This is a genomic window from Gardnerella bretellae (assembly GCF_048545135.1).
Taxonomy (GTDB): domain Bacteria; phylum Actinomycetota; class Actinomycetes; order Actinomycetales; family Bifidobacteriaceae; genus Bifidobacterium; species Bifidobacterium greenwoodii.
The window spans coordinates 142649-257991 of record NZ_JBKQXU010000001.1; the positions used below are offsets into that span (position 1 = coordinate 142649).

Sequence of the window (115343 nt, forward strand, 5' to 3'; positions counted from 1 at the left end):
GTTTTGAGGCTCGACCTTTGGAGCAGCTGGCTTCACAGTTATGGTTAGAGTTACGGTGCTGGTTTTTCCTGCCGAGTCGGTTACCGTGAGGGTTAGAGTATGTGTACCGACTTCCTTCGGCTGCATATTCGTAACAGTGAGATCCAACACTTGTTCCTGATCAGTGTCAGTGGTTTTTGAAACACTTGCACGACCACTAAGGATATCAGCTTGTTGAAGCAGATTGGCTTTCATTAGCGCCTGTAAAGTGTCGACGTCTTTAACCTTCACATCATCTTTAGCAACAATGTGAATCTTCAAATCTTGCCCAACTGTTACAGGCGATGAAGTAGCAGTAATTGTTGGTTTTTCATTATCCTTAGGCGCAGTAGCTCGTTTTTTATCACTTTTTTCTGAAGTTAGTTTAAATCCTGGAATTGTCTCTTTAAGAGTCTTTTCTTCAGGCTTCGTGACAGTCGTTGTTGCATACACGTCGCCTTCAGGAATTCCATTCTCAACTGTAATCTCCGCTTTATCGCCGTTAATCGTTGTAGTAGAGCCGATTTCATTGCCATTTTTATCAAACAGTGTAACTGTTGTAGTAACTTTAGTGTCAGTAGGAATACCGTTCCCAACAGATACTGTTACTTTCTGCCCTTTCTTTCCAGCAAGATTAGTCGGATCAGTGTCGATAACTGGCTTCTTTGGTTTAACATTGATGGTTACATTTGTAAAACTCTTGGACTTATCGGAGTATTCTCCCTTAATACTAGGGGTAAATACGCCAACTTTATCAGTGTTTGGAGTAGCAGTGCCGTTCCACCTTAAGGTTGGGTTCTGTTTAAGCTTGTCTACGCCTGTAATCTCAACAAGTTTGTCAATTTCTGTCAATTGCGGTAATGGTTCACCAACGGTAGTATCAATGGTTTTACCTTTAAGAGGATGTTCGTCAGCAAGTGTTTTCTTTTTAGTAACCTCGACTTTAACTTTGCGTGTGGTAACGTTGCCAGAGCCATCCTCGGAAGTAATAGTTGCTTCCGAGCCATTCATTTTTTTAGTAACTTTTATGTCGTCTGATGAAAGCGGTTCACTTTCGCTTCCAGCGCCTTGCTTGATTTTAGGAGCTTTTGTTAAACCAGAAATGCTAAACTTCTCAATATAACCCTTGTTATCGGTGGTAGTGAAGCTTAGTTTATCGCCTATATTAAGTGGAATGGTCTGATTGTCGTCGGTTATTTCCTTGCCATTGTAATAAATTTTTGGCGCTTCTTTGTCATCCTTGTGGCGTTTTAAGTTTTTATCTTGGTCAGATTCTGGATCTCGTCCAGAAACCCACGCGTAGGATGAGCTTGTTGTGCTTCCATATGTTGCAGAATCTGCCCAAGTCCAAGCATTATGTATATTAGCGTACTTTTCATCATACGTTGTGGCTTTTTCGTTAATCGCTGTACTGTTAAGCTTTACTGCGGCATGCATATGGAATGCAAGATTTACTTCTGAAGTTTGAATACCTATTCCATAATTCTTACCACTATATGGGTAATCTAGCCAAGTTGCTTTACCAATAGCGTAATCTTCAAAATTTCCATGGAATAGATTCTTCATATCTTTTTCATATTTTGTCTGATTCGGTCCTAAACTATATTGGAATCTTGAAGGATTTCTTACACCGAAGTTCTTCTCGCTATCGTTAGGGAAGTTTATAGATGTTGACTGATTGTCTACTTTTTCAAACTTGGCAAAATCGCGCGAAAGAGTAAAGTTCATCTTGCGTTTTAATTTGTCATTTTGTGATGCATCTTTAAGTTTGTAAGCGTCAAAACGTAAGTCGCGGATTGTGTCGTTTGCAAACGAGCCATCGGAATTTAACTTAGCAATTTGGTACGGTACTTGCCATATATACCACTGCCTCTTTGAATTTTTTACCATCGATTGAGCATCATTGTTGAAGAACACGTCGAATACAAGATATTTAGCACCATCTATTGTTTCGATATGTGCATACATATCCGTTTTTTTAGTCAGAGTATTGTGCTCATCGCTACCATACTCGTCGGAATTAATTGTTTTTTTATCTTTAATTTCATCATTAGTAGCACGATAACGCTGGAACTCAAGAATACTAGGAGTCTTAAGCCATTCTGGATTGTTAACAACCACATCAGCTTCACGATTTTGAGACTCAGCAACAGTGCTCGTAAGACTTCTAACTACTCTATCCTGTGTTGTTGTAGGAATTGCGGTTGCCGTAACAGCCATTGCAGGTTGGCTGCCTAAGCAGGTTGCTGCTGTCAACAAAGCAGCCATTGTTGCTAACGGAAGAGTGTGTACTTTGTGTGAAGAACGCTTTTTAGAAGATTTTGATGATGTATGTTTTGAAGGATTAGCGGTTGTCATAACAATCTCCTTAATTTTCCCTAATCTTTAACGAATTTTTAAACAAATAAATAGAACGAATTATATGACAAATCTCTCCAATGCCAGTAATAAAACTCTCTATTTAAATGGGTCTATCTAAAAATTCTATCATTTTTTGTTATTTTTCATGATATTTTTCAGTTTTAAATTAGTTTAGACTGTAAAATTTCCTACGGGGGGGGGGTGCTCTAAAAGAAAATTTTTTGCTAAATGTTATAACAACATATATTTTTCGAAAATTTTTTATTATTTTCGTAACTTGCTATATGACTTATGGTGTGTCGCAGATTTTGCTATCGAATTCTTATTTCTCAGATTATGTTACGTCTATTTCGTGATAACGAGTGTTTTTCTATTTCTGCAACTTATCTCTATCTTTTACAATAATTATTTTTTAGCTTCAGCCACTTATGTTGAAGATGTGGTATAAAAGTCTTATGTTTTCTAAACGCGCTACTACTATTTTTGCGACTGCTGTTGTAACTGCTTTAGCGCTGGGTGCGTTGAGTGCTTGCGAACCGCAGGGTAAAGCTGTTGGAGCTACTGGTCGCGCTGGGGACATAATTCACGACGGTGTGGATATTAACGATATTCATTTACTTGTAATTGGTTCTAAATTAGCAGTTCTCGATGCTGATATTATGCAGAAGTGCAAAATGGCAAATTTAAGTGCTTCTTACGTTTCTGTGTCAAATATAAATAATGCGAACGATGCAGCTCAACAAGCTATTCGCGCTGCAAGCGAGCAGCCTGTTTCACTAATACTTATTAACGCGCTAGACGTAACAAGCGTTGACGATCCGCATAATGCTAATGATCAACTAAATAAAAAAGAGAACAAACAGCTCAATAAGATTGCGAGCAATAAACAATCTGAAAGCAAAGAATGGATTTCTGCGTTGCAATACGCGCGTTACGCTGGAGTGCCAGTTGCATTAGTAAATCCTGTAAACGCACCAAAAGACGAAACTTTATATGCTGCAATATTTAGAGTTGGGGATATTTCGCATAATTTAGCGCCTGAGCGGTCATCTTTGCTAAGCATTGTTCGCGCAATAATTGACAATACGCCACACGGTAGGGAAGTGATTGTAAATGACAAGTAATAAACAAAAAGCAATAGAGTCTGCAGAAAATGCTAATAATAACGCTATTGCGGCGCTTCCTAAAATAGAAGTTTCTGGATTGAGTACCGAGGAGGTTGCAGAGGCAGTTTCTCGCGGAGACGTAAATATTACTTCTAAGCAGACTTCTCGCTCTTTAATGGATATTGTGCGCGCGAACGTGTTCACATTGTTTAACGCGATTATTTTTACGGCAATGGTGGTTGTTCTTGCCACGGGTTCGTGGAAGGATGCTGTTTTTGGTGCGGTAATTCTGGTGAATACTGGAATTGGTATTGTGACTGAACTAAAAGCAAAGCGCACTTTGGATAGGCTTTCTATATTGATTGCCGCTCGCGCAATGGTGCGTAGAGGTGGAGAAAATATTGAGATTGCGCACAAAGATATTGTGCTTGGGGATATTTTGTGGCTTAGGGCTGGCGAGCAAGTTCCTGCAGACGTAGAAGTGCTGGAATCGTGGGGCTTGGAAATGGACGAGTCCATGCTTACGGGCGAGTCTGCTACAGTTCGTAAAGCTAAAGGTGACGACGTTTATTCCGGATCTACTGCAGTTTCTGGAATGGCTTTAACGTGTGTTACTGCCGTTGGAGAGCACAGTTACGCGGCAAAATTGGCGGCGCAAGCGAAGGTTTATACCAAAACAATTTCTGACTTAAGCCGTGGAATTAACACGATTTTGAAGTATATGACGATGGTTGTGGTGCCTTTGTGCGTGCTGCTTGTGTGGTCGCAAATGCACAAGGTTGGCGGATTTGTTGAAGCTTGGCAGACTGGTGCTTGGAGGGGAGCTGTTGTTTCTGCTGTTGCAGGCGTTGTTGGCATGATTCCAGAGGGGTTGGTTCTTCTTACTTCGCTTAATTTTGCGGTGGCTGCTATGCGACTTGCGCGTAAGCAAACGTTAGTTCAGGAGTTGGAATCTGTAGAAACTTTAGCGCGCGTAGACTGCTTGAATCTGGACAAAACTGGCACTATAACCGACGGCGGTATTGCATTCGTTGGCGTGGAAAATATAGATAATATTGGTGTAGAGAATCTAAATAATACTAGTGTCGAAATATCTTTACAAACCAACTTGCAGACCAACTTACAAATCAACCAAGCTTTGTTTGACTTATCAAACGAAGAAAATCCAAACGCAACAGGCGTTGCGATTATGCAAGGGCTTGCCTCTCAAGGAGTCGCAGCTAGTGAGCATATATTTAACCGCCTTCCATTTTCTTCTGCTAGAAAATGGAGTGCTGTGCAATATGCGCAAAGTAGTGGAGAATATGAAACTTGGTATATGGGTGCTCCGGAAGTATTGCTAAGCGCTATTAATTATGCAAATTCTAATGAAATTTTAGAGAAAGTTAATTCTTATGCGGAGCTTGGTGAGCGCGTGCTGCTTCTTGCAAAAGTAAATAGCGTTGAAAGTAACGAAGTAAGTAGCGTCACAGAATCAGATAAAACTTTTGGAGATTCTCCTACTATTTGCGAGAGCGCTCAGCCTGTTGCTTTAGTTCGCTGCTCTGAGCGTATTCGTGAAGATGCTCGTAAAACGCTCGAATGGTTCCGTGAGCAGGGCGTGCGCTGCCGAGTAATTTCGGGTGATAATCCTACAACTGTTGCGGCTGTTGCTGCAAAAGTTGGCTTAACAGGAGAGCGCAAGCCTGTTGCAATAGATGCTAGAAAACTGCCGGAAGATATTAGCGAATTGGCTAAAGTACTTGAAAATGTGGATGTGCTTGGGCGCGTGCTTCCTCATCAAAAGAAAGCGATTGTTCAGGCGCTTCACGCTCAAGGTCATGTGGTTGCTATGACTGGTGACGGTGTGAACGATACGTTGGCGCTTAAAGAGGCTGATTTGGGCGTTGCTATGGGCAATGCTGCTCCTGCTGCAAAAGCTGTAGCTCAAGTGGTTCTTGTTGATTCACGATTCTCGCATTTGCCGGATGTTGTGGCTCGCGGTAGGCAAGTGATGGCAAATATGGAACGCGTGGCTGGCTTGTTCCTTGTAAAAACTGTTTATTCTGCGCTTATTTCTGCAGGAGTTGTGCTTCTAGCATTGCACTTCCCGTATTTGCCTCGTCATATTACTTATATTGGTTCTTTAACCATTGGTATTCCAGCATTTTTACTTGCTCTTGCGCCTAATACTCGTCGATATATTCCAGGATTCTTGAAGCGAGTTGTTCGTTTTGCTGTTCCTAGCGGATTTGCTATAGCAGCTTCTGTGCTTGCGACTGCTGTTATAGCTCCGCGAGTTTTGGGATTAAATCTTGACGACGTTGTTGCAAATAATTTAATAGCATCTCGTTTTATTGTTTCAAACGCGCAAGCTTTGGCAACCACTCGTAGCATTTGTTCCGTAATCGTATTTGTTCTCGGCATACTCGTGCTTGCAAGCGTTGCTAAACCTTTGCGTTCGTGGAGAGGAATTATGGTTGCGCTATTTGCTGCAGCTGGAGTTGCTGGAGCTTTTATACCGTTTACTGCAAAGTTCTTTGAACTTCACGTGCCGACTGCGGGAAGTGCGCTTACTGTAATGCTTATAGCTGTTGTTTTAGCAGTAATCTTATGGTTTGCGTGCGTGAGCTTAGCAAACTTGTTATCTAAACAGAGTAAGAAGTGAACAATCTAACATATTTCTAACGCAATTAGTGTCAAAGCTAGCTTAATAATGCTTACAATAGATATGTGTTTAGTATTTTAGAGATGTTTTCAGTAGGCGTTGGTCCTAGTTCTTCGCATACGGTAGGTCCTATGCGTGCAGCTTATGCGTTTGTTACGTCGCTTAAAAAAAGTGGTAGTCTTGCAAACGTTGCGCATGTAAGTGTGACTCTTTACGGATCATTGTCTTTAACTGGTCTTGGTCACGGAACTGATCGTGCTTGCGTTGCAGGTCTTGAAGGAAATCTTCCAGATAATGTAGACACTGATCACATGCTTACTATTCGTCAGGAATGCAAAAAAACCGGCACTTTAACGCTTGCAGGGGAGCATACTATTTCTTTTGACTACGATAATGATGTTGTTTTTGAAAAGTGGAAACGCATGGTTATTCATCCTAACGGAATGCGTTTTGTGGCAGAAGATGCTAACGGAAACAAAATCGATGAGCAAGTATGGTATTCAATTGGCGGCGGATTTGTGCGTCAAGGTCATGCGGACGATGCAATGGTTGGTTTGCATGAGCGCGTTACTGAGCAGGATGAAAATAATGCCAATGAGAATGGTGTAAGCGAAAGTAATAACGAAAGTAATAATGGAAATACAGAAAAAGTTTCAAATCAAACAAAAGATTCCACCGTTCTGTATCCTTTTACTTCTTGCGATGAGCTTATAAATATTTGCCTAGAAAAGCGTATGTCAATAAGCGATGTTGTGTGGCAAAACGAGCTTGCACTGCATGAAGGTGACGCTGACTACGTGCGCAACTATTTGCTGCATGTTTGGAAAGTTATGAGCAAATGCGTGGAAAATGGCTGTAATTCAAAGCAACCGATTTTGCCAGGTGGTCTTGATGTTCCTCGCAGAGCTCCTCGAATGTATGAGCGGTTAGCTGCAAACTCAGACATGCTTCGCAATAATCGTCGTCGTTCGGATGCTGCTTTAGAAAGTTCAGACTCTGCTTGGGTTAATCTTTTTGCGCTCGCTGTTAGCGAAGAAAATGCTGGTGGTGGGCGTATTGTTACTGCTCCAACGAATGGTTCTGCAGGAATAATTCCTGCAGTATTGCAGTATTATTGGCGATTTGTTGATTCTTCTAATGAAGATGGAGTTGTGCGATTTTTGCTTGCTGCCGGTGCGGTTGGTTATTTGTTTAAGCGCAACGCTTCGATTTCTGGTGCTGAAGTTGGTTGCCAGGGCGAGGTTGGTTCTGCCTGTTCAATGGCTGCAGCTGGATTGTGTGAAGTATTGGGAGGAACGCCGGAACAGGTTGAAAATGCTGCAGAAATCGGCATAGAGCATCATTTAGGATTGACTTGCGATCCGGTTGGTGGCTTAGTTCAAATTCCTTGTATTGAGCGCAATGCTATGGCTGCAAATACTGCAATTAATGCTGTTAGAATGGCAATGCTTGGAGATGGTTCGCATATGGTAAGTCTTGATCAGGCGATTAAGACTATGAAAGAAACTGGTCATGACATGATGTCTAAATATAGAGAAACTTCAAAAGGTGGACTAGCTGTAAACGTTGTTGAGTGCTAATCTAGGACAAGTTAATAAGAGTTGGTCTAAATGCGTTTAGTAATTCTATAAGGCTGTAAAACCAGTCTATGCAGATGTTATACTATTGCAGATTATACTAATTAGAGTTTTTAAAAAGGAGGCAATATGGCACAGGATATGCCGGAAGTAACTGCAGAATTTGGTACTACGCCAACGGTGACGTTCCCTGAATCTGAACCGCCAGCTGGTCTTAAAGTTGTTGAATTGGTTGAAGGTAATGGACCAGTTGTTCGCGCTGGTGATACTGTAACTGTGAATTATCATGGTGTTGTTTGGGGCGGTGAAAAGCCGTTTGATTCCAGCTTTGCTCGCCACACTCCAGCCAGCTTCGGTATTGGCGTTGGTCAAGTAATTCAGGGTTGGGATCGCACTGTTCCTGGGCACAATGTTGGATCTCGTTTGCTGATTTCGATTCCACCTGAGTATGGTTATGGTTCTCGCGGTGTTCCACAAGCTGGTATCGACGGTGGAGCAACTTTAGTATTTGTTGTTGATATTATTTCAACTCGTTGAGTTAAAAGTGTGTGCGCTGTTTTATTTAAGCGCGTAATGTCTTTAACTCTGTAAGAGATTGTTGGATAGGGAGGTATAAATGGCTGAGGAAAAAACTATTTTGCTTACGCAGGAAGCGTACGACAAGTTGAAGGAAGAGTTGGCGCATCGCGAAGGTGAATATCGTGAAGAAATCACTGAACGTATTGCTGCAGCTCGAGCTGAAGGTGACTTGTCGGAAAACGGTGGCTATCAGGCTGCTCGAGAAGAGCAGGGCAAGAATGAGGGTCGTATTAACGAGCTTATTGTAAAGCTTCGTAATGCTAAGATTCTTGAAGCTCCGAAAGCTGGAACTGTTGGAAATGGTTCATTGGTTGTTTTGGAACTTGCTGGTCGCGAAATGACTTATGTTCTTGGATCTCGAGATATTGCTGTAGCTACAGATTACGACGTTATTAGCCCTGAATCTCCTATTGGTGCAGCGATTATGGGTGCTCATGCGGGAGATACTGTTAGCTATGCTGCTCCTAATGGCCGTGAGATTTCTGTGACTGTTAAGGAATCTAATCCTCTTGCATAAGTAGGTTGTTTTAATAAAATAATTCTCCCCATCTGGTTATTTATGTATCAGATGGGGAGATTTTTTTGGGGGTTTGGGTTTTAGGATTAATTAAATTTTTCTTAGCACTGTAACAACTTTGCCCATAATAGTTGCGTGTGAGCCGTCTATAGGAGAGTATGCAGGATTGTGAGGAATAAGCCAAACGTGGCCATTGTCGTTTCTGAAAGTTTTAACTGTTGCCTCATTGTCAAGTAAAGCGGCAACAATATCTCCATTTACTGCCTCGTGTTGTTCGCGTACCACAACATAATCTCCGTCGCAAATAGCGGCATCGATCATAGAGTCGCCATGAACTTCAAGCATAAAAAGATTTCCTGTGCCAGTTAATCGTTCTGGTAAGCGCATAACATCTTCAACATGTTGCTCTGCTGTAATTGGTATTCCAGCAGCAATGCGTCCAACTAAAGGTACATCTCTAGAATTAATTACAGAATCTGAATCATAAGCAGCAATATCAACAGATTTTGAATAACTTTTATTGATGATGGTATTTATTTTGCTATCAGATACAGAATCGTCAAGAATTTCAATTGCGCGCCCTTTATTTGCGCTAATTCGCAAAACTCCTTTTTCTTCTAGAGCGCGTAGCTGGTGTTTTACGGAAGATGGGCTTCTAAGTCCAACTGCTTCGCCTATTTCTCTAAAGGAAGGTGGAAAACCATGAATTTTGAGACTGTTTTGAATAGCGTTAACAATTGCACGTTGACGTTCTGTAAGTGATAATTCGTCAACATTGCTGAGGTCAATGCTGTCATTATTGTTGGCGGCATTGCTGTTTGTTTTCTCGTTATTCATGGTGCTCCTTTCGATGTATTAATAATAACTCACTTCTTCAAAAAAATCAAACATCTGTTCGACACGCCGTTGCAACTGTCGAACAAATGTGTCATTATTGATACACCTGTTCGATAGAACAAATGTTCAATTGATTGATGGCGACGGAAAGGATAGTTATGAATACGGCATTGAGGAACAATAATCGCATTAGTGCTCGTTCAAAAAGAATCGCAACTAAAGCTGTTTCAGGTAGTAAACGAGCTTCTGCAATGCGCCTTAGAAGAAATAGGGTGTTAAGAATCATTGTACTTCTTATGGCAATAGCTGTATTCTGTGCTGTGTTCATGCCAAGAACTGCTGTTTCGGCTGTTCCTGAAAAGTTTATTACATATACTGTGCGTCCAGGTGACACATTGTGGAGTTACGCTTCAACTATTACTCCAAAAAATGGCGATATCGCAGATAATGTAGAACGACTTATTTCCTTAAATCATCTTTCATCTGCCGATTTGGAAGTTGGACAGTCTATTAATGTGCCAATTGTTAGTTCAAATCAGTGATATTAGAAAATAAAGTGAACATTATTATGTCGTGTTTCCTTAATTTCTAGTATGCTGAATATATGCATTGTCCTTTTTGTAAAAATTCAGATACGAAAGTTATTGATACTCGTATTAGTGAAGATGGTTATTCTATTCGCCGTAGACGTGAATGTCAGGTGTGCGGAAATCGTTTTACAACAGTAGAAACGACGCAATTACTTGTAATGAAGCGTTCAGGATCTGTTGAGCCTTTTGATCGTGCAAAAGTTGTGGCTGGTGTTGGTAAAGCATGCCAGGGTCGTCCTATTAATGCAGAAGAGTTAAAGACATTGGGTATGCGAGTAGAAGCTGATTTGCGTGCACGTGGTTTAGCTCAAGTAACTTCTGAAGAAGTTGGTAAAGCTATTCTTAAGCCATTGCGTGAATTAGATGAGGTTGCGTATCTTCGTTTCGCAAGTGTATATCAGAACTTTACTGGTCTTGAAGATTTTGAGCGTGCGATTGAAGATTTGAAGCGCAGTAAAGAAGAAGAGTAGTACTCTTACTAAGAGCTTAATTAATTAATTAATTAACTACCTAACTGTCCGTCTATTTAGTAAATTATCCTGTTATTAAATTAATAACAGGATAATTTTTTAAGTTTTCTGCGTTTTAGATTTTATTATTCAAAATTTGCATCATTTCTGGTGCGAATAATATGCAATCTTTGAGTTGGTCTCGTCATAGCAACATACAGGTTTGCTGCTGCCGCCAACCTAGAAGCCGCTTCTTGCTCAATTTTAGAAGGCTGTAGAACAATCACAGCATCATATTCAAGACCTTTTACCTCTTCTGCAGTAGAAACACTGCATTGGCAATCGTCGGCACTCTGCTGACTAATGTTATTCCAAATTTTTTCAGGTAAAGCATTCTTTAATGCTTGATTTACTATTTCCTGAGTATGTTCCACCATGTCACAAGGAGCAATAATAGCTATGCGACCGCTACCATCTTCAGATATAAACTTTTTGAACAATTGAACGCATGAATTAGCAAGAGTTGTATCAAGCTCATCATTAGATTCAACAATATCTGACATTAGAGAATCTGGCACGGATCTTACAGCATTAACTGTGGAAATATATAATCCAGAATTGGTTGCAATTTTGCTTGCAGCTTCGGAAACTTCTCGAGGATTACGATAATTAATCGTAAGTTCATAAAGATCCCAATTTGGTTCGCCAAACATTGGATTCATATTTTTTTGCCAACGGTGTGTGCCGCCTAAAGCAGAAGTTTGCGCAACATCTCCAACAATAGTAAATGAGCGCGAAGGGCAGCGTCGTATAAGCATACGCCAGTCCATTGCGGTAAGCTCTTGAGCTTCATCTACAACTATGTGACCATAAGTCCACTCGCGGTCGGATGCGGCTTTACGCGCAAGCATGCCAGCGTCATCTCCCTGCAAATTATCAAGAAGCATATCTGCAGTTACAATGCCATTTCCTATTCCTGCCTGAGCCAAAGTATCTGCAGCAAACTGCTGTTCCTCAAGCTTCTTAGCCTGTAAAGCTGCTCTTTGAGCATCAAGTTTTGGATCTGCTCCAAGCAATTCCATTGCTTCGTCCAAAAGTGGAATATCAGATTTAGTAAGAGGGCTGCCTTTTTTGCGAGTAAGAGCATTAATATCTTCTTCACTAAGCCAAGGAGCATATTTGCGCAACTGATCAGGTTTTGAAAAAAGCTGATCAATAAGCCATTGCCCGGTCATTGGAAGCCATGCAAGATTTAGCGTAATTCGAAGCTTGTCGTCCAAGCGAAGTTGAGAAGTTATATCGTTTAATTCAGCTTGATCTGGAACATAATCAAGCTTCTCCAAATAACGATTTTTCAATATGCTAAGCACTGTTTTAACAAACGTGGTTCTCGCTTGATTATGCGGTTGATGAGTATGTTGTGCGTCTACTTGAGCAATCTCAATATCTTCTTTTAGAAGAGGGACGCTTAAGCCTCCAATATGTAATGTTGGAAGATTTTTAGGTACGCGAATACGAGCTGCAATAGCGTTTGCAATAACCGATCGCATACGGTACATGCCTTTTAATTTTGCAGCATACGCAGAATCTTCACAAGTTGCGTGAATTCCAGGAATTAAATCCGCAATAGTGCGGCTTACTACGCCAGTTTCGCCAAGAGATGGAAGAACTTGATCAATATAGCGCAAAAATGCGGAGCTCGGTCCAACAATAAGAACTCCAGAACGCTCAAGTTTGCGTCTGTGAGTGTACAACAAGTATGCTGCTCTATGCAAAGCAACAGCTGTTTTTCCTGTACCAGGTCCTCCTTGAACAACAATCGTGCGATCCAAAGGAGCTCGAATAATCCGGTCTTGTTCAGCCTGAATAGTTGCAACAATATCAGTCATTTTTCCGGTTCTGCGAGAACCTAATGAAGCTAGCAGTGCACCTTCGCCGGTTAAAGTTCCTTGTTCAGAAGCTTTTCCTACTTCCTCAGAATGAATATCGAGAATTTCATCCTCAATTCCAACAACGTCTCTAAAACGAAGTGTAATGTGACGACGCATAACAATGTCGCCGTGATGCGAAGGAGTAGCTTCATAGAATGGTCGTGCTGCTTCAGCTCGCCAATCTGTAAGAATAGGATCGTGGTTTTCGCTGAGCAAACCAATGCGGCCAATGTATCGTCTAATACCTTCTGTGTTATCAAGTCGCCCAAAAACAAGCCTATCTTCAACGGCACGCAACTGTGTTAAGCGATCCTCGTACATGGTTGCGAAAGAATCACGCTCTGTACGTTGAGTAGGAGATCCGTGTGAACCTGCTGCGCGTACAGCATCCAAGCGTGTGCGAATAGTGTTACGCAAATCATCAAGTCGACTATAAGCACTGTCAACAGCCTGCTGTTCTTCGCTAAGTTGTGAGGAATAGGTAGACATACGCTTCCATTCTTCGTAAAATCTGCAACCAAATCAAAGCCAATTTTTAGGCATTTAAGTATATCTCGATGCATATACCACTGATTTATTTCGTGTTGTAATCTAAATTAAAACAGACTAAAAGCTTAGCGAATAATTGCGTTTTATTTTGCTGTAAAAATATAATCTAAACATATGTTTATAAGGGTTGATTTTGAAGTATAAAGAGATAAAATTTTTGAGTTGTGAAGCATAAAACGATGAGGTTGACGCCTACTAGTTTGTTGCAACTTAAAAATAAACAGAATGGCTTACTGCATCACTGTTGATGTAGCGAGTTTGTGATCAGAAAGGTAGTTCACATGAAGAAGCTTATTCTTGATTTGGACACTGGTGTTGATGATACCTTAGCAATTTCTTATGCTCTTGGTAGCCCTGAGGTTGAGCTGATTGGTATTACTGGTACGTATGGAAACGTTTTAATGGAGCAGGGCGTTCGTAATGCTCTTGCTATAACAGATTTATTCGGGCATCCAGAAGTTAAAGTGTATCGTGGTTTGCCGCATGCTAGCACGAAAGATTCGTTTGAAGTTCTGCCTATTTCTGCATTTATTCACGGTGATAATGGTATTGGCGATGTTGTTATTCCAGATTCCAAGCGTGAAGCTGAGTCTGAGCCAGCTGTTGATTTCATAATTGATGCTGTTAAGACTTATGGCAAGGATCTTATTTATGTTCCAACTGGTCCTATGACAAACATTGCTGCAGCGTTGAAGAAAGCTCCGGAAATTAAGGATGAAATCGGTAAGATTGTGCTTATGGGCGGCGCTCTTACAATTCATGGCAACGTGAACGCGTGGACTGAGGCAAATATTTCTCAAGATCCAGATGCTGCTAATGAGCTATTCCGTTCTGGCGCACCGGTAACAATGGTTGGTTTGGATGTGACTTTGCAAACCTTGCTTACCTACAAAGAAACCCAGCAATGGCGTGATCTTGGCACGAAAGCTGGTAAGTTCCTTGCGGATATGACCGACTTTTACATTAAGGCTTACGAAACTACTGCTCCTCACCTTGGTGGCTGCGGCTTACACGATCCGTTGGCTGTTGCGGTTGCTGTTGACCCAACGCTTGTTACAACGCTGCCAATCAACATGCAGGTAGATGTTGAAGGCCCAACTCGTGGACGCACTATTGGTGATGTAACACGTTTGAACGACCCTGTTAAAACAATGCAAGTAGCTTTGGGTGTAGATGTTAAGCGCTTCTTGAACGAATTCATGACGCGCATTTCTAACTTGGCAAAAATTGCTGGCTGATTAAAAGTTAATAACAAAATTTATACGTAATAAATGATTGGATTATTATGAATGAAAATGCAGCTGCTATTGCAGCAGACCCATACGAGGATCCAAAAACCCGCGATAAAGTGGCAATTTATTCTCTTATTTTGCTGCTTATTACATTTATTCTTGGCACTTTGTGTTTGCAAGGATTTAACTTGGTATTTAACCAGATTGGTAAAGCTGTTGGAGCGCCTGATCAGGCTTCTCTTATTACAAGCTTACCGATTATTGTGCTAGGTATAGTTTGCTTTATTTATGGATCTTTAGGTGACTTTGTGTCGCTTCGTAGGCTTATAACAATCGGTCTCGTAACACTGTTTGTTGGATCTTTATTTGGTTTTATTGCAAACTTCTATTTCACTCCAAACTTGTGGACAGTTATTATTGCACGTATTATGCAAACCGCTGGTGAGCAGGTTGCAGGATCTTCCTTCCTTGTTATTGCAACTAAGTATTTGCGCAATGATTTGAAGGTTATTTTCTTCGGACTCTTTACTGCAGCGTATCAGCTTTCTGCTTCTATAGGTGTGTTTGCAGCAGGTATTTTAAGCTCTATTGCTTGGCAATATTTGTTCCTTATTCCTGCAATAACAATCGTGTTCTTGCCGGTTCTTGTTAAGTGCTTGCCTACAAAGAATGGTATTGGTGGAAAGATTGATAAACTCGGCTTCACCGTATTCGGTATTGCCGTAACGCTTCTTACGCTGTTCTTCTCCTACAAGGCCTGGGGATTGTTGCTTGGTTCTATTGTGCTTTTCGTTTTGTTCGCTTTCTACATTATGAAGGCAAAGAACCCGTTCGTAACTCCTGCATTCTTTAAGAATAAGCGTTGGCTTTCTGGCATTATTCTTATTTTCATCTTCTACTTCACTAATTACTGCATGCCTCCAATTTATAACGTTATTGGCGGCGCTCTGTACCATATGGACACTAATCAGGTTTCTTCTTACCTTGTTTGGGCTTTCGTATGTGCTGCAGTATTTGGCGTGTTCTCTGGTACGATTATTAGTCATATTGGTCGCAAAGCCGGTATTATTACAGCAGCATTCTTGATGATTGTTGGCTGGGTTGGTGCAGCTTTGCTTATCAACACTGATTTTATGTCGCTTACTATCTGCGCATGCATTTACTATGCAGGATGCGGTTTGATGTATTCTCCAATTGTTTCAACAGTTCTCTCTTCTCTTCCAGTTGAAGAATCCGGCCGTGGTTGCGGTATGAATGATTTGATTATGAACGTTACCGCTTCTATTGGTATTTCTATTTTCAGCGGTTTCTTTGGAGGAGATTTATTCAAAGGATTCTCCTTCAACGGTCTTAGCGGACAGGCGGCAGGTTATTCCAATTTGCTTATGATGGGTGCTGCAGTAGCCATCATTGGTTTAGTGGTTTACTTGGTTCGCAGCTGCTTTATTTCTGAAAAGAAGGAAATTACTGAAGAATAGTCTAAATAGGCTAATAAGTAAGTAAAAATAAGAGTAGGCGGTCGTACAAAATACGTGCGACCGCCTACTTTTTGTTAATTACTTTATGCGTCCATTTTTCGCATTCGCTGTATGCTAATTGGGTTGGCTGTACCAAGCTCTTGCGCCCAAAGTGACACATAAAACTCTTCGCACATCCAACGCAATCTTTCCGCAATATTTTCCGCTTCATCGTGCGATGGTCCTAAAGGTAAAGATTTTGCTTTATCTTTAGCTTTTTCAACAATCTTGTGCGCTTCTTCAGCTTCCCAAGCCCAACGAACGTCACGGTTTTTATCTGACTTAGCTTTATTAAGACGAATCACGTCAGCATGCAAATATTTTTCTATTCTAGGAAGCGAATCCGACGGAGTTTTAGCAATAAAACCTTCATAAACTAGGCTTGCAACATGCTCTCGAATGGACTGCAAAACTGATAGCATCGGCAAATCAGCCTTTCCGGAAACAGCTTTACTAACTTCCGCATCACGCTTTAATATAGCAATCACATCGTGAGCTACATCGTATACCGTATCCTCGTATATTTCGGAAATATTGGCAACAGTTTCGCGTAATAAATTGTCATCAGTAATATTGTCTGTGTTTGGAATAAGTCGTTTTACTGCTGCCATTTGTAAGTCTTCTGCTAAATCTTTAGAAGTTGAGTAAGGTGCGGCTGCAAGAAGTAAAGCTTCCGAACCAAGCCATCTAGAAGTAATACGCTTGTTGTCTAAATGCAACATGTTTAGCGCACCCTGCCATACCATTTGCGAGCGAGAAATATTAGTAGCGCCTGATTTGTGCAATAAATCAGCTCTTTCTACAACGTTTCCAGCTTGAGCTGCTTTACTTGCTTTACGATTTACAACCGCTCGAGCAGATTCTTGAGCTTCTTTTGCAAAGCGTTTTTGCAATGCAATTAATGACTTATCTGTTCCAAGGATTGTAGGTTTTACGCGATTAGCATAGTTGTTTTTTGCGGCAGCTTTATTGCGATTTGCGTTAGTTTTTCTTTCTTCAACGCTAAACGTTACGCGCAAATATGGCGAAAGCCTTCCTATTTGCTCATCGTTAAACACTTCCGGGTGAATCTGCGCGCCAATAACAGCAATAGCAGCTTTGGTAAAAACTTCGCGAAAATCAGGCCAAGAAAGACCATTTGTATCTTTATTAGTTTCTTCAATTCCAGGAAGAGTATCGTAATGCTCGTCAATCCAAGAACGAATTTTTTGCGCAGTATTAGGTGCTGGAACAAATTGCACTCGTAAAGATTTCGGCAAAGACTTAATCATTCCAATAATAAGCTCGTCCAACAAACCTGGAACATTCCAAGTAAACTCTTCAGACGTTAACCTGGAAAGCGAGTAAAGTGGCACATGTACTGTTACGCCGTCCAAAGGATTGCTCGGATCATAAATATAGCTTAAGCGAAGTCTAAACGGCTGGCCGTCGGTTCCAAAAGTATTCCAATGGTCAGGATAATCCGCTAAATCAGTGCTTTGTGTAGTTTGCAAACGTTCAACTTCATCAGGATCAAAGTTGAGCATATTAGGATTTTCTTCCCAATTATCCTTCCACCATTTTGCAAGAGTTGCAATAGTGGTAGCTTCTTGAGGAATGCGAGTGTCGTAAAAAGTAAATAAATCTTCGTCGTTTACAGTTTCTCTTATTTGACGAGTGCGATTTGCTTGATTATCTGCATCGTCAAGCACATTGCGATTATTTAAAATAAATTCGTCGTGCTGGAAACGCTGCTGAATATCTCCTTCAACTAATCCTTGACGAATCATAATCATACGAGCTTCGTAAGGATTAACTCTAGCCCATTGAACCGTGCGATCTTTAACAATAGGTAATCCGTATAGCAATACTTTAGATTTTGCTACGGCAGCGCCTTTAGAAGCGCTCCAATGAGCGTCAGAATATGTGACTCTCGTAAGATTTTTAGCAAGAGGTTCAGCCCAAGCAGGATCAATTTGTGCGCAATATCTTGCCCAGAGTCTTGAAGTTTCAACTAATTCAGTGCAAATAATCCACGAGGGAGTAGTTTTAGAAACTGCAGAAGCTGGAAAGATTGCAAATCTTGTGCCGCGAGAACCTTGATAATCGTTTTTAGACATTTTTTGAGCGCGTTTCATAGCTCGAATTTTTGCAGTTCCACTTAATCCCGCAAAATCAGAAGCTTTAGGTTCGCGCACTACTTGCATTCCCATCATAGAAAGCAAGCCTGCAAGCATTGACGAGTGTATTCCTTGCGAATCCCAAGAGCAGCACAAGCTGTGAGAAGCCTGCTGATTATTAGGAAGTTGACGAATTTCCAAAGATGGTCTTCTAACTGGGGTAGGATCGCCAACTTTATAATGCAACTCTTTACACAAGTCTTGAAGTTGATTAACTAAATCTTTCCACTGTTTTAAACGCAAAAAGTGGAAAAATTCCGCTTTGCAAATCCTGCGAAGCGCATTGTTGCTCATATCTCCATCCGCTTGGAATAAGCGATCCCACATGTTAAGAGCGGTCAAAAAATCACTTGTTTCGTCTGCATAACGATTATGAAGCCTATCTGCTTCCTCGCGCTGTTCTTCAGGACGTTCGCGAGGATCTTGCAGACTTAAGAATGCAACAATTACAAGCACTGCAGCAAGAGTATTTGGAGTAGTCTTTCGCGCTGCTTCAACAATCATTCGTCCTAGTCGAATATCAATAGGCAGCTTAGAAAGCTCACGGCCAACTTTAGTTAAAGTAATTACACCTGATTTTCTGCTTATTGCTCCAAGCTCAGTAAGTTCGTTAAAGCCGTCGCTTACAGCTTTTATGTCTGGAGGATCAATAAAACCAAAATTAGTAATATCTTCGCCAGTTTTAGCAACGCCAACTGAAAGCATATGCAAAACTACTGCGCCAAGAGAAGTGCGCAAAATTTCAGGATCGGTAAAACGTGGGCGAGTTTCGTAATCTTCGCGCGAGTATAAGCGAATCGCAATACCATCCGCGATTCGTCCGCAACGTCCAGAACGCTGATCTGCGCTCGCTTGAGAAATTGGCTCTATTGGAAGTCTTTGTACTTTAGCAGACTTAGAATACCTGGAAATCCTAGCAAAACCAGGATCAACAACGTATCGAATACCAGGCACAGTAAGAGAAGTTTCAGCAACATTCGTAGCAATAACAATGCGCTGATGAGAGTGCGATTCAAAAACTCGATGCTGATCTTTTGCAGAAAGACGGGCAAAAAGAGGCACAATTTCAATAGCATCCGCTCGCTTCATATCGCTTGCTCGCGTGCCAAAATATGAACGTAAGCCATCTTCAAACTCTCGAATATCGCGCTCGCCGGAAGCAAAAACCATAATGTCGCGTGCGCCTCGATCGTGACTCGAATGAATTACCAACTGTGCGCATGCGCGAGTTACTGCAGAAGTCATATCTTCATCCGCAATATCATCACGATTGCTTTCACTGGATTGACTTTCTGCAACAGTTTCCTCATCCATTGTTATATCTGCAAATCCAGGAACATGTTTCATAAGTGAAGGAGCGGAGCCAAGAGGTTCGTAAAGTACTTTCACAGGATATGTGCGTCCTGAAACTTCAATAACAGGAACTTTTATATGTAGAGCTTCTTCAAAATGATTGCGGAATTTAGCTGAATCAATAGTTGCAGACGTAATAATTAGTTTTAAATCTTGACGCTTTGGTAGCAAAGTCGTTAAGTATCCTAAAAGAAAATCAATATTAAGACTGCGTTCGTGAGCTTCGTCAATAATAATCGTGTCGTATCTAGTAAGAAGAGGATCTCGCTGAATTTGCGCAAGTAAAATACCGTCAGTAACAATTCGAAGCTTTGTTTTAGTTGAGCTTTCGTCAGTAAAACGCACCTGATAACCGATTTCTTCGCCCAGTTTTACTCCCATTTCGCTGGCAATACGCTCGGCTACCGTGCGTGCAGCTAAACGTCGAGGCTGAGTGTGCACGATTTGCTTACCTCTGCCGCCTCTTCCAAGCTCAAGCGCCATTTTTGGGATTTGCGTAGTCTTACCAGAGCCGGTTTGTCCGGAAACAATCACAACTTGCGAAGATTTTATCGCTTCAATAATTTCGTCGTGTGCTGCGCAAATAGGAAGTTCAGTAGGGTAGTCAAATTTCATAATATGCGAGTTCTTTTCTTAAATTTTAATTTCTTTTCACTTCAATAACTCGGTACCCTTTGGAACTTGCATATTTTTCAACGCTGTAGCTTTCGCCAAGATTTTCTGCAAGCCAAGTAATAAGTGAATCTGATCCAAGATTTTTTTGCACAACAAGGTAAGCTTTTCCTCCCACTTTTAAGCGAGGGATCCAAGTAAGTAAAATATCGTGCAATATTTCTTTTCCAACGCGAATTGGCGGATTAGACCATATAATATCAAAATTATTAAATTCTAAAGTATTACTTTCTTTAGAATTATTTTCTTCTTTTAAAGCGTCATCTACTAAAGAAGTGTGAATATGCTTTAATCCAGCGTTTTTTGCGTTTAATTCAGTAAGTTCTAGCGCGCGCTCGTTAACATCAATTGCAAAAACTTCCGCTTCTGGAGATTCCAATCCAAAAGCGAGGCTAATAGGACCCCATCCGCAACCAATATCGAGGAATTTACCTGATTTCGGCAACTCCGGAGCATGTTTCAGCAGCACAGAAGTTCCTAAATCAAGCCTAGAAGCACTAAATACTCCGTTAGAAACTTGCACGGTTACGTCATTGTCTCGTAAAGTTACGTGTAAAGTGCGACGCTCGTCAATCGATGAAGGCTCGGCTGAAAAGTATTGTTCACCACTAATTTTTTGTTGCTTTTGTTTATTTTGTTGCTTTTGTGTATTTTGTGGCTGTGCTTTTTTAGATTGGTTTGATTCTTGTAACTGCTTTGCTTTTTTCGATTGCTGCTTACTCATAATTCGCTATTTATTTGCTTTCGCATCGTTTTGTATTGTCGGCTCAATTCACCATAATAAAACAAACGTTGTAAAACGTCATTCACAATGGAATACAGGAGGACATAATGGTAGATAGCGAGGGGACTGCTACTCATGATGTGCTTTTGAGTCATTCCGACGTGCTTCTTGACAACACGTCATCAAGAGAACAGCACGATGAGACTTGGCAGGAGCGCGAATCACGAAACGCTTTAAAGCGTGTTGCAGGTCTTGGCGAATTACAAGATGTTACTGAAGTTGAATACAGAAAGCTTCGCCTTGAACGCGTTGTTTTAGTAGGCGTATGGTCGAGTGCAAAAGTAACTCTTGCACAAGCGGAAGAATCTTTGCGAGAGCTTGCAGCATTAGCTCAAACAGCTGGCGCTGTTGTGTGCGACGGAATATTGCAACAGCGTTATAGGCCAGATGCTGCAACTTATGTTGGTTCTGGAAAAGCTCGTGAGATTGCAGCAGTTGTTGCGCAACATGATGCAGATACGATTATTGTTGACGACGATTTACCTCCAAGCCAAAGACGCGCTTTAGAAGATACAACTAAAGTTAAGGTTGTTGATAGAACTGCTGTGATTCTAGACATTTTCGCTCAGCATGCTACGAGCCGCGAAGGTAAAGCTCAAGTGGAGCTTGCACAATTGCAATACATGCTTCCTAGACTTAGAGGCTGGGGTGCTGCTCTTTCTAGGCAGGCTGGCGGACGAGCTGCAGGAGAAGCTGGTATTGGTTCTAGAGGGCCTGGTGAAACAAAAATAGAAATGGATCGTCGAGCTATTCGCAATCGTATTTCTAAACTTCGCCACGATATTGCACATATGGCACCTGCACGTGACGTAAAACGTGAATCTCGCAGACGTAAAGATATTCCAACAGTTGCAGTAGTTGGCTATACGAACGCTGGTAAATCTTCTATTATTAATTGCTTAACTGGTTCGCAAGAATTAGTAGAAAATGCGTTATTCGCAACTCTTGATACAGCAGTTCGTCGAGCGCAAACTCAAGACGGCAGAAACTATACTTTAGTTGACACTGTTGGTTTTGTGCGCAGGCTACCAACTCAACTTGTGGAAGCTTTTAAATCTACTTTGGAAGAAGTTAGCCAAGCTGATGTTATTTTGCACGTAGTTGACGGTTCGCACCCGGATCCTATTTCGCAAATTGATGCAGTAAACGAAGTTCTTTCAAAAATTGATGGCGTAGAAGATATTCCACAAATTATTGCATTTAATAAGTCAGATATGATGAGTGATGCTACGCGAGAACATCTTAACGCTATTTACTCGAATGCAATTATTGTTTCGGCAGCAAGTGGCGAAAATGTGCAAATACTTCGCGATTCTATAGAAGAATTGTTGCCATCTCCACGCGTTCATATAGATGCGATTATTCCGTATAGTGAAGGTTCGCTTCTTTCAAAAATTCGCGAAAATGGCATAGTTGAAAAGGTTGATTACTTAGATACCGGTATTAGTATTACAGCTTTAGTTGGTCCTTCTTTAGCTGCAAAACTAAAGCAAGTCGCATTGTAATAAAAAATTCCGGTGGTGCGATTAGAGTAAAGGTGTTCATACCAATAAGCTCTTAATGTGAGAGCAGCCCTTAATAATGCATAAATTAAGTATTTTTATGCGAGTAGGGTTTAATAGGTTGCCGAAAAGAGGTTTTTGCTCATGGTGAGTTCGCAGGTTAAGCCAACGAAGCTTGCAATTATTGGTGCTGGTGCAGTCGGTTCTACTCTCGCTTTCGCTGCTGCGCAGCGCGGTGTTGCTCGCGAGATTGTGCTTGAAGATATTGCTAAGGAACGTGTTGAAGCTGAAGTTTTGGATATGCAGCATGGTTCTAGCTTCTATCCTGCAGTTTCTATCGCCGGTTCTGATGATGTTGAGATTTGCCGTGACGCTGACATGGTTGTTATTACCGCTGGCGCTCGCCAGAAGCCAGGTCAAACTCGTTTGGAGCTTGCAGGCGCAACTATCAACATTATGAAGTCAATCATTCCAAACGTGGTCAAGGTTGCTCCTAACGCAATCTACATGTTAATCACCAACCCTGTTGATGTTGTAACCCACGTTTCTATGAAGCTTTCTGGTCTTCCAGCAAACCAAATGTTCGGTTCTGGAACCAACCTTGATTCCGCTCGTCTTCGCTTCCTTATTGCTCAGCACACTGGCGTAAACGTTAAGAATGTTCACGCTTATATTGCTGGCGAGCACGGTGATTCTGAAGTTCCACTGTGGGCTTCTGCAACCATCGGTGGTGTTCCAATGTGCGATTGGAACGCTCTTCCAGGTCATGAGCCACTTGATGCCGCCAAGCGCGAGGAGATCCACCAGGAAGTTGTTAACGCTGCTTACAAGATTATCAACGGTAAGGGTGCTACAAACTACGCTATTGCAATGTCTGGCGTAGATATTGTTGAGGCTGTTCTTCGTGACACCAACCGCATTTTGCCAGTATCTTCTTTGCTTGATGACTTCCACGGCATTTCCGACGTGTGCATGTCTGTGCCAACCTTGCTTAATCGCAATGGTGTAAACTCTCGTCTAAACACTCCAGTTTCTGATCGTGAGTTGGCTGCGTTGAAGCGTTCTGCAGAGACTTTGCGCGAAACAGCTGCTAAGTTTGGCTTCTAGTTTTTAGAATCTTAAAACTAATATTAAAATAAACCGCTTCTTTGCTTAAACTGTGAAGAAGCGGTTTTTGTATTGCTGCTATCAACATACCGAGCAATATTTTCTGTGAGTACGATATATGATTATCTCATGGCTGATTTTTCTCATATTCTCGCTACTCGTCCTGATTTTAACGACAGTGATCGCGAATGGTTACATCATTTAGTTGCTGATTGGCAAGTTATAGCTGACTTAAGTTTTGCTGATTTACTGCTTATTATTCAAAATGGAGACGGAGAATATGTTGTTGCCGAGCAATGCCGCCCTTCAACAGCTATTACATTGCGAACGGATGATTTACTTGGCAAAAAAATGGACGATTCGCTTGTTCCAGAACTTGATGAAGCAATGAAATCAGAAACAAGTTTCCATTCGTCAACATTGCGCTCAATTGGTCGAGCAACAGTATGCTATGTTTATGCTCCTGTTCGTCACCGTGGAAAAACTCTTGGATTAGTTATGCGCGAAACTAATTTAGCAACTAGAGAATCTAATGGCCGCTACGAAATGGAAAGTATTAATGCTGGCAAAACTTTATTCGATATGATTGCGCGCGAACAATTCCCATATCATGAATCTGTTCTAAACCAACGTCATAATGCTCGTGTTTCTGACGGCTTTATTGTTTTAGAGGCCGATGGTGTGGTCCGTTACGCTTCTCCTAATGCTATTAGCTGCTTCCGTAGGCTTGGTGGCTTAGACACAATGCAAGGCGAGTTTTTGAGCGAATTTGGCACGCGTCTGCTGCACACAAACGATAATGTTCCTGAAAGCTTGCCTCTTGTTTTAAGTGGTAAAGCAGATGTTGATTGTGAGCTTGAAGCTAACCGTTCCATAGTTTCTATGCGCTCTTTGCCTTTATTTGGGCCGAATAATCGCGTAGGTGCGGTTGTTTTATGCCGTGATGTTACGGAAGTTTTGCGCCGTGAACAAGAGTTGCGTACTAAAAATGCTACTATTTCGGAAATTCATCATCGTGTGAAAAATAATTTGCAGGCTGTTTCTGCTTTGCTTCGTTTGCAAGCTCGTAAAACAAAATCTGCTGAAGTAAGAAAAGAGCTTGAGGAAGCTCAAAGACGAGTTCAAACTATAGCTTTAGTTCATGAAGGTTTAAGTCAGACTGCTGACGAAATTGTTGACTTTGATAAAGTTATTTCAAGTTTGCTAAAGATGTCTATTGAACTTGCATCGCAGAATCAAAATATTGATATTGATTTTGTTGGTAAGTTTGGGCGTCTTGCAGCACAGGATGCAACTCCATTGTCTCTTGTGCTTACTGAGCTTGTAACGAATGCTGTTGAACATGGATTTGAAGGTCGTGAAAAGGGTCATATTCGTATTGCTGTTGGCCGCGGAGGAGACAATCTTAATATTGTTGTTGAAGATGATGGTGATGGCATTGATAGTGAGGCATCTCACGGAATGGCGAAACCTTCCGGATCGGGATTGGGAACTCAGCTTATCAATACTTTTGTTACCAATGATTTTGGCGGTACGGTGCGCTGGTCTGCAAGAAGAGAAGGCGGAACTCGCGTAGTCCTGGATATTAAATTGCGCGTATCTGGTATTGAGTAGAAAAAACTACAACTCTGATTCTTGATGCCTGCGTGCTCTCAAAGCGCGACGTTTTAGCGTTCTGCGCTCATCTTCGCTTAAACCGCCCCAAACGCCGTAATCTTGGTTCGTCTCCAACGCACATTTTAAGCATTCTGTTGCAACATTGCACGAACGACATACAGCTTTTGCTTCTTCAAGCTGTTGTAATGCCATACCAGCATTGCCAAGAGGGAAGAACAGTTCAGGATCTTTATCACGGCATGCAGCTGCCAAACGCCAATCAAACAAATTGCTCATGACTAATCCTCATTTCTTAACCAAAGCGGTAAGTCTTAGAAGTACCCCTGAATGTAAGGAAATCATGAATAAGAAGTTTTTTCAAGGTATTTTGCGTCTTTATTAAAAATTTTTATTTTTTCTTTTAGTTGGGGAGTGCTATTTGGGTTAAATTTGCGGTTCCTGGAGTAACAAGAACGCATCTTCCGGGAAGCTGATAATCTTCAATGCTAAAGGTTTTAGACAATGCAGAAGGTATGCCAAGCAATGCGTCCGTACCAATATCTCCAGTTGGGAAAATTATTCTAACTGGAGCCTGTTCAGGCAACCGCAAATAGCGTGCGCTTTGAGTGCTTAGAATTACAGGCGCACCCAAGCTGTGCAATCTGTCTTGCAATGAAATAGCAGCTATTTTAGTATTAAGCGGATCCAGTAGTTCGTCTGCATCATCTATTAGCACAGTCTTAGTAGTGTCTCGAATATAATCAGATTCTTTGGCTGTTATTTCGTTTGCTGAATATACTTGCGTCTGTAATTTTTGCGCTATTATGCGTAATATTGTGCTTTTGCCCTGCTGTCTGCCGCCGATAATAGCAATATTTCCAAGGTTCAAAGGTATTTTTGCTTCAAATAGGTTAATACTGTCATCCTGCAATCCAACAACAACTGATTCTTCGCTCGCTGAAGAATCTACACATTCATTATTAATTTCTTTAGAAAAATATTTATTTTCGTAATTTTCATACTTGTAGCTTTCAAGTTGTTTTGAAGAAAGTACTGGTGGTAGTGGAGCGCTGAATAATGTTTTCGAGTGTTCTAAATAGCAGAATTTACCGGCAAATTGTATTGCTTTAACTAAACGTTTTGCGTTACTGCTTTGCGCACATCGTAAAGCTTCTACTCCTTCTCCAATATTGTAATATGCGCTTCCAGGAGTATTTGGGCTAATTTTTGCAGCGTGAGAAGTTCCTAATAATTCTTGAGATTGAAGCGAGTCTCTAACTCTTAAACAAATATTAATAGAAATATTAGCTTTCATATCTGCGCTTACTTGTCCAAGAGGATTTTGAGTTCCGGCAATAATATGCATCCCAAGAGACCGTCCTACCGATGCTATGCGAATAAGTCGTGGCATGTAGTCTGGAAGCTGATCTTTTAATGCGTGAAATTCGTCAATAACAATAAGTAGTGAAGGTTCAGACGGAGTAACTTGCGAAATATTATGGCATCCTTGCATGGCCACAAGACGCTCTCGACGGTCTAATTCCAACTCAAGACCTCGTAAAGCTCTTGTTGCGTGGCGCAAATTTAAGTCACCAACATTTCCCATAGAGTGAGGAAGTTTAGATAGTATGTCGAAAGTTGCTCCTCCTTTGAAATCCAGGAAAACGAAACGTAATTGTTGTGGAGAATATTGAAACGCTAAAGCTAAACACCATGTTGTTAGCAATACGGATTTTCCAGATCCTGTAGTTCCTGCTACTAGAGCATGCGGACCGTTACTTATTAAATCTATGTAGCAGTAACCGTTGTAGCCAACTCCTAATGGAGCAATAAGCTGGTTTTTTGTTGATTTAGCTTGTGTAAGTTTTCGCACATAAGAGTTTGATTTATAATCAAAATTTAATAAATCAGTATCTGAATGTTTTAACCATTCATGCAAAACAGTTTTCCATGGCAGTTGAGCGCTTGAGATATCTGATCTCGTCATAAGAAGAGTTTCCAAACTAACTGGAGTAAGCGTATCTGGCAAGTTTTCTACATATTTTTGCCCGTAAATAACATTACTGTCATGAATGTTCGAAAGTTGTGATTCGCTATTAGATTGTTGAGTATTCTGAATTTTCTGCTCGTATTGTTTCTGATTTATGTATTGCAATATTTGCGGAACTAGGCTTGCAATATACATCATGATGCTAGGTATAATCATCGCTAGCATCATCCAATTATTCTGAATCCAAGCCATTATTAGCAATGCAATATGAGCGAATATTGGTACTATGCTTGCTGCCATTTGCACGTATAGCAGAACTTTGCTTGTAGTCATTGATGTGTTAGTTTCGCTAATCATAAAAGTATGATGTCAGCATTTAGTAACAGCTTTCAAGACTTGTTTAATATTGTGGTTAAAAGCTTTGTAATTAAATTACGCAAATTTTACTGCTGTAATTCTGCAAAAGTTCCAACAGCTCCAGGTTTATGCGTGCCTTCTGCCAGCTGATTAAATAATTCAAGATTTTTAGCATCGTCTAGCAGAACGCAAGATCCAACTCCTGGAACTTGATAATCAGGATTAGTCCAATAAACTGTGCCGGTTATGCCTTTTGAACCTGTTGCTTCCTTAAAAGCTTGAGCCATCTGCCATAAGCTACCAGGGTTTGATTTTTCATCGAAAAGAACGGATGAAAGACCGGTTTCTGCCAGCTTTTTTACCTTACCAAAATTAGTGATGGTCTTTTTATCTAAAGCTTTTTTCATGATAGCGGCAATAACCATGCGCTGGCGTGCAGCGCGACCAAAATCAGACTCAGGGTCAGCGTATCGCATACGCGAAAAAGCAAGAGCTGTTTTTCCATCAGCATGATGACATCCAGCAGTCCAATTTAATCCGCTAAATCTATCGTTTACAGTTCTGTTGTAGCATAAGTCAATGCCGTCAATGGCATCAACAACATTAGTTAAGCCTCCAAAACGTACTTCGGCAACATGGTCAATACGGTGCCCTGTAATCTTTTCAACAATCGAAGTAAGCGCTTTGTTTCCAGCAAATTGTGCAACGCTATTGATTTTAACTTTTTCTCCATTAACAGACACTAATGAATCTCTAGGAATAGAAATTAGTGAGCTGTTTCCATTAGATGGTTTAGTTAATACAAGAATAGTGTCAGTTCTAAAACCGGTGATTTCTTTAGCTTCTTCGCCTTCTCTCTGATCAGAACCAAGTATAAGCCATGAAGTTCCTTGAGTGCTTGGAGTATTGGTAAGCCAAGTAGTGCGATTTATGTGAGAATCAACCCAATTCCATGAGTATGCTCCTAAACCGACGCAAGATATTGCAATAATAGCAATAAGCGCAATAAACACTTTCAAAAAGATGTGTGGCTTGTGTTCTAGGGCTTTTGCTGCTGCAGAAATATTTTCGTTAACGTTTTGCGCAGAGTCAAATTTTGCACGTTGATATAAAGATTGGCTTATTTTCTGCGGGCGAATTTCGTTTTTAGATTGTGCATATGCTGTTGTTCTGTTTGCTCGACTAGTTGAAGCTTGTGCTACGCGCTTCCTAGAACCTGCTGGAGTAAAAGATGGTGCAAATGATGGTGCAGATTCTGGGGTAAAAGATGGTGCAAAGGATTGAGCAGATGACTTAGATTTAGATATTGTTGCATCAGGAGATTTTTTTGCTTTTCTTCCTCGTTTTGGTGTAAAACTTGGTGGAATATTCGCATGTGATGAGTCGTTATTGTGCGAAGGGGTGAAGCTAGGCGGATTATCTCCGCTTTCTGAATAATCCCTGTGCAGTTGCGAATCCATGCATCCTCCAAATGCTTTAATCTATTTTATTAAAACCATATTGCGAAGCCAACATGTGCTTTCAGAAATATTTATTTTCTAAAAACTTAACTATTTTCCACGAGGAACAGCGCATAGAACGTTATTAACATACTTGTCTGCAATACCAACATACTGTCCAGTTTGAGCATCGTGAATAGTACCATTTTCAGGATTTACTATTCCTCCAGTATTTGGATCTATAAGCTGTCCTTGCTCGTTCTTTACTAATCCAGTCTTTGGATTAATCTTTCCGTAAGGCTTCTTATGTTCAGGAGAGTTATTTAACTTATCGTTTTCGCTTATATCTTCGTTGCTATTAGAATCCTTTGACGAATTCTTAGTATGCTTTTTATCATTTTTTGCATACTGCTGTTTTAGTGTCAAAGGCTTATTTTCGCGCATCTTTTCCCAAATATCATCCGCTTCGTCAGACCACACAACTCTATTCGGGTCGTAAGAATCAGGAACAACAGGAATAGTTCGAGCATAAATATGAGAAGTATCTAATTTACGCATACTTAAAGCAAGTCCAACAAGCGTGCTTGGATTAGCTAATCCTTCGCTAATATTTAATGCACCTAAAGCGGATTTAGCTAACTGATACAATTCGCCACTTTGAGTTAATAGATTCTTAGATAAAGCTTGATGCATAAGCTGCTTGATTAAATACTGCTGCCTTGTTGTGCGCATAATATCCGAACCGTCGCTTGCAGTATCGTGCCTCATTCGAGCATATTGTGTAGCAAGCCTGCCGTTTAAATGCTGCATACCCTGCTTAAAGTTCACTCCCGTATAAGCGTCACGAGTGTCGCTTGGAATGCACAATGAAACTCCGCCAATAGCGTCAATCATATTACTTAATCCGCTAAAGTCAGCAACAATAAAGTGATGAATATTTAGTCCAGTTAAAGAATTTACTGCTTTTAGCGAGCAGGATGCTGCCGAAGCTAAATCTCCACCCTGCGCGTATCCAATAGCAAAAATAGAGTTGAACATTACGTGCTTGCGTGCAGGAATTTTTCCATTAGTAGTATCGCAAGCGGGAGCGTTTACCATAGAATCGCGCGGAATAGAAACAATATTCATATAGGATCTATCTGCACTAATCTGAACTACCATTGTTGTGTCAGATTGATGATCTCCTGTTTCACCATCGTGCGTAAAACTTTGATTATTTCCATCTCGTGAATCTTGGCCAAGAACTAGGAATGTTACAGGCTTCCCAGCATTTGCGTCAATAACTTGGTGTGCTTGACTATCTTCACTAATGATGTTTATAACTCGATTGCTAACAGTTGAAGAAAAATCTAACCAGGTAGCTGCAAGAATAGTTGAGAAGAAAGTAAGTATAAAAACAATAATCATGCACAGTATTGTGCGAGCGTGGTTTACAACTTTGTAGCCAAGACTATGATGTGGAACTGCGCGATTCCAATCATAGTTGCGCTGGTACCGCATGCCTTCAGGATATCTTGAAGTCACCATGGTACCTTCTTTCACAATAATAAAGCCTTTTATATTACGTAATTTTTAGCTGTGTTCACTCAGAAATAAAGTGGTACATGAAAGAACACATATAAGGTCTAACTATAGTACAAAGCATTGAGATTTAACCTGCATATTGTGTCTATATATTTATGGCGTGTTTTGCTGGATACCTACCCCTTGCGTAAACTGGTAACTATGGATTTACTAACCGCTCATACATGTACATTTGAAGACGAAGTTTTGCGAGTTCTTTCTGCAGCAAAATCATCGCGTCCTACTGATGTAGATTCTTCAATAATGGCGATGATGTGTGTTGAGCGTGACACAAGATTTTATGAAGATACTTTAAAAGCTGTATTAAATCAGTCAGTTCTTCCAGGAACTCTTGTTATTGTTGATTGCGCTAGTAGAGTTAAGCAGGTTATGCAAACAACAATGGAAGTACAAATTGACTCAAACGTGCTTTCAGGAAATGTGCTTCCAAGTTCTAATAAATCTAATAGATATTTACTTGATCCTAATAGTAAATTCAAAGCCAATAATAGAGACGCTAAATATAGGGCAAATATTCAACACAATAACGATTTAGAATTAAAAACAGTTCGAGTAGTTATTATTCCTGTTTCCTCTGCCCACTCTTTTGGTGATGCTATTGAGAAATCATTGCGTAAGCTTATGCCATGCAAAGGAATTTCGGCATTGTGGCTTCTTCATGACGATTCTCGCCCGGCTGATTCGCACTGTTTAGAAGCGTTAAGAGAAACTTGGAGAAATAATCCTACTGCTTCTGTATTAGGTGCAAAACAGATTGATTGGCAAGGAAATATTCTTCACAATGTTGGAATGTATGCTTGGCATCACAGCGTTCACACTCTTACAGTTGACGGTGAGCCGGATCAAGAACAGTATGACGGTCGTGGAGATGTATACGCAGTATCTTTAGCTGGAGCTTTAGTTACATTGACAGCGTGGCAGACTTTGCGTGGCACGCAACCATGGATGACAACTTTTGGTGAATCTAGAGATTTTTGCCGTCGAGTATCTTTATCTGGCGGGCGAGTAGTTGTAGTTCCTTCTGCTCGTATCGCTCACAGACGAGCTCGTTTAGAGGGTTTGCGTACTCGCGGCGGCGAGGCTAGGACGGAAGAAAAATCTGGACTTAGACATGGTGTAGCTCCTTCGCTTATTGCCAATCAGCGTTACAAATACACTGATGTACGTATGATTTTATGGCCATTTATGTGGATTTTTAGCTTACCGGTGGCGTTAGTCGGTGCTTTACGCTCCTTGCTTGCTAAACATCCTTACGCTGCTTGGGTGCGTCTTATTTTGCCATGGCTTGCTCTTATTCAGTTCCCGCGTGCCATGTTTGCTCGTAGGAGAGTAGCTCGAAACACTCGTGTTCCTCTTAAAAAACTTACACAACTAATCGCAGACCGGCATCAAGTTGCACGATGGAAAGATCGTAGTGCAGCGTTCAAAGCGCAGCAGCATTGCGTGTTATTAAGTCCTTTAGCAAGACGTCATTTGCATGATCGTGTATTAAGACGTTGGAGTGCCGTTATTCTTGCGTCGCTTTTGCTTTTTGCAGTTATATTGCATTTATATGGTTCTCCTTGGCGTGAGATTCTAGGTGGAGCATCCTGGTATTCTCAGCAATGGCTTCCTACAGGCGCTGATTTTAATCAATTATGGAATGCTGCAATTGGATCATGGGTTCCTGATGATGGCTTTGGTCCTGCTATTCCTCCTTCTCCGTGGCTTAGTATTTGGCTATTCTCTTCAGTATTAGTTGGTGCAAACCCGCTACTTGCTGTTACACTAATGTTCTTCTTAGCCGCTCCAGCGATGTGTTTGAGCTTCTGGGCATTAGCAGGCGTGTTTACGCGTTCCGACACTGTGCGTGTTTGTGCTGGAATTTGCTGGACTATGATTGCAATGGCATTTGGTTTATTTGCTCGCGGCGATCTGCCAATGCTAATGACTATGGTATTTTTGCCTGCAGCATTTGCGTTTGCTTTCCATGCTGTTGGAATGTACGTAACAGAAGATCCTGTTCGCCCTGTGCCTTCTGTTCAATGCGCTGCATTTGCTGCACTAAGCTTTATGATTCCTGTTGCTGCAGAACCTCAACTTGTTTTGCCTCTTGTTGTTATTTTCATTGCGTCATTTATTATGGTGCGCTCGCATAGGATTATGTTTTTACTTATGCCAATTCCGTCGATTATGATACTGCTTCCAACAATAGGCAGTGCTATTCGATACGGAGAATCGGGCATGTGGCGTCAATTGTTCTCTAGCATGTCTGTTCCGTTAAGGAGCGTACAGGGTGCTCCTCGTGCTCAAGGCTATGTTGATGTTCTTCTTCAAGCTTTCAATATGACTTCTGCGCATTTTGCTATTAACACTCCATTGCTTAGCTTGAGAACAATAATTATGTTGATTTTTGCTGTTCTTGCAGTATTTATGGCTGTGGCATCTTTGGTTCTTCCGTTTGCTTTGCGTGTTTCTAGAATGATGTGGGTTGTGATTATTAGCGGAATGGCGTTGGCTCTAGTTGCTGAGCGTATTGCTGTTGCGTCTGATATTAATGGTCCTGTTGCTGCAAGTGTTTTGCCAGGAGTCGCATTATCTACTATTGGCGTTTTGGCATGCATGTGTATGGTTGCTGGCCAAGCTGTTAGACGTTTTGAGCCTTTGCGTGCTTCTAAAAATAAAGATTATAAATCTACTGAAAAATATAAGACTCGTACGGATAGGCGCGCCGCAATGCGTAGATCTGCACAGCGTTTTATACGTCACGTAATTCGTATTGCTCGTGCTGCTCTGGCAAGTGGAATGTTAGCTATGGCTGTTCTTTTGGGTCTTTTTACGGTATTAAGCGGTCCTGCAACATCAATCTCTGCAAGTAGTAATGGCCTACCTATGGTTGTAACTGATTACTTGCGTAAGGATGATACTCATCGCGTACTTGCTTTGCGTGCACAAGATAATCATGAGCTATCTATTGCTGTTATGCGCACTTCTAAGGGAGATTCTATTGATCAATCTCCAGCTCTTCGTGTACGACAAGTAATTTTTGGTAATTCTCAAAGCAACAAAGCAATATCTCGTGCTGCGGCTCAACTGTTATCTCATGCAGATAATAGCGCAATTGAAACGCTAAAGCAGTTAGGTATTGGCGGTATTTATATTGTTGGAGATTCTGGTAATCATAAAGTAATTTCAGAATCAAAAATGTCAATACAGCAGTTGCTTCAGCCTTCTTCCAAGCCTCAGCCAAGCAAGGTAAATAAAGAAGCTACGGATAGTCTTATTGCGCATGTAAACGCATCTGAAAGCACGCAATTAGTAGTATCTATGCCTCAAGGAACTTATTGCAGGTTTGATGGCATGCCAGATTCTAAGTCGCTTTCAGAAACATCCCCATATTATCGTTCTAGGCCATTAACTTGGAGAATACCTTGGGTAGTGTCCACTGCAATCGTATTGCTAGTATACTGCTTGGTAGCTGTTCCTCGTTTTGGACGACATAATATGATTGAGCGCTCTGACGATTTGCATGAGGAGGAATTAGATGAGTTGGCGTAAAAATCCTCATGATAGTTCAAAGCATGGTGAAGTGCCTGCACAATCAGAAATTAAGCAGCATAATAAAATGATTGGCGTTGTTGCTCTTGCAACATTTAGCGCAATATTTCTTTTAGTAGTTGCTTGTGTTGTGGCGTTGTGTTGCGCTATGCCTAATTTTGTAGATAATGCTAATGCTCCAACTAGTAGTGTTTCTCACAGTGTTGGTGTTAGCCGCTTGCAATCTGTATGTCCTATTAGATTATCGCTACCTGATTTGGCACAATACGGAGATAGTCAATACAACGAATCAGAAGGAGACTTGCAATCTTTTGCTAGATACTCGACTTTTGGTGACGTGTATCGTGCTAGTGTGCACAATATTCGTGATACTAATGACGAATCGACTTTGTTAAGTAAAAAATTAAATAATGATGGAACTTCATCTCTTACTTATGCTGGAGATGTAAATCACGATGCGCAAGTTTTAGAAGGGCGTTTATCTAACATTGCTTCTGGCACAGGAATAGCGGCATCAATGGCATCTTGGGCAACTAAAGGTGATGTTCGCGGATTGTCCGCAACAACTTGCTCTATTCCTACCATGAAACAGACTTTCTTGGTTCCAGAGTCAGGTGAAGGTGTTTCTATTCGTTTAGAGGCTTTTAATCCTGCTTCAAAACCAACAGTAGTGCGTGTGCGAGCTTGGTCTGCTAAGCGTGGAAGTAATCCTATTAATTTATCTACTGGAAGTGCTTTTACTGTTCCAGCTCACTCTCACGCGTATTTTGATCTTTCTGCTGCAGCGCCTAAATCTTCTGGATTGTACGTTCAAGTAGAAAGTGAGCAAACACCTATTGCTGCCTTTGTAAAAGTCGTTCATATGAGCGGACTTACAGTGAAAGGTGTTGATATTATTCGAGCTTTAAGCGCTATGTCTTACGAAACTGTTTTGTCTGGAATTAATGAGTCAGAACAAGCAAAAGCATATGTGTGGCCAGATAAAGACGGTAAAGTGACTATTTCTTGGATGAATGATTCTGGAGCTCAAACAGTAAAAGATTTATCTGTAAAATCTCATAATTTGCAAGTTATTGATCTTGGAAAAGTTCCAGAAAAAGTTCATGCTTTAAGTATTACCGGCTCTGTTAAAACGTCTGCAATGATGTCTGTTTCTCGAGATGGTAAAGATGGCCAATCAGATATTGCTTTTATTAGCGCATCTCGTTCTCAAGGAATTAGCGCAATTGTTTCTCCTGTAAGTGCGGAAGAAACGACTTTATATATTGCTTCAACAAGTGATTCTGATTCTTCAGTATTCTTACAAGCAGTTGGCGCATCTGGAATGAAACGTGTTAGCGTTCCTGCACATTCTGTAGTTACCGTTCCAGCATCAGACATATCTCATAATGCCGTAATGTTTACTGTTAAATCAAGCAAAAATATTTCTCTGTCTGCAAGAATTCGTAAAGATGATTTAGACAAAGCTAATGTTGCTGGTATTGCTTGGCTTGCTTCTCAATCATTGGAGCCGCAACAAGCTCAAGTGCATGTTAATAGCGACAATCACATTGTGCAATAAGCTATAATTATATTCCCCAATCAGGGTCAATTTCTTCCGGCCTGCGCCCATATAATTCAGCTAAACGTTGCACAAGCTCATCTCTAATAGCGTATTGAAGCTCTAGTCTGCTTGTTACATGAGTGCATAGGGGAAGACGATACAATACAATACGAGCTTGCATTCCTCTACTTGCAGGGAATGCTTGAGACATAATGCGCCTATTATGTTCCCACAGTATTGGTTGAGATGGTGGAACATCTTCTACAGCAAATTGAACATCTTTTGTAAGAGCCTTCCAAGCTCCATTAAGGCGTCGAATTTGTGCAGCTACCATGGAATCAAACATTGCGCTAGCAGTACGGTATTGTGGAAGCCTAGTGCCAAATATTGGTGCGCGTAAGCCTCGCCCGTGGCGGTTTCTATAGCGACGTTCCTCCCAAATTACACCTGTCATACTTACACTGTAGGTGAAGGCTAGGGCAATCTTAATTATTAATTTGATTTTTACGGTGTGTGCAATATAAGCACAATATGGAATACTGTTATATAGTCTTAAAAGTTAGGAGTAATCTGAATGCTTAAGCCAATAGTGCATGATTGCAATGAGTTAAATCTTGGCTTAAGTATTGCCCAATCTTCGCTTATTGGTTTTGATTTAGATAACACATTGGCTTGTTCTAAGAAACCTATGCTTGCTCCAATGGCAGAAACTTTTAGCAAAATTGTTGATTTAATTCCTGTTGCTATTATTACAGGCGGAAGATTATCTTTAGTTAAAAGTCAAATACTAGACATGCTTACTGAAGGAACTAATCTCGAAAATCTTCATATTATGCCTACTAATGGCACTAGCTATTACAGAATCGACAATAAACAGTCTTTGAAATGTGTTTATGAGCATAAAATTGATCCAAATCAAGCGGAACATGTTATTTCTGTAATACGGGAGTGTGCTGAAAGCATGGGGTTGTGGAAGGCTTCTGGAGATTCAATGCTTTGGGGAGAGCAAATTGAAAATCGTGGTAGTCAAATAACTTTTTCTGCATTGGGTCAGCTTGCTCCAGTCGAATATAAGAAAACGTGGGATCCAGAAGGAAAACTAAAAGCTCAGCTTGCTAAAAGAATTTCTCAATCGCTTCCAAATTTTGCGGTTCGTCAAGGAGGAGATACGAGCGTAGACGTGTATAGGCAAGGCGATGATAAAGCTCAAGCATTACTCACATTAGCTAAATATTGTGATTTTTCTATTAAAAAAATTACTTTTATTGGAGATCATATGGAACCAGGCGGTAACGATTATCCAACCGCTTTTACTGGAGCTTTAGCCGTGCGCGTTAAAAATCCTGAAGATACTTTAACTCTTTGCACTAAAGTTCTTAACTACTTAAATGCTTAGGTTTAAATATTTAATAAATAGCTTTTAACCACAATGGTATTTTTTATTTTTATAGTTAACTAATTCTATTTTATGCTTACATTATGGCTGGGAGACGCAATGAAATAAGCCACAATAAGATGCAGGCTAAAAGCGTGGCATGCAATAGGGGAGTCGCATGTCACGCATCTGCATCTTTGTGCAAATATTGCAATAGCACATCTTGCAATAATAATGCTGACGAAAAAAGGTATTCTTCAATTGGCTGGCTAAATTTAATAATTATTTTGTATAATATGATACTTCCAAGAGGCTGTGCTGGTTGCGATACTCCTGATTTAGTATTGTGCGAAAATTGCGTTGACGCTTTTCAACATAACAAGCGTGCTCAATTTAATTCCATGACTTTTGGTTATCGTTATTCTTGCGGAGATTATTCGGGTGTTGTTAGACACGCAATATTGCAGTGGAAAGATCATGCAGATACAGCATGTGACAAAATATTTGGCTTACTTATTGCAAATCTTGTATTAAAAGTTTTTAGAAATAATATTAAAGACAACTCTTCAAAGAATAGTTTTAATAGTAATGGGCCAATATTGGTAGTTCCTATGCCGTCTTCATCTTCGTCTACAAGGCGTCGCGGACGTCGTCACATTATTCCAATTGCTAATATTGTTGCTGAAAAATTGTGTAACGAAGGTATTGAAGCTAAGGTTGCGAATATTGTTCGCATGGATTCAAGTATTAATTCAAAATCAGTTCAAACTAGCGGATCTAGAGGTAGGTCTAAAAGAGCTTCGCATGCCTTTTGTGTTAATTATCGCAAGCTAAAAAAACAATCAAATAATCGCAATTTAAAGCATGAGGCAATTATTATAGACGATATTGTTACAACGGGTTCCACAATGAGCAGCTGCGTTTATGCATTGCAGAAAGCTAAAGTAAGCGTTATATCTGGATTTTCCTTAGCGTGCGTTAGTAGCTCTGGGGATGGCACAGAAGACTATAAATAGTTGGTTTCTTTGAATTATTGCGCTTTATTGTAGTTTAGAGGAAGTGTTATTTCGAAATTAGGGCCGCGCTTGTCATCTACTACCTTAACAGTGCCATTATGTAGTCCTGCTGCCCAACGAGCAATTGACAAACCTAATCCAGTTCCGCCAGACTCAGTACCAATTCTTTTATTTCCCTTAACAAATCTACGGAAAATATCAGCTCGATCTTCTACAGGAATTTGATTACCAAAATTAACTACGTTGCTTACAACAGTATTCTGCAGATGATTAATATGAGCGCTGATTAGCACACGAGTTCCGTCGTTTGAATGTTTAAGCGCGTTGGAAATAACGTTAGTAAACAATTGTGAAAGACGGTCTTGGTCTCCTGTTAATTCAATACCATTTTCAATCTGAATGCTAATTTCATGATTATGACCAGCGTCGGCTATTTCAAGAGGCTCAATAATTTCATCAATAAAATCCGCAAAATTAAATGACGTAATATTAAGGCTTTCAGCCCCTGCTTCAACTCTAGATAGGTCAAGAAGAAAAGCAATAAGATCCGCTAATCTGTGTGTTTGGTTCAAAATAGCTTCCATATTGGACTCAGTAGGCTCAACAACCCCATCTGCAAGATTTTCAAGCATCGCTTGCAAAGCAGATACTGGAGTGCGCAACTCATGGCTTACGTTTGCTATAAGTTCGCGTCTCATTTGATCAGCATGCTCAAGTTCCTCGGCCATTTCGTTAAAAGCAAGCGTAAGTTTACCAACTTCGTCGCGTCTATTTTCTACAGCAACTCTTACGGAATAATCACCGTCTGCCATTGCTTCTGAAGCGTCTTTCATTTGGCGGAGAGGGGCAGTAAGTCCTCTTGAAAAAACGTAAGTGATTCCTAATGCAACAACCAATGTTAATGGCATAGCAATCCAGCCGTTTAATCCTGTTTTTAGCAAAAACCATGCCATTACGAATGCAATAGCAGTTGCGAACACAATAATCGCAGAAAGTTCAATTTTTAGAGATGAAAAAAATCCAACTGGGCGATTTGGGTAACGGTGTTCTTGCTTATTTTGATTCGATATATTGTTAGATTTTTCTTTGTTAGAAGTTTTTTTCTTAAATAAAAGTTTTTTCATAATAGTTAATCAGTTTTAGATTTGCACTAATGATTTATATATAAAATTACATAATAATTATGTAAAAAGTGGTGTTAAATTAGGGTAATTTTTATGAAGCTTGTGATTGAAGTACCTGCTCATAATCATTCATAGGTGGTTCAAAAGCGTAACCTATACCGTGAACTGTGCGAATCCACTCTGAACCAATCTTATGGCGAAGTGACTTAATGTGAGAATCAACAGTTCTTGTGCCGGAAGCATCTGGCCAATCCCATACTTGTTCTAGTAGCTCTTCGCGCTTAAAAACATTATGTGGATGTCTTGCAAAAGTCGCAAGTAAATCGAATTCAGTAGGAGTAAAATGCACTTCCTCATCGTTTAGCATTACTTGGCGTTGACGAGGTTTAATAACAAGCGCTCCAAAATTAAGGGTTCGCTCATTCTCCATGGTTTTTGCTATTTGAGCAGCTCTTTCTACTCGGCGAAGCAATGCTGCGCAACGAGCAATTAATTCGCGAGGAGAAAAAGGCTTAGTCATATAATCATCAGCGCCAGCGCTTAATCCGACTATTTTATCTGCTTCCGCATCTCTAGCAGTAAGCATAAGAATAGGGACGGGCCTTTTTGCAATAATCCTACGCGTAGCCTCAATGCCATCCATTATTGGAAGCATAATATCCATGATTATAAGATCAGGTTTAAGCTGTTCTGCCGCTCTAACAGCAGATGCTCCATCAGCAGCAACTCTAGCTCTCCAGCCTTGAGCAGTAATGCGTTGTGCAATTGCTGTAGCAAGATCTGGCTCATCTTCAACCACAAGGATGGTACGAAGCGTGTTGCTAACCGATGGAGCATTTAGCATATTTTTTAATAAACCTTTCAGTGTTGTACTGGCTTTAAGAATACCGCACCTAACGCTGGAACGGTAATTCTTGCTGAGTACGGGCGAGAATGATACTCTTCAGCAGCTGCAGTAAATGTGCCATTGTGAATATCAGAACCGCAATACTTTGCGTCATCGGTTGTGAGTATCTCTTCCCACTGGCCACCCTTTGGCAACGCAACCTGGTAGTCTTGCCACGCTTGACCTGAGAAGTTTACTACTACAACAATTTCTTCGCCGTCATCGCCAATACGCATGTAGCTTAATGTGTTGTGGTCTGAATCATCACTTGTAAGCCACTGGAAACCATCAGGCGTAAAGTCTTGACTCCAGAAAGCTCTAGAGCTCTTGTACAAGGCGTTCAAATCTGCAACAAGCTTTTGCACTCCTTGATGGAATGGCCACTGCAATTCATTCCAGTTAAGAGAAGTATTGAAGTTCCATTCGCTGGACTGTCCAATTTCTCCGCCCATAAACAGCAAGTTCTTGCCTGGGTGAGATCACTGGTATGCAAGCAAAGCACGCAAGCCTGCGAACTGTTGCCATTCATCGCCTGGCATCTTTCCAAGCAACGAACCTTTGCCATATACGACTTCATCGTGGCTTAATGGCAACACGTAATGCTCAGAATACGCGTAAACCATAGAGAATGTAATCTCATTGTGATGCCAACGACGGTTAATCGGCTCTTCCTTAAGGTATTGCAAAGTGTCGTGCATCCAGCCCATGTTCCACTTCAAGCCGAAGCCTAAGCCGCTCATATCGGTTGGTGCTGTTACGCCCTGATAAGCAGTAGATTCCTCAGCAATCATCATGATGCCAGGATTATTCTTGTAAGCAGTAGCGTTTGCTTCCTTAATGAAATCAATAGCTTCCAGGTTTTCTCGTCCGCCGTAAATATTTGGTCTCCACTGACCATTTTCGCGGCTGTAATCCAAGTAAAGCATGGAAGACACTGCATCGACGCGCAGTGCGTCAACGTGGTACTCATCCAACCAGAAGCAAGCATTGGCAACAAGGAAGTTACGAACTTCGTGGCGACCAAAGTTGAAGATATAAGTACCCCAATCAGGATGTTCGCCGCGCATAGGATCAGGATCTTCGTAAAGTGCTGTGCCATCGAAGCGTCCAAGAGCAAAGTCATCCTTAGGGAAGTGGGCAGGAACCCAATCCATAATGACACCAATTCCTGCTTTGTGGAGCTTATCTACAAGGTACTTAAAGTCATCAGGGGAGCCGAGTCGAGAATCTACAGCATAGTAGCCTGTAACCTGGTAGCCCCAAGATCCAGAGAATGGGTACTGTGTAAGAGGCATAAACTCAACGTGAGTAAAGCCTTCTTTTTGCACGTAGTCAACCAAGTGGTCAGCAAGCTCGCGATAATTGCCTAAATCACGATTCCAGCTGTTAGCTTGTACTTCGTAAATACTTATTGGACCATTGTGTGCGTCAGTTTTTGCACGCTTATCCATCCAATCGGTATCGTGCCACTTAAATTCAGAATCGACAACAACGGATCCAGTATTTGGTGGAACTTCGTGAGAACGTTCCATTGGATCGGCTTTCATGATCCAGTTGCCAGACTGCGTAAGAATCTCATACTTGTATACTTCGCCAGCAGTGACACCTGGAATGAAAAGTTCCCAAATTCCGGAAGATCCGAGCGAGCGCATTGCGTGACGTCGACCATTCCAGTAATTAAAGTTTCCAACAACTCGAACTGCGCGAGCATTTGGAGCCCACACGGAAAAAGCGGTGCCGGTTACTTTCTTTACCATCTTGCCTGTTTCAGGAGAAACTAGACCCCAAGAGTCGGTAATAGTCTTAACATGCGCGCCTAAGGCTTCCCAAAGACGTTCATGACGACCTTCGCCGAACAGGTACATATCAAGATCGCCAACTTGAGGCAAATAGCGATACGGGTCATCGTCTGTTGATTCAGAGCCGTCAATTTCTACAGTATGAATGCGGTAGCTTGGCACAGACCAAGTTTTACTTTTCGTATGCTTTACTGCAGGAATAACAGCGGTAAAAATGCCATTATATTCATGCTTAGCTTCGTATTCTCCGCTCTTGGTGAGAATTACTACTTTCTTTGCCATTGGGCGTAAAACGCGGACGGTTACAGTGTCAGCACCCTTGTCAGTTCCAAGGTGGCCGCCGAGAACCTCATGTGGATTGTAATACTCTGCATTGCTCACCGCAGCTAATACGTCCTGACGGACTGGGACTGCGACTGCATCTTCATTGATGTTAGTAACTGTACTCATGTTGACTATCATACATGGTTTATTGCTATAAGTCGCGTGTGTTTCGCAGTATTGTGAAAAATTTATGAAAGTTTTTTCAAGTCTTGCCCTTATGGGAAACTGTTATGAGTTTTTCTGTGCGTACGGAGGGTTCTGTTGGAATATCAAGTCGGCGATATGGTCGTCTATCCTCGTCACGGTGCAGCTCGTGTTGAAGAAATAAGTGAGCGCACTGTAAAAGGTGTAACTCGTCAATATCTGCGCTTAGTAGTGTTGTCGTCAGATGGTTTGGAAATTAATGTACCAGTAGACAATGTTAAAAAAGTAGGCGTACGTGACATTGTTGGGGCTCAAGAAGTAGCAAAAGTTTTTGAAATTTTGCGCACTCCAATTATTGAAAAAGAAATGAATTGGTCTAGGCGGTACAAGCTTAATGTTGAGAAGATTGCAACCGGCGATGTGAACAATATTGCTGAAGTTGTGCGTGATTTATCTCAACGCGATGTAGACGAGCATGGTCTGTCTGCTGGCGAAAAGCGTATGCTTTCACGCGCTCGCAGTATTCTAATTTCTGAAATTGCTTTGTCTGAAAAGATTGATGAATTTGAAGCTGAGCGTCTTCTTGATGTAAATCTTGGCTACAAAGACCCTCAGGAAGGTGATGATAAGCATCATACTTGCGCGCCTGATGAGCCTGCTTCTCAGACTTTATTTCTTTTAGAAGAGCGTAATAAAAAAGCAAAAAAGAAGTAAGTCTAAATTTTTAATTAGTTAATTTAGTTAATTTAATAATGTAACTGTTTTACAAATTAAATTAATTGTTAGATTTCAGCAATAAAAAATCTCTTGCACCGTCTGATGCAAGAGATTTTTATTATAGCTATAGAAGCTTTGTACTATTTACTTGCCTGGATCTTGCTGACCCTGATTTGAATTCTTAGGATCAGTATTCTTGGCTATAGTTGGCTTCTTAGTAATAGGTTTCTTTGGTGAATCTTGATCATCAATATTCTTACGCATATCTTTTGTTGCGTTAATAGCGTTTTGAAGATCATCGCAAATTTTCAAAATCCACTGATCTAGCTGATTTGCATACTTAGGCATAAGCTCACTTACGCGTACTGTCGACGTGTAGCTTCTACCAGCAATACCATTTAGAAGATTAAGAACATCGTTACCTTGCTGGCTGTCGCTAATAAGAACATCAATCTTACGATCTTCAATAAGCTTTTGGAACTCTTCTACACTTGAACGCTGTGGATCATTGTTATTGCTTATAGCGTCAGAATATTCCTTAGGAGCTGCATCCTTTACATTCATGTCTGCCATAAGCCAGAACAGAATTGGCGAGGTAGAAGCATATTTTGCATCGCTATGATTTTTAGCAAAATCACTAATAGAACTTGCTAATTTCTTTTCGCTATTTTGCCATTCAGATAGTCGCTGAGCAAAATCATGCTTCTTAGCCGGAAGAACCTTTGAGAAAGTATCAGCCATTGATGAAGCCATAGCTTCTCTTGCATCGTGAGAGAACCACAAGTACGGATTATCTCCATTTAATGCACCAACTGTTGCAGCTGCACTGATAGTTTCAGCCTTTTTTGGATGCACTTTAGAAGCCCAATCGTCGTATCCTGCGCCGTTTGTAATTAATACTTGCGCATCCTGCATATTTTCCAAGTCTTTTGGTTTAGGCTTAAAAGATGAAATATCAGTATTTGCGCCAGACATTATCGATTCGACTTTAACGTCTTTACCGCCGATTTCTTTAGCCAAGCTGCCCCAAGTATCTACAGTAGATACAACAGTTATTTGTGTTGCTGCTTTAGGTTTTTCTTTTGGCTTTTCTACCTGCTGACCGCAAGCCGAAAATCCAAGAAGTACTGCAGATGCAATAAGGCATGTTGAAACGGTTTTGCCAAATTTTTTTGCCGCGCAAATAATGGTACGCATCACTGTGGCTCCTTCTTTGATAATAGTGCGTCGGCGCACATTAGTTTTGCTTGTCGACTAATACACTTCTATACCTCACGATAGCCTATCCTTACGAATTGTGCGAGTTGGGAGGCATATTTATGGTTATTGTTCTTGATGGTAAAGCACTTGCTGGCAAAATTAAGGAAGATTTGTCTGCACGCGTTGCGCTATTGCGTAAAAATGGTATTGAACCGGGATTGGGTACTTTACTTGTTGGGAATGATCCTGGATCATTAAAGTATGTTGCTGGAAAACACAAAGATTGCGAAGAAGTTGGGATTCGTTCAATCAGATGTGATTTGCCAGAAGATGCTAGTGAAGATGACATTCTTAAAGCAGTTGAGCAATTGAACAATGATCCGCTTTGTACAGGTTTTATTGTGCAATTGCCTCTTCCTAAGGGCGTTGATTCTAAAAAAATTATTTCCGCAATCAATCCTAAAAAAGATTGTGATGGAATGCACCCTTATAATCTAGGCGAACTTGTGATGCATATTTCTGGAGATATTACAACGCCTTTGCCGTGTACTCCTCGTGGAATTTTAGCTTTGTTAGACGAGTATGGAATTAATCTTTCTGGTAAAAACGTTTGTGTTCTAGGTCGAGGAATCACGGTTGGTCGAACGATTGGTCTGCTTCTTACGCGCAGGGGAGTAGATGCAACTGTTACGCTATGCCACACTCATACTAAAAATTTGCAGGAAATTATGCGTGAATCTGACGTTATTATTGCTGCAATGGGCTGTGCTGGTTTTGTTAAGCCGGAAGATATTAAACCTGGTGCAGTTCTAGTTGACGTTGGTGTATCTCGCATATTTGATGAGGAAGCGGGAAGATATCGTATAAAAGGCGATGTGGATGTTGCTTGCCGTGAGATTGCTGGAGCATATTCTCCAAATCCTGGTGGAGTAGGCCCTATGACACGCGCTATGCTTCTTGCGAATGTTGTTGATATGGCTGAAAGAAAGCTTCAAAATTAATATTTCGACACTCCCGGACTAAAACGGCAATTTTGGCTAGGCCTGCCTATAAACTAGCTCTTTGTGTGCGTAGTATCGCGCATAACTATAACTAAATATCGAGTAATATCCACCCCAAGAAGAAACCACTAATAAATAATGGCAGAGAATAATAACGAAGTCGCCAAGGTTGCGATTAATGATATTGGCACCGAAGAAGACTTCATCAAGGCAGTCGATTCAACCATCAAGAATTTTGATGATGGTGATTTAGTTGAAGGTACCGTCGTAAAGATTGATCACGACGAAGTATTGTTGGATATCGGCTACAAGACTGAAGGTGTAATTCCTTCCCGTGAACTTTCCATCAAGAAAGACGTTGATCCAGATGATGTCGTTGAAGTTGGCGACACCATTGAAGCCCTTGTTGTTACTAAGGAAGACAAGGAAGGACGTCTTATTCTCTCCAAGAAGCGTGCACAGTATGAGCGTGCTTGGGGTGACATCGAGAAGATTAAGGATGCAGACGGCATCGTTGAAGGTACAGTTATTGAAGCTGTTAAGGGCGGCTTGATTGTAGACATCGGTTTGCGTGGCTTCTTGCCAGCTTCCTTGGTTGAAATGCGTCGCGTTCGCGATCTTTCCCCATACATTGGCCAGAAGATTAAGGCTAAGATTCTTGAGCTCGATAAGAACCGCAACAACGTTGTTCTTTCTCGTCGTCAGTTCCTTGAGGAAACCCAGTCCGAAGTTCGCGAGACCTTCCTCTCGCAGCTTAAGAAGGGTCAGATTCGCGAAGGCGTTGTGTCTTCTATCGTAAACTTCGGCGCATTTGTTGACCTCGGCGGCGTTGACGGCCTCATTCACGTGTCTGAGCTTTCTTGGAAGCACATCGATCACCCATCTGAGGTTGTTAAGGTTGGCGATAAGGTTACCGTTGAAGTTCTCGACGTTGATCTCGATCGCGAACGTATTTCCCTTTCCCTTAAGGCAACTCAGGAAGATCCATGGCAGCGCTTCGCTCGCACCCATGTTCCTGGACAGGTTGTTAAGGGCAAGGTCACCAAGATTGTTCAGTTCGGTGTGTTCATCTCCGTTGAAGATGGTATTGAGGGCTTGGTTCACATTTCTGAGCTTGCAAACCGTCACGTAGAGAACCCAGAAACTGTTGTTAAGGCTAACGAAGAAGTATTCGTGAAGGTTATCGACGTTGATCTTGATCGTCGTCGTATCTCCCTCTCCTTGAAGCAAGCTACTGAAGCTGTCGATCCAAATTCTGAAGATTTTGATCCAGCTCTCTACGGCATGCCAGCTGAATATGATGCTGAAGGTAACTACAAGTACCCAGAAGGCTTCGATCCAAACACTAATGAGTGGATGGCTGGCTACGAGCAGCAGCGCGAAGAGTGGGAAGCTCAGTATGCTGCAGCTCACGAGCTTTGGGAAGAACACAAGGCATTCGCTGCTAAGGAACTCGCAGCTGCAGCTGAATCTGCTGCTGCTGACGGCCAGAGCGAAGAAGCTGAAAAGAAGCCAGCTAAGGAAGAGAAGAAGGAAGAAGTTGCTTCCAACTATTCTTCTGAGGCATCTAACGAAGGTGCTTTAGCTGATTCCGATCAGCTCGCAGCTTTGCGCGAACAGCTTTTGAGCGAAAAGAAGTAGTTTCTACTTTCTACTAGAAGCTTATTAACAATTGCCCTGGTGAGTAATCATCGGGGCAATTTTGTTTATGTTTTACTACTATTTTGAGTATGTTTTACGAGTATTTTTGTGACTCAAGTTTTGTAATTAAATATAGGTACAATTAATTTTCTTTTAAGAATCATGATTATATGATGCTTTTAAGCATTAATCATAATTATTAAAAGGATTGGTGAAGATTATGAGCACGTTTGACAACAATCAGAAAAATGCTCAGTCCCCTTCGTACGATGGGAATAGTGAGGAGAGAGCTAAAGCAACTTTAGTAAGCTCGCGCAATAAAATTGTTGCAGGTTTGCTAGCGATTTTCTTAGGCACATTAGGTATTCACAATTTTTATCTTGGTTTTAAAGGAAGGGCGATTGCACAGCTGCTTATTTCTGTTCTTTCTTTTGGTTTCCTGTTGATCATTACAGCAATATGGGCATTGGTTGAGGGTATTTTGATTCTTTGCTCAAAGCCTGGAACTAAGTGGCATCAAGATGCTGATGGTGCTGAGTTAAAGGATTAGTGTTTTATAATTATTGTTAATAAACAAGATGCCCTGGTGAGTAATCATCGGGGCATCTTTTAATATCTTTAGTAATAACGCTTTTATTTATTAATTTTTTATTATATAGTTTTTAAGAAAATAAATTTCTTACGAGAGAAAGTGTAATTATTGTGAGTGATTTAGATAATCAAACTGGAGATTACTCAGGCTCTGACAATCAGACTCAGTACGGACAGCCACAGTACAATGATCAGTCTCAGCAGTACAACCAGGCTCAGCCACAATATAACGACCAATCCCAGTATGGTGCTCAGCCTCAGTACAATGCTCAGCCACAGTATGGTCAGCCTCAGTATGGCCAGAATTCGTATTCTCAGCCACAATATGGTCAGTACTCTCAGTCTGCTCCTCAGTACAATCAAGCGTCTTCCTACTCTAACTATGGGTCTAATAATTATTCATCAAACACATACAGAAGCTCTCGTAACAAGATTGCTGCAGGCCTGTTAGCGATTTTCTTGGGCGCTTTGGGTGTGCACAATTTCTATCTTGGTTTTAAAGGCAAGGCTATTGCCCAGCTTCTTATTTCTATTCTTTCTTTCGGCTTGCTGGCTTTTGTTTCTGGAATTTGGGCATTTATTGAAGGAATTTGCATTCTTTGCTCTCAGCCTGGTTCTAAGTGGCATAAGGATGCCGATGGTGCTGAACTTCAAGACTAATTTTACAATTACTATTTAGCATATAATGCCCCGGTAATTATTTACTGGGGCATTACTTATAATTTATATATGACAATAATGCGTATTGCGATAACGGGCGGAATTGCGGCTGGAAAATCTACAGTAGTAAACCATTTGCATTCGCTTGGCGCTTTTGTTATAGATTACGATGTTTTAGCGCGTAAAGTTGTGGAACCAGGAAGTGCAGTATTGCAGCGAATCGTAGGAATTTTTGGGGAAAATGCCGTTTTAGAAGACGGTTCTTTAAATCGTGCGTTTATTGCAGAGCATATTTTTGGAGATGACGATGAACGTAAGCAAGCGTTAAGTAAGCTTGAGGATGTAATTCATCCTGCTATTTATGATTGTGCGAAGTTCTTAGAAAGCGAATATAAAAGCGAGTATGTTAATAAAATTTCTAAAGAAAGTTGCAATGAAATAAGCAGTATAAGCTCGGTTATTGTGCACGATATTCCACTTCTTGCGCAAGTAATTGATAGCATTCCATTCAGTTTTGACCATATTATTACTGTTGAAGCGCCTAAAGAAATTCGCGTTAAGCGAATGATAAGCGAGCGAAATATGACTGAGAGCCAGGCTTTAGCGCGCATAAAGAGTCAACTTCCTTGTGAAGTTCGAAAAAGTATGGCAGATTTTGTAGTTGATTCAACAAAACCTATGGAATCTATGTTTAACAGTGTTGACAATATGCTGAAAACATGGCTGCAAGAAATAAACAATAAACAATCAAAGCGCTGAAATGGCAAAATTGGGGAAGTAAAAGATTATGTCGAATAAAATTCAGCGCACAAACAAGCCGTTTGTTGTAAAAGCTCCGTACAAGCCTTCGGGTGATCAGCCGCAAGCAATAGAAGCGTTGGCGAATCGCATTGAAAACGGCGAAAACGACGTTGTTTTAATGGGTGCTACGGGAACTGGTAAAACTGCTACAACTGCTTGGCTGATTGAGCGTTTGCAGCGTCCTACTCTTATTATTGAGCCGAATAAAACTTTGGCAGCTCAGCTTTGCGCAGAGTTTCGTGAGCTTATGCCAGATAATGCCGTGAGCTATTTTGTGTCTTACTACGATTACTATCAGCCAGAAGCGTACATTCCGCAAACAGACACGTATATTGAAAAAGACTCGAATATTAACGACGATGTTGAGCGGCTTCGTCATGCTGCTACAGCGAATTTGCTTACACGACGGGATTGCGTTGTTGTGGCAACTGTTTCTTGCATTTACGGCCTTGGTACTCCGGAGGAGTATGCAGAGCGAATGCTTATGTTAAACGTTGGCGAGCAGCTTGAGCGAGATACGCTTCTTCGCCAGTTTGTGAGCATGCAATACAAGCGCAATGACATTGCCTTTACGCGCGGAACTTTTAGAGTGCGCGGAGACACAGTTGAGATTATTCCAGTGTACGAAGAATTAGCTGTGCGAATTGAGTTCTTTGGTGACGAAATTGACAGAATTACAATGTTGCATCCTCTTACAGGAGAAGTGATTCGCCAGGAGAGTAGCGTTCATATTTTCCCAGCGTCTCACTACATTGCAGGGCCAGAGCGCATGGAACGCGCATTAGAGGCTATTGAAAAAGAGCGTGACGAACGCGTTGCGCAGCTTAAAAAGCAGAACAAATTGCTGGAAGCTCAGCGTTTAGAAATGCGAACTACGTATGATTTGGAGATGCTGCGTCAGGTTGGTGTGTGCCCAGGAGTGGAGAATTATTCGAGGCATTTTGACGGACGTGATGCAGGCACGCCTCCGCATACGCTGCTTGATTTTTTCCCAGACGACTTTTTGCTAGTTTTAGACGAGTCGCATGTAACTGTGCCGCAAATTGGAGCCATGTATGAGGGTGATGCTTCGCGCAAAAGAACGCTTGTGGAGCATGGATTTAGGCTGCCTTCTGCAATGGATAATCGCCCGTTAAAATGGAAAGAATTTTTGGAGCATGTTGGTCAAACTGTGTATCTTTCTGCAACGCCTGGAGATTACGAGTTGGGGCTTTCTGACGGCGTAGTTGAGCAGATTATTCGCCCAACTGGTTTGCTTGACCCTAAGATTGAGGTTCGACCTGTGGAAGGTCAGGTTGACGATTTGCTTGCGGAAATCAAGGAGCGAGTGGCAAAAGATGAGCGCGTGCTTGTTACTACTCTTACGAAGAAAATGGCGGAAGACTTAACCGAGTACTTTTTGGAGCTTGGAATTAAAGTTGAGTACTTGCATTCAGATGTTGATACTTTGCGCAGAGTGGAGCTTTTGCGTGAGCTTCGCGAAGGCAAAATTGATGTGATTGTTGGCATTAATTTGCTTCGTGAGGGTTTGGATTTGCCAGAAGTTTCGCTGGTTGCAATTTTGGATGCAGATAAGGAAGGCTTCTTAAGATCTTACCGCTCGCTTATTCAGACGATTGGCCGCGCTGCTCGTAACGTTTCTGGAACTGTGCTTATGTATGCAGATACCGTTACGGATGCTATGAGCAAGGCGATTAGTGAGACGGAGCGCCGCCGCGAAAAGCAAATCGCGTATAACAAGGCTCATGGAATTGATCCTAAGCCTTTGCGAAAAAAGATTAGTGACGTGAACGACATGCTTGCTAAAGAAGATGTTGATACGCAGACTTTGCTAGCAGGCGGTTATAGGAATGCTAATAAGGCTGGCAACTCGCATTATGGTGTGCCAAAAGAGACGAATCTTGGGCAGCAAAGCAAAGAAAAGCGTATGGCGAATATATCGGCCTTGCCGCAAGACGATATTATGTCTTTGATTAAGAATTTGAGCGAGCAAATGCATGTTGCTGCGCAGCAGTTGCAATTCGAGTTGGCTGCTCGCTTGCGCGATGAAATACGCGATCTTAAAAAAGAGTTGCGGCAAATGGATGAGGCTAATAAGTGAGTTAATAAGCGAGCGCAGCTAGTCGTGGTTAATTTTAATGAATAAATAGGCGCGAGTTTTGCCTATAGGTCACAATTTGCTGGTACACTATTACTCGGAAAGTGGGTATTTTCCCATTTAAAAATAAACAAAGGAAATAGGTAGGCATTATGCGTAAAGCCAAAATTGTTGATACCATTGGTCCAGCTACAGAATCGTTGGAAGGTATTACCAAGCTTGTTGAAGCTGGTATGGATGTTGCTCGTTTGAACCGTTCTCACGGCACTCCTGAAGATCATTTGCGCGTTTACAACAATGTTCGTGCAGCTTCCAAGTCCACTGGCCGCAATGTTGCTGCTCTTGTTGATTTGCAGGGTCCAAAGATTCGCTGTGGTTGGTTCAAGAAGAACTCTGATGGTGAAGATAAGGTTTATTTGGAAGAAGGCCAGGAGTTCATCATTACTACTGATGATGTTGAAGGCGACGAGCATCGCACTTCCACAACCTTCAAGGGCTTGCCAGGAGATTGCCATGCAGGCGACCCAATTCTTATTGATGATGGTAAGGTTCGTCTTGAGGTAACTAAGGTTGAAGGCAACGACGTTCACACTAAGGTTATTGTTGCTGGCCCAGTTTCCAGCCACAAGGGCATTAACCTTCCAGGCGTTGCAGTTTCTCTTCCAGCTTTGACCGAAAAGGATGAGTCTGATCTTCGTTGGGCTATTCGCACTGGCGCTGACATTATTGCTATGTCCTTCGTGCGTTTTGCTACCGATATTGATCGCGCTCACGAAATCATGGACGAAGAAGGTCGTCGTATTCCAATCGTCGCCAAGATTGAAAAGCCACAGGCTGTTGAAAACTTGGAAGAGATTGTTAAGACCTTCGATGGCATTATGGTTGCTCGTGGTGATATGGCTGTGGAAATGCCTCTTGAAGAGGTTCCACTTGTTACCAAGCGCTGCATTGAGCTTTCTCGCCGTTATGCAAAGCCAGTTATCGTTGCTACTGAAGTTCTTGGCACAATGGTTAACTCTCCAGTACCAACTCGTGCAGAAGCTTCCGATTGCGCTAACGCTGTTCTCGATGGTGCTGACGCAACAATGACTTCTAACGAAACTGCTGTTGGTAAGTATCCAGATGTTACTGTAAAGACTATGTCTCGCATTTCTCAGTATGCTACCGAGAATGGCTATGATCGCATTCCTGCAGTTGAGCTTGATATGTCTAGCACCGGCGCAGTTTCTTCTGCAGCTGTTGATTTGGCAGATAAGCTTAACGCTAAGGCTATTGTTGCCTACACTCAGACTGGTCGTACGGTTCATCGTATTTCCCGCGAACGTCCAACTGCTCCAATCTACGGATTGACCAACAATGAGCACACTTATCACTGGTTGGCTTTGAGCTGGGGTACTGAAGGATTCTTGATTAGTGAAGATTATCACGATATGAATCGTCACGATTTGATGATTTTCACTGACAAGGTTCTTCGTGAGGCTGGTAAGGTTTCAGATGGTGACCAGATTGTTATCTTGAGCACTGCTCAGGGTGAGCGTCAGGCTGGCCGTACTGACTCCATCTACGTTCACACAGTTGGTGCTTGCGACTAATATTACGCGGTTTTACACATGCGTTTAGTATGATTTAATTTTTTAATTATTTACTTGCGTATGTGTAGGACGTATAACGTGTAACGTATAAGTTGTGACTTGTAATGCGCGCTTCCTATCTGTAGGTTGCGCGCATTGCTTGTATTTAATCGCAAATATTCAATATTGCGACACGCGCAAAACGCCTTAACTATTTGCATGCAGCTTAAAGTGTGCTATAGTCAACAAGTCGCAAAAAATTGCGAAAAATTGAAGATGCCCCTGTATCCCAATTGGTAGAGGAAACAGCCTCAAAATCTGTGCAGTGTGAGTTCGAGTCTCACCGGGGGCACGTGCACAACGTCACTTAGCTTGCTGAGTGACGTTTTTTATTTCGTTTTAATATTCAGACATAAACAGTAAAGCGTATAATAATAAAAGCATTTTCGCACAATAAAACAATGAATGTGCTGTACGTGATGTGAAAGGAACAAAGATGATCCGCAGTGCAAAATTGCAAGTAGGTAAGCGTAAAAAAAGTAATTATGCTAGCGAACTAATCAATAATTACAAGCATAAATTAATGTTTGTATTTGCGTCATTCGCTGCTGTAGCAACAATATTAATGTGTGTGTTTACCATTGTTCCAAACTCTTCGGCATTTGCTTCAACTAAATCAACAAACAGCCTTCCACAAAAAGGCGTTATTGTTACAGCTTTTCAGCAAAACTGGAGGAGTATTGCCAAGGAGTGCAAAGAAACGTATGGTCCTGAAGGCGTTAAGTACGTTCAGGTGTCTCCTCCGGAGGATCATATTAAAGGAAAAGCGTGGTGGACTTCTTACCAGCCTGTTAGTTACAATCTAAATTCCAAGCTTGGTACTGAAGCTGAGTTTAAGAATATGATTACTACGTGTAAAGCTGCGAAGGTTGGAATTATTGTTGACGCTGTTATTAACCACATGACTGGTGCTGACAATAAAGATACTGTGGGAGTTGGTGGTAGTAAGTATGATGCAGCAAATCAGAGCTATCCTGATGCTGGTTACACGAAAGATGATTTTCATCAAATAGATAAAGATATTTACACGTATAGTGATGCTCAAGTAGTTTGGAATTATCGTTTAGTTGGTTTGCTTGATTTGGATACTTCTAAGCCGCATGTGCAGCAAACTCTTGGTAATTATTTTGCAAAATTGCTAAAAATGGGTGTAGCTGGCTTCCGCGTGGACGCTGTTAAGCATATTGCTCCAAACGAGATGAAAGCTATTAAGAAGGCTGCATCTGATGCTAGTGGTGTTAAGCCTGAAAACATTTGGTGGATGCAGGAAACGATTGGGGATAGCAATGGGGCGAAAGAAAATCAGCCAGATAAATATGTTGGAACTGGTGAAGTAGACGAGTTTGAGTACTCATACCGTTTGCGAAATTATTTCTCTGGTTCAATAGACAATTTGAAGCATATTACAGATGGTCTTATTCCTAATAAGAGTGCTGCTATTTTTGTTACAAATTGGGATACTGAGCGAGATAATGCCACAAGCGTTCTTACTTACAAAGATGGCAAATTATATGAGCTTGCGAACGCTTTTATGCTTGCTTATCCGTATGGTACGCCAAATATTTACTCTGGATATAAGTTTAGTGAGCGAGATGAAGGTGCTCCTGGTGCAACTGAAACGTCTGTTCCTGATGCAAGTTGTGGTAAGGATTCAAAGTGGCAGTGCACTCAACGATTGGCTTCAATTCGAGGCATGATTGGCTTCTATAATGCTGTTAAAGGTACGAAAGTAACTAAGTGGCAGGATGATGAAAGCAATAATATTGCTTTTAGCCGCGGAAATAAGGGTTTCTTCGCTATTAATAATGACGATAAGCAAAATGATGTTGGTTACAATACTGATTTGCCAGATGGCGAGTATTGCAATGTTTATGCATCAAAGAATTGCGAAAAAACTGTAACTGTTAGCGGTGGGAAAGTTGAAACAACTATTCCTTCTCATTCTGCAGTGGCATTGCATGTTAATGCTGTAAAGCACTTTGGTAGCAATTCTGCAATTAATAAAATACTTCTGGTATTTGTTGCTATTTTTGTAGCTTTGGTTGTTACTTTGGTTTTGCGATTTAAAAAAGACAAAGCTGATGTTGAAAGTGCAGCTAAGTAGTACCAACACAACTGCAGTTTTTAATTGTTTATTGCAATATTGTCAATATGTCGGTGATATAATTGCCTCCGCTTATATGCGCATTTATGCGTGGCTAGCAACATAGCCGTACTAGCCACCGTTTGCGTATTTAAGCTATTAGTGCGTCCAAAGAAGAAACGCGCTAATGCCAACGGAGGAAAGGAAACTGATGAGTCATCGTCGACACTTTGCATCGAAGATGGTTGCTGTTGTTGCGTCTGTTGCAATGCTTGTAACTGGTTTTGCTGTTACAATTAGCGCAAACGCTGCGACTAGCGGGGAGTCTAGCAATAGCAAAGAAACTTCTTCGAATGTAACTCTTAAAGGTAAAGGTGTTATTGTTACTGCATTCCAGCAGAATTGGAAGAGTATTGCTCAAGAATGCGAACAAACGTATGGTCCTGAAGGTGTGAAGTATGTGCAAATTTCGCCTTCTCAGGATCATATTAAAGGTAAAGCTTGGTGGACTTCGTATCAGCCTGTGAGCTATAAGCTTGATTCTAAACTTGGTACTGAAGCTGAGTTTAAAGATATGATTAAAACTTGCAAGGCAAAGGGCGTGGGGATTATTGCAGATGCTGTAATTAATCACATGGCTGGCGCTGATAATAAAGATAAAGTCGGTGTTGGTGGAAGTAAGTATGATGTGTCTACTCAGACTTTTGAAGATGCTGGATATAAAAAGGATGATTTCCATCAAGATAATAGGAATATTGAGCATTATAACAATGCGGAGGAAGTGTGGAATCGCAGGCTTGTAGGCTTACTTGATTTGGATACTTCTAAGCCGCATGTTCAGCAAGTTTTAGGTAAGTATTTTGCAGATTTGTTGAAGCTTGGTGTTGCTGGTTTTCGTGTGGATGCTGTAAAACATATTTCTACAGAAGATATGAGGGGCATTAAAGCTTCTGCTATAAAGCAATACAACGAAAGTGTTGAAGATAGCAAAAAGATTAATGACATCTGGTGGATGCAGGAAACTATTGGCAATCCTTCAGAAGCTCAACAAATTCAGCCAGCTGCGCATTTGAATGAAGGCGAAGTTAACGAGTTTGGCTACTCTTACCAGCTTATGCAAAGTTTCAAAGGCTCGCTGATGAAGGCAAGCAAGCCTCTGAACAAAATTCAAGACGGAATGGTTAAGAGCGATAAAGCTGCTATTTTCGTTACGAACTGGGATACAGAGCGCGGTAACAGCGTGCTTACGTATAAGGACGGTCGTCGTTACACTTTAGCAAACGCTTTCATGCTCGCGTGGCCATACGGCACTCCAAACGTGTATTCCGGATACAAGTTCGATAAGAATGATGATGGTGCTCCTGGTGCAACTGAAACGTCTATTCCGGAAGTAACTTGTGGTGCTAATTCAAAGTGGCAGTGCACTCAGCGTTGGACTTCTATTCGCGGAATGATTGGATTCTACAATGCTGTTCAAGGTGCGAAAGTCACAAATTGGCAGGATGATGGCGATAACAACATTGCTTTTAGCCGCGAAAAGAAGGGCTTCTTAGCAATCAACAATTCGCTTGACGAAAAAGAAGTTTCTTATAAGACTGATTTGCCTGATGGTGAGTACTGCAATGTGTATGCTGCAGGTGACTGCTCTAAGACTGTTAAAGTTGAAAAAGGTGAAGTTAAAACCAAGATTGGCGCTCGCGAAGCAGTAGTATTGCACGTTGATGCAACAAAAGCTAATCATCCAAAAGGCTCTGCCACTGATCCATCTGATCCTAAATATGGTGAAGAAAAGCCTGATGCAGGTATGCCAGAAGATCCTACAACAACTATTTACTTTAAGCCAGATGAAAAGTTTAAAGATAAAAAAGTATATGTTCATTACGGCATAGGCTCAAGCTGGACTCAAGCTCCTGGCGATGAGATGAAGAAGGCTTGCGATGGTTGGTATAAGAAGACAATTAGAACCAATGGCAAAGCTTATGAAGCAGTGTTTAACGATGGCAATGGTTACTGGTATCACGAAGGAGATAATAATAACTTTAAGATTCCAGCTCACACTGATTCGTATGTAGCTCAAGATCACAAGGGTAGCGTTGGAGTAAATCCTTGCCCAGTAGCATATAATCCAAAGACCACTGTTCGCATCCACTACGCACAAAAAGTGAGTGATACTCGCAATATTGGCGTTTATTTGTGGGGCAAAGACAAGGATGGTAAAGATTTACCTGGAGCTTGGCATGAGTTCAATGGCAGTGATAAATTCGGCAAAGTTTTTGAAACTACGGTTGATGGTTCTTTTGAAAACAAGTCACTTTCCTTTATTACTACTACAAAAGATTGGAATAAAGACGGTGGCGATCGTGCTATTGAAAACTGCGCAAGTGGTCTTGCTGAAGCTTGGGTAACAGGCGGAACGGGTACTACGCAGTTTGCTGCTCCAGACAATCTTAAGAAGAAGCCAAAAGAGCTAAAGGTAACAGTTCATTATCGCAGGAATGCTGGCGATTATGAAGGCTGGAACATGTGGACTTGGAATGACGGAACCGGTGGTACTGCTCGTTACTTCACTTCGCATGACGATTATGGCAAAGTTGCAACCTTCACTGCTAAGAATGATGCTGGTATTGACAGTGTTGGTTTCAAAGTTAGAAAGTCTACGCCAAATAATGCTTGGGATAAACAAGATCCTAGCGATCGCAGTATTCCAAACAACGCGATTAAGCTAGATCCAAATGATCCAAACAAGGGTAGCGTTGAAGTCTGGTTAATGCAAGATGACATGACAGTATACTTAAACGCTACTATGCCACAACTTACAGCTCACGTAATGTCTGCTGATATTGCTGGCTTAAAGAAGTTAGCTGTAAAAGTATCTGGTGACGTGTCTTCTGTAAAAGACTCTGACGTAACGCTTTTGGATGCTAGTGAAAATCCTGCCAAGACTGTTGAGCTTAATTCTGTTAAAGCTAATGGTTCAGAGATTACTATTGAAACCAAGAATGAACTTAATATTAAACATAAGTATGAGTTGAGTATTAAGGGATTAGCTAAAGATATTAAGCTTTCTGCTTCCTCAAAAACTGGTGCTAGTGTAATTCGTACCGATGAATTCGATAAGAAATATGCTTATACTGGCGATGATTTAGGTGCTGTGTATTCTGCTTCTTCAACTACTTTCAAGCTTTGGGCTCCAACAGCAACTGAAGTAAAGCTGATTACTTATAAGTCGACTGCTGAAAAAGCTGAAAAAGACAAAGAAACAGCTATGAAAGCAGAAGATCATGGTGTATGGTCTGTAAAGCTCGATGGTGATAAAGCTAATACAGCTTACGCATATGAAGTTCATTTTGCTGATGGCACAGTGAATGTTTCTGCTGATCCTTATGCGAAAGCTTCAGTAGTAAACGGTGAACGTTCTGTTGTATTAGCAGATAAAGACGCTGGTAGCGCTGGAAATCGTATGCCAAGCTTTACGAATCCAAGTGACGCAACAATTGCAGAAATGGATGTTCGTGACTTCTCAATCAATCCAAACTCTGGTATTAGCGATGCTCATCGTGGTAAGTATCTTGGCGTAATAGAAGCAGGTACGAAAACTACAGATAAGCATAATGTTTCTGGGTTGGATTATTTGAAGTCTCTTGGTGTCACTCACGTGCAAATCATGCCAATGTATGATTTTGGTTCTGTGAATGAAACTGGTGACTTGAGCTATGGAAAGCAAGGTGCTCAAAACTGGGGGTATGATCCGCAAAACTACAATGTTCCTGAAGGGTCTTACTCTACGAATCCTGCTAATCCAACAGCGCGAGTTAAGGAAGCTAAGCAAATGATTGCTGGTCTTCATAAAGCTGGTTTGCGTGTGATTATGGATGTTGTTTACAACCATGTTTATAGCGCACAAAATCATTCGTTTAACAAGACGGTTCCTGGATACTACTTCCGTTATAAGGATGGCGCTCTGAATGGTAATTCTGGATGCGGTAACGATACTGCTTCTGAGCGTCAAATGATGCGCAAGTATATTTTAGATTCTGTAAAGTATTGGGCTACGCATTACAACCTTGACGGCTTCCGATTTGATTTGATGGGCTTAATTGACCTGAAGACTATGCAGGAAGTGCGTGCTGAGCTTAATAAGATTGATCCTTCAATTATTGTGCTCGGTGAAGGCTGGGATATGAATGAACTGCTTCCTAAGAGTGATTCTACTATTCAGCCAAATGGCTATAAGATTCCAGGAGTAGCGTTCTTTAACGATTCCTTCCGTGATTCTGTAAAAGGTTCTGTGTTTGGTGATGCGTCTACTGGTTTTGTAAATGGCAATACAGATAAAGGTGTTAAGGCTTTGCTTGAGCATAATTTGCTTGGTTGCCAATTTGGCACGAGTACTGTTAAGTGCTCGAATAGTAATGCTGAAACGCACTTTGCTGATGCAGGACAAGTAGTTCAGTATGTTGAAGCTCACGATAACTTGTCGTTGTACGATAAGCTAAAGGTTTCTGCGCCTAAAGACACTGAAGACGTACGATTGAGGCGAGTAAAGCTTGCAAATTCAATGATTTTGCTTTCTCGTGGCATGCCGTTTATTCAGCTTGGTCAGGAATTCTTAAGAAGCAAGAACGGTAATTCTAATAGCTACAATGCTGGCGATAAAGACAATGCTCTTGATTGGAATCGTGCTGCTGACAAATCTGATTCCGTGAACTATTTCAAGGGATTGTTGAAGCTACGCAAGAGCATTAAATCTCTTCGTGATTTTGATTATGCAACAATTAACAAGAACATGAAGATGATTGATGGCACTCCTGATGGTGTAATTGCTTACACGCTTAAAGATGCAGATAAGCAGTACGTTGTAGTGTTCAATGCTAATAATGCTGAAACTCAAGTAAAGATTCCAGCAGGAAAGTATTCTGCTCTTGTTGCTAATGGCAAAGTTAATGATGGTGCTCAAGAGGCTAATGTTTCTGCTGACGGAACATATAAGGTTGCTGCTCTTTCGACTGCTGTGTTGCTTAATGCTGAAAAGAAGAGTGAGCCTGTGACTCCTGTAACTCCTACACCTCAACCGCCTGCTCCAGGCCCACAGCCTCAGCCTCAGCCAGCTCCTGTAAATCCTCAGCCTGCTCCGGTGAATCCTCAGTCTGGTTCTGGAACTCAACATGGATCGCAGCAACCTTCTGTAGAAACTCATAATACTCAGCAAGGTAATCCTCAGACGGAGAATACTCAGCAAGGAAATACGCAGCCTTCAGTTAAAAATAAGCATGAGTCTGCTCCTGCTAATAAGACTCCAGAGCATGTTAATTCTGAAGATACTGCTAAATCCGAAAACACTGGAAAGACTGGAAAAACTGAGAAGCCTGCTCAGGTTGAGAATCATGCTCAAAAGGCTGAGACTTCCACTTCAGCACCAGATCCATCTGCTCCAGCTCCTGAAGCTCCTGTAACTGTTAAGCAGCTTAAGCCAGAATTAAAGGGCACGCTTACTGTAGGTAGCAATGATGTTGCAACAGCCGGTGTTGTGAACAATGTGAGTATTCATGTTGTAAACAGTGAATTTACCGAACGATTGAAGAAAGACGGTGTAGTTTATGCATACGCATACATTTACTCCTCTCCTCGCTTACTTAAGAGCGCAAATGGTTCTAAGTATGTAACTGTTCGAATGGTAAATGGTGTTCCTCAGTTTGACGCAATCTTCCCAGCAGGATATTCCGGAAAGCATACAGTTGTGTTGATTGATGATCATGGTAATCAAGTTGCATGGACGTACATAACCGTTCTAAATAACGATATTGTTAAAAAATCGCAAGAATTAAGCGCTACAGGTAGCAGCATAATTCAGATTGTATTTATTTGTGCAATATTGTTGGTCGTGGCTAGTGCGTCCTTTATTAAAGTAAAGCGAAATAAGAATATATAAAAGAAGGTATAGAATCAAAAAGTATATTAAGCTTGAGCTAATTATGCAAGTACTTGCATAATGCTGTGAGAAAGAAGAACGTATGTTTTGCATCAACTGTGGAGCTTTAATTAAGGATAATACACGGTTCTGTTCTCGTTGTGGAGCAGCTGTTAATGCTTCTGCAGAAAATGATCAGCAGAACAATACGCAGAATCAGCAGAGTTCTCAGAATCAGCAGAGTTCTCAGAATCAGCAAAGTATGCGTAACAACATGCCTCAAGCTTACAAAGCTGAGCCGTATAATGCTAATGCTGCAGCATCAGCCACTTATACGGCATCAGCTATTCCTTCGTCTTCTCGCGGTGGCGGCCTATTTTCTGGATTTGATGTTTTTTCAAATGAGGAATTAAAGGATAAAAGAAATATAGTTCTTTCTATTACAATAGTTATATCTTTTATTCTTTCTTGTATTTTTGGCTGCTTAATTTGGGATTTTATTCATCCGGGTCAAATTCCTTATTCAAAGCTTCGCAGTGAGCTTACTCAATCGCACAAGTATGAAGATTATACGCTAAAAATTGTTAATTCCGACGTTTCTCAATATCCGCACGTTAAATTGTACTTTTCTCTTACGGATAGCAGTGGAAAAGCGCTTGAAATTGACTCTCCAACTGCTGCAATTCGCGAAAAAATTGGTGGCGGCAAAGAAGTAGAACGCCTTATTCATAAGGTTGAGCGAATTAAAGACAATCAAGGTGTTAATTACGAGATTCTTCTTGATAAATCTGGCTCAATGGATTCTTCAATCGACACTATGAAGAAAACAATGAGTGATTTTGTGCGCAATCTCAACTATAAGGTTGGAGATAAAGGAGAGCTTATATCTTTCGATAGCTACCTCATGTATATGGCAACATACACAAACGATAAAAATCGACTTCTTACAGGTATCGATAATATGACACCTTACGGAATGACTGCCTTGTATGATGCTCTATACACTGGTGTTACTAATGCTTCAAACCATCCAGGCTTTAACTGTGTTATTGCTTTTACAGACGGTTTGGATAATGAAAGCACTCATACTGCGGATGAGGTTATTGCGCTCGCAAAAGAAAAGGGAATACCAGTTTATTTGATTGGTACAACTGATGCTGATTCTAGCGTATTGCAAAATATTGCAAACGAAACAAACGGCTACTTCTGGGATATTAATTCTATTTCAGATATGAAAGATGTAATGAATAGAATTAGAGTTAATCAAGATAATGTTTATTGCCTTGAATACGATTCTGATTCCTCAACAAATCCTTATGTTGATCGTGTAGTTTCTGCTTTGCTTGCAGATTCGAAGAATCATAAGTCTGGTGGAATTGGTGACGATTTAGCGTTTAAGCCAGTGAAGAGGAAGACTTATAAGAAGAGTGGTTCTCGTTTTGTTCTTCATAAGGGAGATGTAACTTGGACCGAAGCTAATAGTGCATGCATGCAAGATGGCGGATACTTAGTAACTCTTACAGACAAGAGTAAGGAAACTAAGGTTATAAATATGGCTAAGAAGGAAGGTGTCAAGTATGTGTGGATTGGCGGTTACACCTCTCAGCGCGAAAATGGTGACGTGTATGCACACTGGGTTACTGGTGAAAAAGTAAAGTATCAAAATTGGTTGCCGGGTGAGCCAAGTCGAAATGATAAAGATGGTGAACCTGAGTTTTATCTTATGCTTTGGAGATTAAATGACGAATGGTCTTGGAATGATCAGCGCGACAACCTATTTACAAATCCTACATTACACAAAACGTTTAGCGGTAAGACAGGCTACGTGTGCGAAGTGAATAAATACTAGTAAATAATTTCAATAGTATTTTTATTATTAGTGAATTAGGGGAAAGCTTATGCGTAAGCAACAGCCGCGTAAATTGCAAAGCGTACCGCATACTGTAACTGGTCGCACAGTACAGTATAGGGGTGCGTTGCATAATCAGCGAGTAGAAAAAGTTGCATCGAGGAATCATTTCGCTTCTATTTTTGCGATTATTATTGCGGTTGTTTTAATAGTAGTGTCTATGTGCGCTGCAGTACATGTTATGCGCTCGCAATTCTTTAACCATTCTAATAGAACTGCTATTAAGAGTCCTAAAGAGTTAGCATTAGAAGCAGAAAAGCGCGAGGCTTTAATTAAAGCTCATAAAAAACTGGCTCGTAGGGGAGTTGATCCTAATAGCGCAGAAGTTAGAAGCGTGCTTTCAAAAATGTCTCTTGAAGATAAAATTGCGCAAATGTTCGTTGTAAAACCTGAGGAATTAGTTGGCATAAACTGGACGGTAACTTCTTCTGGTGCGCAAATGCAGCAGGCTTTTAACTCATTGCCTGTTGGCGGAATAATGTATACGAGAGAAAATATTCAAAGTCCTGAACAAACCAAAAGTATGATTTCTAAATTGCAAGAAATAAGTAATGCTCGTGTATCATTGCCTGCAATTGTCAGCGTTGATGAAGAGGGCGGAACTGTTGCAAGAGTTAGTTCTAATCCTCAAATGGGAGTGAATACTTCTCCTAATATGAGAGATATTGGCGTTACTAAGAAAATGCGTAAAGCTTATAAAGCTGGAGCATATATTGGTAAATATCTCCATGATTTTGGCTTTAATGTTGATTTTGCCCCTGTTGCAGATGTGCTAACTAATCCAGATAATAATCTTATGAAAAAGCGCTCGTTTGGTTCTAGCCCAAAGCTTGTGGCTAGTATGACTGACGCGTTTACGGATGGTTTGCAAGAAAATCATGTTTTTGCTACGTATAAGCATTTTCCTGGTCATGGCTCAACTTTTGAAGATTCTCACAAAGGTACTACTGTTTCGAATCAGACTCCATTTTGGCTAAGAAAAGTAGATTTAGTTCCATTCAAAGATGCGGTAGATACTGGCGTTAAGTTCATTATGGTTAGTCATGTGTCGTATCCGAAGATTACCGGAGATGATACTCCAGCTAGTATGTCGGAAAAGATTGTTACAGGTTTAGCTCGTAAAAAGCTTGGCTATAACGGTATTCTGATTTCTGATTCTTTAGGAATGGGAGCAATATCTTTACGTTATGCTCCTTCAAGTGCTGCAATTACTGGGATTAAAGCAGGTCTTGATATGTTACTTTCTCCTGCAAATTTGCGTCAAGCTTATTATTCTGTTGTTAATGCAGTTCGTAGAGGAGAAATCCCTGAGTCTAGAATTGATGATTCCGTAAAACGAATTATTGCTGTAAAACTGCAGATTGCTAAATATCAAAAACTTTCTAAATAACAAACGAATTACTGATAATTACTAAGAATTACTAATAGTTCTAATAATATTTTTTAATAATATTTTCAGTTTGTGCGCGTGTTGTGTTTGCATTTGTACTTTCATGGTGTTAGCATCATTCTCAACACAAACGAATATCGAATACTTCGGTTGAGGTTTGTGCGTGAACCATAGTCAGCTAATGAGCTTAAGGAGGCAGTTATCATGCGTAACATGAACATGAATGCTGAATCTCACAATGCTCTTAACGCTGCTCGTATGTGGTGGTGGCAGTCTTCTCTTTGGCGTGAGTTTACTCTGAAGTTTTAGAAGCTGCATATAAAAGCTTATAAAAGACCTCCGGGGTAAGCCCGGGGGTCTTTTTGTATATAAGCTTAAATTTTAAAAAATAACCAAATCACAAAATCACAAATCACAACAAAATGTTCGATAGCTTTATATGAATAATATAAAGCCCAAACAAGGAGAGAAATCATGGCTCAAGAAATTAACGAAACCGTTAAGGAAGCTTATAACAATGGTGCAAACGCAACTACAGATGCTGCAGCTGCAATGATGCAAAATGTAAAAGTTAAGAATCACGCATTAGATATTACTTCGTTAGTGTTAGTTGCAGTACTTTTTGCGGCAGGATGCATTCTTGACTTTACTGTTGCAAAATCTCTTTCTATTGGAAATATTCAGCCTGAGTTTGTTATTGCTTCATTCTGCTTGTCAATTTTGCTTGTTAGGCCGAAGATTTACCAGGGAGCTATTATTGGTGCTCTTGCTGCAACGTTAATTCAATTTAATACTTCGATTCCGTTCCTTGAATATGCTTGCGATATTCCAGCTGCAATAGTTATGACTGCAATGTTAATTGGCTATATTCGCTTATTCCCAAAGGATGCAGCTCGTAAAGTAAGCGTATTCCCATTCATTGCTACTTTCATTACTACAGTAATTTCCGGTTGTATTTTTGCTCTTATTGCTGCATTCTTCGTATTGCATTCTCCAAACATGGTTCTTGTGATGTTCCCAATTATTTTGGGAACTGCAGTATTTAATGCAGTTGTTGTAGAAGTGCTGTTCACGCCATTGAAGATTGTATTGCATAAGTAAATCAATTTTTATACAAATTATTTTGCATAAAATGTGTTTTTTATTGCACTTAGTATGCATGAATGATTGCAGTGTATAGAAAAAGTAAAGGTATAAAAGTGAGTTGATGCCAGTCATATTGCGATTGGCATCAACTTTTATGTTAGCAAATAGTTTGAGTTTGATTGGTGTGTTACAGTTATGGATGGTATGCATCAGCAAAATGAACTGATTACTGGAAGAAAATTAGTTGAACAAGCCCCACAACGAAACATAAAGAGCCTTATGAGAAAACCTAATGATTCACACTTAGAAGATCCGCTACTTGAATTGAAGAATGTGTCTTTTCAATACGGTACAAATCGTAGTGAAAATACTTTAAGAGTTGAGGATAATAAGTATGTGCTTAATAGCGTAGATCTTAAAATTTACCCTGGTGAATTTGTTGGAATTATTGGACCTTCTGGCTCTGGTAAAACAACTCTTGCTTCACTTTTTTCTGGCGCTATTCCTCACCATTATTCTGGTGAACTCTTAGGAAGCGTTAAGATTGCGGGTCAAGACACTAAAAATCTTGCTCTAACCAATATTGCTTGCTTGATTGGATCTGTTATTCAAGATATTGATGCGCAAATGGTTGCTGCAAACGTTGAAGACGAGCTGCTTTTTGGATTGGAAAATTTTGGAGTTCCACACGATGAAATTCCCAATCGTATAGATAGTTCTTTAGAAACTGTTGGTATTAGTGATTTGCGCAATCGAGATTTAGATACATTGTCTGGTGGGCAGAAGCAGAAAGTTGCTATTGCTGCAATTTTGGCACTTAAACCTAAAGTTTTAGTGTTGGATGAACCAACATGTGCGTTGGATCCTGTATCTTCCCGCATGATTTTTTCTATTCTTCAAAATCTTAATAAAAAATTTGGTATTACTATTGTTGTCATTGAGCAAAAAGTAGCTTTGTTGAGCGAGTATTGTAAGCGTCTTATAGTGCTTTCTAAAGGTGAACTTGTTCTTGATGCTCCTGTTTCTTTAGCTCTTAAAGATATAGAGTTACTTCGTAAAGTAGGTATTAACTATCCGCGTACTACGCGATTGCTTAAACAATTGCAAGATGAACAGATTTGTAATCCTGCTGATCTTACTGTTGGCGTGGAAGAAACTGTAAATACTATTGTTAAAACATTACGTACGGATTATTCTAAACTTTCTAATTCAAGTAACTCGAATAATGCAGAATCTGCTTTAGAGTCTCATGAAGAAGCTTTTATAAAAGTTAATAATTCAGATAATAGTAACAAGCCATGCCTTTCACTAAATAATGTGAGTTTTGCTTATGCGAATGGTGTTAAAGCTCTAAAAGATGTTTCATTTAATGCAAATAGCGGTGAATTAATTGCGTTAATTGGAAGAAATGGTGCTGGAAAAACAACAATTACAAAGATTATTAATGGTCTATTAAGACCTACAGAAGGTAGTGTGGCAATAGATGGCATCGACACTAAGTCGCTTCGCATTAGTCAAATAGCAAAATATGTATCTACCTTATTCCAAAATCCTGACCGACAATTATGCAAAGAAACGGTACTTGAAGAAGTTGCTTTAAGCTGCATTTTAATTGGTCAGAATGAGGACGAAGCTAAAGCTCGCGCAATGGAAATTATTGATGAGTTGGAGCTGGATTCTAAAGCTAGCCCGTTTATGCTTTCTAGAGGACAGCGTCAAATGGTTGCTTTAGCTGCAACGGTTGTAACGAATCCTAAGATTCTTCTTCTTGACGAGCCAACTTGTGGCCTTGATTACAAGGAATGCATGAGAATTATGCAAGTTGTAGAGCGTTTAAGAAAAAACGGTTGCTGCGTGATTATGGTTTGTCACGATATGGAAGTTGTGCTTGATTATGCAACTCGACTTATAACAATTAACGATGGAAAGCTTATTATTGATGGTTCAGCGCATGATGTGTTTGAAAAGCCGGAAGTGTGCTCTGCTGCAGCATTGTATCCGCCATTATTGTGTTCCGTTTCTCAAGGCTTGGTTGCGCATGGATTTAATAAGTGTAATGGCTTGTATGTGCGAGCAGAATTAGTAGAAGCGTTGCGTGGCGAAAAAATCGTAAAACAGACTGTACAGAATTAGTAGAAGCAATAGCAAATAAAAGTAGCAAATAACAGTAGAAGTAAAGGCGTCTGATATTTATGAAAACGAGATTGTTAACTTACCAACCAGGTAACACTTTTCTTCATCGCACTAATCCTATTGCAAAACTAATTCTTGCTGCGAGTGTTGTAATAAGCGTGTTTATTGCTAAACAGTATTCCGCGCTTATTGCGATTGCAGCTATTATTTTCATTGGCATGGCTTTTACTCGAGTTGTTAAAACATTATCTGGTCTTATTAAAGCTATGCTTATAATTTCTTGCGTAATGTTTCTGATACAGACTGTTATTGCTCAAAGTGGAAACTATATTTTCTTGTGGTTCACATTGCACGGTATTGATATTGGTGCAAAAGCTGCTTTGAGATTGTTCTGCTTTGCTTTTCCTCTTGTAACAGTTCTAACGGTAACTAAATTAAACGATCTTGCAAATGCTGTAGTGCAATATTTGCATGTTCCATACTGCTACGCTTTTACTATTACAACGGCAGTGCGTTTCGTGCCGATTTTTGCTTACGAAATGTCTCAAATCACAGAAGCTCAAATGGCTCGTGGTGTTGAATATGATACTAAAAATCCGTTTAAAAAAATAAAGCTTATGATGCCACTTATTGTGCCTCTTTTAGTTTCTTCAGTTCGAAAAGCAGACAGTTCTGCACTTGCTGCTGAAGAGCGCGGTTTTTATTTGCGCACGCGCAAATCATCGTATTATAAATATCCATTCGGATGGCGTGGATTCTTATCTGTGATTATTTCTGCGCTTATTATTGCTTTACCAATAGTTACTTCAATCTTTTTGCCTAATCTTGTATGAAGAATTTATGTAATTAACAAATAGTTTAAGAGGTTAATAATGAAAAGTGTAAAAGTTTGGCTTAAAGGTGCAAGAATTTACACGCTGCCAATAGGAATAGTTCCTGTTGTTATGGCATTTGCTATTTCTCTTAGAATGATGCGTTTTTCGCATTTTGAGAAACCAATTATTAGTTTTGTGCAGTGCTTTATACAATTTTTTCTGTGCTGTGCTGTTGCAGTATTTATGCAGATTGCTGTTAATTATGCGAACGATTATTGTGACGGCTTGAATGGTTTAGACGAGAATCGTAAGTTTCGCCCTGTGAGTAAAAGTAAAAATTCTAAGCCATTATGTGATGTATCGTGGCGTCTTGCGGATGCTGGTATTGAGTCAAAATCTGTGCTTAAAGCGGTAATAGTTTCTGCTTTGATTTCTTGCATAGCAGGTTTACTTATTGTTTTTAGCACAGGAATATTGTGGTTTATTCCGCTTGGAATTGCCTGCATTGCTGCAGCGTGGTTTTATGCAGGAGGGAAGCATCCTTATGGTTATAAAGGTTGGGGAGAAGTAAGCGCTTTTGTGTTCTTTGGGCCTGTTCCTTTTATTGGAACCTTGTGCGCAATAACATACGGAATTGGTGTACAAGCGAACAGTATTTCTATTAATAGTCCATTAATGGTTTTGGCTTGTGTTTTAATGTCATTCATTCCAGGAGCTTATTCTGCATGCTTAATGATGGTGAATAATCTTCGAGATATTGCAAGTGATAAAGAGCATGGAAAAATAACTGCGATGATAATGCTTGGAGAGCAAAGAGGTAGACGTTTATGTGCTGCAGTGAGCATTGTTGCGGCGCTTTTGTTGTTAGCGTATTCGGTTTCAATTATTGTTTTTCCTTTTGAAGTTCCTTCAATATGGAACTTTTATAATGCTGAAATTTTCTTCAATTTTAGTAATTTAGTACGCAATATTCCATTGCACCTATTTTTTGCTATTCTTCAGTGGATTATATTGGTAGCTCTTATAATAAAAGCGTATAAATTTGGCAAATGTATACTTAAAGGCGACTATAAGAATGCTTTTCCACTTTGTGTTGCTCAAACCATTTTTGCAGCTGTAGTAGTACTGTTGTCTGCGGCTGTATAAATAAGCAAAATAGCGCGAATTTGTGCATTCTTTCGCGAGTCTTGTGAATCTTATGGTATCATTGATTGACACAAACATTGGGTGCGTGCGGTTTTAGTGACATGCAAATTGCGTTATGATGCGTGATTCTACCGGTGTTTGTGAACGTGCTGTTGCGTAGTCGTCATGTTAAAGATGCATGGCGGTGTTGCCCTGTTTATGCGGCAATGAAATGAGGTTGTGAGTATGCCAGTTACGAAAAGGAATGAAGGGACAGAGCAAACAATGCCTGAAATACTTACTGATGATGAGCTTCGTAAGGCTGCTGATGCAGAAGCTGTGAAGAACGAGTCTGAAGATAAGAAATCTAACAATATTCGCACTGTTGTTGTTGCAGAAGATGAATCTGTTAATCGCATGGATTTAGTAGCTATGTTGGAAGATAACGGTTATCAGGTTGTAGGTCAGGCAGCTAACGGTCAAGAAGCTATTGAGTTGACTCGTGAGAATCATCCGGATGTTGTGTGCATGGACGTTAAGATGCCTGTTATGGATGGTATTACTGCTGCAGCAACTATTTGTGATGAAAACATTGCGCCAGTTGTTATGCTCACTGCTTTTTCGCAGGCAGATTTAGTAAAACAAGCAACAGGTGCCGGTGCAATGGCATACGTAACTAAGCCGTATGAAGAATCTAAGCTTCTTCCAGCTTTGGAAGTTGCTATGGGTCGTTTTAGTGAGATTAATGATTTATTAGATAGCGTTGAGCGCACAGAAAATAGATTGCACGATACGGAAGATCAGCTAAAAAAGACGGAAGAAAAGCTTAAGAAAGCTGAAGATACCTTAGAAGAGCGCAAGCTGGTAGACCGAGCTAAGGGTCTTCTTATGGATAAGGCCGGATTCTCAGAGCAGGGTGCATTCCGTTGGATTCAAAAAACTTCTATGGATCAGCGTATCCCTAAGAAGCGTCTTGCTTTGGCTATTATTTCAAAGTATAGCGATGATAAAATAGACTCAGATTCTGAGGATTAATAGTATTAATCTTAAAAATCTTAAATTTATTAAATCATAACGCTTGTTGTGCTGAATACTATTAGCATAATTGTTGTAATAATTACGGAACGTGGGTGAGTAGTCAACAGTGGATACCAGCATCGTCGAAGAACATTCTTCTGATTTTAAGAATGAGAAAGGAACGTTGTTGGTCGTTGATGGCCATTCTCTTGCGTTCCGTGCTTTTTTTGCAGTTTCTGCGGATAATTTTTCTACTCGCTATGGGCAGGCCACCAATTCTGTCTGGGGCTTTATTACTATGCTTTCCCAAGTGGTAAGAAAAGAAAATCCTGACCGTTTAGCTATTGCTTTTGATGTTAAAGGTGGCACTTTTAGAAATAAGATGCTTCCTCAGTATAAGGGTACGCGTGAAGCTGCTCCTCAAGAGCTTCTTTCTCAGCTGCCTCTTATTCAGCAGATGCTACGTTCTCTAGATATTACATATATTGAAAAACCCGGTTATGAGGGTGATGACGTTATTGGAACACTTGCAACAATGGGCGCTGATGCTGGGTATAGAACTTTAGTTCTTTCTGGAGATCGCGACGCATTTCAGCTTATTGACGACAATATTACAGTTCTTTATCCGGGGCAGCATTTCAAAGATTTGAAACAAATGAATGCTGCTGCCGTTTTAGAAAAATATAATGTTACTCCTAAGCAATATCCTGATTTAGCGGCTTTAAGAGGCGAAACTGCAGATAATATTCCTGGCGTTCCCGGTGTTGGAGATGGTTATGCTGCCAAATGGATTAACCAGTTCGGCAGCTTGGAAGATATTATTTCTCATGCAGGTGAGATTACAGGTAAAAAGGGTGAAGCTTTAAGAGAAAATATTGATCAGGTTCGTTTGAACCGTCGAGTTAATGCTTTGGTTCGTGACTTAGATCTTGGTATTAGTGTTGATAATTTGCGTTTTGGTGAAGATATTAATGCTAAGAAATTAGGAGAGTTGTTATCTCAACTTGAGTTTGGTGAATTAAAAAAGCGTAAGATTCTTAAAGCTTTTAGTCGTACAAATCAGCAATTGCTTGATGACAATATGCGAATTATGCTTTCTTCAACGTATGAAGGAAATGTCGAAATAGAGCATACCAACCGCGGCGAGCAATCAACTTCTGATGCTGAAAATCTTCAAGACGTATTAAAAAATACTAAAGTAAGTCATATTAAATCTTTAGAAGATTTACGCGAGTGGGAAACTAGCGTATCTACTTTCCTAGAAGAAGACAATAGTAACGAGGAAGAAAATACTGACGTAGAAAAAACGAAAGATTCTTCGCAATCTGATTCCTCTGTAGATGCAGAAAAACTTATTGATAATGAGCAGAAATGTGCAGATTTAATATTAAACAATCGCGAATTAGTTGTTTATGCTCATGAAAGTAGCTGCCAGTCAAAGCATCGTTTTGGTTTAAAAGCAGACTGTTTATTGATGCTTGTTAGGGGTAGAGCAGCACTAATTTATGCTTCAGACTTGCGTGTAGAGACAAACTCCTTACTCGAATCTTTAAGGGAATTTTTGCAAAAATATGCTTCTTCAATAGTTTTGCACGACTATAAAAAGCATTTAGGATTGTTGTCATCTTTGGAATTAGTTGATTCCGATAATCCGAGTATTACTCCTCTTCTTGATACAAGATTGGCTTCATATTTGCTTGAGCCTGATTTTCGTGCTGAAACGCTTGAAAATATGGCAGAACATTATTTAGATATTTCGAGCGATGATGAAGATTTGGATAATCAGGAAGCTAAGCAGGGTGAGCTTGATCTTTTACTTGATGATTCACTAGCTTTAGATGAAGCTAAAACAAGCGAAGAAGAAACGCAAAAGTTTGAGGATAAAATTTTAAGAACTGCTGTTCTTACACGTCTTTTAGCTATTCAATTTGCGCCAAAATTGGATTCTAGAAAACAAACAGGTTTGATGTCGAACTTGGAAATGCCTATTTCAAGAGTTTTGCGAGGACTAGAAGATGTTGGTGCTGCTGTAGATATGCAGCGTTTAAGTAGCATGTTCCAGCAATTTTCTTCCGATGCTGAATTTGCCCAGAATATGGCTTGGCAGGCTGCGGGAAATCGTGTGAATTTGCAAAGTCCTAAGCAATTGCAGCAAATACTGTTTGATCATTTTGCTCTTAAACCAACTAGGCGCACAAAAAACGGTTCTTACACTACTAATGCTGAAGCATTGCAAGCAATGTATGCGAAACTTGATCCTGAAGAACCTGCAAGTCAATTTTTAGGGGCTCTGCTTAGTCATCGCGAGAAAAATAAGTTAAAGCAAATAGTGCAAAGCTTAATTGATGCTGCTCATTATGACGATAAACGTATTCATACAAGATTTGAGCAGACTATTGCTGCAACAGGCAGATTAAGTTCTGCAGATCCGAATTTGCAAAATATTCCTAATCGTAATGCTGCTGGCCGTGAAATTCGTGCAGCGTTTGTTCCAGGTGAAGATTTCGAATATTTAATGAGCTGTGATTATTCTCAAGTTGAGTTGCGTATTATGGCTCATGCTTCTCATGATGAAACTCTTATTGAAGCGTTCTGCTCTGGTGCAGATTTTCATAAATATGTGGCAAGCCTGGTTTATCAAATACCTGTAGATCAAGTTAGTAGTGACCAGCGTTCTCACGTAAAAGCTATGAGCTACGGTTTGGCATACGGATTGAGTACTTATGGTTTGGCAAAACAACTTTCTATTACACCATCTGCTGCCGAAGTGTTGAAAAATAAGTATTTTGATACTTTTGGAAAAGTTCATGATTACCTGGAGTCTTTGGTTTTGAAAGCTAAAGAACTTGGGTATACAGAAACAATGTTTGGTAGGCGTAGATATTTCCCACAGTTATCGTCAAATAATCGTACAGCTCGCGAAGCTGCAGAACGTGGAGCTTTAAATGCTCCAATTCAAGGAACTGCAGCCGATATTATGAAGCTTGCAATGATACGTGTTTATAAAGGATTGCGAAATTCTAAAATGCGCAGCCGCGTAATTTTACAAATTCACGATGAATTAATTTTGGAAATTGCGCACGGAGAAAAAGATAGTGTAGAAAATATTGTGCGAGAAGCTATGGAGCATGCAGTTAATTTAGATGTTCCGCTTAATGTGTCAACTGGCGTTGGTGTTGATTGGCAATTAGCAGCTCATTAGATTTGCATATATTTGAATAAATTTGTATAAATTTTTATCTTTTTTCAAATAAAAGCAACATAGCGTGAAAAGTGCGCAAATATATGAGATACTTATATTATGCATATAAGACCAGGTTCCATGTATCCGCTTGGTGCCAATTATGACGGCGCCGGCGTTAATTTTGCCCTGTTTTCCGAAGTCGCAAAGCGCGTTGAATTATGCTTGTTTGACGAGAATGATAATGAAACACGTATTGATATGACCGAACAGAACTCATACGTTTGGCACAATTATGTATCAGGTATTCAGCCTGGCCAACGTTATGGGTATCGTGTTCATGGTCCTTACGATCCTTCGCATGGATTGTGGTGCAATCCGCATAAGCTCCTTTTAGACCCGTATGCAAAAGCAATTGAAGGCAATATTGACGGTGATGAAAGCCTGTTTTCTTACTGGTTTGATAATCCGGATGATATTTCTGCAATGAATACTTTGGATTCTGCAGATCATACGATGAAGGCTGCAGTTATTAACCCATACTTTGATTGGGGTAATGATCAGCATCCTATGATTCCGTACCATGATTCTGTTATTTACGAAGCTCATGTTCGTGGAATGACTAATCTTGATAGCCGTGTTCCTGCAGATATTCGCGGAACTTATGCTGGTCTTGCGCATCCAAGCGTTATTTCTTATTTGAAGAAGCTTGGTGTTACGGCAATTGAGCTTATGCCGATTCATCAGTTTGTAAATGATTCATTCTTACAAAATAAGGGATTGAGCAACTATTGGGGTTACAATACCATTGGTTTCTTTGCTCCGCAAAATTCTTACTCAAGTTCTGGTCAGCGCGGTGAGCAGGTTAATGAGTTTAAGTCAATGGTTAAGGCTTATCATGCTGCTGGTATGGAAGTTATTCTTGACGTAGTTTACAATCACACTGCTGAAGGCAATGACCGTGGTCCTACTTTGAGTTTCCGTGGTATTGATAATCGCGCATATTATCGTCTTGTAGATAACGATCAGCGTCATTATTTTGACACTACTGGTACGGGTAATTCCTTACTTATGCGCTCGCCGAAAGCATTGCGATTGATTACGGATAGCTTGCGTTATTGGGTGACTGAAATGCACGTTGATGGCTTCCGCTTCGACTTAGCTGCAACGCTTGCCCGCCAGTTCCAAGAAGTAGATAAACTTTCTGCATTCTTTGACATTATTGAACAAGATCCTATTATCTCTAGCGTAAAACTTATTGCAGAGCCTTGGGATATTGGTGTTGGAGGTTACCAGGTTGGTGGATTCCCTCCAAGCTGGTCCGAATGGAATGGCAGGTATAGGGATTGCGTTCGTGATTTTTGGCGCTCGCAGCCTTCTACTTTGCCTGAATTTGCAAGTAGGCTTATGGGAAGCTCTGATTTGTATGAGCAAAATGGACGTAAGCCTGTTGCTTCTGTGAACTTTATTACAGCTCATGACGGCTTTACTATGAACGATTTAGTAAGCTATAACGAAAAACATAATGAGGCGAATAAAGAAGGAAATAACGACGGCGCAAACGACAATCGTTCTTGGAATTGCGGTGTAGAAGGTCCTACAAGTATTCACGATGTAAATGAGCTGCGCGAGAGGCAAATGCGCAACCTGTTCTCAACATTGCTTATGAGTCAGGGTATCCCTATGATTTGCGCAGGCGACGAAGTGATGCGTACACAGCACGGCAATAATAATGCTTACTGTCAAGATAACGCTATTTCTTGGATGAGCTGGGATTATAACGAAACTCAACGTGATATGTTTGATTTCGTTTCCAAGCTTATTCATTTGCGTCTTCATCACCCTGTTTTGCATCGCCGTCGCTTCTTCACTGGCCGTTCAAACAATGATGACGTTTGCGATATTCCACAGGTTGAATGGCTTGATCATAACGGAACTGTTATGGACATGGAAGATTGGTCAAATACGCACGCGCTTTCCGTGATGATTTATTTGAATGGCTCCGACATTCCAGAAACAGACTGGTATGGAACAAGAATGGTTGATAATGACTTTATTCTTATATTTAATGCTCATTATGAACCTATTACTTTTACATTGCCAGACAAGCGTTATGGTGAAAAGTGGAAGCTTATTGTAGACACTTACAATCCAAAAGGCCCTGAGCTTTTATATGAGGCAGGATTTAATATTGTGGCTCAATCTCGCAGCTTCTTGCTACTTATGAGCGAGCACAAGCCAGAACATTAATAAGAGTCTAATAAAAAATATTTTAATCGCAAATAATTTTATAATTTCATAAGATTTAAGCAGCGTAGGGAATTTAGTTTCCTGCGCTGCTATTTTCTATAATAGCCTGATTAATTTTTGATTGAAGACGGTCAATTTGCATAGCTGCAACTTGCCTTGAAAAAACAATAATCCATCCTAGAAATAGTAGGCAAGATAATGCTTCAACATTAGTAAGAGTATTGTGACCGTGCATCCACTGATTTCCTGCCCAAGCTGTAAGAACAACAGCTAAATCAGAAGCTACGTAGAATGTGCGAGAAAGGCGAGGGGCTAACCAAGGCAAGCATACAAGCATTGTACAAATTAATCCAGTTACGCCTCTAGCGCACAAGTCATGAAGAAAAGGATGAGGAGTATATCGGAAAGTTCCTATGCCAATAAAAGCAATACCGCCTAAAATAAGCAAAGTAGCCATAATAGTTGTGCGAGTTTTGAAATGACGCGTACGCTCTTCATTATTGTGCTGCAATATTTCGCGTTGGGTTGCAACAAATTCTGTAACAGCAAAGTAGCTTGTTATGATAATACAAATTCCAGATAGTACAAGCGTTGCGTTGAACATGCTGGCTGCAAAAGTGGTTCTGTCGCCAAGCTGGGAAAAATTATTGTTATACCAGTAAGGATCATCCGTGGTAAGACCTGCAGTTGCAGCGCCTGAAATAACGAATAGAGGAAGCAGGGAAGCTACGGTTTTAGCTTCAAGAAGCTCAGCTTGAATAAGTGTTGCGTAACCAACAATTCCAGATAATGCTGAGCATAATACCGGCAAATAATTGTTCATTGCAGATTTGCCAATAATACTGTTGATGATGGAAAGCAAAGCAAAAGACATAAGAAACATTGTCGCGCCATAAATTGTAGAAAGCGCTGTAATTTCAAAAGTATGTTTTACTATGCGAATCAGATGGTGTCCGGTAAATTTTTTATTAGTACGCAAATATCCAATAATAAAAGCGCCAATGCTGCACAAAGCCACAATTCCTGAGGCTGTAAGGAAAAGTCTTTGGCTAATTTGCCAAAATGCTGGCATAAGCAACATGTACATGGACATAATAACCATTGCGAATGATGCGCATACAAGAAATGCTATTAATCCCATTGCTTCAGTTCGCTGGAAACGTCCCATATTTTAGCCCCTTTATCTTGTAACTAATTACATTGTACAGTTTGCACTAAAGTCAAGCACGTGTAAAAATTTTATACACGCCACGTGTGTCGAAAATTTGCATTTGTCGGCAAAGTGCGCTATTGTATTTGATTGTGCTTGGAGCTGGTTAACAGTTCAAAAGCCTCGGGGTGTAGCGCAGTTTGGTAGCGCGCCTGCTTTGGGAGCAGGATGTCGCAGGTTCGAATCCTGTCACCCCGACTTTTTTATATCTAGTGAAATATTTTAGTCTGATTGCAAAATATCAGTTCACATATCAGTACATATTAATAGATAGTATTCATAGTATGAGCGATATTAACGATACTGTGGATTGTGCTACTTGTTGGGAAGCACCGTATTCTAATCATCAATTAAAAGCTTGTGTTGAAGTTCCTGGTAGTAAGTCCTTGTCAAATCGTTATTTAATATTGGCTGCAATAGGTACAAAACCTGTAGTTTTACAAGGATTATTGCGCTCTAGAGACACTGAGCTTATGATTAACGCTTTATCAGTATTCGGCGTTAAATGTGAATCACTAAATGAAGAGGGCACAAAACTGCGTGTAATTCCGCCAGAAGACGGAATTTTTAGAGTTGAGGATAATGCTGAAGTATATTGCGGACTAGCGGGAACTGTAATGCGTTTTGTGTCTGCTCTAGCATTGTTTGCAAATAAACCTGTGCGATTTGATGGAGATAAGCAAGCCTATGTTCGCCCTATGAAGCCGGTACTTGATGCTTTAGAACAGCTTGGTGCTCATGTTGAGTATCACGGCGAAACTGGTTTTTTGCCGTACACTATTATTCCTCCTAAATCAGTAGAACTTAAAACTCGAAATGTGGAAAATATTGTTTGCATTGATTCCTCCGCATCATCGCAATTCATTTCAGCATTATTGCTAATTGGTTCTCGCATACCTAACGGTTTGTATATTGAACATATTGGTAAAAATTTGCCGAGTATGCCGCATATTTTAATGACAATAGATGATGTGAAAAAGGCTGGTGGCACAGTCCAAATGATAGAGCCTATTAGTTGGGCTGTTTTGGAATCAAAATTAGTTTTGCCAAATACTGTCGTTGTTGAACCAGATTTGTCTAATGCTGCGCCATTTTTAGGGGCTGCTTTAATCTCAGGAGGCATAGTTAGAGTTCCAAACTGGCCTAAGCGCACGACTCAACCTGGCGGATTGTTGCCGGCAATACTTGAACGTATGGGTGCTGTTGTTAATTTTGAAGAGGATGATACAAACACTGGGTCTGGAGTTCTTTGTGTAGAAGGAAATGGTCGTATTCATGCAATTCCTTCTTTAGATTTAAGTAAAGCGGGGGAGATTGCTCCAAGCATTGCAGCTATTCTTGCTTTTGCAGATGGAGTAAGTCAGTTGCATGGTATTGCTCATTTACGCGGACATGAAACTAATCGTTTAGAAGCTTTAGTTAAAGAATTGAATAGAGTCGGTATTGGTGCTAAAGAGCTTGAGGATGGCATCAGTATTGAGCCAAGTGATTATGTGCATGGGGAAGTTATGGAAACCTATGCAGATCATCGCATGGCAACGTTTGCAGCAATGCTTGGATTGCGCATAGAAAATGTAAGAGTCAAAAACATTGCCACAACTAGAAAAACAATCCCAGATTTTCCAGGAATGTGGCATAAAATGCTTGAATAATAAATAATCCCGAGCCTTTTTGACCCGGGATTATTCGTATCTATTTATTTGTTTGTTCTACGCTGTTAAGCGCCAACGATTTAGTGCTTGAACTTGTTGCCGTAGGTATCTTCACCAGCTTCAGCAATAGCTGCAGCCTTGCGTGCAATAGCCAACTCTTCGTTCGTTGGAATTACAGCAATAATTACAGAGCTGTCTGGAGTGGAAATAACGCGTGGCTCCTTAGAGCGAACCAAGTTCTTTTCCTTGTCGAGCTTAACACCGAATGGCTCAAGCTTTTCGCATACGCGAGCGCGCACGATTTCGTCGTTTTCTCCAACGCCTGCTGTGAATGTAATGACGTCAACGCCACCCATTTGAGCAGTGTAGTTACCAATGTAGCCAACAATACGGTGTACGTATACGCCGAGAGCAAGCTTAGCGTTTTCGTCGCCTTCTGCGATGAGCTTGTGAATATCGCGCAAATCGCCGTGTCCAGTCATACCCATCATGCCGGAACGCTTGTTGAAGAGAGTGTCAAGTTCGTCCACGTTCATGTGAGCGTTACGAATAAGGTGGAAGACTACTGCTGGATCAATATCGCCAGTGCGTCCGCCCATCATCAAGCCTTCGAGTGGAGTTAAGCCCATGGAAGTTTCAACTGGCTTGCCAGAAATCTGGGCAGAAGCAGAAGCACCGTTACCAATGTGCAAAACAATCTGCTTCAAACCTTCTGCAGGCTTACCAACAACGCTTGGAACAACAGAGCCAATGTATTCGTGAGAAGTGCCGTGGGCGCCGTAGCGACGAATATGATAGCGGTCTGCAATTTCCTTATTTAAAGCATAAGTTGCTGCAACCTGTGGAAGATCATGGAAGAAGGAAGAATCGAATACCATAATCTGTGGAACGTCTGGCAAAAGTTCAGTCATGACTTCAGCGCCAACAGCCTCTGGGCCGTTGTGAAGTGGAGCCAAAACTGCCAAATCCTTAACCTTATTGATTGTCTTCTCATTGACTAATGCAGGCTTAGGGAAAGTCAAGCCACCCTGAACAACGCGGTGTCCAACTGCCACAATACCAGACTCGGAAAGCTTTGGACCGTATTCTTCGAAGAAACCGAGTACGCGCTTTAAGCCCTGCTCGTGGTCATGAACTGGCTCATCGAACTCATGCTTTTCGCCATTGAATACGTGCTTGTAGTGGCCGTCAACTGGCTCGCCAATCTTCTCAACGATACCGGAAGCGATGCCTTCACCGCTTTCCAAGTCAACGAGCTGATACTTAATCGAACTGGAACCAGAATTGATAACAAGAACGGTTTTTGCCATGTGGGCATCCTCCATAAAGTATTGATAAGGCTTGTAAATTGCCACGCTCTAGTTTACCGTTAAGTTCCTACAATACGGAGAGTTATTTTGTGTCATAACAATCTAAAATATGTGAAGAACATTAACAGCTTATTTTTTATTTATTTTATAGCTTTCTGCACAAAATTTTATTCTCGCTGAGCTTCAATAGCTGTTAAAGCAACAGTATTAATAATATCTTGTACTAAAGCTCCTCGAGATAAGTCGTTTACAGGCTTATTTAGACCTTGTAAAATAGGGCCAACTGCCAGTGCTCCGCTGGAGCGTTGCACTGCTTTATACGCAATATTTCCTGCGCATAAATCAGGGAACACAAATACATTCACGTGACCTGCAATAGGATTATCTTTTGCTTTTGCTGCAGCAACTGTAGGAGACCAAGCTGCATCAAACTGAATAGAACCAACTACGGCTAAATCTGAAGCTTTTTCTTTTACTATTCGCGTTGCTTCTTCTACAGTGTCAACATCTGGGCCTTTACCAGATCCTAACGTTGAATAAGAAAGCATTCCAACTTTAGGATCTAGTCCGAATGCTTCAGTAGTATTCGCAGACTGAATCGCAATATCTGCCAGCTGTTCTGCGTTCGGGTTTGTGTTAATAGCACAATCTGCAAATACAGCTACGTGATCTTTAAAACACATAAGAAATGCGCCAGAAACCAGCTTGGAACCGGGTTTTGTTTTTATTACTTGTAATGCTGGTCGCACAGTATTTGCAGTGGAATTAACAGATCCAGACACAAGACCATCTGCTTGTCCAAGTACAACCAGCATAGTGCCAAAATAGCTTGCGTCGCTAAGTTGTTCTCTCGCTTGTGATTCAGTCATTCCTTTCTTTGCTCTTAATTCGCAAAGTTTTGTAATCATATGGCTAAGCATTGCTTCATCACTCATAGATTGGAAACTTGCTTTGCAAACTGAATTAAGATTTAATTCTTCAGCACGTTTCAATATTGATTCGCGCTCGCCAACAATAATAAGATTCACAATATCGCGTTCAAGCAAGTAATCTGCCGCTTTTAATATGCGATCTTCTTCACCCTCTGGAAGAACGATTGTTTTTTTCTGTTCTTTTGCTTTTCCTAAAAGACTGTATTGAAAAGCGTATGGTGTAGTTGGAGCGTTGAATGGCTGGTGTAGCGCATTAAGAATATCTTTTTCTCTAATGCAGTTTACGAATATTTCTAACGAGCTATTTTTGTTCTCTTCGTTTATTTGAGGAAGTACCCATAATGGTGTTTTGCTTATTCTAGTTTCTTGTTCGCAAGAATTTGCGCAATTTCTAGCCGTATAATCTTTCATCAATTCAGCGCCAAGTTCCTCAGAACAGTCAGTAACAAAAACGCCCAAAATTTGCGTGCAAGCATTCATAATACAAGCGTTGGCAGTATTGATAGTTTGTAAGATTTGCTCTGAATTTCGTCCCTTTGCGCAAACGGTTAGAAAAACAGGTGAAGCTAAGTCTGCTGCAACAGTTGCGTCAAAAGCAAATAAATCTGGATCATATATAGGGCTTGCGTCGCTTGAAACAATAACAGAAGCTTGAGCGGATGTTGCTTGTAGTACTTCATTGTATCTTGCAACAATATCTCCGCGAACTGTGTCTTTATTTGTTCTGACTATTTCTGGAGTGGTTGCAATAACTTGCTCTACTTTCGCTGAAGTATTTGCAATACCCAAAAGTTGTTTAGTAAAAGTGTCATTGGTTTGAGCGCATGGGCGAAAAATAGTAGTGGTGTAATTGTTAGACAGAATATGTGTTATTCCGAGTGCCACAGCATTTCTGCCGTACATATCTTCGTTGCCAATAATCGTTACATTAATATGTGACACGATGCGTTCTCCTTTGATACTTCGTGTTGTGATGTTAGGTTTCATATTGTAAAAATTAAATTACTTAAGTTTTACAATATAACCAAGCTTGTTCTATTGTACGGCTTTTTGTTTTTATACACGCACATAGTAGTAATTCTTCAATATAAATTTTGATTCGCTTTTTTATTTAGCTTACATACAAATTTATTTTTTTTTATATACAAAACGGGAGCCAACCTTTCGATTGACTCCCGAAATGTTTTTTAGCTAACCAGTTTTAGCTTTATCAGCTTAAAACTACTCGTTATCGCCAGCGGTTGCGGCGGTAGCGGTGACAGCGCCTGGCTTGTCGGTCTTAACGCCTGGCCATACCCAATCGGTGTAGTCTGGGTGATCGTAGCCCTTGTCAACAGCGAACTGGAAGGCCTCGAGACGGAAGTCTTCGAGCTTCTTGATTTCGTCTGCGTACTTATCGGCGTCAACCATGCGCAAAGCTTCAGCGGTAAGCTCGTAACGATCCATGTCGTTAACGCGAACCATGTCGTATGGCGTGGTGGTGGAGCCCTGCTCCTTGTAGCCATGGACGTTGAAGTTGTCGTGGTTTGGACGATCGAAGATCAAGCCGCGAACGTCATGTGCATAGGAGTGGTAAGCGAGAAGGACTGGCTTGTCAGCGGTGAAGAGCTCAGTGAACTCTTCGTCAGTCAAAGCCTCGTTGTTTTCCTTAGCGGACTGCAACTTGAGCAAGTCAACAATGTTAACGACCTTGAACTTAACGCCAAGCTTGTTCAACTTGTCGGCAGCGGCCATCAATTCCTGCTGTGGAACATCGCCGATACCAGCGAGAACAACCTGAACTTCGTCATTGTTCTTAGCGTTGGAAGCCCACTTCCACTCAGCAGCACCCTTCTCGAGCTCTTCGCGAGCTTCGTCGAGGGTCAACCAAGTAGCAGCTGGCTGCTTACCAGCGAAGATTGCGTTGATCATGTTGGTGGACTTGTAAACCTTCTCACCAACAGCGAGCAACATGTTGGAATCTACTGGGAAGTAAATGCCGATAACGTGATCGTTGTTGAAGGTCTTGTTCAAGAGCACGGAGGTTACGCCTGGATCCTGGTGCGAGAAGCCGTTGTGATCCTGACGCCATACGTGAGAGGATACCAACAAGTTCATGGAGGAGATTGGCTTACGCCATGGAATCTCACGAACTGTAGCTTCGAGCCACTTTGCGTGCTGGTTCAACATGGAGTCGATAACGTGTACGAAGGACTCGTAGGAGCTCCAAATGCCGTGACGACCGGTGAGCAAGTAAGCCTCGAGGAAGCCTTCCATCTGGTGCTCGGAGAGCTGCTCGGTTACCTGACCGGTAACTGCCATGTGCTCATCGACTAATTCGGAGAGGTAGCCTGCGTCCCACTGCTTGTTGGTTACTTCATAAGCAGCCTGCAAACGGTTGGAAGCGGTCTCATCTGGTCCGAAGATACGGAAGGAATCTGGGTTGTTCTTGATTACGTCGCGGGTGTAAACACCAAGGCGACGGGTAGCTTCGAGCTGACCCCAGCCGTGACCGAATTCCTTAACTTCCTTAACCTCATAATCGTCAAGGTTTGGAAGCTTAAGATCTTCGCGGATACGACCACCGTTGGCGTTTGGATTCTGGCCAATACGGAGTTCGCCCTGTGGCATGAAGGAAAGAACGTCTTCCTTAATGCTGCCATCTTCATTGAAGAGCTCTTCAGGCTTGTAGGACTTCAGCCAGTTCTTCAAAACCTCGAAGTGAGCTTCGGTGTCGCGAGCAGATGCCAGTGGCACCTGGTGTGCACGCCAAGAGCCTTCAGTCTTCTTGCCGTCGATGAACTTAGGGCAAGTCCAACCCTTAGGGGTGCGGAAGATGATCATTGGGTAGAATGGACGGGTTACGTCGTTGGTCTGAGCTTCAGCCTTGATATCGCAAATCTCGTCGAAGATGGTCTCGAACATGTCGGCGAAGCGACGGTGAATGGACATGTGATCCTCATCGTCGAAGCCAGCAACGAACTCGTATGGTTCGTAGCCCATACCGTGGAAGAACTCGTGAAGCTCTTCGTCGGAAATACGGGAAAGAATAGTTGGGTTAGCAATCTTGTAACCGTTCAAGTGCAAGATTGGAAGCACGATACCATCGGTACGTGGGTTGACAAGCTTGTTAGACTGCCAACCAGTAGCCAAAGGACCGGTTTCTGCTTCGCCGTCGCCGACGATTGCTGGAACGAACAAGCTTGGGTTGTTCATGACAGCGCCGTAAGCGTGGGAGAGAGCGTAACCAAGCTCGCCACCTTCGTGGATAGAACCTGGGGTCTCAGGAGCGAAGTGAGAAGGAATACCACCTGGGTAAGAGAACTGGCGGAAGAACTTCTGCAAACCAGCTTCGTCCTTGGTGATCTTTGGATAGTACTCGGTGTAAGTACCGTCGAGGTAGGACTGAGCAGTACCAGCTGGGCCGCCGTGGCCTGGACCCATGATAATCACAGTGTTCTGCTGATGCTCAGCAATGAAACGGTTAATGTGGCCAATAAGGAAGTTAAGGCCTGGAGTGGTGCCCCAGTGACCCACTAGACGATGCTTAACGTCTTCGCGAGTAAACGGCTCCTTCATTAGAGGGTTGCTACGAAGATAAATTTGGCCGATTGAAAGATAGTTGGCAACACGCCAGTACTTATCTACGCCTTCGATAGCAGCCTCGGAAACTGGAGCGTTGAGCTTCTTCCAAGGTGTGCCAATAACAGGACTCGTCATGTGTACTCCTGTACTCAAGCACTTTTCAGTGCAATTTGATCATTACCATTTGGTTATAGAGTCTGGAAAACAAATGTATTACAGCTCTTTTTCCATCCGTTTCAGTATAGTGCCAGCGTCTGACTTTTGTTCGTTTGGTTACTTCTTCGTGCATTTGTGTTGAAAAAATGTGTGATTATGTGCGCAAAAAATTAGCCATTTGTATAGATTATGTTACATTTTATGTTCGTTTTTTGCTTTATTGTTCAGCGTTTCGCACAAAAATATATCATGGGCTTCTATTTACCTACGTAATTTATATATCCTTATATTCAATCTTGGGTGTTTTGTTATTTGCAACGTCGCAAAGCTTCACTATTATGAATTGAATCGTGTCAGAACATATATATAAGGAGAATCATGGCAAAAGGACCAGTGCTTGTCGTTGATTTTGGCGCTCAATACGCTCAGCTTATTGCTCGTCGAGTGCGAGAGGCAAATGTGTATTCAGAGCTTGTTCCGCACTCTATGCCAGTTGACGAAATGCTAGCTAAAGATCCTCAAGCTATTATTCTTTCAGGTGGTCCTGCTTCTGTTTATGAACCGGGTGCTCCTGATATTGATCCAAAAATTTTTGAAGCGGGTGTTCCTGTTCTTGGCATTTGCTATGGCTTCCAGGTAATGGCTCATGAACTTGGTGGAGATGTAGATAAAGCTGCTCTTGGTGAGTATGGTAAAACTTCTGCGACTATTGATGATTCTGAAGGCTTGCTTACAAATTCTCCTGTTGAGCAAAATACTTGGATGAGTCACGGTGTTGCTGTTAAGCGTGCTCCAGAAGGTTTTAAGGTATTGGCTCACACAGAGGGTGCTCCTGTTGCTGCAATGCAGGATGAAAGTCGCAAACTTTATGGAGTTCAGTGGCATCCAGAAGTAAAGCACACTCCATTGGGTCAAGAACTTATTTCTACATTCTTACATAAGTGTGCAGGATTAGATAATAATTGGAATCCTTCTAACATTATTGAGGATCAGGTTGCTAAGATTCGCGCAGAAGTTGGGAATGCGCAAGTTATTTGTGGTCTTTCTGGTGGAGTTGATTCCGCGGTTGCTGCAGCTTTGGTGCATAAAGCAATTGGTGATCAGCTTACTTGCGTTTTTGTTGACCACGGTTTGCTTCGTAAAGGTGAAGTTGAGCAGGTTAAGCATGATTTTGTTGAAGCTACTGGCATTAAGCTAATCGCGGTTGATGCTGAGGATGATTTCTTGAATGCTCTTAAAGGTGTGAGTGAGCCTGAACAAAAGCGCAAGATTATTGGCGAAAAATTCATTCGTACTTTTGAAAAAGCTCAGCGTCAAGTTATTGAAGAAGCTGGTAAGACTGGAGCGGAAGTTAAGTTCCTTGTGCAGGGAACTCTTTACCCAGATGTTGTAGAATCTGGCGGTGGAGACGGTGCTGCAAATATTAAGTCGCATCATAACGTTGGCGGCTTGCCAAAGGACTTAAAGTTTAAGCTTATTGAGCCTTTACGCACGCTGTTTAAGGATGAAGTTCGCGCTATTGGTACTGAGCTTGGACTTCCAGATGAAATTGTTTGGAGACAGCCGTTCCCAGGCCCAGGATTGGGAATTCGCATTGTTGGTGAGATTACACGCGAGCGATTAGCTGTGCTTCGCGAAGCAGATGCAATTGCTAGGGAAGAGCTTTCTAAAGCTGGATTGGATCGTGACATTTGGCAATGCCCAGTTGTATTGCTTGCTGACGTTCATTCTGTTGGTGTTCAGGGTGATGAGCGCACGTATGGTTCTCCAATTGTTTTGCGTCCTGTAAGCTCTGAGGATGCTATGACAGCTGATTGGTCTCGTGTTCCTTATGATGTGTTGGCAAAGATTTCTACTCGAATCACAAACGAATGTCGTCAAATTAATCGTGTAGTGCTCGACGTAACTTCTAAGCCACCTGCCACGATTGAGTGGGAGTGACAGTTTTTGATGAGAATTATCGACTGAAATATAAACATATGCTTATACAGTAAAACATATGTTTATTTTCATTAAAAACTGTAATAATTACTGTTTTTTATAAAGCACTTCATGAAAATGGAGTGCTTTTTTCTGTATATCGGTGTGTCGAATTTTCTAAAAACAGGTAAATTTTCGAATTTTATCGATATTTAATGAATATTTTAGTAGTAAATACTGTTGTATTTAATTGTTTATAATGTTTAAACGATATAATGAATTTGACATGAAACAACAGTATGAGCTGTAACAGTAGTTGTTGGCTGGGTGTAAAAACTACTGCTCGTAGTAGCTCTTACTACTTTGCTTCATTGCGGAACCGTGAATTTTGTAAGTGTAGTTTTACTGTGCTACGAAACTAATCGTGTATCTCGAATAGTTTCGCCTACGGTATCGTTTGCGAAGTTTGTAAGATATTTTGCCGCCAATAATTGCGTAATCCGCTCAAACTATATCGATTAATATGGTAAGGAGAGTTACGTGGACGGAATTCTGTCAGTACTGCTCGATATTTTCAGACAGCCATCTGTTATAGTTGCGCTTATTTCTTTTATTGGGCTTGCAGTGCAAAGAAAGAGATTCTCGGATATTTTGCAAGGATCAATCCGTACTCTTGTTGGTTTTCTTGTTTTAGCAGCTGGTTCTGGAGTTATTACTGAAGCGTTGAACCCATTTGGCAAAATGTTTCAATACGCATTTCATGTGCAAGGCGTAGTTCCGAATAATGAAGCAATTATTGGAACTGTTTTATTGAAGTATGGCTCTGAATCTGCGCTTATTTTCTTCTTTGGAATGATTGTTAATATTATTCTTTCTATTACTTCTCGTTTTAAATTTATCTATTTAACGGGTCACGTAGCTTTCTATATGGCAAGTATGCTTGCAGTTATATTTAATGTTGCAGGCTTTAGCATGTGGGAAGTTCTTTTATGGGGCGCAATTGCTCAAGGATTGTTTACGACAATTTCTCCAGCACTGGTGCAGCCGTTTATGAGAAAAGCTTCAGGCAAAGATGATGTTGCTTTAGGTCATCCTGCTGGTACTGGTGTTGCTTTAGGTGCGTTAATTGCAAAAATTACTGCTTCAAAAAAGCGTCCTTCTAAGTCAACTGAGGATATTAAATTCCCAGCAGCATTGGGATTCTTGCGTGATACAACAGTTCTTATCACGCTTTCTATGGCTGTTATTTATATAGTAGTGGCACTTTTTGCTGGATCTTCGTATGTCGAAACACATTTATCTAATGGTCAAAACTTCATTGTTTTCGTTATGTTGAAGGCTGCAACTTTTGCTGCAGGTGTTTATATTATTCTTGCAGGCGTGCAGATTGTTCTTGACGAAATTGTTCCAGCTTTTAAGGGAATATCGGAAAAGCTTGTTAAAAATGCTCGTCCTGCTTTAGATGCACCAATGACTTTTGGCTTTGCTCCTAATGCTGTTCTTATTGGTTTCTTAGCTAGTTTCTTTGGCGGTTTGCTTGGAATGACGCTTATGGCGGTTTTGGGAACGACAATTATTATTCCTGGAATTGTTGCGCATTTCATGGCTGGTGGTGCTGCAGGAGTATTCGGTAATGGCCAAGGTGGAATACGTGGTTGCTTGACTGCATCATTTATTAATGGTCTTTTTATTACTTTCCTTCCGTTGTTCCTTTTGCCAGTGCTTGGCGATTTGGGAAGCGCAAATTCTACATATTCTGATGCGGATTATGGCGTATTTGGTGTAATACTTGGTCACGTAAATATTGTTGGCGGCCGTACTGTTCTAATTTCTGTAATACTTATTGCGCTAATATTGTTCTACTCTGTCTCAATATTTATGAATAAACGCGATTCTAATAATTTTGAAAAAGTTGAAGAAATAAAATAAGTAAGGAAAATAAAAACACAATTAAATAATTGTGTAGAAATATAAAAATTAAAAATTTTTTTACTCATTTTCTTATTTATTTGTACATTTTATTGTATGACTGGTAGGATAACAGAGTTATTAGTTTTGCATAAGCCGTTGTTACTACGCTGTGTTTTACACAAACTAGTATCAACGGCTTTTCATGTTATCGTTTAGCTAGGGGAGAGTGATAATGGTCGAAGGTGTTCCTAAATACATTGCTGTGCGAGATAATCTTCGCGCTCGCATTGATTCTATGGAAGCAAACGAACAATTGCCTCCCGAAATTGAATTGTGCAAGCAGTACAACGTTAGTCGCATTACGTTGAGGCATGCTGTAGACACACTTATTGCAGAAGGCTTGTTAGTGCGTGAGCAGGGTAGAGGAACATTCCGTGCGCCTGAAATTATTAATAGTCGTAATAAAGTGTTTATTTCGGATCGTGCGCAAGGTTTTTACGAGCAAAGGTATTCAAGCGACTCTGTTATTACAATAAAAGTTTTAGAAAATGATGTTGTTCATGATGAAGATGCTGCTACGCAATTAGGCTTAAAGCCAACGGATGAGCTTATTTGCCTAAAGCGTTTGCGATATGTAGACGGTGTGCTTTCACGCTACAGCGTTCTGTATTTACCTGCTTCGCGTTTTCCAAAGGTGTTGACTCATGATTTTTCAGAGGAATCTTTATCTGATTTCTTGAATAAAGCATATGCTGTTGAGCTTGTTGAAAGCGAAGTGTCAGTTTATGTTGAAAAACTGTGTGGCAGACTTGCTATAATACTTAATCTTGAAGACGGCACTCCTGCAATTGCAGCTAAATCAACAGTAAAAGATAGGTTTGGTGCGATTATTGCTTTTGGTGCTGCTATATATACGCCAAATTCTGGTGAGATTACTTTCCATTTGCATGCTAATTCGTAAATTTTGCATTGTGTTAGCATGAAGTTTTGTAATTGCCTGTAGAATTTTCTGCAGGCAATTTTCGTATAAGCCATTTGTGTTTGGTTTTGGGCTATAACCCTTGGTTTTCAGTTTTATATTCTGCCGGTTGTTTTGAAAAACAAAAAAGTCTTGCCGATTTCTCAGCAAGACTTATTTCGTGTCCGGAGCGGGACTTGAACCCGCACGCCTGTACAAATAGGCACTAGCACCTCAAGCTAGCGCGTCTACCATTCCGCCACCCGGACAGGTGTTTTAGACAACAGATAAGACTATAACATCTTTTTTGAGTCTTTGCTTCGGCGTGTTGAAAAATTTATGCTTTTTTGTTTTAGTAAAGCATAAATTGCTTTATATCTGCCTTATATTAAGCCATTTTTTGCCGCAAAATTTCCGTCGCTACTTGGTTGAAAATCAACAATATTAATCTGTTTATTTGTTGTATTTCCATCTAAATCAACGAATGAATGTTGTGGAATAGTGGAAGTGTCATGGTTTGGGTAGTCTCTTCTAAAGAATGATCCGCGTGACTCATGTCTACAAAGCGATGCCTTTAATACTGCTTGTGCAAGCGTTGACATATTGCTTATTTCCCATATTGCTGTAAGTTCTTGATTAAAAATTAAATCTTTACTATGAAGCTTTAAATTTTTTATTTTAGGAAGTAATGAAGCGCGAATTTCTTGTAAAGCTGAGTTAAGTGACTTTTCGTCGCAAGATATTGCAGCAGCTTTTTCCATAATTGTTCCAAGTTCTGAAAATAGTGCATAAGGATTATTTTCTTCGCTTGTATCTGCAGAATTACTTAGGGTATTTATATTATTTTCTGTACCATCTTGCTCAGAATTATCTTCTTTAGTAAGCGTTTTAATCTCAAAAATTTTTTGATCATATAATTTTTCTAGTTCTGTGCATGTTTTGTTGCACTCACTGTTTTTGTTGTGTTCACTGTTTTTGTTGCAATCGCAGTTTTCGTCGCATTCGCATTTGCTACCAGAAATATCGTTAAGTTCTTTTGCCATTGCAATGCCAGCGCGTTTTCCAAAAAGGCAAGCGTCAAGCAAAGAATTTCCTCCCAAGCGATTAGCCCCATGAACTCCAACACAAGAACATTCGCCAGCTGCGTATAATCCTTGAATAATAGTTTGATTATTGTTGTGCCACGTGTAAACTTCGCCATCTAAAGTAATAGGTATTCCGCCCATTGTGTAGTGCGCTGTTGGGCGAATAGGAACTAAATCTTTAGAAGGGTCAATATTAGCGTATTGTTCTATTGTTTCGCTAACTTGCGGCAAAACTTCTTTCATGCGTTCTTTGCCAATATTTGTCATATCTAGCCAAACGCAATCGCATTTTGAGTCAGTATTATAATCGCTTGTAGTGTCTTTAACACCGCGGCCTTCTAGAATTTCATTTTCAATAGCTCGAGAAACAATATCTCGCGGAGCTAGATCTTTATGAACTGAATCATAATTTTTCATAAATGATTCGCCATTGGAATTTTTTAATACTCCACCTTCTGCTCGAGCTGCTTCAGAAAGTAGCATTCCGGTATGCCCAAGACCAGTAGGGTGGAATTGTATAAACTCACAATCTTCAATCTGCAAGCCTGCTTTCAAAGCTAATGACATTCCGTCGCCTGTTAAATCCCAAGAATTTGATGTTGTAGAAAATAGTCTTCCAGCTCCGCCTGTAGCAATAAGAACTAATTTTGCACGCATAGAGCGCAATTTGCCTTTGGTAAGATCAAAAGCTACAATGCCTTCAACTTTGTGTGATTCTTGGTCTATAGCAATATCTGTAACATATAAATCTTCAATAAAAGAGATGTTTTCAGCAACGCATTTTTGCCAAAGACTATACAAAATTTGATGACCAATCCTATCTGCAGCAAAAGCAGCACGCGCAATTGGTTGCTCACCAAAATTGGCAGTATGACCGCCGAAACGACGTTGGTTAATATGGCCATCTTTTGTGCGAGAAAATGCTACGCCATCATGTTCAAGCTGAATAATTGTTTCTGCAGCCTCTTTTGCAAGCAATTTAGCTGCATCCTGATCGCTTAACCAATCTCCGCCATGAACAGTGTCATAATAATGCCACTGCCAAGTATCGTGTTCAACGTTTCCTAGGCTTGCAGCGATTCCACCTTCTGCTGATCCTGTATGAGATCTTAAAGAAGGTATTTTAGAAATCACTTTTATTGAAGGAGATTTTCCTTGTTTTTTCAATGTTTTGTATTCGCAAGATTGAACCAACCCAAGTGCTGCAGACAGTCCTGCTGCTCCGGCTCCAATAATAATTGCATCGTAGTATTCGCTTGATTGCATACTCTTATTTTCTCATAAGCATAGTCTTGCGGAATGCGTGTTATGCCACTTTTTGCTGCTTTATAACAAAATCTTCATTTTTTCTAAATATAGTTCCTTCCAACTCTAAAAGTGTGATTGCTCCAGAAACTTCTGCAATAGATGGAATTGTGTCTAATTCTTCTTTCTCGTATGAAAGCTTAATAATTTCATAAATGCTATCAATGTTTGAATTTTCACGTTTGCGCTTACATGTAAGAATCGCATTAATAATATGCTTTTGTATTTCAGTATAATTTTCTGATTCACTTGAATTTAATACTTGCTCTTCCTGAACATTGTAGGTTTTATCGCTATTATCAGAGTTGTTAAAAGAGTTGCTTTCTGCTGTTGTTTTACTACTAGCAGTTTTATTCAAAGCTCTCGCTATGTAATGGTGAGATTGTGGGAAAAGAATATCAACATCTTGTTGACCGCACACCATTATTGCTTGTGAATCGTGAATAATTTTATTGCATCCAGCGTTATGAGGTCGATTTATATCTCCTGGAATCGCATACAACTCGCGGTTTAAGTCTGTGGCCCATGTTGCAGTATTCAAAGCGCCTGATTGTAGTCTTGCTTGCGCTACAAGAACTTTTGAAGATAATGCTGCAATAATTCGGTTTCGTAATAGGAATCTGTGCCCAACTGGAGTAGTGTCGGGGCACAATTCGCTTATGCAAGCACCGCCTTTTTCTATAATTTCATCAAAAAGCTGAGAATTGCTTTGTGGGCCCATATGGTTCAATCCGCCTGCAAAAACTGCAATTGTTCTTCCGATTGGTTTGTTTTCGCCTGCATCTGTTTGAGCGTCAATTGCGCCCCAGTGGGCTGCTGCATCAATTCCATAAGCTCCGCCAGAAATAATAGTATGCCCTTTTGAAGCGCAGTCGTAAGCAAAACGATACGCTAATTCTCTTCCGTAATCTGTGCAAGATCTAGATCCTACAATTGCAAGCGGATTATGGCATTGAATAAGTGCTTGAGGGTTTCCAATACCCCACAGGCATAATGGTGGAGAAAAGTGGCTTTGAAAAGCCAGATCTTGTAATTGCTTTGGCCAATACTTACTGTGAGGTGCAATAATCCACTGCTTTCCTGAATTAGTGAACCATTTACATAATGCGTTTGGCTCCCAAGTTGGTAGATGTGTTAGTCTAACGCACCATTTTGCGAGAGTGTGGTGTAGTGCTTCTAAAGTTTGTGTATTGTTGTTGTCTCTGTATCCCCATGACTTTAATCCCTTATTAAAATACGATTCTAAAGTTGTTATTGAGTGGTGTTTGCTTATGTGCTTCCACATAGTAGATGTTAATTGTTGGCTTTTGCTGCGCTTGTCTTTAGATAAGCTAATATTATCCGCGTTTTCTTTAATAGCTTCTTCAATATTTTCTTGGGCTGTTTCTTCGCTAGTTTCTTCACTAATAATAGGAAGTTGCATTTGTTGAGCAGAAGATTCTTGCTGTTGGGCTAGGAAACTTTTAACAATAGGATGCAGCAGTTTTACAATATAGTTAGCATGCTGCGCTCCAAGTAAAAGCGTGTACATAATGGCGTCTGCTCCTTCTAAGCAGAACGTTAGTATTGCGCGAGAAAGTGTTTCCTCGTCAATTTCAATAACATTATCAATGCTATTTTCGCAATTTTTATTATTTATATTATTGAGATTGCTCATATTCGTGTCCTTAAACTAATGGCCTGAGCCATGTCTGTCATGTCTGGTGAAGTATGTCCAGAAAGATCTGCTAACGTCCAAGCAAGTCGCAACGCTCTATCTGCTCCTCTTAAACTTAATTGGTGTTTTTCTAATGCTCGATTAATAAGCCCAACAGCCTGTTTAGAAGTGTATTTTCGAAGCCATGTTCCTGAAGCTTGAGCATTGCAATCCCAACCTTGCTTGCTGAAACGAGTTCTAGCTACTTGACGTGCTTCTGTTACATTATTGCGCATCATTTCACTTGTAAGAGTTGTGCTCGCTTCTTTATTTGGCCCGTGAACTTGATTGTTTTGGTTTGGTATAACAATTCTTTCCACAGGTGGAACATCCATTTGAATATCAATGCGATCAAGAATAGGTCCAGAAAGTCTAGAAAAGTATCTAGCGCGTTCTCGCTCTTTGCATGTGCATCGCTCTCCGTTTCCATATGCGTAGCCGCAAGGACAAGGATTTGCTGCAATAACAAGCTGGAATTTAGCAGGATAAAGCGTAGTTCCTTTTGAACGCGAAATAGCAATATGGCCGGATTCCAGCGGCTCTCTAAGTGTTTGCAAAACTCTTGGTGAAAATTCTGGAGCCTCGTCCATGAACAGTACTCCGCAGTGTGCGCGAGTTATAATACCAGGTTTTGCAACTCCCGTTCCGCCTCCAATGAGTGAAGCTGCTGAAGCTGTATGATGTGGCGCTTCAAATGGTGGAATGTCACTAATGCCATAGTATGGTAGCGTGCCGCAAAGTGAACGAATAGATGCGACTTCAAGCTGTTCTTGTTCATTAAGAGGACACATAATGCTTGGTATTCGAGATGCGAGCATGGTTTTTCCGGATCCTGGAGGGCCAATCATCATAACGTGATGCCCTCCGGCTGCAGCAACTTGAAGAGCCCACTTTGTGTGTTCTTGCCCAATAACTTCGCACATGTCTCCAATCTCATATTTTGAATTGACTTGTAGTGGTGAAGCGCTTTGATCTTCTAATATTTCAGAGTGCTCACTATTTGTATTGTCTTGCCCATTTCGTTCTAAAACTTGCATGTGCTTATAAACTGGGTCTTCTTCAATAAGTTTTAGGGACTCTTCTTGCAAAGTTCCATGCAATTCGGTTACTAAATCATAAATATGATGTATTCCAATAGTCTCAATACCTTCTACTAATTGCGCTTCCGCAAGATTTTCTTGAGGAATAATCATGCGCTTAAAATGCTTCTTTTTTGCGTAAAGAGCAATAGGAAGCATTCCTTGTATTGGAAGAACTGTGCCGTCAAGATTTAGTTCTCCTAAAATAACGGTATTTTCAAGTTCAGAAAGTGGAATATATTTTTCGGCGCTTAAAATACTTGCTGCAATAGCAAGATCGTATGAAGATCCACTTTTAGGCATTGAAGCAGGAGACAAGTTTACTGTTACTCTACCTTCTGGCCATTTGCAGTGTAAGGCATGATGAGCTGACTTTACTCGTTCTCTAGCTTCGCTTAGAGAAGTGTCTGGAAGTCCTATTATTGAAAAGTTTGGCATATTGCCAGACATAAATGCTTGAAGTTTAATCGTAAAAGCTTTAAGTCCAATAAGTCCAACTGATAATGCGTTTCCAATACTCATTAGAATGCTCCTGGAATATGAGTGAATTGAATATTGCTGTTGTTATCTATTTCTTCTAGCGCTTGAATCATGCATGCAGAATCGCTGTACGTGTATTTGTTTATAACAAGAATTGATACTGCATCAAAACGAATACGGTATCTGGGTATGTCAGTGCCGAATTTTTCTATCCACTGCATGCCTGCTTTACGTAATTTATTACGCTTATCTTGGTTTATTGCTTCAAGTGGTGTGCCGCAACGTACGCTTCTTCGAGTTTTGACTTCCACGAAAACTAATTTTTGTTCCGGCGTAATCATAACTAAATCTAATTCTCCTTGACGCGAATGCCAGTTCCTGTCAATAACATGCCAACCTTGTTGCATTAGGCGCAAAGCGGCGTATGTTTCGCCAAGTTTTCCAAGCTCTTTGCTGTCAACAGAGTCTGATTGAAGCTCGTTTGACACTTGTTCAAGTTTTTCTTGTAAAAATACTTGAGCAGTCTCAGCGTCATCAATCTCGTCAAACGAGATAATTTCATCGTCAATAATGTGTTTTTGTGTAATCATGCTGCTATTTTCTGTTCTTATTGAGCAGTAATCCAGATTTTTTGAGCATTGTGGATAAAAGCTATATACGGCGTGTTGTATTAGAAATTCACTATATTTTCTGTATTTTTCTAAAACAAATTTCGCTATTTTTTGCAAATTGTTAATTCGTTATAGGTAATTTTGATAACCGTAGGTATGTACGAATGAACCATAATGGCATACTGTCGTTATCACTTAAATAAAAGTGTAAACAGAAAACAGAAAAGTAAGTGGATGCACAAAGCAAGCTGAAGCAAACTAATCTACTGTTTAAAAAGTTGAAAAACTGGAGGGGTATTATGAGCGCTACTGAAGAATTGCAAGGAAAGTATCATTTTGAAACATTGCAATTGCATGTTGGCCAAGAGCAGGCGGATCCGGCAACTGATTCTCGTGCAGTTCCTATTTATCAAACAACAAGCTACGTGTTCCATGATTTTGATCATGCTGCAGCTCGTTTTGATTTGCGCGACGCTGGAAATATTTATGGCCGCTTGACGAATTCTACTCAAGATGTTTTTGAGCGTAGAATTGCGGCTCTTGAAGGCGGAACTGCAGCTTTGGCTGTTGCTTCTGGTGCGGCCGCTGTAGACTATGCGGTTCGCAATATTACGCAGCAGGGCGATCACATCGTGTCTTCAAAGAATGTGTATGGTGGCACTTATAACCTGCTTCGTCACACTCTTCCTAGAGATGGTGTAACAACCACTTTTGTGGATCCTAAGAATCCTCAAAACTTCGAGGATGCAATTCAACCAAATACAAAGCTCGTATACTTTGAAACTTTTGGTAATCCTAATGCTGATTTGCCTGATTTTGAAGCTATCTCAGAGATTGCGCATCGACACAACATTCCTGTTTTTGTTGACAATACTTTCGCAACTCCATATCTTTTCCGTCCGCTTGAGCATGGTGCAGATATTGTAGTTGAGTCTGCTACGAAATTTATTGGCGGCCACGGCACAACTCTTGGTGGCATTATTGTTGAAGGCGGCAATTTTGATTGGGCTAAAGTTCCTGGAAAATTCCCAACTCTTACTGAAGCTGACCCTAGCTATCATGGTTTGAACTTCTATGAAGCTTTAGGATCTGTGGCTTTTGTGACTCGTATTCGTGCGATTATTTTGCGCGATACTGGCGCTTGCATTAGCCCGTTTGCTGCGTTCTTGCTTTTGCAAGGCACGGAAACTTTGAGCTTGCGAGTTGAACGTCACGTTGAGAATGCGTTGAAGGTTGTGAAATATTTGCAAACTGTGCCAGAAGTTGAATCTGTAAGTCATCCTTCTATTGAAGGTCGTTCTGATCACGAGCTTTATAAGCGTTACTTCCCGAACGGCGGCGGCTCTATTTTCACGTTTGATATTAAAGGTGGAAGGGATGCAGCTCGCGTATTTATTGACAATTTGCAGCTTTTCTCACTTCTTGCAAATGTTGCGGATGTAAAATCGTTGGTTATTCATCCTGCATCTACTACTCACTCTCAGGAAACTCCTGAAGAGTTGGAAGATCAGGGCATTCATGAGGGAACTATTCGCTTGTCTATTGGAACTGAACATATTGACGATATTCTTGCCGATTTGCAGCGCGGATTTGACGCAGTTCGTAAAGCAGGTCTTGCTTAAATAGAGAAAGCGAAAGTAAAAGTAAAAAATTATTAATTAAAAATATTCCTGAAGATCCATTACCATTTTATTCGGAGCGCATTCGTATTTGTATGCGCTCCGATTTTTTGTGTATATTCTTTAAATTTGCGCATCATACTTTAGGATGAGACGCTAATTTTTTCTAAATAATTTCCGCCTTACGTACGATGGTAATCAGCCGTATTTTCCCGTAAATTTAAGTATTAGCAATAGATAACTATGCGATTACTACTTTTTAAGAAAAGGAGCAGTTATGAACAGTCCGTACGAAGTAAGCTCATACGAGCAAGAAAATGATTTAGATTTTAGAGCAGATTTTAACCAAAACTTGATTGGTGAAACAGCGGTTGCAGCTTTGCATGTTGTTAAAGATTTTGGCAAGGGTGCAGGCATTGTTCACGCTTTGCGAGATGTTAGTGTAAGTTTTGAGCGTGGCAAGTTTACTGCGATTATGGGCCCTTCTGGTTCTGGAAAGTCAACTTTAATGCATTCTTTAGCTGGTCTTGACAGCGTTAATTCTGGAAAAGTTTTGGTAGATGGCCTAGATATTACAGGCATGAGCGATAAGCAGCTTACACTTATGCGACGCGAAATGGTTGGGTTCATTTTCCAAAGTTTTAATCTTCTTCCAATGTTTAGTGCTGAGCAAAATATTCTTATGCCTCTTACTTTGGCAGGCAAAAAGCCAGATAAGCAATGGTTTAATACTTTGGTTTTAACTCTTGGCTTGCAAGATCGCTTAAAGCATAGGCCTGCTGAGCTTTCTGGCGGTCAGCGACAACGCGTTGCAATTGCTCGAGCTTTAATCTCTAAGCCTTCCGTAGTTTTTGCAGATGAACCTACCGGAAATCTTGACTCTGCTTCCAGCTCAGAAGTTTTGCATTTTTTGAAGAAGTCTGTAACGGAACTTGGTCAAACTGTAATTATGGTTACGCATGATGCTGTTGCAGCCTCTTATGCGGATCGAGCAATCGTGTTTGCAGATGGTCAAATCGTTGAAGACGTACAAAATCCTACTGCAGAAGGCATGAGCAAGATGCTTATGGAACGCAGCGAAGCTGGTATTAATAATCAGCCTGCTCAATTGCAATAAAAGGTGGTGAAGTTAGAATGTGGAAAATCGCACTAAAACTTATGCGTAAAAGCGTGCGCATGCTAATCGCCTCTGGAATTGCAATTCTTATAGGCAGCATGTTTATGAGCGCTACTTTGCTTTTTGTAAATAGTGTTGACGACTTGATGGTTCGAAACGCAACGGAAGAATTCCATAGCGCAAATTATGCAATCTCATCTAAAAGCTCTAACAGTTCTCCGAATAGTGGAATTCATTATAAAGACCTTCATTTAGACAAAATATCGAAGATGCCTGGTGTCAAAGGCATTCGCAGTGACGATGCTAGTGCGCTTGTAAGAGTGGAAAAAGGTGATAAATCAGCTACGAGTATTGCTTGGTCTAGTGGTTTGTATGGAAATCTTCCTGTGTATAAATCAACAGAAGGTAGGGAACCGCAAAAAATAGGCGAAATTACGCTTATTAAAAGTATTGCTAAATCAATACATGCAAACGTTGGCGATACTATAACTTTGGTTAAAGTAGATGACACTGGCGGAGATAAAGAAAAATCGTACGATGTTCGTGTGGTTGGTCTTGTAGACGATGGAGAACATTCTCAAATACCAGTTTCAAATCGCGGCACATATCTTGGTGGCGTAACGAATGATTTTTGTGCAAAACTCAATAATCTTAAGAATTTTGACAATGAAGTTGTGCAAAGCAAAGTATACATGAGTATTGATGAATCTAAAATAAACGATTTATCTCCTAAGATTAGCGCTTTGCTTCCAGAGCAATTTTCTCTTATGTCTAGGCACGAAGTTGGTGTAAGAGCTGTTCGAAATGTGTCCAACGGCACTAATTTTGTAACCATGTTCTTGCTATCTTTTGGTGTTCTAGCATTGCTTATTTCTTCGCTTGTTATAGCAAACACATTCCAAGTTTTGGTTGCTCAACGCAGACGCACTCTTGCACTTTTGCGCGTAATCGGCGCACAATCGCACCAGCTTTATGCTGCAGTTTTGCTTGAAGCTGCAATACTTGGAGTTATTTCTGCTGCTGTTGGCGTGCTTTGCGCAATAGGATTTATGGGCGCAATTAGTAACGTGAATATTAATTCTGGATCGTTATCTAAGATTCCTTTGATTGTTTCACTTCCAGCGGTTGTGTGGCCAATAGTAATTGGCGCGATTGTAACAGTTCTTGCGTCTATGAGTGCTGCTCGATCTGCTACAAAAGTAACGCCTATGGAAGCGCTACGACCAATGGATTTGATTAAAGATAAGCGTGCAAGCATTCTTCGCGCTGTTCTTGGCGTTCTGTTTATTGTTGTAGGTATTTTAGCTACGGCTTTAAGTGCTACTTCTTTAGCAAGCATGATTGCTCAGCAGTCGCCTAATGCTGGTGCTGACTCTTGGAGGACTTTGCTCGGGGCAGTGTTTGGATGCGCGCTTGTGTTTATTGGAATTATTATTACAGCAACATTCTGGATGCCGTTTGCAATGAAGGCAACTGGAGTAATTATGGCACTTTGTGGGCCTGCTTCTAAAGTTGCCAACGCAAACGTGCAACGAAACCCTAGAAGAGTTGCAGCAACTGGAACGGCTTTGCTTATTGGTGTAACGCTTGTTTCAACAGTAGTAACTGGCGCAATCTGCGGTAAAGCAACTCTTAAAGGTGTTGTTGATGACCGTTACAGTGTTGACATTATTATTCAAGGCAAGAATGTTGATGAATCTTTAGCTGCCGATATTTCAAAGATTACTGGAATAAAGCATACTGAGTTGCTTCCTGCAGTTCCTATGATTTTTAAGAACGCTAAGGGCAAAACTGAGTACGCTATGGCAGCTGGAGTTGATAATGTAAATCAACTTAGAAATGTAATGCACACTGACCTTGATGGCGTCAATATAAACAAAGATTCTGTGCTTTTGCCTAAGTTTAATGATGAAGGTGGAAAGCCTTTTGATCTTAAAAAAGGAAACCTTAATCTAAAAGCTTACGTAGAAAAGTACAGTTCTGGTGAAACAGACAGTAATAATATTACGCCATTTACTGGCATGAATACAGACTATAGTAATAACGATAAGAGCATTACTGTAAAGCAAGTTCAGTTTAAGACGTATCGAAATATTGGTGTGTATTCAAATAATACTGCTTTTGTGAGCAAATCCTACTTCAATAACTACCTTAAGCCTACAACGCATATTCTGCTTATTTCGGTAGATTCTAGCAAAGCTAATCTTGTAGATATTGCTAAAAACATTCAAAATGTTACATCTAGCTATGCGGAGGTTATGTCTACTGGAAGCGTGTTTGAGCGTGCAAAGTGGGAGAGTGCTATCGATGCAATGATGATGGTGCTTGTTGGCTTAATAGCAGTAGCCGTTGTGATTGCTTTAATAGGCGTTGCAAACACATTAAGCTTGTCTGTTATTGAGCGAACTAAAGAATCTGCAACTTTGCGCGCAATAGGCATGACAAGGGGACAGGTTAGAAGGTCGCTTGCGTTGGAAGCAACGTTGATTTCCTTAACAAGCACTGTTTCAGGCTTGATTGTTGGAACGGCGTTTGGGTGGATTGGGTCCTACATGGTGTTTAGCGTAATTGGCAAAGTTCCGTTTGTAGTTGATTGGACTATTTACGCGGTTCTTGCTCTAATCGCTTTGCTTGCAGCGCTTCTTTCCAGCGTGCTTCCAGCTCGTAGAGCGGTGAAGTCTTCGCCAGTAGTTGCGCTCGCGGAGGACTAAATTTCACAAAAACTATATGTGAAAGATAGTCTGTAGAAGTTAAGTTGCAGAAAATAAAGATAATGCCGGTGTGTAAATTTTACGTGCCGGCATTATCTTTTTCTTAAGCGTCTTCGACACGCAGAAAAAATTTGTATTATCGTTATTATTTTTTTATTAAAATGTGTGCATAATTATGCGAAGATTATAATATTATGTATAGAAATGGCATTTTTTATTAAAGATATTCAAAAATAATACGATTATTATTCATAATGACAAGTTTTGCCGGAAATTTTCCGAATAAATAGCGTTGAAAATGTATTTATTTCTTTGTTATGCTCAAAATGACTGCTGACATAAGTTAGACATGAAGGCCGCTACGAGCAAGGAGTAGAAAATATGGTAACGGTCAATAAAAAATCTGCCGCAGCAATTGCAGGAATCTTATTGTTAATGCAAAGCCCAATGCCAGCGTGGGCGCAAGATGCTGCTGATGAAGTACAGAATGTACCAGCTCAAACAGAGGCGACTGTTAAAGCGTCTACTGAAGAAGCAATTGAAAAAGCTGAAGAGCAAGTTCAGCAATTAGAAGATCAAATTGAAGCGTATAAGAAAAAAGTTGTAGAATTTGACGATCTTTTAAGTAAAATCTCTGAAACTGAAAAAATAGCTGAAAACGCTGTGAAAGATAAGGAAAAGGAACTTCTAGAAGCTCAAAATGCACTTAAAATGGATTCCGAAGCTGCAAAAGCAAAGGTTGCGGAATTTGAAAAATCCAAAAGAGAAAAAGAGAGCGATCTTACCGGATTAAAAGAAGCATACGAACTTTTAAAAAAGCAATATGATAATGCAAAATTAGCTCTTGATGGTTTGCAAAATGACGAAGAAGAAAAAAGTCAAACAAAAGAAAGAGCTGCATCTAGCATAAAGCAGTATGAATCGCAGATTTCAAATCTTCACAAAGAAGTAGATTCTCTTAAGGAATCTATTGCAAGTGATTCTGCTCAAGTTAAAGAGTATGAAACAAAAATGACTGATTTAGAATCTGCATTAGATAAAGCTGTTAAAGAAAATAATGGTGATATTGATTCTATAAATAATCAGCTTAAAAAAGTTTCTGATGATCAAGCTTTGCTTTTTAAAAAAATCGAAAAAGATAAGAAATCTGTAGCTGATAAAGAAAAAACTGTGAAAGAATTAGAATCTCTTTTCAAAACAGCGCAGCAAGAATTTGAAAAAGCAGATGAAGAACTTAAAAAGATTAAAGATCAAATTGATAAGTCTAAAAAAGATGTAGCCAATAAGCTCGAAGTTTCTAACAGTAAAGATTCTGAAGTAAAGAAAGCAGAGTCTGAAATAAAGCTTCTTGATAATATTATTGAGAACTATAAGTCAGTTGGTAAAGGTGATGAGCTAAGCCAAAAAATTGAATCACTAAAACGTGTTATTGCTGGTGTTAAAGCATTAAAAAATAATCAGCCTGATGCAAGAGCCAATAACAATAAGCAAAAGAAGCAAGTTGAAGATTCTTTAAGAGCCGCAGAAACGAAGCTTGAGGAAGCTAGAGTTAAAGTTGCTACTCTCAAAGCTCAATTGGAACAGGAAAAAGTTCAAAAGAATCAGCAAAATGGTAGCAGTTCTGCTGGTAATAATGAGGCAAAAGAATCTGAAAAACAGACTGCTCCTAGTGTTCCAGCACCTTCTGATTCTGAATCTAAAGAGCGTGTTTCTCCAGCACCTGCACCTCCATTAGCAGGTGCTCCGAAAGTAGCTGCTCCTTCTCCTGCAGTACCTGAAGCTAAGATCCCAGCTCCGTCTGTTAAAGCTCCAGCTATGCCATCTGCTCCTGTTACTCCTGCAGCCCCAGTAGTGCCAGCAGTTCAAGTTGAAGATAATTCAGCTCCTGCTGTTTCTGAAGATGCTACAGATAAGCAGTCAAAGCCTGTTGAAAGCAAGACTGAAAGCAAGACTGTTGAAAGCAAGCCTGTTGAAAGCAAGTCTGTTGAATCTGCAAAGCCTTCTGCAAAGCCTTCTGAATCTAATGTGGCTAAGGAAAACGTTAAAACTGCGGAAACCACGGAAACTTCTAAAACTGCAGAAAGTGCGGAAACTTCCGAAAATAATGATGTTCAGGATCGTCCTGCTAACGAAACTGACGAAAAGATTTCGGATACTGAAAGCGAAAAGCCACAAGCTCAAGCTAGTGCTACATCCGAGAACAAGTCTTCTGGCAATATGCTTAGCACTATAATGTTGGGTGTTTTGGGTGCGCTAACCATTTCTGGTGCGGCTGCTGCAGGCGTAACATTTATGCGTCACCGTCGCTTACCGAAAGCATAAATTAAAAAGCTATTAGGTATGTTGATAATTTAAATTTGCGGCTATTTGTGCCTTATGCATAAATAGCCGCATTTTTATATGTTTTGTATGGAGTTTATTGGTTTTGCAGTGGTTTATTCTTCATAAGAATAATGTAAAACGTACCCACCTAATCAGCCTTTGGCATCAATACGACACTCTCGACGTGGATTGAGAGAACTCCTAGTATAGCTACACTTTTTTGAGTGCACACTATGGATAGTGGGTGCACCTTTTAAAGATAGGAAAAGCTATCGTTAAAAGGTTTACAATTAGTATCCTATCACTTAAATTTTATATCCGGATAATCATAATTACATGTATATATGCACCTATTTATAAGTTTTATTGTATAACACTGTTTTTTCTGTTTATTCATATTATTCATATAATTAACAATTTCTGTTTTATTAATATATTTTCCTGTGCTTGGTTTTTTTAATGCTGACCAATAATTTAAGTCAATAAAATTATTAAATTCAAATTTGTCTTCCCACTTAAATTCGCAATTCCATAGTCTATAAAGCCAATCAGAGTAGTCTTTTTTACGGCCTCCTGCATAACATAAATTATCAAGATAATCAATTGATAATATGATTCGTATCAAATCAACAATCAAAATATTCCTTTTATTATCTAACTCTTTATGCTCAAGTATTGCTTTATCATTAATAAATTTCTTTATAGGATATGAAGATAATATTTTACAGGTATTATCAACAATAAAATTAAGGTCACGTTCAATGCCGCAATTGTGAGTAGTTTCCTCCCACTCCGATGTGCCATAATCAATTAGTTCTACTTTTGTAGGGACTAAGTAATTACCACTGCACGAACAATAGTTTAAAAAACCATTTTTATGATTAATGCTGTTCTGTTTCAAAAAGATTACATTGCCAACATTAATATCTCCATGTGTAATCTCACCACAATCGTTATCGACCAAATTATAACAAGAGTACAAAAAACCTAAAGCAGCATTTATTTCAATTTGTTTTATTAATCTTTTTTCTAGTGATTTTCTTTCCTCTAGCCATTCTTCTAGCGTAATGCCATCTAAATAATTCATAATGCAATACAGATATTTAAAACAGCCTACACTGACAGTTCCAGCATCAAATACAGAATGATTATATTTTGTCAAATTTATTTTCGCATTCTTTTTAATCTCCTTTAAATGCTTATCCTTATAAGATTCTTCATTATTTTTAAAAATTTTATAAACTTTAATAACAACAGACTGCTCTGTAACTTTATGCTTAGCTTTGAACACCGTAGCATTACAGCCGCTACCAAGTTTCTCAAATTCTTTATAATGACTAAATTCTTTTCTATTTTTTACTTGATCCAATGAAATACTTATTTTATTATTTTTGCATTTAGGAAAAATATTATATAAACACATTATTAACTCCTTGGAAATCTTGATGTTATTCAAACACTACACCAGAAAAACGCTTTATAGAAATTTTAGAAAAACAAATCAGAACACCACAAAAGAAAGTACTTAAAATTTGCTTTGTACTAAAACCTGATTTATCAGTACATCATTAGATAGAGTATTGCACTAGTCGTTATCATACTGATTCACTATAACGCAAAATTAAAAAAGGTAAATTATGACTTAGAATACGTAGACCTCTCAAAAGCGGTTAAAAATACAGGCGATCCTGAAAAATTTGTAGATTAACTTATTAGCGCTGGAAAAATGCGGGACATAAAGAAATATTACCATGTACATTTGCTGCATTAGGAATATGTATTCTTGGATATACTTGTATCTAAAAAAATTGATTCAATTGTTCATCTGTGATCTTATTTGAGAAAGCACAATCTAAAAGATCTCCAGTGGCGTTAATTCGAAACCTGGAATAAAAATCTCTGCAAAGCGGATCATAATCCACCCTATCTTTGTTAAATACAATATTAAATCCAATGGAAAGTCACCTTGACATTTACTCTCGAAAAGATTATCCTATATGTAAAGCTAGCTTTCCGTTAGGAAGGAGAATGTAATGTGAAAAATAGACTTGAACAAATTAGAAAAGAAAAAGGCATAACCCAGGAAGAACTTGCCGACGCACTCGAAGTATCAAGACAAACAGTCGGTTCTTTGGAAAATGGAAGATACAACCCGTCAATCATATTGGCATACAAAATTGCTAAGTACTTTGATTTAACAATAGAAGAAATATTTATCTACGAGGAAGATAAAAAATGAAAAAACAAAAAAACCAGAATTTTTGGTACATAGGATATGTAATAGGAATTTGCGGACTAATTCTTGCACTCACTCTTAAACTGAACGAATCCGTCGAAATTGTACTATCAGTTATTTTTGTTGCAACTATCTCACTTTCACACGTAAAAATCATGCACTATAAGATGATGGAAAAAGACCACACCTACAAAATAAATGTGAACGATGAAAGAAACGAGAAAATCAAAGATAAAGTAAATGCAACAATGGCATTCATACTAATGCACCTAATGGGAATAATTGCCATAATTGCATTTATCACAAAAGCATATTTGCCAGCTGCTTTTCTAGCTATTTCAGTCGCCTTTTCTCCATTAATCATGTTTTTTATCAACAAATATTATGAGAAAAAATATTAAAACCAGACCTAACCCGCTCATTTACTACTTATCACGCAACTTACCAACTTGCGTAAATTCCTTATCTCTAATGCGGAATTTTTTTATTCTCAAAGTTGCATCAGGCAAAGCGAATGAAAATGACCTTTACACTTGGATTAAAAACCACCAAGCCTAATACTCCAACATTACGAAGAATTTTTAGAATATGCCAAACTCTATTTCGTGCGATTGGTCAAAGTAGCGGACATAAAACACCACAACAGTATTACTTCACTACAGCTTTCCCATTCAAGCAATGCACAGCATAGTGAGCACATTCATCTGTTTTGAGCCCAATATTAGCTTTATTCTTATCAGTAACCTCGCTAATACCATTCTCACAATCTACTTCAAGGCTTGCACCCTTAGGTATTTCTCATTCTAAAACACTCGTACCATTTAACGTATCCACCATGCAAGAAGCAGAAGCCTTAACATTATTCGCCACAGCAGAACCAATATCATCGTGCGCGTTTAATGTCTCCAACAATATTCCCTCATAAACGAAGCAATTACCTGCAAATCTTCACCCTCATAATACTCAACAAGCAACTTCTTAAACTCAGGAACCTTATTTTCTGGAATAACCAACAAGCCTTTACCGTGAGAAATCAAATAATGATTCGCAAAAATCACAGAAGCCCTCTTATTCCCATCTAAAAATATCTGCGACTTCATACAATAAACGCATAATTCAATCGCAATATCAATAGGCTCTTTCCTTCCAACTTTACCTTCAACATTCTCACTATCTTCCTCACATTCAACAATATTCCTTATTTTTTCTTTAACATCTATTTCATTAGGAATAGGCGGAATATAAGTAGATCCACCAATAGCAACAGGAACACCCCTAATACGACCGCCGTCTAAGAAAAAACCCTCATTAACAAGCTTCGCTATATGACTGAGCATGTAATAATCAGACCTGCTTAATACAACATCCTCGTCTAAAATAAACTCCCAAGCATGCTTCAAATTCAAGATTTTTTGAACATCACTCGCAGAAACGCCAAACACTTTCCCGTTATCTATAATCTCTTCAGTTTGAGGAAAAGTAGTAGCAACGCCTTCCAAAACCGCCTGATCGTAAATATTCGCCTTTAAGTTAGCCCTTGCAAAAGCAATATTGTTCACCAAATCAGCAGATAACTCACTATTAGAATATCCAGCATTCGCAAGCTGCATTACTACAGCGCGAAGTTCCTTACGCAATTGCCTAGATTCACTTGCATTGCGAAGAAGAAGATTATACAAATCGTCCGAATATACACCAACATATGTAGACGTCAACTTTCCCGAAACGCGCTTTCTGGTGTATAAATATTTACCATCTCCACGATTTTTGATTTCAGGAGTACCATCATACGCAAGCAAACTCAAGCGAGCATTAATATCAGCCTTTTTTCTAAGTAATTCTTGCACATCATCATATTTTGCAGCCATATTCACACTCCTTTTTCACATAAATTGGGGAACATCTACTTAAATAAAATACCATTTTGTTCCCCAATAATCAATAATGTAGGGAACTTTTTTATGATTTTTACACCGATTTGTTCCCCAAAATATAAGCAACTAGAGTACGCAACCAGTAGGCTGAAAGGTAGCAAAATCACATCTAGAATCTCGAAAAGTAAGCTTAAATCCACCGCACGCTAAAACTTTTAACGATAGCCATCGCTAACCATTGCTACACAAGTGCAAATTTGCGCACAACGAGGAGCATTAATGTAGAGAGAGCAATCAGGTGATATAACTCCTGGATGTTGCTTTAGCTCTTCAACACAATCCTCCGTATGTGTCAAAATTTCTCTGAACTTTATGTCATACTCATAAAAGCAAACAAAATCACGCTTATCACTGCTACGCTGCCTTCGTGAAAACGGTACAGTATTTACCCAAGCTCCTTAAACCCCGTCTGCCAATGACCGCCAGATTTTAATCGGATATGATTATCCCAACTTTCAAAGTAAGATAAATTAACGTAAAATAAGTGAAAAATAGTCTGTCTATGACAGTAGGCATCCACTTGACTATATAAATTTAAGGAGGTTAGTTATGAAGAAATCTGTATATCAAGCTATACGATTATTCCTTTTTTCATTATTACTCCCTCTTTTAGGACTTATTATCAATTCTCTTAAATCACTCGATTGGGAAATTGTTTATGACTCACCCTTTTTACTCATTGTTATAGCTCATGCACTTGGTTTAACAAAAATTCTTCTTTACTCGATTGTTGTCAATCAAAAAACACTCGAAAACTTAGGAGTTTGTAAAACCATCGCTATCGCGCTTATCGCCCCTGCTATTGATTTATTGATATTACAAGAGTCTCCTCGGCAATTGGGTAGTAGCTGGACTTGCACGTACATTACATTTTTTATTACTCTTGAATGTATCCCAACTATAATTCCAATCATTGTTAAAGAGTTTTTACGAAGAAGAAACCAAAAGCACAAAGCCTAAAAAATACACCCACCTAATCTGCCCTTGAAATCAACACAACGCTCTCGACGTAATTAGTTGAAAGACAGAAGTCAAGCATGCAAAAGCTGTTGGGCTTCTTGTATAACAAATATAAAACTTGCTATGAGAGAAAACTCTGACAATTCACGTCTCATTAGACAGAGAAATCTTGTAAAATAGCTGTATTTTACGGCTTAACTAAGCCATTTTCGTAAGCAAAAACTACAGCCTGAACGCGGTCTCTAGCATCGATTTTTCCTAAAATATGCGCAACATGAGTTTTAACTGTTGGCAAGCTAATAAATAATTTGTCAGCAATTTCCTGATTTGAAAGTCCGTGAGCAATTTCAACAAGAACTTCGCGTTCTCTATCAGTAAGCTCTGGAATAACGGAAATTCCGTATGCGCAGCTTTGTGTTCCTTGTGCAGTTGAACTTGCTTGCGTAGCCGAATTTGCTTGTGCAGCGTAACTCGCAACGCTGTTTGCTTTAATATTTGTTGCTACTTTGCCTTGCTGAATCATATTTTCGATCAAACGTTTAGTAGCGGTCGGAGCAATAATTGCGTTTCCTTGATACACAGTTCGTATGGAATTGAGCAAAGTTTCCGGCTCTGTATCTTTAAGCAAAAATCCGGAAGCGCCAGCATGAATTGCAGCCATAACATATTCGTCTAAATCAAAAGTTGTTAAAATAATAATGCGAGTATTTTCGTTAGTTTTTTGCTGCAGAATCTTGCGAGTTGCCTCCAAACCGTCCATTACAGGCATTCGAACATCCATAAGAATAATGTCTGGATTTTGGCTTTTAGAAAGCTCCACAATTTGTGATCCGTTAGAAGCCTGAGATACAACGTGCATATCTTGCTGCGAATTTATTACCATCGCAAATCCTGCTCGCACAAGCTCCTGATCGTCTGCTATTGCAACGCGAATTACTTCATTGTTTTCCATATTTTCCATAGTATCAACTTACTCTTGCTTATTTAATGCGTTGTGTTGAATTTGCTCATCAAGTGGGGCAGCAGGGCGAATAGCAATTTCAGTTGTATTCGCACCATTATTTGCCAAATTAACGCTTGAGCCCGTTTCTCGCAAAATCCCAAGCAATTTTCGCAAATATTTTAGTGCTGAACGACCTTCATCTCCAATATTTTTAAAAGCTTTACTAATTTCTTCACTTTGTTCCTGTGATTGCTTTGGTTCTGATGACTTTCGATTTTCTGCATTGCTATTTGATTTTTCGTATTTATTTAGCATATCAATTCCGCTATTTGCGGCATCGATTACTTTATGCAATGTAATAGCAACTTTTTGCTGAATATTTGAGCTAAGTCGTTGCCTTTCTGCGTTAGCTGCAAGCACTTCTAGCTGTTTTTGCTCTTGCTCTAATTCTGTTCTGCGCGCTTTTAGAAGCAGCAAATTATTGTCATCATTTCTGCGGTAATAAGCAAACGCAATAACTGTAAAACAAATTATTGCAACTATGAAACCAAAAACTAATCCAACGGACGCAAATTGCATAAAGTCATAAAAATTGGTTGTGGCAATATTTGATGTAAAGAATCGTATTGGAGTTTCAGTTTGTGGAATATTTTTTGATGAAATACCAATTTTTACGGCGAAAATAGCAGATTCGGCAAGCACTACTGCGCTAACCCATTGCCATGCGCGTTTTTTACCGTAGAGCACAGCAGCGTAAATAATGTTCGGTATGAAAAAATTAGCGAATAAAATATTCGGCAAGAGTATAAGCTGTATTGCAGAAAATACTGCTGCAACAATTGCGCATGCGGTTGGAGCTTTTCTGCGAAACATGAATGGAATCATGGTTGTAAGAGTAAATACTTTATAAAGTATTTGTAATGAAAGCGAGTTGGAATATTGTGAAGACATTCCAACTCCAACAATAAAATCGTAGGTTGGCAGAAAGAGCATCATAACAACCCAAGGTGATGCATAAATAATGTCTCCAATAAGCCAATGTTGTTCAAACCATTGTGATACTTTCTCAATCCTATTTTTTGAAGTATTTGCTTCTGGTAAAACGTATGGCAAAACTTTTGATGAGGTTGGAACGTTTACATCTGCTGGTTTCACATTTGCCGGTTTTGTTTGTGCTTCTGCTTGATTATTAACTTTTGCATTCTTATTAGTAACGTTATGAATACTATTTAATACAGAAGCAGTACTGTTTGACTGGTCTGCGCTGTAGGAATATGGAATAAAAGCAACAATACTAAACGTTCCATCATTGAGTTTTCCATAATCAAGCGTTCCATGAAGATTTTCAAGTCGCTCTTTCATGCCGATTAAGCCATAACCGTTTTTATGTTGCGCATTGCTATTTTGCGTTTGGTTAGCTTCGGTTTTGTGTATTTCATTCGTGATTTTTAGTGTTAGGCCTTGGTTATTCCACTGTTCATGAATGTTTATTTTAACGCCATCTCCTGCGTGCTTTCGAATATTAGTAAGAGATTCCTGAACAACGCGGTATGCAACGGTTTGTGCGTCCGTGTTAAGTCTATTTTGAGAATTTATGCCATCAACAGTATGCCAAAAAATATTTTTAGGAGATGCAATCTTTGCTTGTTCAATAAGCGAAGGTATGTGATTGAAATCCAATTGACACGATGGAGCGTCTGTTAAAGCTTCTAGAAGTCGGCGCATGTCGTGAACGGCGCGCTCGGCTTCGTTTTTAATAATATGCATTGTTTTTTTAGCAAGTGCAATATCTTTGGTTGCTGCATAACGACCACCATCTGCTTGAACAATAATAATAGAAAGCGTGTGGGCAACAATATCGTGCATATCTCTTGCAATTCTTGCGCGCTCTGCAGTAACAGCAATGTGTTGAGCTTTTCGGCGGTACGCGCGAATAGCATTATTGTGATCTTGCAAAAGTTGAATAGTATGCACGTGAGTGCGCTGCCAGTAGCCAATAATAACCGTAATAGTAGTAATAATAATCGCAAAAATTATTGAAGGAATTGCAAAATTAAGTATATTTGAAACGCAATTTTTTATGCTACTACTATTTATATTTTGTACACTACAAGTATAACTAGCTTTTGAATGATTGATGCCATATATTGGTCCCATTACAGTATTCCACGATATTACTGCGCAAGATAATACTGTTGTTACGTAAGCTGCAATAACAAAAGCTTTTGAATGTTCTGGATTTCCGCGCGCAATAGCATTAACAAGTAGCACGAAACCAAAGAAATCAGCGAAAAGTTGAGTAGGGCCAAATGCTACTTGCACAATGCAAATAACAATAAAAATAGTAGCCGCTTGTTCAGGCCATAGTTTTCGTAATGAAAGTAGTAATGCAACAACAATATTGATAAGCGTTACTGTAATAAGCGAACCTTGAGTCAAAAAGCCATCAACGTTGCTTATAACGTAGCGATCGCTTGAAAGTATAAAAAGAATAAGTGGAATAATACCCCATAATATGTCGTTTAATGTGAGCTCTTTTCGTAATCGCTGTATAACACTTTGAAACATATTAGGTACTTTCATAATTACTAGGCTAGTGCATAGTACTTTATAGAACAATCAAACTTGAGTATGATTTATAAATAGAGTGTGTAATTGATAGTTGCAATGTAGCGCGAATAAAGAAAGGGATGGCAAGATGGCATTACTCACAAGCTATTATGTTCCGGGATTACATGTTGAGGAGCGTGCGATTGATGTTCCACTTGATTGGGAAGGCAACACTCCTGGTGGAGCTATTAAAGGCGAAACGATTCGACTGTTCTGTAGAGTTGTTTGTGCTCCTGAGCATGTGCATGACGATTTGCCGTTGCTTGTGTTTTTACAAGGCGGCCCTGGTGGGCAGTGTCCGCGACCACTTTCGCCTTCTAGTGATGGTTGGATTCAAGAGGCTATTAAGCATTTTCGCGTAGTCTTGCCAGATCAGCGTGGTGTTGGGCGTTCTTCAAGAGTGGATGCTTCAACTATGAAGCGTATGGCAGACGACGGAGTAAGTGTTGAGCGTCAAGCGTGGTATTTGAAGCGTTTCTTAGCTGACTCTATTATTCGCGATTTTGAACATTTGCGTCTTACTGAATTTGACGCAAAACCGTGGGTGTCTTTAGGGCAAAGTTACGGCGGATTCTTAACGCTTACGTATTTGTCGCTTTTCCCGCAAGGATTGATTGCAAGCTTCACAACTGGCGGCATTCCTCATGTTCCTGCAAATGCGCGTGAAGTCTATGAGCATACTTTTCCTCGTATGGCGCGTAAAACTGAGCAATTTTATGAGCGTTATCCGCAGGATGTTGCTCGTGCAGCCGCTATTGCGGATCGTATTGCGCAGGGTGATGTTGTGCTTCCAAATGGCGAGAAGCTTACGGTTGAGCGATTCCAAATGTTGGGTTCTTCCTTCGGCATGAAGCCAAGTTTTGAGCGAGTGCACTGGCTACTTGATTCTGCGTTTGCAGATGGTGATGGTTCTTTGAAAGCGTTTAAGCACGGTGGTGGAGCTTCTGCTGGAAGTTTAAGCGACGAGTTTGTGTACGGTGTAATGGATTCAACGGCTTCAAGCCCGCTTTATTGGCCGCTGCAAGAATTTATTTATGCTGACGGTGAATTAGAGCACCCAATTTTGTGGGCAGCTCAGCAGGTTAGGGAAACAATGCCAGAGTTTTCTGGTTCTGCACGTCCGCTTCTTTTTACGGGCGAAGCTATGTTTCCTTGGATGTTTGATCAAGAAAAAGCTTTGCAGCCATTCTTGCCAGCAGTTGACTGCTTAATGAGCGACAAGCAGTTTGGCAAGATCTATGATCAAGATCAACTTGCTAATAACGAAGTTCCATTACAGTCTGCAGTCTACTTTGACGACATGTATGTTGATTCTGGTCTTCAGCTTGACACGCTTTCTCGTATTGCAAACTCCCATTATTGGACAACAAACGAATTTGAGCATGATGGTTTGCATGGAGATGTAGTATTCCGTCATCTTTTTGATGAGGCTTTAAATCGTGGTGATTTAGAGGGAATTTACAAGCGCTAATAAGCTCTGTAAGTTTTAAATTTTGCGTGTTTGTATCGTTTAATAGAGCACTATTTGATATGCTATACATCTGTTTGAGTAATAATTGCGTCATAAATAGTGCTTTATTTATGAATTGCACCAAAGGGGATTATGAATGAGTAGTGGAACATTCGGTACTGTTGGATTTATTGGTTACGGCAATATGGCACAAGCAATTGCTAAAGGTGCTGTAAATGCAGGCGTATTGCAAGGTGAAAATATTGTTGCATGTGCTCGTAATTTTGAAAAACTTGAGCGTAACACTTCGCTTATTGGCGCTCGCGCTATGCGCACTGCTAAAGAAGTATGTGAAGCAAGTGATGTAATTATTGTTGCTGTAAAACCTTATCAGATTTCTGAAGTTCTTAAACCTATTGCTGGTCTTATTGACGAACGCGGTACAGCCATTATTTCTGTTGCAGCCGGCTGGAATCTTGAGCGATACAAGGATTTGCTTGGCAATAATGTTCATGTTCAATGCATTATTCCTAATACTCCTATTTTGGTAGGTCAGGGAGTTACTTTAGCTGAGTCTAGTAATACTTTAACTGACGCACAGCTTTCTATGTTTAATGCTTTATTTGATCCAATTTCTTTAGTAGAGCGTGTGGATGGCGAAAATATGAATATTGCAATGTGTATTTCTAGCTGTGCTCCAGCTTTTACAGCAATGTACATGGAAGCTTTGGGAGATGCTGGCGTAAAGTACGGGTTGCAGCGAGATTGTGCTTACCGTTTGGCTGCAAAAATGATCGAAGGAGTAGGTGCGTTATATATGAACGAGAGTACTCATCCAGGGATTATGAAAGATGCAGTGTGCTCTCCTGGAGGAACCACTATTCGAGGAGTTGCACAGTTAGAATCTCGCGGATTTAGGGGAGATGTTATTTCTGCCGTGGATGCTATCGAAAATATAAAGTAAATAAAATCAAGTTGTGTCGGCTTTCCCGACGCTGGTCTAAACTAGGTGAATATGTCTTTAACTATTGGAATTGTTGGATTGCCAAACGTGGGCAAGTCCACTATGTTTAATGCTTTAACCCGCAATAACGTTTTGGCGGAGAATTATCCGTTTGCAACTATTGAACCAAATACTGGTATTGTTCCGCTTCCGGATCATCGTCTTCCAGTTTTAGCTAAATTAGTTAATACCGAAAAGATTGTTCCAGCAACAGTTACCTTCGTTGATATTGCAGGCATTGTTAAGGGTGCTTCCGAGGGCGAAGGTTTGGGCAATAAATTCCTTGCTAATATTCGCGAAGCAGATGCTATTTGCGAAGTTGTGCGCGCGTTTAATGACGACGATATTGTGCATGTGAACGGCAAAGTGGATCCTGCCGACGATATTGACACTATTAATACTGAGCTTATTCTTGCCGATATGCAAACTATTGAAAATGCTCTTCCAAAGTTGGAAAAGGATTTGCGTGGCAAGAAAGTTACGCAGGAATATGTTGATGCAGTAAATAAAGCTAAAGAAATTCTTGCTTCTGGTAAAACGATTGACCAAGCGCATAACGAAAAGCTTATTGATAAAAACGACGTGTACGATTTGCACTTGCTTACTGCTAAGCCGTTTATTTACGTGTTTAACGTAGATGATTCTGAGCTTGCTGACGAAGATTTAAAGTCTAAACTTTCTGCTTCTGTGGCACCTGCAAAAGCAATCTTCTTGAATGCTCAGTTTGAGTCCGAGCTTACAGAGCTTGACGAAGCTGACGCTCGTGAAATGCTTGAGGATGCTGGTTTGAAGGAATCTGGTTTGGATCAGCTTGCGCGTGTGGGATTCGATATTTTAGGTCTTCAAACTTATTTAACCGCTGGTGTTAAGGAAGTTCACGCTTGGCAGATTCATAAAGGTTGGACTGCTCCTCAAGCTGCTGGCGTAATTCACACTGATTTTGAGCGCGGATTTATTAAAGCAGAAATCGTATCTTACGATGATTTTGTTGAGGCTCAAGGCTCTATGGCAAAGATTAAGGAAGAAGGCAAGCTTCGTCTTGAAGGCCGAGACTACGTTATGCAAGATGGAGATATTGTTGAATTTAAATTCAACGTGTGATATTTCTGCGAATTAAGCGAAATTTTGTTT

At 40.3% G+C, this 115343-nt stretch carries 73 protein-coding genes, 3 tRNA genes and 4 pseudogenes; 51 read left to right on the plus strand and 29 right to left on the minus strand.

Annotated elements, in window-relative coordinates; genetic code table 11:
* Window positions 1–2376, minus strand: a pseudogene (locus ACJV7B_RS00650) (hypothetical protein); the annotation flags it as partial.
* Window positions 2377–2807: 431 nt separating this feature from the next.
* Between ACJV7B_RS00650 and ACJV7B_RS00655 the strand changes: the two are divergent.
* From ACJV7B_RS00655 to ACJV7B_RS00675, 5 genes are all read left to right on the plus strand, one after another.
* Window positions 2808–3503, plus strand: a complete 696-nt coding sequence (locus tag ACJV7B_RS00655; protein ID WP_419388699.1) for a hypothetical protein — start codon at window positions 2808–2810, stop codon at window positions 3501–3503.
* Complete coding sequence (locus ACJV7B_RS00660; protein WP_419388700.1) at window positions 3493–6132, plus strand: HAD-IC family P-type ATPase; 2640 nt, start codon at window positions 3493–3495, stop codon at window positions 6130–6132. Before ACJV7B_RS00655 ends, ACJV7B_RS00660 begins: the two co-directional genes overlap by 11 nt.
* Before the next feature lie 83 nt (window positions 6133–6215).
* Entirely contained in the window at window positions 6216–7712 is a 1497-nt protein-coding gene (locus tag ACJV7B_RS00665) for an L-serine ammonia-lyase (protein WP_419388701.1), read from the plus strand.
* A gap of 126 nt (window positions 7713–7838) precedes the next feature.
* Window positions 7839–8246: an FKBP-type peptidyl-prolyl cis-trans isomerase gene (locus tag ACJV7B_RS00670; RefSeq protein WP_004128295.1), complete on the plus strand. Its 408-nt coding sequence runs from the start codon at window positions 7839–7841 to the stop codon at window positions 8244–8246.
* A 79-nt stretch (window positions 8247–8325) separates the two neighbouring features.
* Window positions 8326–8805 carry a GreA/GreB family elongation factor gene (locus ACJV7B_RS00675; RefSeq protein WP_004135915.1) on the plus strand — a complete coding sequence of 160 codons (480 nt, stop codon included), beginning with the start codon at window positions 8326–8328 and terminating at the stop codon, window positions 8803–8805.
* Between the two features lie 90 nt (window positions 8806–8895).
* Here the strand turns inward: ACJV7B_RS00675 and lexA are convergent, their stop codons facing one another.
* Window positions 8896–9594 carry a transcriptional repressor LexA gene (lexA, locus tag ACJV7B_RS00680; RefSeq protein ID WP_116794587.1) on the minus strand — a complete coding sequence of 233 codons (699 nt, stop codon included), beginning with the start codon at window positions 9592–9594 and terminating at the stop codon, window positions 8896–8898.
* A gap of 206 nt (window positions 9595–9800) precedes the next feature.
* Between lexA and ACJV7B_RS00685 the strand changes: the two genes are divergently transcribed.
* Both ACJV7B_RS00685 and nrdR read left to right on the plus strand, forming a co-directional pair.
* On the plus strand, window positions 9801–10184 hold the full coding sequence (locus ACJV7B_RS00685; RefSeq protein WP_308582167.1) for a LysM peptidoglycan-binding domain-containing protein: 384 nt from the start codon (window positions 9801–9803) through the stop codon (window positions 10182–10184).
* A 62-nt stretch (window positions 10185–10246) separates the two neighbouring features.
* Window positions 10247–10702 (plus strand): transcriptional regulator NrdR, encoded by a 456-nt coding sequence (nrdR, locus tag ACJV7B_RS00690; protein ID WP_004128279.1) that lies wholly within the window; start codon window positions 10247–10249, stop codon window positions 10700–10702.
* A 125-nt stretch (window positions 10703–10827) separates the two neighbouring features.
* Here the strand turns inward: nrdR and ACJV7B_RS00695 are convergent, their stop codons facing one another.
* Entirely contained in the window at window positions 10828–13101 is a 2274-nt protein-coding gene (locus tag ACJV7B_RS00695) for a HelD family protein (protein ID WP_419388702.1), read from the minus strand.
* Window positions 13102–13442: 341 nt separating this feature from the next.
* Here ACJV7B_RS00695 and ACJV7B_RS00700 point away from each other — a divergent pair, with 341 nt between their 5' ends.
* Both ACJV7B_RS00700 and ACJV7B_RS00705 read left to right on the plus strand, forming a co-directional pair.
* On the plus strand, window positions 13443–14399 hold the full coding sequence (locus tag ACJV7B_RS00700; protein WP_116793927.1) for a nucleoside hydrolase: 957 nt from the start codon (window positions 13443–13445) through the stop codon (window positions 14397–14399).
* Window positions 14400–14446: 47 nt separating this feature from the next.
* Window positions 14447–15871, plus strand: coding sequence for an MFS transporter (locus tag ACJV7B_RS00705; protein ID WP_004135926.1), 1425 nt, complete (start codon window positions 14447–14449; stop codon window positions 15869–15871).
* An 83-nt stretch (window positions 15872–15954) separates the two neighbouring features.
* Here the strand turns inward: ACJV7B_RS00705 and hrpA are convergent, their stop codons facing one another.
* Both hrpA and ACJV7B_RS00715 read right to left on the minus strand, forming a co-directional pair.
* Complete coding sequence (gene hrpA, locus ACJV7B_RS00710; RefSeq protein ID WP_419388703.1) at window positions 15955–20037, minus strand: ATP-dependent RNA helicase HrpA; 4083 nt, start codon at window positions 20035–20037, stop codon at window positions 15955–15957.
* A 25-nt stretch (window positions 20038–20062) separates the two neighbouring features.
* Window positions 20063–20818, minus strand: a complete 756-nt coding sequence (locus ACJV7B_RS00715) for a class I SAM-dependent methyltransferase (protein WP_375168949.1) — start codon at window positions 20816–20818, stop codon at window positions 20063–20065.
* A gap of 107 nt (window positions 20819–20925) precedes the next feature.
* On the opposite strand from ACJV7B_RS00715, the gene hflX reads away from it, so the two are divergent.
* The 3 genes from hflX to ACJV7B_RS00730 all read left to right on the plus strand — a co-directional run bounded on the left by hflX (window position 20926) and on the right by ACJV7B_RS00730 (window position 25101).
* A complete protein-coding gene (gene hflX, locus ACJV7B_RS00720) occupies window positions 20926–22383 on the plus strand; it encodes a GTPase HflX (protein ID WP_419388704.1) in 1458 nt (485 codons plus the stop codon).
* A gap of 141 nt (window positions 22384–22524) precedes the next feature.
* Complete coding sequence (locus ACJV7B_RS00725; protein ID WP_004107125.1) at window positions 22525–23487, plus strand: L-lactate dehydrogenase; 963 nt, start codon at window positions 22525–22527, stop codon at window positions 23485–23487.
* 129 nt (window positions 23488–23616) lie between these two features.
* Window positions 23617–25101 carry a sensor histidine kinase gene (locus ACJV7B_RS00730; RefSeq protein WP_004135932.1) on the plus strand — a complete coding sequence of 495 codons (1485 nt, stop codon included), beginning with the start codon at window positions 23617–23619 and terminating at the stop codon, window positions 25099–25101.
* Window positions 25102–25107: 6 nt separating this feature from the next.
* Here ACJV7B_RS00730 and ACJV7B_RS00735 read toward each other — a convergent pair whose 3' ends face one another.
* From ACJV7B_RS00735 to ACJV7B_RS00750, 4 genes are all read right to left on the minus strand, one after another.
* Window positions 25108–25380, minus strand: coding sequence for a WhiB family transcriptional regulator (locus tag ACJV7B_RS00735; RefSeq protein ID WP_004135935.1), 273 nt, complete (start codon window positions 25378–25380; stop codon window positions 25108–25110).
* Between the two features lie 124 nt (window positions 25381–25504).
* Complete coding sequence (locus ACJV7B_RS00740) at window positions 25505–27430, minus strand: FtsK/SpoIIIE domain-containing protein (RefSeq protein WP_419388705.1); 1926 nt, start codon at window positions 27428–27430, stop codon at window positions 25505–25507.
* Between the two features lie 86 nt (window positions 27431–27516).
* Window positions 27517–28890, minus strand: coding sequence for an LCP family protein (locus ACJV7B_RS00745; protein WP_419388706.1), 1374 nt, complete (start codon window positions 28888–28890; stop codon window positions 27517–27519).
* 90 nt (window positions 28891–28980) lie between these two features.
* Window positions 28981–30396, minus strand: a complete 1416-nt coding sequence (locus tag ACJV7B_RS00750; protein WP_116793932.1) for an LCP family protein — start codon at window positions 30394–30396, stop codon at window positions 28981–28983.
* A gap of 198 nt (window positions 30397–30594) precedes the next feature.
* Here ACJV7B_RS00750 and ACJV7B_RS00755 point away from each other — a divergent pair, with 198 nt between their 5' ends.
* Together ACJV7B_RS00755 and ACJV7B_RS00760 are read left to right on the plus strand one after the other, a co-directional pair.
* Complete coding sequence (locus ACJV7B_RS00755) at window positions 30595–33990, plus strand: glycosyltransferase family 2 protein (protein WP_419388707.1); 3396 nt, start codon at window positions 30595–30597, stop codon at window positions 33988–33990.
* The gene (locus tag ACJV7B_RS00760) at window positions 33977–35551 is read left to right on the plus strand and encodes a DUF5719 family protein (RefSeq protein WP_419388708.1); all 1575 of its coding nucleotides are present in this window, start codon (window positions 33977–33979) and stop codon (window positions 35549–35551) included. Before ACJV7B_RS00755 ends, ACJV7B_RS00760 begins: the two co-directional genes overlap by 14 nt.
* Before the next feature lie 7 nt (window positions 35552–35558).
* On the opposite strand, the gene ACJV7B_RS00765 is transcribed toward ACJV7B_RS00760, so the two are convergent.
* Window positions 35559–35987, minus strand: coding sequence for a metallopeptidase family protein (locus tag ACJV7B_RS00765; RefSeq protein WP_004128242.1), 429 nt, complete (start codon window positions 35985–35987; stop codon window positions 35559–35561).
* 120 nt (window positions 35988–36107) lie between these two features.
* Between ACJV7B_RS00765 and ACJV7B_RS00770 the strand changes: the two genes are divergently transcribed.
* Window positions 36108–36929, plus strand: coding sequence for an HAD-IIB family hydrolase (locus ACJV7B_RS00770; RefSeq protein ID WP_419388709.1), 822 nt, complete (start codon window positions 36108–36110; stop codon window positions 36927–36929).
* A 119-nt stretch (window positions 36930–37048) separates the two neighbouring features.
* The gene (locus tag ACJV7B_RS00775) at window positions 37049–37924 is read left to right on the plus strand and encodes a ComF family protein (RefSeq protein WP_119521299.1); all 876 of its coding nucleotides are present in this window, start codon (window positions 37049–37051) and stop codon (window positions 37922–37924) included.
* A gap of 14 nt (window positions 37925–37938) precedes the next feature.
* On the opposite strand, the gene ACJV7B_RS00780 is transcribed toward ACJV7B_RS00775, so the two are convergent.
* The 3 genes and pseudogenes from ACJV7B_RS00780 to glgB form a co-directional block, all read right to left on the minus strand.
* Window positions 37939–39048 (minus strand): sensor histidine kinase, encoded by a 1110-nt coding sequence (locus ACJV7B_RS00780; RefSeq protein ID WP_116793937.1) that lies wholly within the window; start codon window positions 39046–39048, stop codon window positions 37939–37941.
* Between the two features lie 91 nt (window positions 39049–39139).
* Window positions 39140–39892 carry a response regulator transcription factor gene (locus ACJV7B_RS00785; RefSeq protein ID WP_004127943.1) on the minus strand — a complete coding sequence of 251 codons (753 nt, stop codon included), beginning with the start codon at window positions 39890–39892 and terminating at the stop codon, window positions 39140–39142.
* Between the two features lie 17 nt (window positions 39893–39909).
* Window positions 39910–42183: pseudogene (glgB, locus tag ACJV7B_RS00790) on the minus strand (1,4-alpha-glucan branching protein GlgB).
* 135 nt (window positions 42184–42318) lie between these two features.
* Here glgB and ACJV7B_RS00795 point away from each other — a divergent pair.
* The gene (locus tag ACJV7B_RS00795) at window positions 42319–42915 is read left to right on the plus strand and encodes a CarD family transcriptional regulator (protein ID WP_165844122.1); all 597 of its coding nucleotides are present in this window, start codon (window positions 42319–42321) and stop codon (window positions 42913–42915) included.
* A gap of 147 nt (window positions 42916–43062) precedes the next feature.
* Here the strand turns inward: ACJV7B_RS00795 and ACJV7B_RS00800 are convergent, their stop codons facing one another.
* Window positions 43063–44115 carry a metal ABC transporter solute-binding protein, Zn/Mn family gene (locus ACJV7B_RS00800; RefSeq protein WP_419388710.1) on the minus strand — a complete coding sequence of 351 codons (1053 nt, stop codon included), beginning with the start codon at window positions 44113–44115 and terminating at the stop codon, window positions 43063–43065.
* A 122-nt stretch (window positions 44116–44237) separates the two neighbouring features.
* Between ACJV7B_RS00800 and ACJV7B_RS00805 the strand changes: the two genes are divergently transcribed.
* The 19 genes from ACJV7B_RS00805 to glgX all read left to right on the plus strand — a co-directional run bounded on the left by ACJV7B_RS00805 (window position 44238) and on the right by glgX (window position 75438).
* Window positions 44238–45119 carry a bifunctional methylenetetrahydrofolate dehydrogenase/methenyltetrahydrofolate cyclohydrolase gene (locus ACJV7B_RS00805; protein ID WP_116793940.1) on the plus strand — a complete coding sequence of 294 codons (882 nt, stop codon included), beginning with the start codon at window positions 44238–44240 and terminating at the stop codon, window positions 45117–45119.
* Window positions 45120–45257: 138 nt separating this feature from the next.
* Window positions 45258–46760 carry a 30S ribosomal protein S1 gene (rpsA, locus tag ACJV7B_RS00810; protein ID WP_004135961.1) on the plus strand — a complete coding sequence of 501 codons (1503 nt, stop codon included), beginning with the start codon at window positions 45258–45260 and terminating at the stop codon, window positions 46758–46760.
* 220 nt (window positions 46761–46980) lie between these two features.
* Window positions 46981–47310: a TM2 domain-containing protein gene (locus ACJV7B_RS00815; protein ID WP_419388711.1), complete on the plus strand. Its 330-nt coding sequence runs from the start codon at window positions 46981–46983 to the stop codon at window positions 47308–47310.
* A gap of 152 nt (window positions 47311–47462) precedes the next feature.
* Window positions 47463–48011, plus strand: a complete 549-nt coding sequence (locus tag ACJV7B_RS00820) for a TM2 domain-containing protein (RefSeq protein ID WP_004130533.1) — start codon at window positions 47463–47465, stop codon at window positions 48009–48011.
* Between the two features lie 69 nt (window positions 48012–48080).
* The gene (gene coaE / locus ACJV7B_RS00825; protein WP_419388712.1) at window positions 48081–48770 is read left to right on the plus strand and encodes a dephospho-CoA kinase; all 690 of its coding nucleotides are present in this window, start codon (window positions 48081–48083) and stop codon (window positions 48768–48770) included.
* Between the two features lie 28 nt (window positions 48771–48798).
* Window positions 48799–50913: an excinuclease ABC subunit UvrB gene (gene uvrB / locus ACJV7B_RS00830; RefSeq protein WP_419388713.1), complete on the plus strand. Its 2115-nt coding sequence runs from the start codon at window positions 48799–48801 to the stop codon at window positions 50911–50913.
* Window positions 50914–51062: 149 nt separating this feature from the next.
* On the plus strand, window positions 51063–52502 hold the full coding sequence (gene pyk / locus ACJV7B_RS00835; RefSeq protein WP_116793945.1) for a pyruvate kinase: 1440 nt from the start codon (window positions 51063–51065) through the stop codon (window positions 52500–52502).
* A gap of 257 nt (window positions 52503–52759) precedes the next feature.
* Window positions 52760–52833: transfer RNA gene (locus tag ACJV7B_RS00840), tRNA-Leu, on the plus strand.
* A 144-nt stretch (window positions 52834–52977) separates the two neighbouring features.
* A complete protein-coding gene (locus ACJV7B_RS00845; protein ID WP_419388714.1) occupies window positions 52978–54645 on the plus strand; it encodes an alpha-amylase in 1668 nt (555 codons plus the stop codon).
* A 220-nt stretch (window positions 54646–54865) separates the two neighbouring features.
* Window positions 54866–60553, plus strand: coding sequence for a type I pullulanase (gene pulA / locus ACJV7B_RS00850; RefSeq protein ID WP_419388803.1), 5688 nt, complete (start codon window positions 54866–54868; stop codon window positions 60551–60553).
* Window positions 60554–60635: 82 nt separating this feature from the next.
* Window positions 60636–62381: a VWA domain-containing protein gene (locus tag ACJV7B_RS00855; protein WP_419388715.1), complete on the plus strand. Its 1746-nt coding sequence runs from the start codon at window positions 60636–60638 to the stop codon at window positions 62379–62381.
* A gap of 49 nt (window positions 62382–62430) precedes the next feature.
* A complete protein-coding gene (locus tag ACJV7B_RS00860) occupies window positions 62431–63831 on the plus strand; it encodes a glycoside hydrolase family 3 protein (RefSeq protein ID WP_419388716.1) in 1401 nt (466 codons plus the stop codon).
* A 474-nt stretch (window positions 63832–64305) separates the two neighbouring features.
* The gene (locus tag ACJV7B_RS00865) at window positions 64306–64932 is read left to right on the plus strand and encodes a hypothetical protein (protein WP_419388717.1); all 627 of its coding nucleotides are present in this window, start codon (window positions 64306–64308) and stop codon (window positions 64930–64932) included.
* A gap of 180 nt (window positions 64933–65112) precedes the next feature.
* Window positions 65113–67050, plus strand: a complete 1938-nt coding sequence (locus ACJV7B_RS00870) for an ABC transporter ATP-binding protein (RefSeq protein ID WP_419388718.1) — start codon at window positions 65113–65115, stop codon at window positions 67048–67050.
* A gap of 59 nt (window positions 67051–67109) precedes the next feature.
* Window positions 67110–67883, plus strand: a complete 774-nt coding sequence (locus ACJV7B_RS00875) for an energy-coupling factor transporter transmembrane component T family protein (RefSeq protein WP_004135984.1) — start codon at window positions 67110–67112, stop codon at window positions 67881–67883.
* A 39-nt stretch (window positions 67884–67922) separates the two neighbouring features.
* Window positions 67923–69011, plus strand: coding sequence for a 1,4-dihydroxy-2-naphthoate octaprenyltransferase (gene menA, locus ACJV7B_RS00880; RefSeq protein ID WP_419388719.1), 1089 nt, complete (start codon window positions 67923–67925; stop codon window positions 69009–69011).
* A gap of 225 nt (window positions 69012–69236) precedes the next feature.
* Window positions 69237–70025: an ANTAR domain-containing response regulator gene (locus tag ACJV7B_RS00885; RefSeq protein ID WP_004128008.1), complete on the plus strand. Its 789-nt coding sequence runs from the start codon at window positions 69237–69239 to the stop codon at window positions 70023–70025.
* Window positions 70026–70134: 109 nt separating this feature from the next.
* Window positions 70135–73209, plus strand: coding sequence for a DNA polymerase I (polA, locus tag ACJV7B_RS00890; RefSeq protein ID WP_419388720.1), 3075 nt, complete (start codon window positions 70135–70137; stop codon window positions 73207–73209).
* Between the two features lie 99 nt (window positions 73210–73308).
* Window positions 73309–75438 (plus strand): glycogen debranching protein GlgX, encoded by a 2130-nt coding sequence (glgX, locus tag ACJV7B_RS00895; protein WP_419388721.1) that lies wholly within the window; start codon window positions 73309–73311, stop codon window positions 75436–75438.
* Window positions 75439–75511: 73 nt separating this feature from the next.
* Here the strand turns inward: glgX and ACJV7B_RS00900 are convergent, their stop codons facing one another.
* On the minus strand, window positions 75512–76606 hold the full coding sequence (locus ACJV7B_RS00900; protein WP_419388722.1) for an ABC transporter permease: 1095 nt from the start codon (window positions 76604–76606) through the stop codon (window positions 75512–75514).
* A 166-nt stretch (window positions 76607–76772) separates the two neighbouring features.
* Here ACJV7B_RS00900 and ACJV7B_RS00905 point away from each other — a divergent pair.
* Window positions 76773–76846: transfer RNA gene (locus tag ACJV7B_RS00905), tRNA-Pro, on the plus strand.
* A gap of 86 nt (window positions 76847–76932) precedes the next feature.
* Window positions 76933–78300, plus strand: a complete 1368-nt coding sequence (gene aroA, locus ACJV7B_RS00910; RefSeq protein WP_116793952.1) for a 3-phosphoshikimate 1-carboxyvinyltransferase — start codon at window positions 76933–76935, stop codon at window positions 78298–78300.
* An 80-nt stretch (window positions 78301–78380) separates the two neighbouring features.
* Here aroA and ACJV7B_RS00915 read toward each other — a convergent pair whose 3' ends face one another.
* From ACJV7B_RS00915 to ACJV7B_RS00925, 3 genes are all read right to left on the minus strand, one after another.
* Complete coding sequence (locus tag ACJV7B_RS00915) at window positions 78381–79610, minus strand: acetate/propionate family kinase (protein WP_419388723.1); 1230 nt, start codon at window positions 79608–79610, stop codon at window positions 78381–78383.
* A 167-nt stretch (window positions 79611–79777) separates the two neighbouring features.
* Window positions 79778–81484 carry a phosphate acetyltransferase gene (gene pta, locus ACJV7B_RS00920; protein ID WP_419388724.1) on the minus strand — a complete coding sequence of 569 codons (1707 nt, stop codon included), beginning with the start codon at window positions 81482–81484 and terminating at the stop codon, window positions 79778–79780.
* 279 nt (window positions 81485–81763) lie between these two features.
* Window positions 81764–84241, minus strand: coding sequence for a phosphoketolase (locus ACJV7B_RS00925; RefSeq protein ID WP_016786789.1), 2478 nt, complete (start codon window positions 84239–84241; stop codon window positions 81764–81766).
* A 399-nt stretch (window positions 84242–84640) separates the two neighbouring features.
* Between ACJV7B_RS00925 and guaA the strand changes: the two genes are divergently transcribed.
* The 3 genes from guaA (at window position 84641) to ACJV7B_RS00940 (ending at window position 89054) form a co-directional block, all read left to right on the plus strand.
* The gene (gene guaA, locus ACJV7B_RS00930; RefSeq protein ID WP_419388725.1) at window positions 84641–86203 is read left to right on the plus strand and encodes a glutamine-hydrolyzing GMP synthase; all 1563 of its coding nucleotides are present in this window, start codon (window positions 84641–84643) and stop codon (window positions 86201–86203) included.
* Window positions 86204–86722: 519 nt separating this feature from the next.
* Window positions 86723–88111, plus strand: coding sequence for a PTS ascorbate transporter subunit IIC (locus tag ACJV7B_RS00935; RefSeq protein WP_419388726.1), 1389 nt, complete (start codon window positions 86723–86725; stop codon window positions 88109–88111).
* A 214-nt stretch (window positions 88112–88325) separates the two neighbouring features.
* Window positions 88326–89054, plus strand: coding sequence for a GntR family transcriptional regulator (locus ACJV7B_RS00940; RefSeq protein WP_410314275.1), 729 nt, complete (start codon window positions 88326–88328; stop codon window positions 89052–89054).
* 179 nt (window positions 89055–89233) lie between these two features.
* On the opposite strand, the gene ACJV7B_RS00945 is transcribed toward ACJV7B_RS00940, so the two are convergent.
* From ACJV7B_RS00945 to ACJV7B_RS00965, 5 genes are all read right to left on the minus strand, one after another.
* Window positions 89234–89320 (minus strand) — tRNA-Leu (locus ACJV7B_RS00945).
* Between the two features lie 114 nt (window positions 89321–89434).
* A complete protein-coding gene (locus ACJV7B_RS00950) occupies window positions 89435–91402 on the minus strand; it encodes an FAD-binding protein (protein ID WP_419388727.1) in 1968 nt (655 codons plus the stop codon).
* A 40-nt stretch (window positions 91403–91442) separates the two neighbouring features.
* Entirely contained in the window at window positions 91443–93098 is a 1656-nt protein-coding gene (dprA, locus tag ACJV7B_RS00955) for a DNA-processing protein DprA (protein ID WP_419388728.1), read from the minus strand.
* Window positions 93095–94738 (minus strand): YifB family Mg chelatase-like AAA ATPase, encoded by a 1644-nt coding sequence (locus ACJV7B_RS00960; protein WP_419388729.1) that lies wholly within the window; start codon window positions 94736–94738, stop codon window positions 93095–93097. The genes dprA and ACJV7B_RS00960 overlap by 4 nt, the downstream gene beginning before the upstream one ends.
* Complete coding sequence (locus ACJV7B_RS00965; protein WP_308583228.1) at window positions 94738–95286, minus strand: YraN family protein; 549 nt, start codon at window positions 95284–95286, stop codon at window positions 94738–94740. The genes ACJV7B_RS00960 and ACJV7B_RS00965 overlap by 1 nt, the downstream gene beginning before the upstream one ends.
* 320 nt (window positions 95287–95606) lie before the next feature.
* Between ACJV7B_RS00965 and ACJV7B_RS00970 the strand changes: the two genes are divergently transcribed.
* The 4 genes from ACJV7B_RS00970 to ACJV7B_RS00985 all read left to right on the plus strand — a co-directional run bounded on the left by ACJV7B_RS00970 (window position 95607) and on the right by ACJV7B_RS00985 (window position 103076).
* Window positions 95607–96929: an O-acetylhomoserine aminocarboxypropyltransferase/cysteine synthase family protein gene (locus ACJV7B_RS00970; RefSeq protein ID WP_419388730.1), complete on the plus strand. Its 1323-nt coding sequence runs from the start codon at window positions 95607–95609 to the stop codon at window positions 96927–96929.
* A 274-nt stretch (window positions 96930–97203) separates the two neighbouring features.
* A complete protein-coding gene (locus ACJV7B_RS00975) occupies window positions 97204–98043 on the plus strand; it encodes an ABC transporter ATP-binding protein (RefSeq protein WP_004136014.1) in 840 nt (279 codons plus the stop codon).
* A 17-nt stretch (window positions 98044–98060) separates the two neighbouring features.
* A complete protein-coding gene (locus tag ACJV7B_RS00980) occupies window positions 98061–100754 on the plus strand; it encodes an ABC transporter permease (RefSeq protein ID WP_419388731.1) in 2694 nt (897 codons plus the stop codon).
* Between the two features lie 381 nt (window positions 100755–101135).
* Window positions 101136–103076 carry a coiled-coil domain-containing protein gene (locus ACJV7B_RS00985; protein ID WP_419388732.1) on the plus strand — a complete coding sequence of 647 codons (1941 nt, stop codon included), beginning with the start codon at window positions 101136–101138 and terminating at the stop codon, window positions 103074–103076.
* Window positions 103077–103377: 301 nt separating this feature from the next.
* Here ACJV7B_RS00985 and ACJV7B_RS00990 read toward each other — a convergent pair whose 3' ends face one another.
* Window positions 103378–104499, minus strand: coding sequence for a protein kinase domain-containing protein (locus ACJV7B_RS00990; RefSeq protein WP_419388733.1), 1122 nt, complete (start codon window positions 104497–104499; stop codon window positions 103378–103380).
* Between the two features lie 612 nt (window positions 104500–105111).
* On the opposite strand from ACJV7B_RS00990, the gene ACJV7B_RS00995 reads away from it, so the two are divergent.
* Together ACJV7B_RS00995 and ACJV7B_RS01000 are read left to right on the plus strand one after the other, a co-directional pair.
* Complete coding sequence (locus ACJV7B_RS00995; RefSeq protein ID WP_004134772.1) at window positions 105112–105315, plus strand: helix-turn-helix transcriptional regulator; 204 nt, start codon at window positions 105112–105114, stop codon at window positions 105313–105315.
* Entirely contained in the window at window positions 105312–105713 is a 402-nt protein-coding gene (locus ACJV7B_RS01000; protein ID WP_419388734.1) for a DUF2178 domain-containing protein, read from the plus strand. Before ACJV7B_RS00995 ends, ACJV7B_RS01000 begins: the two co-directional genes overlap by 4 nt.
* Window positions 105714–105960: 247 nt before the next feature.
* Here the strand turns inward: ACJV7B_RS01000 and ACJV7B_RS01005 are convergent.
* The 3 genes and pseudogenes from ACJV7B_RS01005 to ACJV7B_RS01015 form a co-directional block, all read right to left on the minus strand.
* Window positions 105961–106191: pseudogene (locus tag ACJV7B_RS01005) on the minus strand (DUF4097 family beta strand repeat-containing protein); the annotation flags it as partial.
* Between the two features lie 17 nt (window positions 106192–106208).
* Entirely contained in the window at window positions 106209–107180 is a 972-nt protein-coding gene (locus tag ACJV7B_RS01010) for a DUF6788 family protein (protein WP_419388735.1), read from the minus strand.
* 221 nt (window positions 107181–107401) lie between these two features.
* Window positions 107402–107605, minus strand: a pseudogene (locus tag ACJV7B_RS01015) (DUF4417 domain-containing protein); the annotation flags it as partial.
* A 190-nt stretch (window positions 107606–107795) separates the two neighbouring features.
* Here ACJV7B_RS01015 and ACJV7B_RS01020 point away from each other — a divergent pair.
* Complete coding sequence (locus ACJV7B_RS01020) at window positions 107796–108206, plus strand: hypothetical protein (RefSeq protein ID WP_004128465.1); 411 nt, start codon at window positions 107796–107798, stop codon at window positions 108204–108206.
* 187 nt (window positions 108207–108393) lie between these two features.
* Here the strand turns inward: ACJV7B_RS01020 and ACJV7B_RS01025 are convergent, their stop codons facing one another.
* Window positions 108394–109167 carry a response regulator gene (locus ACJV7B_RS01025; RefSeq protein ID WP_419388736.1) on the minus strand — a complete coding sequence of 258 codons (774 nt, stop codon included), beginning with the start codon at window positions 109165–109167 and terminating at the stop codon, window positions 108394–108396.
* Between the two features lie 9 nt (window positions 109168–109176).
* Window positions 109177–111732 (minus strand): sensor histidine kinase, encoded by a 2556-nt coding sequence (locus ACJV7B_RS01030; RefSeq protein WP_419388737.1) that lies wholly within the window; start codon window positions 111730–111732, stop codon window positions 109177–109179.
* A 115-nt stretch (window positions 111733–111847) separates the two neighbouring features.
* On the opposite strand from ACJV7B_RS01030, the gene ACJV7B_RS01035 reads away from it, so the two are divergent.
* The 3 genes from ACJV7B_RS01035 (at window position 111848) to ychF (ending at window position 115313) form a co-directional block, all read left to right on the plus strand.
* A complete protein-coding gene (locus tag ACJV7B_RS01035; protein WP_410314281.1) occupies window positions 111848–113230 on the plus strand; it encodes an alpha/beta fold hydrolase in 1383 nt (460 codons plus the stop codon).
* Window positions 113231–113366: 136 nt separating this feature from the next.
* Entirely contained in the window at window positions 113367–114173 is an 807-nt protein-coding gene (gene proC, locus ACJV7B_RS01040; protein ID WP_419388738.1) for a pyrroline-5-carboxylate reductase, read from the plus strand.
* A 51-nt stretch (window positions 114174–114224) separates the two neighbouring features.
* The gene (gene ychF / locus ACJV7B_RS01045; RefSeq protein WP_004136029.1) at window positions 114225–115313 is read left to right on the plus strand and encodes a redox-regulated ATPase YchF; all 1089 of its coding nucleotides are present in this window, start codon (window positions 114225–114227) and stop codon (window positions 115311–115313) included.
* Window positions 115314–115343 lie beyond the last annotated feature (30 nt).

Coding starts and splice junctions, on each gene's coding strand:
- ACJV7B_RS00655 (WP_419388699.1), top strand. CDS start 2,808: ATGTTGAAGATGTGGTATAAAAGTCTTATGTTTTCTAAACGCGCTACT.
- ACJV7B_RS00660 (WP_419388700.1), top strand. CDS start 3,493: ATGACAAGTAATAAACAAAAAGCAATAGAGTCTGCAGAAAATGCTAAT.
- ACJV7B_RS00665 (WP_419388701.1), top strand. CDS start 6,216: ATGTTTTCAGTAGGCGTTGGTCCTAGTTCTTCGCATACGGTAGGTCCT.
- ACJV7B_RS00670 (WP_004128295.1), top strand. CDS start 7,839: ATGGCACAGGATATGCCGGAAGTAACTGCAGAATTTGGTACTACGCCA.
- ACJV7B_RS00675 (WP_004135915.1), top strand. CDS start 8,326: ATGGCTGAGGAAAAAACTATTTTGCTTACGCAGGAAGCGTACGACAAG.
- ACJV7B_RS00685 (WP_308582167.1), top strand. CDS start 9,801: ATGAATACGGCATTGAGGAACAATAATCGCATTAGTGCTCGTTCAAAA.
- nrdR (WP_004128279.1), top strand. CDS start 10,247: ATGCATTGTCCTTTTTGTAAAAATTCAGATACGAAAGTTATTGATACT.
- ACJV7B_RS00695 (WP_419388702.1), bottom strand. CDS start 13,101: ATGTCTACCTATTCCTCACAACTTAGCGAAGAACAGCAGGCTGTTGAC.
- ACJV7B_RS00700 (WP_116793927.1), top strand. CDS start 13,443: ATGAAGAAGCTTATTCTTGATTTGGACACTGGTGTTGATGATACCTTA.
- ACJV7B_RS00705 (WP_004135926.1), top strand. CDS start 14,447: ATGAATGAAAATGCAGCTGCTATTGCAGCAGACCCATACGAGGATCCA.
- hrpA (WP_419388703.1), bottom strand. CDS start 20,037: ATGAAATTTGACTACCCTACTGAACTTCCTATTTGCGCAGCACACGAC.
- ACJV7B_RS00715 (WP_375168949.1), bottom strand. CDS start 20,818: ATGAGTAAGCAGCAATCGAAAAAAGCAAAGCAGTTACAAGAATCAAAC.
- hflX (WP_419388704.1), top strand. CDS start 20,926: ATGGTAGATAGCGAGGGGACTGCTACTCATGATGTGCTTTTGAGTCAT.
- ACJV7B_RS00725 (WP_004107125.1), top strand. CDS start 22,525: ATGGTGAGTTCGCAGGTTAAGCCAACGAAGCTTGCAATTATTGGTGCT.
- ACJV7B_RS00730 (WP_004135932.1), top strand. CDS start 23,617: ATGGCTGATTTTTCTCATATTCTCGCTACTCGTCCTGATTTTAACGAC.
- ACJV7B_RS00735 (WP_004135935.1), bottom strand. CDS start 25,380: ATGAGCAATTTGTTTGATTGGCGTTTGGCAGCTGCATGCCGTGATAAA.
- ACJV7B_RS00740 (WP_419388705.1), bottom strand. CDS start 27,430: ATGATTAGCGAAACTAACACATCAATGACTACAAGCAAAGTTCTGCTA.
- ACJV7B_RS00745 (WP_419388706.1), bottom strand. CDS start 28,890: ATGGATTCGCAACTGCACAGGGATTATTCAGAAAGCGGAGATAATCCG.
- ACJV7B_RS00750 (WP_116793932.1), bottom strand. CDS start 30,396: ATGGTGACTTCAAGATATCCTGAAGGCATGCGGTACCAGCGCAACTAT.
- ACJV7B_RS00755 (WP_419388707.1), top strand. CDS start 30,595: ATGGATTTACTAACCGCTCATACATGTACATTTGAAGACGAAGTTTTG.
- ACJV7B_RS00760 (WP_419388708.1), top strand. CDS start 33,977: ATGAGTTGGCGTAAAAATCCTCATGATAGTTCAAAGCATGGTGAAGTG.
- ACJV7B_RS00765 (WP_004128242.1), bottom strand. CDS start 35,987: ATGACAGGTGTAATTTGGGAGGAACGTCGCTATAGAAACCGCCACGGG.
- ACJV7B_RS00770 (WP_419388709.1), top strand. CDS start 36,108: ATGCTTAAGCCAATAGTGCATGATTGCAATGAGTTAAATCTTGGCTTA.
- ACJV7B_RS00775 (WP_119521299.1), top strand. CDS start 37,049: ATGCAGGCTAAAAGCGTGGCATGCAATAGGGGAGTCGCATGTCACGCA.
- ACJV7B_RS00780 (WP_116793937.1), bottom strand. CDS start 39,048: ATGAAAAAACTTTTATTTAAGAAAAAAACTTCTAACAAAGAAAAATCT.
- ACJV7B_RS00785 (WP_004127943.1), bottom strand. CDS start 39,892: ATGCTAAATGCTCCATCGGTTAGCAACACGCTTCGTACCATCCTTGTG.
- ACJV7B_RS00800 (WP_419388710.1), bottom strand. CDS start 44,115: ATGCGTACCATTATTTGCGCGGCAAAAAAATTTGGCAAAACCGTTTCA.
- ACJV7B_RS00805 (WP_116793940.1), top strand. CDS start 44,238: ATGGTTATTGTTCTTGATGGTAAAGCACTTGCTGGCAAAATTAAGGAA.
- rpsA (WP_004135961.1), top strand. CDS start 45,258: ATGGCAGAGAATAATAACGAAGTCGCCAAGGTTGCGATTAATGATATT.
- ACJV7B_RS00815 (WP_419388711.1), top strand. CDS start 46,981: ATGAGCACGTTTGACAACAATCAGAAAAATGCTCAGTCCCCTTCGTAC.
- coaE (WP_419388712.1), top strand. CDS start 48,081: ATGACAATAATGCGTATTGCGATAACGGGCGGAATTGCGGCTGGAAAA.
- uvrB (WP_419388713.1), top strand. CDS start 48,799: ATGTCGAATAAAATTCAGCGCACAAACAAGCCGTTTGTTGTAAAAGCT.
- pyk (WP_116793945.1), top strand. CDS start 51,063: ATGCGTAAAGCCAAAATTGTTGATACCATTGGTCCAGCTACAGAATCG.
- ACJV7B_RS00845 (WP_419388714.1), top strand. CDS start 52,978: ATGATCCGCAGTGCAAAATTGCAAGTAGGTAAGCGTAAAAAAAGTAAT.
- pulA (WP_419388803.1), top strand. CDS start 54,866: ATGGTTGCTGTTGTTGCGTCTGTTGCAATGCTTGTAACTGGTTTTGCT.
- ACJV7B_RS00855 (WP_419388715.1), top strand. CDS start 60,636: ATGTTTTGCATCAACTGTGGAGCTTTAATTAAGGATAATACACGGTTC.
- ACJV7B_RS00860 (WP_419388716.1), top strand. CDS start 62,431: ATGCGTAAGCAACAGCCGCGTAAATTGCAAAGCGTACCGCATACTGTA.
- ACJV7B_RS00865 (WP_419388717.1), top strand. CDS start 64,306: ATGGCTCAAGAAATTAACGAAACCGTTAAGGAAGCTTATAACAATGGT.
- ACJV7B_RS00870 (WP_419388718.1), top strand. CDS start 65,113: ATGGATGGTATGCATCAGCAAAATGAACTGATTACTGGAAGAAAATTA.
- ACJV7B_RS00875 (WP_004135984.1), top strand. CDS start 67,110: ATGAAAACGAGATTGTTAACTTACCAACCAGGTAACACTTTTCTTCAT.
- menA (WP_419388719.1), top strand. CDS start 67,923: ATGAAAAGTGTAAAAGTTTGGCTTAAAGGTGCAAGAATTTACACGCTG.
- ACJV7B_RS00885 (WP_004128008.1), top strand. CDS start 69,237: ATGCCAGTTACGAAAAGGAATGAAGGGACAGAGCAAACAATGCCTGAA.
- glgX (WP_419388721.1), top strand. CDS start 73,309: ATGCATATAAGACCAGGTTCCATGTATCCGCTTGGTGCCAATTATGAC.
- ACJV7B_RS00900 (WP_419388722.1), bottom strand. CDS start 76,606: ATGGGACGTTTCCAGCGAACTGAAGCAATGGGATTAATAGCATTTCTT.
- aroA (WP_116793952.1), top strand. CDS start 76,933: ATGAGCGATATTAACGATACTGTGGATTGTGCTACTTGTTGGGAAGCA.
- ACJV7B_RS00915 (WP_419388723.1), bottom strand. CDS start 79,610: ATGGCAAAAACCGTTCTTGTTATCAATTCTGGTTCCAGTTCGATTAAG.
- ACJV7B_RS00925 (WP_016786789.1), bottom strand. CDS start 84,241: ATGACGAGTCCTGTTATTGGCACACCTTGGAAGAAGCTCAACGCTCCA.
- guaA (WP_419388725.1), top strand. CDS start 84,641: ATGGCAAAAGGACCAGTGCTTGTCGTTGATTTTGGCGCTCAATACGCT.
- ACJV7B_RS00940 (WP_410314275.1), top strand. CDS start 88,326: ATGGTCGAAGGTGTTCCTAAATACATTGCTGTGCGAGATAATCTTCGC.
- ACJV7B_RS00950 (WP_419388727.1), bottom strand. CDS start 91,402: ATGCAATCAAGCGAATACTACGATGCAATTATTATTGGAGCCGGAGCA.
- dprA (WP_419388728.1), bottom strand. CDS start 93,098: ATGAGCAATCTCAATAATATAAATAATAAAAATTGCGAAAATAGCATT.
- ACJV7B_RS00960 (WP_419388729.1), bottom strand. CDS start 94,738: ATGAGTATTGGAAACGCATTATCAGTTGGACTTATTGGACTTAAAGCT.
- ACJV7B_RS00965 (WP_308583228.1), bottom strand. CDS start 95,286: ATGATTACACAAAAACACATTATTGACGATGAAATTATCTCGTTTGAC.
- ACJV7B_RS00970 (WP_419388730.1), top strand. CDS start 95,607: ATGAGCGCTACTGAAGAATTGCAAGGAAAGTATCATTTTGAAACATTG.
- ACJV7B_RS00975 (WP_004136014.1), top strand. CDS start 97,204: ATGAACAGTCCGTACGAAGTAAGCTCATACGAGCAAGAAAATGATTTA.
- ACJV7B_RS00980 (WP_419388731.1), top strand. CDS start 98,061: ATGTGGAAAATCGCACTAAAACTTATGCGTAAAAGCGTGCGCATGCTA.
- ACJV7B_RS00985 (WP_419388732.1), top strand. CDS start 101,136: ATGGTAACGGTCAATAAAAAATCTGCCGCAGCAATTGCAGGAATCTTA.
- ACJV7B_RS00990 (WP_419388733.1), bottom strand. CDS start 104,499: ATGTGTTTATATAATATTTTTCCTAAATGCAAAAATAATAAAATAAGT.
- ACJV7B_RS01000 (WP_419388734.1), top strand. CDS start 105,312: ATGAAAAAACAAAAAAACCAGAATTTTTGGTACATAGGATATGTAATA.
- ACJV7B_RS01010 (WP_419388735.1), bottom strand. CDS start 107,180: ATGGCTGCAAAATATGATGATGTGCAAGAATTACTTAGAAAAAAGGCT.
- ACJV7B_RS01020 (WP_004128465.1), top strand. CDS start 107,796: ATGAAGAAATCTGTATATCAAGCTATACGATTATTCCTTTTTTCATTA.
- ACJV7B_RS01025 (WP_419388736.1), bottom strand. CDS start 109,167: ATGGAAAATATGGAAAACAATGAAGTAATTCGCGTTGCAATAGCAGAC.
- ACJV7B_RS01030 (WP_419388737.1), bottom strand. CDS start 111,732: ATGAAAGTACCTAATATGTTTCAAAGTGTTATACAGCGATTACGAAAA.
- ACJV7B_RS01035 (WP_410314281.1), top strand. CDS start 111,848: ATGGCATTACTCACAAGCTATTATGTTCCGGGATTACATGTTGAGGAG.
- proC (WP_419388738.1), top strand. CDS start 113,367: ATGAGTAGTGGAACATTCGGTACTGTTGGATTTATTGGTTACGGCAAT.
- ychF (WP_004136029.1), top strand. CDS start 114,225: ATGTCTTTAACTATTGGAATTGTTGGATTGCCAAACGTGGGCAAGTCC.